At 42.0% G+C, this 95,784-nt stretch carries 84 protein-coding genes and 1 tRNA gene (1 of these 85 running past the window's edge); 41 read left to right on the top strand and 44 right to left on the bottom strand.

The window, feature by feature from the left end; genetic code table 11:
• The 3 genes from VK179_12055 to VK179_12045 all read right to left on the bottom strand — a co-directional run.
• A partial coding sequence (locus tag VK179_12055) for an HYR domain-containing protein (protein ID HLO59469.1) occupies positions 1 to 3,482 on the bottom strand: 3,482 nt, incomplete at its 3' end.
• 306 nt (positions 3,483 to 3,788) lie between these two features.
• Complete coding sequence (locus tag VK179_12050) at positions 3,789 to 4,334, bottom strand: DJ-1 family glyoxalase III (protein HLO59468.1); 546 nt, start codon at positions 4,332 to 4,334, stop codon at positions 3,789 to 3,791.
• A 71-nt stretch (positions 4,335 to 4,405) separates the two neighbouring features.
• Complete coding sequence (locus VK179_12045) at positions 4,406 to 5,131, bottom strand: SprT family zinc-dependent metalloprotease (protein ID HLO59467.1); 726 nt, start codon at positions 5,129 to 5,131, stop codon at positions 4,406 to 4,408.
• A gap of 172 nt (positions 5,132 to 5,303) precedes the next feature.
• Between VK179_12045 and tsaB the strand changes: the two genes are divergently transcribed.
• The 3 genes from tsaB to VK179_12030 are packed head-to-tail and all read left to right on the top strand — an operon-like array spanning position 5,304 to position 8,106.
• Positions 5,304 to 6,005 carry a tRNA (adenosine(37)-N6)-threonylcarbamoyltransferase complex dimerization subunit type 1 TsaB gene (gene tsaB / locus VK179_12040; GenBank protein HLO59466.1) on the top strand — a complete coding sequence of 234 codons (702 nt, stop codon included), beginning with the start codon at positions 5,304 to 5,306 and terminating at the stop codon, positions 6,003 to 6,005.
• Positions 6,006 to 6,049: 44 nt separating this feature from the next.
• Positions 6,050 to 6,829, top strand: coding sequence for a DUF3108 domain-containing protein (locus VK179_12035; GenBank protein HLO59465.1), 780 nt, complete (start codon positions 6,050 to 6,052; stop codon positions 6,827 to 6,829).
• A gap of 38 nt (positions 6,830 to 6,867) precedes the next feature.
• Positions 6,868 to 8,106 (top strand): SpoIIE family protein phosphatase, encoded by a 1,239-nt coding sequence (locus tag VK179_12030; protein HLO59464.1) that lies wholly within the window; start codon positions 6,868 to 6,870, stop codon positions 8,104 to 8,106.
• On the opposite strand, the gene VK179_12025 is transcribed toward VK179_12030, so the two are convergent.
• Genes VK179_12025 through VK179_12010 form a run of 4 tightly spaced genes read right to left on the bottom strand, consistent with a single transcriptional unit; the run spans position 8,086 to position 12,402 of the window.
• The gene (locus VK179_12025) at positions 8,086 to 9,528 is read right to left on the bottom strand and encodes an O-antigen ligase family protein (protein ID HLO59463.1); all 1,443 of its coding nucleotides are present in this window, start codon (positions 9,526 to 9,528) and stop codon (positions 8,086 to 8,088) included. The two genes, VK179_12030 and VK179_12025, sit on opposite strands and share 21 nt — an antisense overlap.
• Entirely contained in the window at positions 9,528 to 10,547 is a 1,020-nt protein-coding gene (locus VK179_12020) for a hypothetical protein (protein HLO59462.1), read from the bottom strand. Before VK179_12020 ends, VK179_12025 begins: the two co-directional genes overlap by 1 nt.
• Before the next feature lie 7 nt (positions 10,548 to 10,554).
• Entirely contained in the window at positions 10,555 to 11,832 is a 1,278-nt protein-coding gene (gene tyrS, locus VK179_12015; GenBank protein ID HLO59461.1) for a tyrosine--tRNA ligase, read from the bottom strand.
• Positions 11,833 to 11,886: 54 nt separating this feature from the next.
• On the bottom strand, positions 11,887 to 12,402 hold the full coding sequence (locus VK179_12010; GenBank protein ID HLO59460.1) for a CvpA family protein: 516 nt from the start codon (positions 12,400 to 12,402) through the stop codon (positions 11,887 to 11,889).
• 104 nt (positions 12,403 to 12,506) lie between these two features.
• Here VK179_12010 and VK179_12005 point away from each other — a divergent pair, with 104 nt between their 5' ends.
• Together VK179_12005 and VK179_12000 are read left to right on the top strand one after the other, a co-directional pair.
• A complete protein-coding gene (locus tag VK179_12005; GenBank protein ID HLO59459.1) occupies positions 12,507 to 13,283 on the top strand; it encodes a radical SAM protein in 777 nt (258 codons plus the stop codon).
• Positions 13,280 to 14,347, top strand: coding sequence for a glycosyltransferase (locus VK179_12000; protein HLO59458.1), 1,068 nt, complete (start codon positions 13,280 to 13,282; stop codon positions 14,345 to 14,347). Before VK179_12005 ends, VK179_12000 begins: the two co-directional genes overlap by 4 nt.
• On the opposite strand, the gene VK179_11995 is transcribed toward VK179_12000, so the two are convergent.
• The 3 genes from VK179_11995 to asnS are packed head-to-tail and all read right to left on the bottom strand — an operon-like array spanning position 14,299 to position 17,766.
• Complete coding sequence (locus VK179_11995; GenBank protein HLO59457.1) at positions 14,299 to 14,907, bottom strand: hypothetical protein; 609 nt, start codon at positions 14,905 to 14,907, stop codon at positions 14,299 to 14,301. The two genes, VK179_12000 and VK179_11995, sit on opposite strands and share 49 nt — an antisense overlap.
• A 2-nt stretch (positions 14,908 to 14,909) precedes the next feature.
• Positions 14,910 to 16,370 (bottom strand): RNA polymerase factor sigma-54, encoded by a 1,461-nt coding sequence (gene rpoN, locus VK179_11990; GenBank protein ID HLO59456.1) that lies wholly within the window; start codon positions 16,368 to 16,370, stop codon positions 14,910 to 14,912.
• A gap of 16 nt (positions 16,371 to 16,386) precedes the next feature.
• A complete protein-coding gene (gene asnS, locus VK179_11985; protein ID HLO59455.1) occupies positions 16,387 to 17,766 on the bottom strand; it encodes an asparagine--tRNA ligase in 1,380 nt (459 codons plus the stop codon).
• Between the two features lie 96 nt (positions 17,767 to 17,862).
• Between asnS and VK179_11980 the strand changes: the two genes are divergently transcribed.
• The 7 genes from VK179_11980 to VK179_11950 all read left to right on the top strand — a co-directional run bounded on the left by VK179_11980 (position 17,863) and on the right by VK179_11950 (position 25,504).
• A complete protein-coding gene (locus tag VK179_11980; protein ID HLO59454.1) occupies positions 17,863 to 18,774 on the top strand; it encodes an ATP-binding cassette domain-containing protein in 912 nt (303 codons plus the stop codon).
• 96 nt (positions 18,775 to 18,870) lie between these two features.
• Positions 18,871 to 20,124 carry a methionine adenosyltransferase gene (gene metK, locus VK179_11975; GenBank protein HLO59453.1) on the top strand — a complete coding sequence of 418 codons (1,254 nt, stop codon included), beginning with the start codon at positions 18,871 to 18,873 and terminating at the stop codon, positions 20,122 to 20,124.
• 52 nt (positions 20,125 to 20,176) lie between these two features.
• The gene (locus tag VK179_11970) at positions 20,177 to 21,472 is read left to right on the top strand and encodes a nucleotide sugar dehydrogenase (protein HLO59452.1); all 1,296 of its coding nucleotides are present in this window, start codon (positions 20,177 to 20,179) and stop codon (positions 21,470 to 21,472) included.
• Entirely contained in the window at positions 21,473 to 22,423 is a 951-nt protein-coding gene (locus tag VK179_11965) for a Gfo/Idh/MocA family oxidoreductase (GenBank protein HLO59451.1), read from the top strand.
• A gap of 19 nt (positions 22,424 to 22,442) precedes the next feature.
• A complete protein-coding gene (gmd, locus tag VK179_11960) occupies positions 22,443 to 23,564 on the top strand; it encodes a GDP-mannose 4,6-dehydratase (GenBank protein ID HLO59450.1) in 1,122 nt (373 codons plus the stop codon).
• A 13-nt stretch (positions 23,565 to 23,577) separates the two neighbouring features.
• Positions 23,578 to 24,699 carry a GDP-L-fucose synthase gene (locus tag VK179_11955; GenBank protein ID HLO59449.1) on the top strand — a complete coding sequence of 374 codons (1,122 nt, stop codon included), beginning with the start codon at positions 23,578 to 23,580 and terminating at the stop codon, positions 24,697 to 24,699.
• A complete protein-coding gene (locus VK179_11950) occupies positions 24,641 to 25,504 on the top strand; it encodes a polysaccharide biosynthesis/export family protein (protein ID HLO59448.1) in 864 nt (287 codons plus the stop codon). Before VK179_11955 ends, VK179_11950 begins: the two co-directional genes overlap by 59 nt.
• Before the next feature lie 97 nt (positions 25,505 to 25,601).
• On the opposite strand, the gene VK179_11945 is transcribed toward VK179_11950, so the two are convergent.
• The 9 genes from VK179_11945 to VK179_11905 form a co-directional block, all read right to left on the bottom strand.
• A complete protein-coding gene (locus VK179_11945) occupies positions 25,602 to 27,140 on the bottom strand; it encodes a sugar transferase (GenBank protein ID HLO59447.1) in 1,539 nt (512 codons plus the stop codon).
• A gap of 172 nt (positions 27,141 to 27,312) precedes the next feature.
• A complete protein-coding gene (locus tag VK179_11940; protein HLO59446.1) occupies positions 27,313 to 28,578 on the bottom strand; it encodes a DUF4493 domain-containing protein in 1,266 nt (421 codons plus the stop codon).
• A gap of 75 nt (positions 28,579 to 28,653) precedes the next feature.
• Positions 28,654 to 29,658 carry an NAD-dependent epimerase/dehydratase family protein gene (locus VK179_11935; protein ID HLO59445.1) on the bottom strand — a complete coding sequence of 335 codons (1,005 nt, stop codon included), beginning with the start codon at positions 29,656 to 29,658 and terminating at the stop codon, positions 28,654 to 28,656.
• Between the two features lie 9 nt (positions 29,659 to 29,667).
• On the bottom strand, positions 29,668 to 30,480 hold the full coding sequence (locus VK179_11930) for a purine-nucleoside phosphorylase (GenBank protein HLO59444.1): 813 nt from the start codon (positions 30,478 to 30,480) through the stop codon (positions 29,668 to 29,670).
• 31 nt (positions 30,481 to 30,511) lie between these two features.
• Complete coding sequence (locus tag VK179_11925; protein HLO59443.1) at positions 30,512 to 31,045, bottom strand: acetyl-CoA carboxylase biotin carboxyl carrier protein subunit; 534 nt, start codon at positions 31,043 to 31,045, stop codon at positions 30,512 to 30,514.
• A gap of 10 nt (positions 31,046 to 31,055) precedes the next feature.
• Positions 31,056 to 32,561 carry an acetyl-CoA carboxylase biotin carboxylase subunit gene (locus VK179_11920; GenBank protein HLO59442.1) on the bottom strand — a complete coding sequence of 502 codons (1,506 nt, stop codon included), beginning with the start codon at positions 32,559 to 32,561 and terminating at the stop codon, positions 31,056 to 31,058.
• Between the two features lie 26 nt (positions 32,562 to 32,587).
• Entirely contained in the window at positions 32,588 to 34,147 is a 1,560-nt protein-coding gene (locus VK179_11915) for an acyl-CoA carboxylase subunit beta (protein ID HLO59441.1), read from the bottom strand.
• Positions 34,148 to 34,451: 304 nt separating this feature from the next.
• On the bottom strand, positions 34,452 to 34,814 hold the full coding sequence (trxA, locus tag VK179_11910) for a thioredoxin (GenBank protein ID HLO59440.1): 363 nt from the start codon (positions 34,812 to 34,814) through the stop codon (positions 34,452 to 34,454).
• A gap of 114 nt (positions 34,815 to 34,928) precedes the next feature.
• The gene (locus VK179_11905; GenBank protein ID HLO59439.1) at positions 34,929 to 35,306 is read right to left on the bottom strand and encodes a DUF1987 domain-containing protein; all 378 of its coding nucleotides are present in this window, start codon (positions 35,304 to 35,306) and stop codon (positions 34,929 to 34,931) included.
• A gap of 181 nt (positions 35,307 to 35,487) precedes the next feature.
• On the opposite strand from VK179_11905, the gene VK179_11900 reads away from it, so the two are divergent.
• Entirely contained in the window at positions 35,488 to 36,339 is an 852-nt protein-coding gene (locus tag VK179_11900; protein ID HLO59438.1) for a universal stress protein, read from the top strand.
• A gap of 5 nt (positions 36,340 to 36,344) precedes the next feature.
• Here the strand turns inward: VK179_11900 and VK179_11895 are convergent, their stop codons facing one another.
• On the bottom strand, positions 36,345 to 38,771 hold the full coding sequence (locus VK179_11895; GenBank protein ID HLO59437.1) for a polysaccharide biosynthesis tyrosine autokinase: 2,427 nt from the start codon (positions 38,769 to 38,771) through the stop codon (positions 36,345 to 36,347).
• 73 nt (positions 38,772 to 38,844) lie between these two features.
• On the opposite strand from VK179_11895, the gene VK179_11890 reads away from it, so the two are divergent.
• Together VK179_11890 and VK179_11885 are read left to right on the top strand one after the other, a co-directional pair.
• Positions 38,845 to 39,540, top strand: a complete 696-nt coding sequence (locus VK179_11890; protein HLO59436.1) for a Sir2 family NAD-dependent protein deacetylase — start codon at positions 38,845 to 38,847, stop codon at positions 39,538 to 39,540.
• A gap of 1 nt (position 39,541) precedes the next feature.
• Entirely contained in the window at positions 39,542 to 40,165 is a 624-nt protein-coding gene (locus tag VK179_11885) for a porin family protein (protein ID HLO59435.1), read from the top strand.
• A 4-nt stretch (positions 40,166 to 40,169) separates the two neighbouring features.
• Here the strand turns inward: VK179_11885 and VK179_11880 are convergent, their stop codons facing one another.
• From VK179_11880 to VK179_11870, 3 genes are all read right to left on the bottom strand, one after another.
• Positions 40,170 to 41,456, bottom strand: coding sequence for a nucleoside recognition domain-containing protein (locus VK179_11880; GenBank protein ID HLO59434.1), 1,287 nt, complete (start codon positions 41,454 to 41,456; stop codon positions 40,170 to 40,172).
• A 15-nt stretch (positions 41,457 to 41,471) separates the two neighbouring features.
• Entirely contained in the window at positions 41,472 to 43,616 is a 2,145-nt protein-coding gene (gene rnr, locus VK179_11875) for a ribonuclease R (protein HLO59433.1), read from the bottom strand.
• A gap of 134 nt (positions 43,617 to 43,750) precedes the next feature.
• Positions 43,751 to 44,455, bottom strand: coding sequence for a Crp/Fnr family transcriptional regulator (locus VK179_11870; protein ID HLO59432.1), 705 nt, complete (start codon positions 44,453 to 44,455; stop codon positions 43,751 to 43,753).
• Positions 44,456 to 44,522: 67 nt separating this feature from the next.
• Between VK179_11870 and VK179_11865 the strand changes: the two genes are divergently transcribed.
• From VK179_11865 to VK179_11835, 7 genes are all read left to right on the top strand, one after another.
• Positions 44,523 to 44,945, top strand: coding sequence for an OsmC family protein (locus tag VK179_11865; GenBank protein ID HLO59431.1), 423 nt, complete (start codon positions 44,523 to 44,525; stop codon positions 44,943 to 44,945).
• Between the two features lie 3 nt (positions 44,946 to 44,948).
• Positions 44,949 to 45,653 carry a ComF family protein gene (locus VK179_11860; protein HLO59430.1) on the top strand — a complete coding sequence of 235 codons (705 nt, stop codon included), beginning with the start codon at positions 44,949 to 44,951 and terminating at the stop codon, positions 45,651 to 45,653.
• Positions 45,654 to 45,788: 135 nt separating this feature from the next.
• Positions 45,789 to 48,443 carry a tetratricopeptide repeat protein gene (locus VK179_11855; GenBank protein HLO59429.1) on the top strand — a complete coding sequence of 885 codons (2,655 nt, stop codon included), beginning with the start codon at positions 45,789 to 45,791 and terminating at the stop codon, positions 48,441 to 48,443.
• A 17-nt stretch (positions 48,444 to 48,460) separates the two neighbouring features.
• Positions 48,461 to 50,005, top strand: coding sequence for a bifunctional response regulator/alkaline phosphatase family protein (locus VK179_11850; GenBank protein ID HLO59428.1), 1,545 nt, complete (start codon positions 48,461 to 48,463; stop codon positions 50,003 to 50,005).
• A gap of 2 nt (positions 50,006 to 50,007) precedes the next feature.
• Entirely contained in the window at positions 50,008 to 50,427 is a 420-nt protein-coding gene (tsaE, locus tag VK179_11845; GenBank protein HLO59427.1) for a tRNA (adenosine(37)-N6)-threonylcarbamoyltransferase complex ATPase subunit type 1 TsaE, read from the top strand.
• Between the two features lie 73 nt (positions 50,428 to 50,500).
• Positions 50,501 to 51,724 carry an alanine dehydrogenase gene (locus VK179_11840; protein HLO59426.1) on the top strand — a complete coding sequence of 408 codons (1,224 nt, stop codon included), beginning with the start codon at positions 50,501 to 50,503 and terminating at the stop codon, positions 51,722 to 51,724.
• An 82-nt stretch (positions 51,725 to 51,806) separates the two neighbouring features.
• Entirely contained in the window at positions 51,807 to 52,535 is a 729-nt protein-coding gene (locus tag VK179_11835) for a methyltransferase domain-containing protein (GenBank protein ID HLO59425.1), read from the top strand.
• Here VK179_11835 and VK179_11830 read toward each other — a convergent pair whose 3' ends face one another.
• A complete protein-coding gene (locus VK179_11830) occupies positions 52,536 to 53,534 on the bottom strand; it encodes a type IX secretion system membrane protein PorP/SprF (protein HLO59424.1) in 999 nt (332 codons plus the stop codon).
• 10 nt (positions 53,535 to 53,544) lie between these two features.
• On the bottom strand, positions 53,545 to 59,361 hold the full coding sequence (locus tag VK179_11825) for a PKD domain-containing protein (GenBank protein HLO59423.1): 5,817 nt from the start codon (positions 59,359 to 59,361) through the stop codon (positions 53,545 to 53,547).
• 214 nt (positions 59,362 to 59,575) lie between these two features.
• On the opposite strand from VK179_11825, the gene VK179_11820 reads away from it, so the two are divergent.
• Positions 59,576 to 59,980 (top strand): DUF1761 domain-containing protein, encoded by a 405-nt coding sequence (locus tag VK179_11820; GenBank protein ID HLO59422.1) that lies wholly within the window; start codon positions 59,576 to 59,578, stop codon positions 59,978 to 59,980.
• Between the two features lies 1 nt (position 59,981).
• On the opposite strand, the gene VK179_11815 is transcribed toward VK179_11820, so the two are convergent.
• Positions 59,982 to 61,364, bottom strand: coding sequence for a hypothetical protein (locus tag VK179_11815; protein HLO59421.1), 1,383 nt, complete (start codon positions 61,362 to 61,364; stop codon positions 59,982 to 59,984).
• A 58-nt stretch (positions 61,365 to 61,422) separates the two neighbouring features.
• Between VK179_11815 and VK179_11810 the strand changes: the two genes are divergently transcribed.
• Positions 61,423 to 62,244: a creatininase family protein gene (locus VK179_11810; protein HLO59420.1), complete on the top strand. Its 822-nt coding sequence runs from the start codon at positions 61,423 to 61,425 to the stop codon at positions 62,242 to 62,244.
• Positions 62,245 to 62,412: 168 nt separating this feature from the next.
• Here VK179_11810 and VK179_11805 read toward each other — a convergent pair whose 3' ends face one another.
• The gene (locus tag VK179_11805) at positions 62,413 to 62,934 is read right to left on the bottom strand and encodes a hypothetical protein (GenBank protein HLO59419.1); all 522 of its coding nucleotides are present in this window, start codon (positions 62,932 to 62,934) and stop codon (positions 62,413 to 62,415) included.
• Positions 62,935 to 62,948: 14 nt separating this feature from the next.
• The gene (locus VK179_11800; protein ID HLO59418.1) at positions 62,949 to 63,506 is read right to left on the bottom strand and encodes a 30S ribosomal protein S16; all 558 of its coding nucleotides are present in this window, start codon (positions 63,504 to 63,506) and stop codon (positions 62,949 to 62,951) included.
• A gap of 139 nt (positions 63,507 to 63,645) precedes the next feature.
• Between VK179_11800 and rpsT the strand changes: the two genes are divergently transcribed.
• Both rpsT and radC read left to right on the top strand, forming a co-directional pair.
• Positions 63,646 to 63,900, top strand: a complete 255-nt coding sequence (gene rpsT / locus VK179_11795) for a 30S ribosomal protein S20 (protein ID HLO59417.1) — start codon at positions 63,646 to 63,648, stop codon at positions 63,898 to 63,900.
• 94 nt (positions 63,901 to 63,994) lie between these two features.
• Positions 63,995 to 64,690, top strand: coding sequence for a DNA repair protein RadC (radC, locus tag VK179_11790; GenBank protein ID HLO59416.1), 696 nt, complete (start codon positions 63,995 to 63,997; stop codon positions 64,688 to 64,690).
• Here the strand turns inward: radC and folK are convergent, their stop codons facing one another.
• The gene (folK, locus tag VK179_11785; protein HLO59415.1) at positions 64,691 to 65,176 is read right to left on the bottom strand and encodes a 2-amino-4-hydroxy-6-hydroxymethyldihydropteridine diphosphokinase; all 486 of its coding nucleotides are present in this window, start codon (positions 65,174 to 65,176) and stop codon (positions 64,691 to 64,693) included.
• Between the two features lie 82 nt (positions 65,177 to 65,258).
• On the opposite strand from folK, the gene sppA reads away from it, so the two are divergent.
• On the top strand, positions 65,259 to 67,022 hold the full coding sequence (gene sppA / locus VK179_11780; GenBank protein HLO59414.1) for a signal peptide peptidase SppA: 1,764 nt from the start codon (positions 65,259 to 65,261) through the stop codon (positions 67,020 to 67,022).
• A gap of 9 nt (positions 67,023 to 67,031) precedes the next feature.
• Entirely contained in the window at positions 67,032 to 68,117 is a 1,086-nt protein-coding gene (gene lpxK, locus VK179_11775) for a tetraacyldisaccharide 4'-kinase (GenBank protein HLO59413.1), read from the top strand.
• A 545-nt stretch (positions 68,118 to 68,662) separates the two neighbouring features.
• On the opposite strand, the gene VK179_11770 is transcribed toward lpxK, so the two are convergent.
• Entirely contained in the window at positions 68,663 to 69,541 is an 879-nt protein-coding gene (locus tag VK179_11770; protein ID HLO59412.1) for an SMP-30/gluconolactonase/LRE family protein, read from the bottom strand.
• 112 nt (positions 69,542 to 69,653) lie between these two features.
• Between VK179_11770 and VK179_11765 the strand changes: the two genes are divergently transcribed.
• The 3 genes from VK179_11765 to VK179_11755 all read left to right on the top strand — a co-directional run bounded on the left by VK179_11765 (position 69,654) and on the right by VK179_11755 (position 74,191).
• Complete coding sequence (locus VK179_11765; GenBank protein HLO59411.1) at positions 69,654 to 70,448, top strand: M48 family metallopeptidase; 795 nt, start codon at positions 69,654 to 69,656, stop codon at positions 70,446 to 70,448.
• Between the two features lie 93 nt (positions 70,449 to 70,541).
• Positions 70,542 to 72,428, top strand: coding sequence for a S9 family peptidase (locus VK179_11760; GenBank protein HLO59410.1), 1,887 nt, complete (start codon positions 70,542 to 70,544; stop codon positions 72,426 to 72,428).
• An 11-nt stretch (positions 72,429 to 72,439) separates the two neighbouring features.
• Entirely contained in the window at positions 72,440 to 74,191 is a 1,752-nt protein-coding gene (locus tag VK179_11755) for a hypothetical protein (GenBank protein HLO59409.1), read from the top strand.
• A gap of 124 nt (positions 74,192 to 74,315) precedes the next feature.
• On the opposite strand, the gene VK179_11750 is transcribed toward VK179_11755, so the two are convergent.
• From VK179_11750 to mtnA, 4 genes are all read right to left on the bottom strand, one after another.
• Positions 74,316 to 75,137 (bottom strand): DUF3800 domain-containing protein, encoded by an 822-nt coding sequence (locus VK179_11750; GenBank protein HLO59408.1) that lies wholly within the window; start codon positions 75,135 to 75,137, stop codon positions 74,316 to 74,318.
• 164 nt (positions 75,138 to 75,301) lie between these two features.
• Positions 75,302 to 75,375 (bottom strand) — tRNA-Ile (locus VK179_11745).
• Between the two features lie 169 nt (positions 75,376 to 75,544).
• Complete coding sequence (locus tag VK179_11740) at positions 75,545 to 76,297, bottom strand: MTAP family purine nucleoside phosphorylase (protein HLO59407.1); 753 nt, start codon at positions 76,295 to 76,297, stop codon at positions 75,545 to 75,547.
• Positions 76,294 to 77,418: an S-methyl-5-thioribose-1-phosphate isomerase gene (mtnA, locus tag VK179_11735; GenBank protein HLO59406.1), complete on the bottom strand. Its 1,125-nt coding sequence runs from the start codon at positions 77,416 to 77,418 to the stop codon at positions 76,294 to 76,296. The genes VK179_11740 and mtnA overlap by 4 nt, the downstream gene beginning before the upstream one ends.
• A gap of 39 nt (positions 77,419 to 77,457) precedes the next feature.
• Here mtnA and VK179_11730 point away from each other — a divergent pair, with 39 nt between their 5' ends.
• Positions 77,458 to 78,105 carry an HAD family phosphatase gene (locus tag VK179_11730; protein HLO59405.1) on the top strand — a complete coding sequence of 216 codons (648 nt, stop codon included), beginning with the start codon at positions 77,458 to 77,460 and terminating at the stop codon, positions 78,103 to 78,105.
• A 102-nt stretch (positions 78,106 to 78,207) separates the two neighbouring features.
• Positions 78,208 to 78,678 (top strand): hypothetical protein, encoded by a 471-nt coding sequence (locus tag VK179_11725; GenBank protein HLO59404.1) that lies wholly within the window; start codon positions 78,208 to 78,210, stop codon positions 78,676 to 78,678.
• Here the strand turns inward: VK179_11725 and ispG are convergent, their stop codons facing one another.
• Positions 78,679 to 80,310: a (E)-4-hydroxy-3-methylbut-2-enyl-diphosphate synthase gene (gene ispG / locus VK179_11720; protein HLO59403.1), complete on the bottom strand. Its 1,632-nt coding sequence runs from the start codon at positions 80,308 to 80,310 to the stop codon at positions 78,679 to 78,681. It abuts the gene before it with no gap.
• 28 nt (positions 80,311 to 80,338) lie between these two features.
• Between ispG and VK179_11715 the strand changes: the two genes are divergently transcribed.
• Positions 80,339 to 80,701, top strand: a complete 363-nt coding sequence (locus VK179_11715; GenBank protein HLO59402.1) for a hypothetical protein — start codon at positions 80,339 to 80,341, stop codon at positions 80,699 to 80,701.
• A 10-nt stretch (positions 80,702 to 80,711) separates the two neighbouring features.
• Here VK179_11715 and cysS read toward each other — a convergent pair whose 3' ends face one another.
• Both cysS and VK179_11705 read right to left on the bottom strand, forming a co-directional pair.
• The gene (cysS, locus tag VK179_11710) at positions 80,712 to 82,187 is read right to left on the bottom strand and encodes a cysteine--tRNA ligase (GenBank protein HLO59401.1); all 1,476 of its coding nucleotides are present in this window, start codon (positions 82,185 to 82,187) and stop codon (positions 80,712 to 80,714) included.
• 106 nt (positions 82,188 to 82,293) lie between these two features.
• Complete coding sequence (locus tag VK179_11705) at positions 82,294 to 82,965, bottom strand: hypothetical protein (protein HLO59400.1); 672 nt, start codon at positions 82,963 to 82,965, stop codon at positions 82,294 to 82,296.
• A gap of 120 nt (positions 82,966 to 83,085) precedes the next feature.
• Here VK179_11705 and VK179_11700 point away from each other — a divergent pair, with 120 nt between their 5' ends.
• The gene (locus VK179_11700) at positions 83,086 to 85,236 is read left to right on the top strand and encodes a glycoside hydrolase family 3 C-terminal domain-containing protein (protein ID HLO59399.1); all 2,151 of its coding nucleotides are present in this window, start codon (positions 83,086 to 83,088) and stop codon (positions 85,234 to 85,236) included.
• Positions 85,237 to 85,390: 154 nt separating this feature from the next.
• Here the strand turns inward: VK179_11700 and VK179_11695 are convergent, their stop codons facing one another.
• The 7 genes from VK179_11695 to VK179_11665 all read right to left on the bottom strand — a co-directional run bounded on the left by VK179_11695 (position 85,391) and on the right by VK179_11665 (position 91,398).
• Positions 85,391 to 85,636 (bottom strand): NifU family protein, encoded by a 246-nt coding sequence (locus VK179_11695; protein ID HLO59398.1) that lies wholly within the window; start codon positions 85,634 to 85,636, stop codon positions 85,391 to 85,393.
• 7 nt (positions 85,637 to 85,643) lie between these two features.
• Entirely contained in the window at positions 85,644 to 86,762 is a 1,119-nt protein-coding gene (locus VK179_11690; GenBank protein ID HLO59397.1) for an Mrp/NBP35 family ATP-binding protein, read from the bottom strand.
• Between the two features lie 65 nt (positions 86,763 to 86,827).
• The gene (locus VK179_11685) at positions 86,828 to 87,193 is read right to left on the bottom strand and encodes an MGMT family protein (protein HLO59396.1); all 366 of its coding nucleotides are present in this window, start codon (positions 87,191 to 87,193) and stop codon (positions 86,828 to 86,830) included.
• On the bottom strand, positions 87,147 to 87,851 hold the full coding sequence (gene trmB, locus VK179_11680) for a tRNA (guanosine(46)-N7)-methyltransferase TrmB (GenBank protein HLO59395.1): 705 nt from the start codon (positions 87,849 to 87,851) through the stop codon (positions 87,147 to 87,149). Before trmB ends, VK179_11685 begins: the two co-directional genes overlap by 47 nt.
• A gap of 18 nt (positions 87,852 to 87,869) precedes the next feature.
• Entirely contained in the window at positions 87,870 to 88,343 is a 474-nt protein-coding gene (locus VK179_11675) for a gliding motility lipoprotein GldH (protein ID HLO59394.1), read from the bottom strand.
• Entirely contained in the window at positions 88,340 to 89,494 is a 1,155-nt protein-coding gene (gene ricT / locus VK179_11670; GenBank protein HLO59393.1) for a regulatory iron-sulfur-containing complex subunit RicT, read from the bottom strand. Before ricT ends, VK179_11675 begins: the two co-directional genes overlap by 4 nt.
• 80 nt (positions 89,495 to 89,574) lie before the next feature.
• Entirely contained in the window at positions 89,575 to 91,398 is a 1,824-nt protein-coding gene (locus tag VK179_11665; GenBank protein ID HLO59392.1) for an Ig-like domain-containing protein, read from the bottom strand.
• A gap of 87 nt (positions 91,399 to 91,485) precedes the next feature.
• Here VK179_11665 and lgt point away from each other — a divergent pair, with 87 nt between their 5' ends.
• The 6 genes from lgt to VK179_11635 all read left to right on the top strand — a co-directional run.
• Positions 91,486 to 92,604: a prolipoprotein diacylglyceryl transferase gene (gene lgt, locus VK179_11660; GenBank protein ID HLO59391.1), complete on the top strand. Its 1,119-nt coding sequence runs from the start codon at positions 91,486 to 91,488 to the stop codon at positions 92,602 to 92,604.
• Positions 92,601 to 93,533 carry a cation diffusion facilitator family transporter gene (locus VK179_11655; GenBank protein ID HLO59390.1) on the top strand — a complete coding sequence of 311 codons (933 nt, stop codon included), beginning with the start codon at positions 92,601 to 92,603 and terminating at the stop codon, positions 93,531 to 93,533. The genes lgt and VK179_11655 overlap by 4 nt, the downstream gene beginning before the upstream one ends.
• Positions 93,534 to 93,550: 17 nt before the next feature.
• Entirely contained in the window at positions 93,551 to 93,766 is a 216-nt protein-coding gene (locus VK179_11650; GenBank protein ID HLO59389.1) for a heavy metal-associated domain-containing protein, read from the top strand.
• A gap of 123 nt (positions 93,767 to 93,889) precedes the next feature.
• The gene (gene gpmA / locus VK179_11645; protein ID HLO59388.1) at positions 93,890 to 94,636 is read left to right on the top strand and encodes a 2,3-diphosphoglycerate-dependent phosphoglycerate mutase; all 747 of its coding nucleotides are present in this window, start codon (positions 93,890 to 93,892) and stop codon (positions 94,634 to 94,636) included.
• A 151-nt stretch (positions 94,637 to 94,787) separates the two neighbouring features.
• A complete protein-coding gene (locus VK179_11640) occupies positions 94,788 to 95,519 on the top strand; it encodes a DUF5668 domain-containing protein (GenBank protein HLO59387.1) in 732 nt (243 codons plus the stop codon).
• 16 nt (positions 95,520 to 95,535) lie between these two features.
• Positions 95,536 to 95,784 carry the beginning of a histidine kinase gene (locus tag VK179_11635; protein ID HLO59386.1) on the top strand. The gene runs 801 nt beyond the window's last position, so 249 of the gene's 1,050 nt are visible here — the first part of the coding sequence; it begins with the start codon at positions 95,536 to 95,538; the stop codon falls past the right edge of the window.

Here is a 95,784-nt window from a genome sequence, read left to right as displayed (position 1 = left end):
AACCTCACCGGTCGGGTCGGTATTGTCGGACTGTGCAACAGGATATTTACCGCATCGCCGTTGCAGATCGTGTCAACTTTAGGAGTTACTCCAAGCTTAGCTGTCGGTTCTACCCAAACGTAGGCCGTATCGTTGATGCCGGTGCACTTTTCTCCTTCATTTGAAGCATTCCGGGTGTAGGGTGTAATGATGAACTTAACCAATTGTGCATTGTCCGTGGTGTTTACAATGGTATTGGTAAGGGTGTAATCATTCGGCAGCGGGTTGGCGGAAGCCGGGGTTACGGTCACTCCTGCCGGTGCTTCGGTCACATACCGGAATCTTACCGGGCGTGTCGGTACGGTCGGGCTGTGCAACAGGATATTTACCGCATCGCCGTTGCAGATCGTGTCCAATTTTGGTGAAACGGTAACACGACTGACAGGCTCAACCCATATGATCTGATTTTTTATGGTTGAGTTTTTATATTTATCGGTCACTGACCACGAACGAATAATATATCCTGCTGTATCACAACCCTTAAGATTATCCAAATTATCTGTATAAATAGCATCGAGCCCAATGCTGCAGTTATCACTTTCATCAATAACATCGTCGGTAATTGTAGCATCAGCGTCATAATTACATAATAAATCCCTGCAAATGGTGTCATTGGCAGGTACTGTAAACGTCGGCTTAATGGTATCGTTAACCAATACCCGGAAATTACATGTAGCTAAATTTCCATATTCGTCCGTTACACTGAGAGTGATAGTGGTTGTATCACTTATGCCGGTTCCGGCAAGAGGACTCTGTGTAATTTTATACGCGCTGCATTCGGTAATACTCAGGGCAGGGTCAGCCGTGTAATCAGGCAGTGTATAATTGCAGGAGGCATCCAGGATCACATCTTTGTCGGGAACGCAGGTAGTAATAATAGGTGCAATGTTGTCAATCGTGTTAACCTTGAAGTCACAGGTTGCTGTATTGCCGTATTCGTCGGTGACTGTCAGGGTAACGGTGGTGGTATCACTAATGACAGTGCCGGGTAGCGGACTTTGGGTCTTTGTATACGCGCTGCATTCGGTAACGGATATAGCCGGATCGTTTGTATAGTCCGGAAGAGTGAAGTGGCAGGAGGCATCCAGGATCACATCTTTGTCCGGAACGCAGGTATTGATAACCGGGTTGATGTTATCGATCGCGTTTACTTCAAAATTGCAGGTAGCTGTATTGCCGTATTCATCGGTTACCGTAAGGGTAACGGTGGTGGTATCCGTAATGACTGTGCCGGGTAGCGGACTTTGGGTCTTTATATACGTGCTGCATTCGGTGATGGATATCGCAGGATCGTTTGTATAGTCCGGAAGGGTAAAGTTGCAGGAGGCATCCAGGATCACATCTTTGTCCGGAACGCAGGTTGTAATAATAGGTGCAATGTTGTCAATGGTGTTAACCTGGAAGTCACATGTTGCTGTATTGCCGTATTCGTCGGTGACTGTCAGGGTAACGGTGGTGGTATCACTAATGACAGTGCCGGGTAGAGGACTCTGGGTCTTTGTATACGCACTGCATTCGGTAATGGATATAGCCGGATCGTTTGTATAATCCGGAAGAGTGAAGTTGCAGGAGGCATCCAGGATCACATCTTTGTCGGGAACGCAGGTAGTAATAATAGGTGCAATGTTGTCAATCGTATTAACCTGGAAGTCACAGGTTGCTGTATTGCCGTATTCATCGGTGACTGTCAGGGTGACGGTGGTGGTATCCGTAATGACTGTGCCGGCAAGCGGACTCTGGGTCTTTGTATAGGTACTGCATTCGGTAATGGATATCGCAGGATCGTTTGTATAGTCCGGAAGAGTGAAGTTGCATGAGGCATCCAGGATCACATCTTTGTCGGGAACGCAGGTTGTAATAATAGGTGCAATGTTGTCAATCGTATTAACCTTGAAGTCACAGGTTGCTGTATTGCCGTATTCGTCGGTTACCGTAAGGGTAACGGTGGTGGTATCACTAATGACAGTGCCGGGTAGCGGACTTTGGGTTTTTGTATACGCGCTGCATTCGGTAATGGATATCGCAGGATCGTTTGTGTAATCCGGTAAAGTAAAGTGGCAGGAGGCATCCAGGATCACATCTTTGTCGGGAACGCAGGTATTGATAACCGGATCCTCATTATCTTCTATGGTGACTTTCTGAGCACAATTTCTGGTATTGCCACTAACATCCGAAACAATCCAGGTGACTGTACTTTCTCCAACAGGGAATGTATAAGTTACCGGGTTAATAGTTGCTCCACTTACTTGGGCAATGGTACCTGAGATCGAGCAATTATCTCCTGTTGTTGGCACTCCAAGTGTAACAGTGGTTGTGCAATCGCCTATGCCATCATGAGATGTGGTTTCATTTACATCCGGGGGACAAGTAATGGTGGGATGTATGGTATCCGCTACAGTTAAGGTTGAGGTGCAGTTCTTCTGAGTTCCGTATATATCTTTAACCGTTAATATGACAGAATTGGTTCCCAAATCAGTGCAATCAAAGGAATTCAGATCTATACTTAAATCCGGTACACCGCAATCCACTGTAGATCCATTATTAACATCAGCAGGAGAAATGGTTACCTGTCCAAGACCATTTACATACACTGTTGGATTTTTACATATTGCTACCGGAGGGCTCGCCTGGTTAAGCACCCCATATGTCATTGTATGTCCCGAAAATGTAACACAGCAATTATCACTTATATTGGTTGTAGTTGCTGTAATGTCACAGTTCAATGTGATACCGGCCGAATTTGACAGTGTAATTGTACCGAAAGTTTCCCCGTTAATGCTTGAAATGGATTGTGGGGTTGTACCACTGAATATTATAGGACTCGCCGGTTCATTAAAACCATCTGTTGTGCTGTTGTTTACCCAGTTACCTTTAAGGGTAAGAGTACGACCATTTCCGTTATAACCCGTACCGTCATTAATAGTCAAATCGCCGTTAAGAGTCGCATTATTTAATAAAATCTTCTGCCCGGCACCTGAAAGTATTACATTGTGGTACGTAGTAGGTGCAGGTATTATCTGATCGGTTCCCCTGTTAAATACTACCGTCCCGGTTCCCCATGAGAATGAACCGGCGGTATATGTTAGCATATCATCGTTGTAAAAAAAAACGCCGGTAGTCATATTCAGATTACCACCGTTAAAAGTAAAATTTCCGGTAAGGGTAAAAGTTTGATCGGCTATGTTGAATGTACCGTTACTAATGGTGAGATCTGCACATTCGGCAGGAGCTGTAAGATTAACAGTCGTCCCTGCGCTGATTGTAACACTGCTTCCAGGACCTGGCACAATGGCAGGAGCCCATATGAGCGGATTATTCCAGTTGCCTGAGCCAACGGAAGTCTGCGAAAACAATGCTGCATATTGAAGTATCAAAAGAACAGAGGCAACAAATGTCAGCCTGCTTTTGAGAATACGCAGAATATTTAGAAAAAAGCTCCTCATTCAAATGCCCAAAGTAGTTAACTCGGGACTCCCCGGTTAATTTGGATTTAGGTATTATTTGTTAATGTTAAGAAGCGCTTAATTTCATCAATTATAATTTCACTGATACCCAAGCAGTTTAAATTTTATTAACAAGTTTAAGCGCAACTGCCTGATTTTTTACGTATATCTGCTTAAAAAGTTATAGATTATCAGGGCTTTAATTCGGATTTTCCATTATTTCCTGATTTGGCGAATTTTAAAACAGCGAAAAAAAAAGAGGATGATTGATTGATCATCCTCTTTTTCCCATAAACCGCTGATATCTTATGCAATCATCGTTTCTTTTACCTCATCAGCAACCGGCTTCCCCTGCAATTTTTCAACAAGTGCCAGTGAAAAAGCCATTGCTACTCCAGGTCCTTTGCCGGTAATAATATTCCCGTCTATTTCAACAAGCGTCCCTGTGCAATTGGCACCCGTTAATTGTGGCTCGGTGCCGGGAAAACAGGTAGCCTTCTTTCCCTTCAGAATGCCGGCACTTCCAAAAACAAGCGGCGCAGCACATATTGCAGCAACAAATTTTCCCTGTGCATTGAAGTTTACAATTTGTTTTTTCAAGCCTTCATGTTTATTCAGATTATTTGCACCCGGCTGTCCACCCGGCAACACTATCATATCTGCCTCATCATAATTTATTTCATCGAAATTTTTATCTGCTATAACAACAACGCCCCTTTTGCTTGTCACTTCTTTTTTACCGGTTACAGAAACCATGACAACTTCACAACCGGCTCTACGCAATACATCAACGGGAGTGATGGCTTCAACCTCTTCAAAACCCTCAGCAAAATGAATCATTACTTTTTTCATGATCAGTAGTTTTTATCAAAGTTATAGCAATATCAGGGCAGATAACAAAAATCAGGCAAAAATCGTATTTGTTACCATACATCAGGCGAAAACTGATTCAATTCCTTATCCAGTAACCGGGCTCTTCCGCCGGTTATGGATTCCAGGAACTGCCAGAATGCTTTCTGATGGTGTTTATGGATTGTATGAGCAAGCTCATGAAGAATTACATAATCAGCAAGCCGCTCCGGCAATCGGATTAAATGAATATTCAGGTTTATATTATTGTCCCTTGAACAACTGCCCCATCTTGTTTTATTGTCTCTCACTGTAACCCTGCTGTAATGTAAATTGTGCTGTTTTGCGAGCACACTCAATCTTTCAGGGAGATACTTACCGGCTTCTATTCTCCATGTTTGTGTCAGTGCCTTTTTAATGGCGTGCTGAACCCTTTCATCTTTAACATCAGCAAAATCAGGGAAAATTACGTGTACTTGCCCCTGCCCTATAACCGTTTTAATGGTTGCTTTTGTGTGTCTTTCAAGTACAAGCACATGATCTTTTGTTCTGAAACCTGAATTTTCCTCAAATACAGTTATTTTTTTCTCATAGCGCGCAAGTTTTAGCTGAGTTTTTCGTATCCAGCTTCTTTTTTCTTCAACGAATTTGCCAGCATTTTCAATAGACATAAAACCAGGCATGATAACCTGGATTCCCTTGAAAGGCCTTATTGTTATTTTTAAATTTCTGACAGACGATTTTCTGACAAATTTAACCTGTCCAATTCCCTTGAAATCAATTATGGTTCCCTCGCTCATCCTGCCTTAAAATGTTTGTAAAAAATACACTGTTTTAACAATATCTGATCATCATGTCCTAAATTTACATGGGTAAAAATATTAACCTCTTTTAAACAACTTTCAAAGCCGGTTATTCATCATACCAATGGTACGGAAGTTGCTTACTTAAAAGATTGAAACCGGATCAGGAATGGCTTTTATATTGAATATAGAAACGGCAACGGCTTTATGCTCTGTTGCACTTTCAGTAGACGGCAATGTAATTGCCCTCAGGGAAACCCTTGAGGAAAAATCACATGCCTCCATGCTTACTGCTTTTGTGGAAGAATTATTGAAGGAAAAAAATCTTTCAATCAGTGACCTGGATGCTGTTGCTGTCGGTAAGGGCCCCGGATCATACACCGGGTTGAGAATTGGAGTATCAGCCGCAAAAGGACTTTGTTACGGAGCAAATATCGGTTTAATTGCAGTGAATACGCTTACTGTTCTGTTTCAATCAGCTTTACTGTCATTGAAGGGTGATTTCAAAAAGGATGCCCTTTTTTGTCCCATGATTGACGCACGCCGCATGGAAGTTTTTACATGCCTTTATAATTCTTCTGCCAATGAATTGGAGCCGGTCACAGCTAAAATCGTTGATGGGGATTCATTCAGAATATGGCTGGATCAAAACGAGATCTATTTTTTCGGTTCGGGAATGGAAAAATGCAGAACTGTGCTCACTCACAAAAATGCACATTTCATTGATCGCATCTTTCCCCATGCAAATGCTCTTGCACAGCTGGCTGACTTAAAATATTCAAATAATGAATTTGAAGATTTAGCCTATTTTGAACCGTTTTATCTCAAAGATTTTATTGCAACGGTTCCTAAAAAAGGTATCCATTTTTAACTTTTGAAGAAGAAATTTCGTTATAATTAAAACAGTTTGACGAAATGAGATCTCTTTTTTTACTCATATGGCTGTTGATTTTTCCTTTACCGCAATTTGGCCAGTATAATTCCGGTGCAGATAAGGACAAGCCTTACCAGGCTGGCGAAAAGCTGATTTACACAATAAAATTCGGCCCCATAACCGGAGGTACTGCTTCCATGGTCATTAAACAGGTAAATTACCGTAACACTCCTGTTTATCACTCGGTTGCACAGGGCCAGACAATCGGTATTACTGAAAAACTCTACAGTGTCAAGGACGTTTTTGAAAGCTATTTCGACATAAAAACGGGCCTGCCTGTGAAACTGGTACGTGATGTTAAAGAGGGCAACTATAAGAAAAGGGAAGAGGCTTTCTTTAACAGGAAAAACAATACAGTGTACAGTTTAAGAAAAGATACAACAATAGCAGTCCCTTCCGATATACTTGATATGGTTTCATTGCTCTATTATATAAGAAATATCGACTACAACCATCTGAAACCGGGGGATGTTATCCAGACTGTAACCTATTTTGATGACGAGATCTATCCTTTTAAAATCCGTTATAAGGGAAAAGAAGAAGTCCGCACCAAATATGGTAAAATAAGATGTCACAGGTTTGATCCGGTTGTTGAACCAGGTCGTATGTTCGACTCCGAGGATGATATGCAGATATGGATGTCGGATGATAAAAATGTAATTCCGGTCAAAGTAAAATTTGACCTGCTGGTCGGTTCACTTCGCATGGACCTTGAACAATTTGCCAATTTGAAATACCCTATTATCTTTACTAAGAATTGAGGTTATTTTTGTATATTGGTTAAAATATAACCCTGTTTGTGAGAGAAGGTAAATTTGATAAAGCTTCTATAAACCGCTTGCAGCTTACCACCTTTAAGCTGCAATCGCTTTTGAATATTACCCAGGCTATTAATGAGAATGTCACCCGTGAGGAACTTCTTGAAATTTACAGGCAGTTGCTCACGAAAGATCTGAATATCGGCAAAGTCCTTGTATTTATGCTGGAGGAAACATGGAAATGCCTGCTCAGGTCAGGGGATGTTGGTGAATCATATGCCTGCATTAATATAGAGTCGGATCTGATTCCAATCCAGGATATTTCATTCATTACTTCCTCACCCAATAAAACTCTGAATGCATTCGATATTGTTATTCCTGTTATTAATAAAGGAAAACCCATTGCCTTTGTCATTATAGGAGATCTTGAGGAAGGTGAAGGAGTCAGTCCCATTATAAAACACCTGAATTTCATACAGACTTTAACCAATATTATTGTCGTCGCGATTGAGAATATGAGGTTTTTTAAGGAAAGCCTGAGACAGGAAGCCCTTAAAAAAGAACTCGAACTGGCATCGAAAATGCAGAACATGCTTATTCCTTCCTCATCCATATTGCCCAAGAACGACAAGATTTATATGACATCATTCTACTTGCCGCATATGGATGTAGGCGGCGATTATTATGATTATGTTCAGCTGAATAAGAATGAATTCGGTTTTTGTATTGCCGACGTTTCAGGCAAGGGAATGTCAGCTGCTTTGCTGATGTCCAATTTCCAGGCAAACCTTCGTGCACTTTTTACTTATGATATTTCCCTTGATGCGCTCATTGAAAAATTAAATGAACGGGTTCTGCATTCAGCTAATGGTGAAAAGTTTATAACGATTTTTATAGGAAAATTTAACTATAAAACCCGTGAACTTCAATACATCAACGCCGGTCATAATCAGCCAATGATGTATTTTAAAAAGAAGAAAGAACTTGTTTTTCTTAATAAAGGCTGTGTAGGCATTGGCATGGTCGATGAAATTCCTGTTATTCGAAAAGGATCCCTTACTGTTGAAGAACCTGCCAAAATAATCTGTTACACCGACGGATTGGTAGAACTGATTGATGGCAAGGAGGTATCATTTGGAACCAAGGAAATTGAAGACTGTATCATGAACAGTCATGTTATAGACGAAAATATACAGTCGATTATTAAAAAACAGGGGATTTATGAGGGAAGCGCCGCCATTTTTGACGACATTTCTATTTTAGGCATTGAGTTCTTTTAGCCGGATATCAAGCGAAACAAAAACTGCTGTAAAACCCCAGAATAATGCAGATACTTTGTCCGTATCCAGGAAATTATTCAGGGTTCCGTGAATCAGGTAAGTAATATAGCCAAGCCACAGCGCAAGAACGATCTGCTTCAGACGTGGATCCTTTAACCTGAAGTACACATTGATACCGGTTATCAGGGTCATAATACAGATAATTATATAAGAAAGAGAGCCAAGAACTCCGCTCTCCACAAGAGGCCCGATGTATTCACTGTGAGCATTCCCCCTGTCGCCAAAATCGGTACTGATTGTAGTTTTATCGGCAGATCGCTGATAGGGAGCATATTTAAACATATAGGTTCCAGGACCGAAACCAAATACAGGTCTTTCCCTGAACATCCTGAATGCGGAGTTCCACCTGTTAAGCCGTTCCAGGTTTGATGCATCCGTTGTGATGTTTGAAATGGATCTTACATGTTCAGAAAGCGAAGCTGAGGAAACCTGCCTGTTCTGCTGCATTTTGTGAATGATATTCAGACGTTCCCCCGTAAGATAAAAGATTCCGAAAATCGACAACAGCAGAATATAGATCAGCCTTATCCTCATTAATACCACTACCAAAATACCCAAGGAAACTACCACGCTGATCCAGGCTGCCCGGGTGTATGATAATACCAACGCAATGATCACAATTAACCATGACCCCCAAACGATGGATTGCATAAGGAAATTTCGCTTTTTATTCAGGACCAGTCCCGCAACGGCAAAAAATAACATAGCCAGCACTGCACCATATGAGGTATGATCTCTGAAGAATGGATTCATGACGCCATGTGAGGCCTGCTTATCAAATAATCCGTAAGCCAGATGCCTGTTTATGGCGTAGAAAATCACAATCAGCATCGGCAAGGTATAGGCCAGGATAAATGTCCTTATCTTCTTGAGGTCTTTGAGAATATATATTGCAAGAAAATAGAAAACGGCAAGAAACCATATTCTTGCCAATAAAAATTTAAACGAGACTTGTGGTATTGAACTGGTAATTGATGTTACCAAAATCCAGAACAAATAAAAGAAAATGGCATAGCTTACCGGATGATTGAAAACATCCTTATTTACTATACCTGATTTCGCGGCACGATATGTTAAGAGTATCAGTACGCCGAAGATCAACGGCTCGGTTGGAATGGCAAAGTCAATGGATAATGACGGGAAAAATTCAAGCAATTGGATGGACAATGGGGTACATCCGATAATGATAAAATAAACAAGGTCAATGCGGGCCACTGCCAGGTAAACAACGATTAAAATAACAGGAAGCAGGTTAAGCAGGTAAATTTCCCTATAGGTTAAAACCATGTCTGCTATTATATAAAGCAGAACGAGGGTTATAACGAGTCCGTTTTTTTTAAGGATATCTGATAAAGAGGTCATCAATCCGCCTTTTTCACCTGCTCAATGATCAGAAGAATTAAAAGAGATAATGCAAAAGCAGAAAGAGTTGAAACGATTACAATTATTGATCTTTTAGGTACAGCTTTCCTTTCAGCTTTCTTGGCCTTGTCAACAATAAAAATCTGGGGAATATTTTGTTCAAGGTTTACTTTTGCAGAAACATACTTAGACTTTAACTGGGCGTTCCGCTGTATTTCCGATTCGAGCTTTTTGGACAATTCAACATAGCTGCCTCCGTAACGGGTAAGAATATCCATACGTCCTGCCAGGATATTTGCCGCTGCCTTGTCACCCCTGGCCAAAGCACTGGCATAGGCAGTATTCAGTATGGATGCCTGTGACTCATAATCGATCACTCCCAGGTGCCTGATTTTCTGAAGTGAGTCACTGATTACCTGAATTTCCTTTTCAGAATTGTTGTATTCTTTCTCAACCAGGTTAAACGCATCCAGAGCTCTTTCTTTCTGCATATTGTGAATGGTGGAATCAATGTAACCTGCTATCTCATTGGCAATGTCTGCAGCTGTCTGGGCATCCCTGTCCAGCACATTGATTTCAATCGACATAAATTCGGTACGTCGGAATTTAATGTTGTTTTTATACTTGTTTTCAAGTTTTGTATATGGAAAAGGCTTGTTCATGTCGATATCATAATGCTTCAGCAAATCGAACTTTTTTACAACATGCTCTTTAATCTGGTTTGAATGCAGAATCTGAAGCATCCTTTCCGCTTCTTCATCTTCTCCGAATGATAACACATCCCTGTTATCAGTGGATATAGAGGAAGTTTCCACAAGACTTTTCGAAAGGGAAACCGAAGCAGCAGGAAACAATACAACTCCCGATTTGAAACGGGGAGTGATTGAAAGTGATATAATAACAGAACTGATAAAAGCTAGGCCTGATAAGATAATCAGGATCCATTTTTTATCCCAGGCGAAACGCACAAGATCAAAAGCATTGTTTACAAAAGCTTTATTTTGCTGCTTACTTTCCATACTATTATTATTTGCTATTAATCAGGTAATAGTTCTTTTTTCCTTTCTGAACCAGTATATACCGGTTGTTTATAAGGTAATCCGTACCAATGACGGCATTCTCATCTTCTATTTTTTTCTTATTAAGGCTTATGCCACCGCCTTTGATCATTCGTCTTACCTCGCCTTTGGAAGGTAAAACAGCAGTGATCTCACCCAGCAACTCGGCAATGTTTATTCCCTGTTGGAGTTTTTCCCTTTCAACAACAAAGAGCGGAACACCATCGAAGACACTTAAAAATGTACCCTCATCAAGTTTTTTAAGTGATTCTTCGGTTCCCTTTCCGAATAGTATTTCTGATGCTTCAATAGCCGTTTCCAGTCCTTCAGATGAGTGTACCATTAACGTGACCTCGGTGGCCAGTTTTTTTTGCAGAAGCCTCAAATGAGGCTCGGCCTTATGCTCATCGGTAATCTTCTGAATTTCTTCCTGTGTGAGTAAGGTAAACAACTTTATGTACTTTTCAGCATCTTCATCCGAAGTATTCAGCCAGAACTGGTAAAAGGCATACACGGAAGTTTTATTGGCATCAAGCCATACATTTCCTTTTTCGGACTTCCCGAATTTGCCTCCATCCGATTTAGTGACAAGTGGACATGTCAGGGCATAGGCCTCTCCTCCCGCTTTCCTGCGGATCAATTCCGTACCTGTAACTATGTTTCCCCACTGGTCGGAGCCTCCCATTTGTAACCTGCAGTTCTTTTCCCTATAAAGATGGAAATAGTCATGTCCCTGGATCAGCTGGTATGTAAATTCGGTGAAAGAGATCCCGGTTTCAAGCCTCTTTTTCACAGAATCTTTCGACATCATATAATTGACGGTTATATGCTTGCCTACCTCACGTAAAAAGCCAAGAAATGAAAATTCTTTGAACCAGTCATAATTATTGACGATTTCAGCTGAGTTGGCGCCACAATCAAAGTTGAGGAATTTTTCAAGCTGTTTACGCTGGCACGATAAATTATGCCTAAGCGTATCTTCATCAAGAAATTTTCGCTCTTCAGCTTTGAACGAGGGATCGCCAATCATACCGGTAGCACCGCCAACCAGTGCAATCGGCTTATGGCCGCTCCGCTGGAAATGGACAAGAAGCATGATGGGTAGCAGGTTCCCGATATGAAGTGAATCAGCAGTGGGATCAAATCCGATGTAACCCGCAGTCATCTCCTTCTGCAATTGTTCCTCAGTGCCGGGCATCATATCATGAATCATTCCCCTCCAACTGAGTTCTTCAATGAAAGTCATATGAAAAATTTTGGCAAATATACTATTTAGGTTCCATTAAATATCGGAAGTGATTCACACTTGAACTTTCACACCTTCATAATTTGTACCTGGTGTATGCATGGATGGAAAAACGGTGATTATCATTTTTGTCAAAGGCTCATAGAATATTGATTTCTCTCTTGTGTTTTTCGGCAGAAATGCAATTTTCTGATCAATCCTGTCGACAAAAGCCAGTATCAATCCGCAAATCAAAAGAATTTTTGCAGCACTGAAAACAACGCCGAATAACCGGTTGAGCATGGAAAGGTCCATAGCTTCGACCATTTTTTCTACAAGTTTGCCCAGCAACCAAACAAGGAAGAAAACAAGAGCAAATGTTAACCCCATTGCCAGCAAATGGAGACTTTCAGGACTGAGTGAAACATGTCCTTTCAGCTTAAGGGCAGTTAAATCAGAGAGCTTAAGAGCAGCATAGATTCCCAAACCCAGTGCTGCTATCACTGTCATTTGTAATATAAAACCCTTTGTAAACCCTTTGAATATGGCATACACCAGAAGCACAAGGACAAACAGATCGATATAATTCATAGGCTCACGATAAAAGTATGTTGTTAAAATTAACCATTTGGAATAACAATGATCATGAATTAATTACTAATCTCGCAACGGCATGTACTATATTTGCCATCTGTATGTCTACTTTTCTGTTTGATACAATCATATTCGGGCCTGTATGGAGCCGCAGGCTTGGTGAATCACTCGGCATTAATTTACTGCCCGCTGGCCTGAAAGTGTGTAATTTTAACTGCGTTTATTGTGAATGCGGACTTACCCCGCTCGCCGATAAAAGCCATTCTTTCCCCTCTGCGGATGAAGTAAGGATTTCGCTTGAAAATAAACTCGCCGAAATGAAGTTGCAGGGTGAGTACCTTGATTGCATCACTTTTGCCGGAAATGGCGAGCCAACATTGCATCCTGAATTCCCGCGCATTATCAAAGAAACAATCGAAATCCGCAATCGCTTGTTGCCGGGTGCAAAAATTGCCGTACTATCAAATGCCACTCTTATTGGGCAGCCGCACATTCATAAATCATTGCTTGAGGTTGATCTGAATATACTGAAACTTGATTCAGCCATACCACGAACGCTTGAAGCAATCAATTGCCCGAAGGGAAGTTATAATCCTGATAATATTAAAGCCGCGTTCAGAGCCTTCAGCGGCAAGCTTCTGATTCAGTCTCTTTTTTTCAAGGGTACCTGCAACGGGATTTATGTAGATAATACAACCGAAAACGAGATCAAAGCGTGGCTTGCTGTGCTTGAAGAAGTTAAACCTCAGACTGTAATGATCTATTCGCTTGCCAGGGATACGGCAGTAAACGGACTGCAAGCCGCTACACCTGAAGAACTTGAACATATTGCTTCCCTGGTAAGGAATTTAGGTATTGAAACCCTTGTTACCCCTTGATAAATGAACTAATACAAAACAGGAAACCCGGAACTGTTTTTATATGTCCGCTCGACTGGGGATTGGGACATGCAACCCGGTTAATCCCTGTTATTCGCTGCTTTCTAAGTCATGGCTGGAAGGTTATTCTGGGTGGCTCAGGAAAATCAGGATCGCTTATTCATGAGTCATTCCCGGAACTACCTTATGAACATTTCAATACGTATTCGGTAAAATATCCCGGAAACCCACGGGGACTGATACTATCAGTTTTGTTCCAGGTTCCTCTGCTTGCAAATTCTGTGATTGCAGAACACCGGCAACTTAAACCCCTGATTTCAAAGTATAAAATCGATACCATAGTATCAGATAACCGCTATGGAATTTATTCGGCAATAACACACAACATCATTATCACTCATCAGCTATCTCCTGTTCTGCCGGTTTACTTTTCATGGGCGGAATACCCGCTTTACCTTATATTAAAACGACTTGTGACCCGGTTTGATGAATGCTGGATTCCTGATATAAAAGATGCTGGTAATCTTACCGGTAATCTTTCTCATCGCTTCAGTCTGCCTGCCAATGCTCGGTTTATCGGATGGCTGTCACGATTTCAAAGTGTTTCCTTAATTAATACTCCCGAATATGATATCGTAGTTTCACTTAGCGGACCACAGCCTCAATTGAGACATTTCACAAGCAGAATCATTGCCCAGGCAAAGACCATGCAATGTAAAATATTAATTATTTCGGGCATGCAGGATTTTGAGGACGATACCCTGACAGAAAATGTTAAAATGGTAAATCACCTTGTTGACCCTGAATTTCTTTCTTTATTGAGAAAAGCTCATCTTGTCATTTGCAGGTCAGGTTATTCAAGCATAATGGATTTGATTGAAATTCAAAAGCCGGCTGTTTTAGTTCCGACACCCGGTCAGCCTGAACAGGAGTATCTTGCCGAAAGATTGAGTAGAACGGGATTGTTCAGTTTTGTATTACAATCACAATTTGATTTGAAAAAGCTTTATGCCGGTTATTTGAAGGAGAAAACCACTACCATAATTGCCAATCCAAGTAAATAACCTGTATACAGCTCACGTCCGTTATGAGCGTTGAGTCGCAAACGGGCATATCCGGCTATACCTGAAATGAGAAGGCTTACAATCATGAAAAGCATCAGATCGGTATTAAACCGGATGGATAGCATAAGGATCAGTCCCGTAATACCTCCCCACCCAACCATATGTGCGCTTATCTTCCAAAAATTTGATATAGCAGAAAGGAAAAGCATCGACAGGCAACCACTGAATAAAAACCTTTGATATACAGCAGAAACCGGAACCCTCTTTACAAGGAAATAGGCAACAAGGTAAAAAACAAGGGTCAGGTATAATGGAATTATTCGTTCTCTTTTCTCACTGAAATATACATTGCGTGCAAGACCGAAATAATAAAAAAGAGGAATTAAAGCAACGGGAAGAAGGAGCGTGAAAATAAACACAGTAACATAAATATATTGTCTGAAACGGGGATCGATGTCAGCCATATAGGTTCCCGAATTTCCGATAACCATGAGGCCTAGGATTGGAACGATTAAAGGATGAGCCAGGTATGAAATAAATGTTGCGAATCGTTTCTCCATAATTATAGCTCTTTTCTCATCCTTGCCACCGGTATATTAAGTTGCTCCCTGTATTTTGCAACCGTACGCCGGGCAATATGATATCCCTTTTCTTTTAATATTTCAGCAAGCCGGTCATCCGTTATGGGATGGCGTTTGTCTTCGGAATCAAGACAATCCTGCAAAATCTTTTTTATCTCCCTAGTTGACACTTCCTCTCCTGATTCTGTTTGCATTCCTTCGGAGAAAAAGAATTTAAGAGGAATAATGCCAAAATTGGTTTGAATGTATTTGCTGTTTGCAACCCGTGAAATGGTCGAAACATCGAGCCCTGTAATATCTGCAATATCTTTCAGAATCATAGGCTTTAGCTTGGTTTCGTCGCCCGTAACAAAATACTCATGCTGGTATGAAATAATGGCATTCATGGTTACAAGCAAAGTATTTTGCCTTTGCCGTATGGCATCGATAAACCATTTAGCGGAATCCAGCTTTTGCTTGACGAAAGTCAGTGCTTCCTTTTCGGTTTTGGAATTATTGCCTTTATTATGCTGGTAATTCAGAAGCATATCATTATATGTCCTGCTGACCTTTAATTCAGGAACATTTCTTGCATTCAGACTGAGTTCCAGATCGCCTTCGTTGTTCTCGAGGATAAAATCAGGTATAATATGGCCGTAGCCCTTGTTCTGAGGATCAGTATAAGCGCTTCCCGGTTTTGGATTCAGTTTGAGTATTTCATCAAGGGCATCCTTAAGCTGTTCATCCTTAATATTTAACCGGGTAAGAATTTTATCGTAATGTTTCCGGGTAAATTCCTCAAAATGATCCTTCAGAATTTTGTGTGCTAGCTGAATGGTCGGGTTTTCAAGATCTTTGGCTTCAATCTGAAGTACGAGACATTCCTGGAGATTCCTGGCGCCTACACCGGGAGGATCAAGTTCCTGGATGATCCTCAGGATACCGATCAGCTCGGGTTCATCAGTTTTAATATTAAGTGCAAAGGCAACATCATCCACAATGCTCTCAAGGCGTCTTCTCAGATACCCGTCATCATCAATATTTCCAAGCATATACAAGGCAAGAAGCCTCTGCTTTTCGTCAAGCGGGCGCATGCCGAGCTGATCCTCAAGATGATCGTGAAATGACAACCCTACTGAAAAAGGAATTTCTTCCCTCTTATCATCCTTTGAATAATTCTGTGCATTCAGTTTATACGAAGGATATTCATCCTCATCCACATAATCTTCGAGCGTGAATTCTTCCTTATCCTTATCATTCGGATCGCTGCTGATATCATCATCGGATGAATCCGTTTCCATCATTTCTTCAAGAGCTCCTTCTTCAAGAGCCGGATTTTCCTCTATTTCGGCTTTAATTCTCTGCTCAAGCTGCATGGTAGGTATCTCCAGCAGCTTGATCATCTGTATCTGCTGGGGAGATAATTTTTGCAGCAATTTTTGCTGTAATTTCTGCTTGAGCATAGATCCGGTTTACAAATTAAAATTCGGCATTTTTTGGGAATCTCGGAAATGGGATTACATCCCTGATATTACTCATACCCGTAACAAAAAGAAGCAATCTTTCAAATCCGAGTCCAAATCCGCTGTGCGGAGCAGTTCCGAATTTTCTGGTATCAATATACCACCACATATCTTTGTCCGGAATATTTAATTCTTTAATTCTTCTTTCCAGTTTTTCAAGGCTTTCTTCACGTTGCGATCCTCCTATAATCTCACCAATCTTAGGAAATAACACATCCATACCCCGAACTGTTTTGCCATCATCATTTTGTTTCATATAAAATGCCTTGATGGCCATCGGATAATCAGTAACAATCACAGGTTTCTTATAATGCTTTTCAACAAGATATCTTTCATGCTCTGTTTGCAGATCCATTCCCCATGAAACCGGAAACTCAAAATCAGTTCCCGATTTCGTCAGCGTTTCAATTGCAGATGTATACGTGATCCGTTCAAAACTGTTATTTACTACAAAATTTAAACGGGTCAGCAATTCCTTGTCATACATTTCACAAAGGAAAGCCAGGTCATCCTTGCAGTTTTCAAGGGCATAGCGGATCAGGTATTTCAGGAAATCTTCCGCCAGGTTCATGTTATCATTGATCTCATAAAACGCCATTTCAGGCTCAATCATCCAGAACTCGGCAAGATGCCTTGGTGTATTTGAATTCTCAGCCCTGAAAGTAGGTCCGAATGTATAAATAAGTGACAATGCCATTGCACCCAGTTCTCCCTCAAGCTGGCCCGAAACAGTAAGATTCGTTTCTTTGCCGAAAAAGTCCTGGCTGAAATCCACTTTCCCCTCCGGAGTCATAGGTGGATTTTTGGAATCAAGCGTTGTAACCCGGAACATTTCCCCTGCCCCTTCGGCGTCGGAACCGGTAATTATTGGGGTGTGCAGGTAATAAAACCCATGATCATTGAAATACTTATGAATGGCAAATGACATCGCATGCCTTATTCGCAGAACAGCGCCGAATGTATTGGTACGGGGTCTTAAATGGGCAATCTCGCGCAGGAATTCGAGTGTGTGTCCTTTCTTCTGCAACGGATACAGATCAGGATCAGCAGTTCCATATAGTTCCAGCGTATCAGCATGAACTTCAACATTCTGCTCTTTCCCCGGCGATTCAATCAGTTTTCCTTTAACAGCGATACAGGAACCGGTTGTAACTTTCTTCATCACCTCCTCATCAAACCGGCTCATATCAAATACCACCTGGATATTGTGAATAATGGATCCGTCGTTCAAAGCAACGAATGAAATATTTTTATTACCACGTTTTGTTCTTACCCAGCCTTTTACCAATACTTCGGCTTCGAATTCACGTGATTGTAGCAGCTCTTTAATTCTCATGAGAATGTTATAGATTTAATTGTAACCTGCAAAAATAGTATTTTACCGTTTATTAAAAAGTAATACCTTATATTTGGCTGTAAAACTTAAGTTTCAATGTCTGTAACAGTTGAAGATCTTACAAAAAGCTATGGGCAGCAACTGGCCCTCAACAATGTTAGTTTTTCTGTAAATTCAGGTGAAATAGTCGGGCTGATAGGGCCAAACGGGGCCGGTAAGTCCACTCTGATGAAAATTATCTGCTCTTTGCTTCTGCCAACCTCCGGGGATGTTATAATAAATGACCTTTCAGTAAAGAATTACCCTCATGAAGTAAAACGGCACCTTGGATATCTTCCCGAAAATAATCCTTTGTATACGGATTTATATGTAAAAGAATACCTCGGTCATGTTGCAGGTTTGTATGGTGCAAAAAACAACGTCAAAAGGGTTGACGAAGTAATTCAGATGACCGGACTGGGTGCTGAAATGCACAAAAAAATAGGTCTTCTTTCTAAAGGATATAAACAACGTGTGGGACTTGCACAGGCGATCATCCATGATCCGGATATACTGATTCTTGATGAACCTACTACAGGTCTTGATCCTAACCAGATTATTGAAATCAGGAACCTGATATCTGAATTAGGTAAGGAAAAAACAGTAATCCTTTCTACCCATATCATGCAGGAGGTGGAGGCTATCTGCCGGCGGGTGATTATTCTCAATAAAGGTCAGGTAGTGGCCAATGACCTTACCGGCAACCTGGGAGTTCATATTTCCGAACAGAATCACACCATTATTGTTGAATTTGGCAGTCAAAATTTAAAAGTGGATCTTATTGAAAAAATTCAAGGGGTAAAAAACATTAAAAAGCTAAAGGACAATACATGGCTGATTGAATCTTCGAGCGACGCAGATATCCGGGGTGACCTTTTTAAATATGCGGTTGAAAACGAATTGATTATTCTTTCCATGCACCGCCAGGATAAAAGATTGGAGGATGTATTTCGTGACCTTACCTCTTAAAAGTTAACCTTTATCAACTTGCAACGTACATATTCCAGTTGATTAATTTCTCTTTGTATCTTTGTCAACATTGTAAAATTTTAAACTTATACTTAAATGGCATATTTATTTACATCCGAATCCGTTTCCGAAGGACATCCTGATAAAGTGGCTGATCAAATATCCGATGCGCTCCTTGATGAGTTTTTACGTCGTGATCCCGAATCTAAAGTTGCCTGTGAAACTCTTGTAACTACAGGCCTCGTTGTACTCAGCGGTGAAGTGAAAACAAATGCATACGTCGATGTGCAACAGGTAGCCCGTGAGGTAATTAAAAAGATAGGATATGTGCATTCCGATTATATGTTCGAAGCTGACAGCTGCGGTGTAATATCTTCAATTCATGAACAATCGCAGGATATCAACAGGGGAGTTGAGAGAGGAAACGAGGAAGACCAGGGTGCCGGTGATCAGGGTATGATGTTCGGTTACGCATGCCGTGAAACGGATAATTTTATGCCATTGTCACTTGAACTTTCGCACATCCTGTTAAAAGAACTGGCACAAATAAGGCGTGAACGTAAGGTAATGAAGTACCTGCGGCCGGATGCCAAATCACAGGTAACCATTGAATACGGAGACGACGGACAGCCTGTGAGAATTCATACTATCGTTGTTTCTACACAACACGATAACTTTGATAAGGATGATGCCATGCTAAAAACTATTGAGCATGACGTAAGAACTATCCTTCTGCCAAGAGTTATTGCCGTATTGCCCAAACGTGTACAGGCTTTATTTGATGATAAATTCCTGCTCTATGTTAATCCCACAGGTAAATTTGTTATTGGCGGCCCACATGGAGACACAGGTCTTACAGGCCGGAAAATTATTGTGGATACGTACGGTGGAAAAGGTGCCCATGGTGGCGGTGCTTTCTCCGGTAAAGACAGTTCTAAAGTTGACCGCTCGGCCGCATACGCCATGCGTCATATAGCTAAAAACATGGTGGCAGCAGGTGTGGCTGACGAAGTTCTGGCACAGGTAGCTTATGCTATTGGCGTGGCTAAACCTGTTGGCGTTTATGTCAGCACATTTGGCACTTCACATGTTAAAATGGACGATGGAGAAATCGCTGCAAAAATTGCAAGTATTTTCGACCTCAGGCCCGCTGTTATTATTAAAAGACTGGGGCTTAAAAATCCTGTTTTCCTTCCAACTGCTGCCTACGGTCATATGGGCAGGGAACCCTATACCCAAAAAGTTACTCTCTTACAAAATGGTTCTTCAACCACAAAGGAAGTTGACTTTTTCTCCTGGGAAAAGTTGGACTATGTTGATAAAATCAAAAAAGAGTTCGGTTTAAAATAAATTCCGATAACTATTTTTAACTGATTAATTCACAGCTTTATAAATAAAAACTATGGGTATTTACGACAAGCTCCTTAATAAAGAAGCTAAACTATCCCTTGTTGGCCTGGGATATGTAGGACTTCCTATTGCACTTGCGTTTGCAAAAAAGATTTCAGTTGTGGGTTTCGATATCAATGCTCCTCGCATTGAAATGATGAAAAAGGGCGTTGACCCAAGCGATGAACTGGATGCAGAAGCATTCCAGGGAACTGACATTGAGTTCACCACTCAGCTCGATGTGCTCAAACAGGCTAGCTTTCATATTGTAGCCGTTCCCACACCAATCGATAAGCATAACCTGCCGGATCTAAATCCCCTGCTTTCCGCAACACGTTCAGTTGCCAAAGTGCTTAAAAAAGGCGACTACGTTGTCTATGAATCCACTGTATATCCGGGTACAACCGATGAAGAATGCCGGGATATTCTCGAAGGAATGTCAGGACTGAAATGCGGTGTTGATTTCAAATTAGGTTATTCGCCTGAAAGAATCAACCCGGGAGACAAAGAACATACAATTACTACAATTACAAAGATTGTATCGGGTTGCGACCAGGAATCACTTGAAGAAATTGCCAAAGTATATGAACTTGTTGTAAAAGCAGGCGTTTACAAGGCATCTTCAATAAAAGTTGCCGAAGCCGCAAAAATTATTGAAAATACCCAGCGTGATGTGAACATAGCCCTGATGAACGAACTGTCAATGATCTTCAATAAAATGCAGATCAATACATATGAAGTTCTCGAAGCTGCCGGTACAAAATGGAACTTTCTCAAATTTTACCCCGGACTGGTAGGCGGACATTGCATCGGTGTTGATCCGTATTACCTTACTTTTAAGGCAGCCGAACTCGGTCACGCCGCTCAGGTAATCAACTCAGGCCGTGCTGTTAATGATGGCATGGGAAAATTCATCGCTACCGAGGTGGTAAAAAAAATAATCAAAGCCGGGAAAAATGTGCTGAATTCAAAAGTACTGGTTCTCGGTGCTACCTTCAAGGAAAACGTAAGCGACATCAGGAATTCAAAAGTTGCCGATGTGGTGAACGAATTAAAATCTTATGGCGTGGTTGTTGAAATCATTGATCCCTATGCTAATTCCGAAGAACTTGAAAAAGAATACGGATTCCATCTTTGTGATAAACCGGGAAATGATTATGCCGCCATTATTGTAGCAGTTGCCCATAATGAATACATTAATCTTCCTGAGGAATACTTTGTTTCACATTCTGATAAAAACGGAATCGTAATGGATGTTAAAGGAACCTACAGAAACAAAATTAATAGATTAACATACATCAGCCTCTAAATGTCTAATCAAAAAAAATTCGCGATCATCGGTGTTGGTGGTTATATCGCTGTAAGGCACCTTAAAGCAATCAAAGACACAGGAAATGTATTATTGGCAGCGCTCGATCCATCAGACAGCGTTGGGATAATAGACAGTTATTTCCCCGAAAGTCACTTTTTTGTTGAATTTGAACGATTCGACAGGCATGTTGATAAACTGCGCCGATCAGCAGTGCATCTCGATTATGTGAGTATCTGTTCCCCCAACTACCTTCATGATTCTCATATTCGTTTTGCCCTTCGTTCAGGCGCAAGTGCCATATGCGAAAAGCCCCTTGTCCTCAATCCATGGAACATTGATGCCCTTGCGGAAATTGAAAATGAGTATAAAAGGAAGATTAATACAATCCTGCAGCTCCGCCTGCACCCCGTTCTGATTGACCTGAAGAAAAAAATCGACAGCCTGCCGGAAGGTAAGATACATGATATAGACCTTACCTATATAACAAGCCGCGGTAACTGGTACTTTACATCTTGGAAAGGAGATATCCATAAATCAGGAGGAATTGCAACAAACATCGGAGTTCATTTCTTCGATATGCTCTCATGGATTTTTGGAAATGTTACCAAAAGTGTGGTCCATGTGATGACACCAACGAAGGCCGGAGGATACCTTGAACTTGAAAAAGCACGTGTAAAATGGTTCCTTAGCCTTGATTATAATGATATCCCTGACCAGGCGAAACAACAGGGCAAAAGAACATATCGGTCCATAGTTATGGATAAAAGTGAGATAGAGTTCAGCGAAGGATTCACTGATCTTCACACCAAAAGCTACCAGGAGATCCTGGCCGGAAACGGTTTCGGACTTAAAGATGCTCAACCCTCAGTTCAGATGGTTTACGAGATCAGGAATTCCACTCCTGTCGGATTAAAAGGAGATTACCACGAATTGTGCAGGAAAGCCTAATAAATTTATACCCACCTACATGAGCTCTCAAAAAGTTGCACTGATAACAGGGATAACCGGACAGGACGGCGCTTATCTGGCAGAATTCCTGTTAAAAAAAGGATACATCGTTCACGGTACCAAACGAAGAAGTTCACTTTTTAATACGGAAAGAATAGACCACCTTTATCTCGATCCTCATGTTGAAAACAGGAACTTTATTCTTCATTACAGCGATTTAACCGATTCAAGCAATCTCATCCGGATTATCCAGGAAACGCAGCCTGATGAAATATATAATCTTGCTGCCATGAGCCATGTAAAAGTTAGTTTCGACACTCCTGAATATACCGCCAATGCCGATGGCATCGGCACACTGAGGATGCTGGAGGCTATCCGCATCCTTGGCCTGATCAATAAAACAAGATTTTACCAGGCTTCCACAAGCGAGCTTTACGGGCTGGTTCAGGAAGTTCCCCAGAGTGAGAAAACGCCGTTTTATCCAAGGAGCCCTTATTCAGTTGCCAAACTTTATGCTTACTGGATTACGGTAAACTACAGGGAAGCTTATAATATGTTTGCCTGTAACGGTATCTTGTTTAACCACGAATCACCCATCAGGGGTGAGACTTTTGTTACAAGAAAAATAACCCGCGCAGTTGCACGTATTGCCCTGGGTTTGCAGGATAAACTGTTCCTCGGAAACATTGATTCAAAAAGGGACTGGGGACATGCCAAAGATTATATAAGGGCAATGTACCTGATCCTTCAGCAGGATCAACCTGAAGATTTTGTTATTGCAACAGGTATAACAACTCCCATCAGGGAATTTGTAAGGATGGCCTTCGCTGAAATTGGGATTGAAATTGGATTCACCGGATCTGATGTTAACGAAAAAGGATATATAAAATCATGTTCAAATCCTGATTATACCCTTCCCGTCGGAAAAGAAATCCTGGCTGTTGATCCCCGTTATTTCAGACCCACTGAAGTAGATCTGCTGATTGGCGATCCGACAAAGGCCCGGACTAAGCTCAAATGGGAACCTGAATATGATTTGAAGGCGCTTATAAAAGATATGATGCATAGCGATATAAAATTGATGCATAAAGAGGTATATTTGAAGAATGGCGGATACCAGACTTTAAACTATTTTGAATAGATATTTAACAGCCATGAAAAAAGACAGCAAAATATATCTTGCAGGTCATACCGGACTGGTTGGAAGTGCATTAATGAGAAACCTTACAAAAAAAGGTTATCATAACATCATTACCCGGCAATATCCCGATCTCGATTTAATGGACCAGCGGGCTGTGAATGCATTTTTCACCGAAGAAAAACCGGAATACGTTTTCCTGGCTGCAGCCAAAGTCGGCGGTATTATCGCCAACAATATTTACAGGGGTCAGTTTATTTATGAAAACATAATGATTCAGAGTAATGTCATTCATGCCTGCTACCTGAGCGGTGTGAAGAAATTACTCTTCCTTGGAAGTTCATGCATCTACCCGAAACTTGCCCCTCAACCCCTTAAAGAAAAATACCTGCTCACCGACGTACTGGAATATACAAATGAACCCTATGCTATTGCTAAAATTGCAGGCATCAAGATGTGCGAAAGCTATAACATCCAGTATGGCACAAACTATATTTCGGTGATGCCTACCAATCTATACGGAACCAATGATAATTATGACCTGGAGAAATCGCATGTTTTGCCGGCCATTATCCGTAAGATGCACCTTGCCAAATGCCTCATCGAAAACAACTGGGATGCCATCCGTAAAGATTTCCGGAAAAAACCGATTGAAGGAGTGGATGGCTCATCCACACAAATAGAAATCGGTGAAAAGCTTGAGAAATATGGCATTTTCAGGCATAATTCAGCTGAAACGCCTGTAACAGTTAAATTATGGGGTACCGGGGCACCCCGACGTGAATTCCTGCATTCCGACGATATGGCTGATGCCTGCGTTTACATTATGGAAAGCGTTGATTTTAAAGAACTGGTTAAAGATAAGTTCTCAGATAAAATCACTTCACGTGACAGCAAAATTGAAATAAGAAACACTCATATTAATATCGGAACCGGTAAAGACCTTACAATTAAAGAACTTGCTGAAAAAGTAAAGGAAATTGTAGGATTTGACGGTATGATTGAATGGGACACTTCGAAACCTGACGGTACGTTTCAAAAATTATTAAGTGTTAAAAAACTCCATGAACTGGGCTGGCATGAAACCATTACACTCGAAGAAGGTATCAGCAGGGTTTACAAGGAATATCTTGAATAGTATGCAGATAACAAGGAATCATAATTTGTCATGCCCATCAGCTGTCATTTTTATTATTGGAATTATTGCACTCTTTTCTGTATCCTGTACCACACACCGTCAGCTGGTTTACCTGAAAGATGTCGACTCTCTGGCCAACGGCACATTCTATCCGAAACATAAACCGGAATACCGCATTCAGACAAGAGATATTATCTATGTAAAAATATATTCACTCAATGAAGATATGAGCAGCCTGATCAACCAGACTATCGGCTCATATCAGCAAAACCTGTTTCAGAACGAAACAAGTCTTTTTATAAACGGATACTCGGTGAGTGATTCCGGAAATATTGAAATACCAGTTCTGGGCAGAATAAAAATCGCAGGACAAACAATGGACGAAGCGATAGCCGCTATCAGAAAAAGAGCTGACCAATACCTGAAAGATGCCACCGTTATCGTCAAGTTGATTTCATTCAAAGTCTCGGTTATCGGTGAAGTAAACCGTCCGGGTACTTATAATAATTTCAATAACCAGCTGAGTGTGCTCGAAGCGATTAGTATGGCCGGTGATATAACCGACTATGGTAACCGTAAACAGGTACTGGTTCTCCGACCCACTGCTAACGGAACAATCTCCTTCAGGCTCAATCTGACCAATAAGAACATCCTTTCGTCAGACGGATTCTTTTTATTGCCCAACGATATTGTTTATGTTGAACCAATTAAAAACAAATCGTTCCGCATGAATATGCCAGCAATCTCACTCGCCTTCACTTCTGTTTCAACACTGATTCTTGTTTTGAATTACCTGAATAAGTAATTCTTTTTAGAGAATTTCATTTGGGTAACATAATCTAAAGACGCGATAAATCCCGTCTCTACGAAGGTGTAAACGAATATTTCAGTGCAAAATCAAATCATTTACTTCTGTATCTCCGGAAAACTATATTGAAAACGGCTCTCCAGAAATAGTTCCAATCGGTTCTCAAGGGATGCTTGCAGTAAGATCTGAGGTATTTCAATTCTGATGCAATGATTTCTTCAAGTGTCTTTGGGTAATCGACATAAAATGGCGGAATCAATCCGGGCTTTGTAAGTATCCGCAGCCTTTGCAATTCCCTTGTGTAAAGCCTGAAATATTGCCGGCTTAAAGGCCTTACACCGAAAATTTTAAGATCCCCTTTCAACAGGTTGATGATCATAGGTAACTCATCCAACCAGAAAACTCTCATAATTTTACCCAGTGTGGTCACTCTGAAATCATCCTTAAACTTGCCTCCCTCCTGCAAACCAGCCCTTTTATAAATATAATCCTGGAGGTATTCGGCATAAGGGTGCATGGTCCTCATTTTGTACACTTTTATTATTTTGCCTCCCCGTCCTATCCTCTCGAGGGCAATGACAGGCCCGTAGCTGGGATTGCTAGGGAACATCGGGTCCTTTACCTTTATCGCAACAAAATAGAAATTGCTGCCTATCAGCTTTTCATCAAGAATTTCAAAACCACAGGAATAAAGCCTTCCAAAAGTTTCGGCCTTCGACAAAACCCGGTTTTCTCCCCGGGTAAGAATAAAATATAACTTTTTTGTAAGGGCGAATTTTGGAAAAACTCTCTTTATTATGAAATCCACCGCATAATACATGTAATTGATAACGACAGGGTACTTTCCAAGAATCCTTTTTTTCCGCATGCTCACTGTTTCAAAGAAATCGATGTAAATTCCTCCAACAGGCAATTTCGAGTTAACCGATTCAAAGAATTTATTAATATACCTGAAGTCATTGACTCGTTTTACATTCAGTATAACTTCAAATTCACGCTGAATCTGTGCATCAATATTGAACGTGGTAGTGGTGGATATTATAAGTGAATTCAGTGAATCGATAGCTGCATAATTTTTAATAAAATCATAAGCCTCAATCCCTATTTCATTCCTGAGATAACTTTCCCTTAATTCGAAATTGTACTTTAAACTTCGTTTGGCAACGGGTGAATCAACCTTCTTAAATAATTGTGATAAATCCTTTTCCGAAACCTGCGTTTCGGTATTGGTCCAGCTTTCATACCGAACCCGGGCATTGTGAAATAGCATATATACCGAACCGGTAAAGATTTCTGCAAACGTAGCAATACCAATAGTACCCAAAACTATAAAGCGTGAATAATTAAAGCTTTGGAAAACATACATCATACTGGTTACAGCAAAAAATATAAGCACATTACATATGAGAATCTTTTTAAAAAGCACACTCCAGCCGGTAATCAGCCTGAAATTATATTTTTCAAGCAGAAAGGATGCAACAGTCCAGATAAGGATAAAATACAAAAACGAATCGGCATAGCTGTGATAATACACACTGCTTGCCGAACCCGGTTTTAAACCAACACAGGAAATGTAGGAAGCAGTGACAAGAGCTATATCACTGGTAAAACCGGCTATGAAACCTTTTTGCATTTAGTTGAGAAATATATGGCCCCATGCAAATTTAACCAAATGATAATAGTATGATCTTTTGCTGTTGTCTTTTTTATTGTTAAATCAAAAAGCCCTCAAAGCAGATACCGGATTGTCATTAACGGGGTTTAACTGTCTGAGATAATTACCGCAATGAGGGCTTTAACCATTTCTATTCACATGAATCGTTTACGGTTCCCGGAGTGCCCAGGTCACCAGTGCTGTAAGCACTTTTGGAGACACACCATGAAGAACCCAATATCGCCTCCTCCTTATTCATCTTTAAAGGGGAAAGGCCTATTGATGCACCGGTTCCGCCAGGAAACGCGGACTGACTGTAATCCACGGCAAAAATCAGGGAGCCGTCCGTACCGTCCGTGCCATAATTGTACAATGAAAGAGTTGTGCCGGTGTTATTCAGTGAAAGAGAGCTACCGTATACATATTTATTTCCTGATAATGCGGTTTCTGACCGGGCAAGTACGGCATATGCACCTGCAGCCAGCATAAGCGGACCATTAATGGTATGGTGTTCTGTGGTTCCTTTCCGGATCACAACATCGCCCAAATCTATACTTTCCGTAGTATTATTATATATTTCAATCCACTCACCATACGTATCAGTTAACGCTACAGGATCATACATGATTTCGGTGATTAACAGATCCCCCTGGGCAAATACACCGTTCTGCGGTTCCTCACCTTCATTGATATTTACAATTTGCAATGAATCTTCCCCTTCCGTTACATTGATCGTAAATGCTGCGGAACCTTCAACCATAGCATTTACGTGTATCTCATAATGTCTTCTCGGTTTTGGATCGGGAATGCTGCCTGTAAGTGTTTTGGTTTCAGTTCCTGTCTGCGTTGTCCTGGTCAATGTTACTGCAATATTCACAGGTAATGGCTGGAAATAGCCGATCCTGGTTTCCTCTTTGGTGTATGTGAGTGAGCCGGCCGAAGTGGAAACTAAAGTGGAAAAATCGGAATAATACGTTTTTATCTGGTCTGCATAAACCATGGATACCATGATGTTGGCCAGTTCACAGGTAACTGTTACTGTTTGCAGCTGTCCCGAAGAAATTGTGAAAACTTCCGACTCACCGTAATAATAAGGATTGCTGAATGCTGCAGGTAAATTGTTGGCCGATTGTGCCGTGACGTAATAGTTCCCCGGATTGAGCATGATTTCATCCGGAATATCGGCAGCCCGGTCAAAAGCCATCACCTGAGAACCTGAGGATGTGAAAATTGTAACATTGAAATCTTCGCCCGCTAAGGTGGATTTAAGTTCGCCGGGCTCTTCATTCACACTGATAAATAAACCTACATGAAGGGAAAGAGTGCCTTTCATGGTTTCAAAAGCAGGGTCATCTTTATGGCAGGAAACAGATGACAAAAGGATTAAAATAACACAAACTAACGGTTTTGTTTTCATAAGGATTTAAGTTTAACTGTTTGGTATACATTAATACCACGAGATGTTAAAAAGTAACCCTTATGTTAAAAAAAATCAGTACATATTTTTAAAAAATTTCACGGCATCCTTAAGGGAATCTTCAATCCGACAAAAGGTATATCCAAGTTTGCCGGTTATTTTGGCATTCGAATAGGTCAGTTCGGAAGAAGCAATTTTAAAAGTCTGCCGGTTGATCCGGGATGGCTTACCTGTGAAAAGTGTCCTGATGCCTTCGTAAAAAAGCGCAGCCCTGGCCAAAGCGGGAGTAACCAACTTCGCAGGCGATGCAGATCCTAATCCGGCAGCAAGTATTCCCATAAAATCCTTATGGCTGATATTTCCAGAGTTCAGAATGAACCGTTCACCTGTGACATCGCTGTCCATAAGAATAACCATGATCCTGGCCACATCTCTTACATCTACGTAACCTGATGAACCGTGAGGGTAATATTTAAGTCCCTTTTTTATCCTTAAAAACAATTCTTTACCGGGACCTAGCCACATACCGGGACCAATAATTACAGACGGATTAACGATAAATGCATCAAGCCCCTCATTAATCCCACGCCAGACTTCCATTTCTCCCTTATACTTACTTATGGAATAAGAAGAGGCATCCTCTCCTTTGTTCCATATCACAGTTTCATCCACCGGCAGACCGTCTTCCAATTCCCCTAACGTGGCAATTGAACTTACGTGACATAACCTGATGTTTTTATACTCCTGACAAGCATTAACTATATTGGCCGTACCGTCAATGTTAATCCTGTTCAGTTTCTTTTTATCGCGGTCGTCAAAAGTAACTCTGCCAGCAACATGATAAACCCCTGAAATTCCATGAAGTGATTTTAGCACAGCATAGTAGTTGCAAATATCAGCCTCTACCCATTCTATGTTATTGAACAACGAATGATCGGAAGTATAAAAACTGAAGATCTGCCTTGTGTTTTCAATTTTGGTTTTGTCCCTGAAAAGTGCTCTTACAGGTTTACCCGATGCCACCAGTTCATAGAGAACATGTGATCCCAGTAACCCGGTTGCTCCTGTAACCAAATCCATCCTGTTTAATTAATCGATTTCCTTTATCAGAAATGAGAATAATGTCACCAGTTTATTTTCAGCTTTCCCTGCAGTTTCAATAATGTCTTCTATTTTGGCCGGAACCAGGTTATCAGGATCACACTCATCTGTTAGTACCGAAACTGCCGCACACGGAAGGTTCATATGATTGGCAACAATAACTTCAGGAACCGTTGACATACCCACAGCATCCGCGAAATTTCTGAACATCCTGTATTCCGCCCTGGTTTCAAGATTGGGACCCATAACCGCTACATAGGTGCCTTTGTAAAGCACAATTTTTTCACGCTTTGCGATTTCAACCATCCTGTTATTCAGCAAAGGTGAATAGGGACAACTCATATCCGGGAACCTGGGTCCCATTTCATCAAGATTTTTTCCCCTCAACGGATTATCAGGAAGAAAATTGATATGGTCGTCGATCAGCATGAGATCGCCCTTTTTATAAGAAGGATTAAGAGCGCCGGCGGCATTGGAAAGCAGAAGATACTTTATGCCAAGTTTTTTTAAAACCCTTATCGGGAAGGTTACATCTGCAAGGGAATACCCTTCATAGTAATGAAACCTGCCCTGCATGGCAAGCAGGGTTTTGCCATGTAGTTTACCATAAATCAATTTGCCTGAATGAAACTCAACTGTAGAAAGAGGGAAATGGGGTATTGAACTGTAATCAATTACTTTGATTATATCAAAGGCACCTGCCATTTTACCAAGACCTGTTCCGAGAACAATTCCGATTTGAGGGTCTTTAATGCCTGCTGAAAGAAGATATTCAACAGCCTGATCAATTTTCTGATTCATGATGGGTTCAATTACTTTTCAAAAGTAATGATTACCTTTCAATTTCCATCAATACTTCATCCTTGGCTACCGAGTCACCCGGCTTAACACTTATCTTCTTAACTTTCCCTGCAACAACAGCTATAATCTCGTTTTGCATTTTCATGGCTTCAAGGATGAGTATGGCTTCACCTTCTTTAACCATGGCATTTTCCTCAACGAGCAATTCAACAATCTTACCAGGCATGGGAGCTGTGATGACCTCATTTTTATCAGCCTGTTTAAATTTTTCAAGGTATTTACGCCGGCGGTATGAAATAGGTGATTCAATAGTAAAGGTGTAACTGAGGCCGTTCAATAGAACAGTGTATATGTTCTGGTTTTTATCGGTTATCTCGGCAAGGTATCTCTTGTTTTTGTATTCAATGACGGTGAATCCTTCCTCTTCAAAGATTTTTATATCCTTCTTGTGACCGTTAATACTCAGTTCATCGCTGAAAGGACTTCGGACTACGTACTTTTTACCGCCCTGGGTCACCGCAATGTACTCCGTTGGTTTTTCTTTTTTTGATTTGAGAAGCTTCATTATTCCGCTATTAAAGTGATTTTAATCTCTTGTTTAATACCCATGGGCTTATGCTTTTTCCTCTTTCAAAATCGGGTTTGGCAGTCCTGTTGGTTTCAAGTTCCGCAGCGAAATCAAAAGCGGCTACATAAGCGGCAAGCATTTCATCGTCCTCTTCATTATAATAAAGCTTATCCATCTCTTTTTCAATGAAGGAGGTATTAAAATCGCCCTTTTTGAATTTTTTATGGTTAAGAACGGCAAGGCAAAATGGAATGGTTGTTTTAATTCCCCTGATCCACACTTTTTTTAAGGCTGCAGTTGCAGTGCTTATTGCCTTTTCCCTTGATTCTGCATGAATAATAAGCTTGGCCAGCATGGAATCGAAATAAGGTGTGATAACCGAATACTCTGTTATTCCACTGTCTATACGAATATTTTTTCCTTTAGGAAAAGTTACCTTTTCGATAATACCCAGGTTCGGCGAGAAACCCGCCTGGACATCCTCGGCATTGATCCTGCATTCAATTGCCCAACCTATCAGCTTGACATCCTTCTGCTTGAAAGCCAGTTTTTGTCCTTCCGAAATCCGGATCTGCCATTCAATGAGATCAACACCGGATACCATTTCGGTAACCGGATGCTCTACCTGGATCCGCGTGTTCATTTCCATGAAAAAGAAGTTCTTATCCGCGTCAAGTAAAAACTCTACGGTTCCTGCCGAATAATAATCAACCGCTTTTGCAATTTTAATGGCTGCTTTACCCATTTCTTCCCGGAGCTTTTCATCCAGTGCAGCTGAAGGAGATTCTTCAATAAGTTTCTGATGTTTGCGCTGAACTGAACATTCACGCTCACCAAGGTGAACATAATTACCATGCCTGTCGCCCAGTACCTGGAATTCAATATGACGGGGGTTTCTTACATATTTTTCAATGAAAAGCGAAGAATCGTTAAAGGCTTTCTCCGACTCACCTGCTGCCATCTTAAACATTTTTTCCATGGCAGAAGCTTTTTCCACAATGCGCATTCCACGACCTCCACCACCGGCTGCAGCTTTCAGAATAACAGGATACCCTATTTTTTCCGCAATTTCTTCGGCTTCCTTCGGATCCTTAACCGTTCCCTGGCTGCCCTGCAACAAAGGTACACCATGCTTCTGCGCAATCTGTTTGGCAATTGTCTTATTCCCCATTTTGTAAATGGCTGCAGCAGAAGGACCTATGAAAACTATATTCTCTTCTTCACATCGTTTGGCGAAATAAGGATTTTCAGCCAGGAATCCATAACCCGGATGTATGGCATCAATTTTATTTTGTTTTGCGGCTTCGATAATTCGTTCAACATCCAGGAATTCAGGAATCTCATCAAAGTTTTCTGAAAAATCAATTACATCATCCACAAGTCGCAGGTATAATGCATTTGGTTCTTTAGCCGTTTTTATGCCAAATGATTTAATTCCCATCTTTTTGGCAGCTTCTGAAATTCTTACAGCAATTTCACCACGGTTTGCTATAAGCAGGCTTTTTATATTCATCCTCGAAAAATGAATTTATAGTGTTACTAAAGCGGGATATTCCCGTGTTTTCTCGATGGTACACTTACATGTTTGCTCTCAAGCGCAGTAAATGCGGTTATCAGTTTCTTCCGTGTAGTTATGGGATCAATAACTTCATCTATATATCCCTTATCATCTGCTACATAAGGATTTGCTATTTCATCGCGGTATTTAACAGTCAGTTCTTTTTTAAGTTTTGCCGGATCACTCGATTCAATCAGTTCTTTCCTGTAAAGAATCGATACGGCACCCTCAGGACCCATGACAGCAATTTCAGCTGTTGGCCAGGCAAAATTGAAATCGCCCCCGAGATTTTTGCTGTTCATTACACAGTATGCGCCTCCGTATGATTTTCTAAGTATCACCGTAATTTTTGGAACGGTGGCATCTGCATAGGCATACAGCAATTTTGCACCATGCCTGATAATACCATTGTGCTCCTGGTCAACACCCGGTAAAAAGCCCGGTACATCCTCAAGGGTGAGAATAGGAATATTAAACGAATCACAGAATCGAATAAAACGGGCTCCTTTAACGGACGAATTGATGTCGAGTGTGCCTGCCAGTACTTTTGGCTGATTGGCCAGGATCCCGATTGTTTTACCCTGCAACCGGCCGAAACCGATGACAAGGTTCTGGGCAAAATATGTCGATATTTCAAAAAATGTATTCCTGTCAATAATCAGGTTGATGATATCTTTAATGTCATAGGGTTTATTCGCATCATCAGGTACAATATCCCTTATCCGCTCATCTTCCCTCATGTCGTTGTCGCAGTTTTCAAGAAAGGGAGGATTTTCAAGGTTATTGGAGGGTAGGTACGACAGGAGTTTCTGAACTCCGCGTAACGTATTCTCTTCATCTTCATAAACAAAATGAGCTACCCCGCTTTTTTTCATATGCACCATGGCTCCGCCCAGGTCATCAAAGGAAACATCCTGATTAAGCACTTCTTTTACCACGTTGGGACCCGTGACAAACATATAACTGGTTTTGTTTGTCATGAAAACAAAATCGGTGATCGAGGGGGAATACACAGCTCCTCCGGCTGCAGGCCCCATAATTACCGAAATCTGGGGCACAACACCCGATGCATCCACATTCCGCTTAAAAATAGCTGCATAACCTGCCAGGCTGGCAACTCCTTCCTGTATACGAGCGCCTCCCGAATCAATCAACCCAATAATGGGAGCGCCCATCTTAAGTGCCATGTCCTGTATCTTGGCTATTTTAGCAGCATGAACCGAACCAAGCGATCCGCCCATGATGTTGAAATCCTGTGAAAACGCAAATGCAAGCCTTCCGCTTATTTTACCATAACCGGTGATAACGCCGTCACCGAAGGCTGATACTTTCTTGCCAAAATCGCCACCTGCCGGAGCAGGCATTGAATATCCATCGATTTCCTCAAAGGTATCAGGGTCAAATAGCATATCCACCCGTTCCCTGGCGGTCATTTTTCCCTTGAGATGCTGTTTTTCAACAACCGACTCAGCCTGCTGTTGTTCGGCATAAGCCTCCTGACGATTGAGAAAACGAGTGTATAACTTTCCTTTTACATCCATGTGAAAAGAATTATTCGATTATTACAGCAATTAACAACAATAATGAGAAAATGGGTAAAAAAACCGGCAGGATTGATTTCAATGGACAGAAATGTATATATCAGCTTTGTCAATTTCATATCCGCACATTTTTGCCTTCAGAAAGATTGTACATCCTTTGCCTGAAGGCAGTTCCAAAAGAACGTAATTTGGAATGAGGAGCAAAGTTAATAAATAAAAAATGACAATCAAGAGGCGGAAAGGACAAATCCCTTTAACCTTTTGATTGCCATTTATTAAACATCCGATATTTTCAAAAGTCAATCTAAACGGTCACACTCAGTACATCCGTGATGGCTTTCTTAAAAGTCTCCTTGGGCAAAGCACCCATTGCCATTTGAGGTTGTCCGTCAAGCGGAATGAAAAGCAGGCTGGGAATACTCTGAATGCCAAACATGGCGGATAATTCACGCTCTTCGTCAGTGTTTATCTTATAAATTTCAAGCTTATCACTGTACTCTGTTTTTAATTCTTCAAGCACAGGCGCCACCATCCTGCAAGGGCCACACCAGTCTGCATAGAAATCAATAATAGCAGGCTTTGTACCGGCATATTTCCATTCTTTATTGACTTCATAATCAAACACCTTTTCCTTAAAAGTGTCTTTTGTTAAATGCTCAAGTGCCATGATCTTGTTTTTAATTTATGTAAAGGATACTGCAAAACTTAAACCAACGTATCTATATATGTTTATATGTCATAGTACACTGACTTTATGTCTGAAAATAAACAAATACGGTTACTAATTGGTCATTTCGGCGTACTTATGGAAGGAAAAGGAAAACCTGGGAAGCAATTCCTGGTAAATTTCCCCGGATTCCAGCATTTCATCATCTCCTTCTTCGTACATCCATTTCACATTAACAGTCAGGATGTCCTTTTTGTTATCGATCGACTTGAATAAATCAAGCAATTGCTTTGAAACACTTGTATTAAAATAATCAAGGTTGATTTCTATGTTCACCTCCTGTGAGGAATATTCATTAATCCAGGCCAGTAACGGAGCAAAAAACTTAGCTGCGTCTTCAGGCAATGCCCTGCCAAATATCTTTAATTCTCCGTTGGCCTTAAATGATACATTTGGAAGCGAGTCAGTTCCTTGAATAAATAAATCTTGCATGGCAATTCGTTCAAAAATTAGGTTCAAAAGCCGGATGTCTTAGATAGTATCAAAATATAAATATATATAATATTACTAAACTATAAGCGACCCCTTCCCTAATTTCAATTCACATTCTGTATTTTCAGACCATATCTTTTTTTCTGAAATTACGTAAATAGGATATAATCTATTCTGGAATATGAAAAACATTATTGTACCCGTTGATTTTTCGACAGAATCCTTGAACGGACTTAAAATGGCTGCCCTTTTTTCGACAAGGCAGCAGATCAGCATCCACCTTATTTATGTACTCCAGAGGAATTCGGAAACTGAAAAAGATGCATCTGTAGTCGAAAAAAACACCGCTGAGAAAAAATTCGAAACAATTATAAATGAATTTAAACCCCAACTTCAGAATGATTCGGTAATCGATTACAAATTGGCACCCGGAAGAATCTACCAGGAAGTTGTCAATCTTGCCAAACAGTGGCCAAATTCTGTAATCAGTACATCTACCCATGGAGCATCAGGCTTCCAGGAAGTATTCATTGGCAGCAATGCTTTTCGTATAATTTCAGCTACCGAATCACCTGTTATTACGCTGCGCAAGAATTACTGCCCTTCTTCAATCAGGAAAATAGTTCTTCCGATTGATCTTTCAGCCGATTCACGCCAGAAAGTACCTTTTACAACTGAGTTGGCCCGGTTGTTCAATGCAGAGGTGCATGTAGTGGCTGTTCAAACTTCAAAGGGTAAACAAAATATCAAAAAAATAAGATCGTATGCCAGCCAGGTAGCTGGTTATATACAGGGAAAGGTAACCTGTGAAAACAATGAAGTGTTTGGCGACAATGTGCCGGATATGATCATTAACTACGCCAATACGGTACGGGCAGATCTTATTTCGATAACCACGGAGCAGTCATCAGCTATCTCCCTTATTATGGGAAATACAGCACACCAGATACTCAATAAGGCTGAAATTCCGGTACTCTGCCTTGCACCACGTCACATAACCAAGTCGGGATCATTCGCCTCAATGGGCGGCTGAAAAAGTTACCGTGATTTTAAAAGTTTGCGCATTGTCCTTCTGAATCCTTTTATGGTAGGAAGTTCCTCACCATAATAGCCATGCTCATAGCCATAACCATACCCGTAGCCATAACCATAACCATACCCGTAGCGGTAACTATACCCGTAATAACCTTTGGCCTGAACATCATTGATGAGCAGTGTCATATTTTTTAAACCTCTTTTGGTAAAAAGGTCTTCAACCAACTGCAGCACCTGCTTGCTCGAATAACCATGCCTGATAACAAAAACATGGATATCAACCATATCTTTTAATAGCAGGGCGTCTGTTACAATCGCAATCGGAGGAGTATCTATAACAATATAATCATATTCTTCCTTCATTTTTCGCAGGAACTCTGTCATCCTTGCCGATTCGATAAGCTCGGCAGGATTGGGGGGCACCGGACCTGAAACAGCTACCCACAGATTATCCACATTGGTGGGATGAATGAAGTTTTCCCCGTCGATACCGGCAAGGTAAGAACTGATCCCTTTTTCATTTTTTATCCTGAAAATTTTATGAATTTTCGGCTTGCGAAGGTCCAGGCTTATCAGAAGGGTCTTTTTCCCTGCCATGGCAAGTATTGCTGACAGGTTTGCCGAACAGAAAGTTTTTCCTTCGCCGCTTATAGTGGATGAAAAGGATATGATCTTGTGAGTTTCATTCTTAAGCAGGTATTGCAGATTTGCCCTGAGTGATCGGAATGATTCGGTGAGGGCTGATTTCGGATTTTCAAAAACCGGAAGGTCATATGATTTGTCATTATGTCCAACAGAACCTAAAATGGGAGTGTTGGTTTGCTGTTCTATATCTTTTTTGTCAACAATTTTATTGTTGAAATATTCAATCAGAATCAGCAGCAACAGGGGTAGCAGCCCTCCAAGAACAAGGCCCATCATATAATTCATGGAAGTTTTCGGCTTTATCATCACAGCATTCTCCGCCCTGGCACTGTCGAGAAGCCGGTGGTCCGGCATATTTGAGGCTTTGGTAATACCAGCTTCAGCACGCTTTTCAAGAAGAAAAGTATATATCTGGTCGTTTATGTTGAATTCACGCTGAATATTGATAAGTTGCCTTTCAGTTGACGGCAGTTTCTGAATTTCTGCTTCCAGATTATTTATGCGCTTGTTTAATTCACTTTCCGATATGCTGTTTGCCTTAATAAGATTCTGAACGTTTTCTTCGATATCAAGCCTGAGATTTTCAAGCTGCATGTTCAGCATGGTAAGCTTCGGATTACTTTCGTTCGAACTGAACTGAAGATTCCTGCGTTCTGTATTCAGTGTATTGATCTGCGATACCAGCGAGTTCAGCAAGGCGTCCTGTATGCCCATCACTGAAGGAGCAATGATTTCGATGTTATCTTTTTTCGAATCAATATATTCCTTTAAATACTCAAAATACCGTGCCTGAATATCAATCGTCGCTTTTTCAGTATTCAGTTGTTCCATCTGCTGAAACATGGCATTCCCTTCCTGGCTGATATTAATGATCCGGTTGGCGGATCTGAAATTCTGCAGCCTGATTCCTGCAGTTTGCAACGAATCAATGGTTTCATTCAACTGCTGATCGATAAACTTAATTGTATTCGAAGAGGTTGAGTTCTTTTCGTCGAGATTGGACTGGATATAAACCCGTGAAAGCATGTTCAGGTAGTCACATATCTGCTCCTTATTCGGACCGGTTAATGACAGGGTCAGTATGGAACCCTTTTCATCATTCACCTCAACATTAAGTCCTGCCCTATACCTGTTTACAAGGCTATTCAGATCATTCAGTGTGAAATAATATTTCAGAGGAAAATTCTCGAGGTTTTTAAGACTTCCGGGAGTCCTTGGAAGTAATGTGAAATTAAAGCTTTCATGCTGAAATTTCTGTCCAAAATACAATACCTGCGAAATACCGAATTTATCATCCGTGAAACGGTATGTGCTCGGAGACAGGATGCTTATTGAAATCGGGTAATTGTATTGATTGGCCGATGCAGTATCAACGATGGCTATAAACGGTGAACTTTTATACAATTTCGATTCAGCAATACCTCTTCTGCCGACTGCCGTATAAGTAATTCCAAAATCGAGCTTCTGGAGGGCGGCATGAGCCATTTTATATGACTTCAACACTGTAATTTCATTCTGAACCACGGCCTTGGTTCTTCTGTTCCGGATATTGGTCATATCCTCAATTACACTTTCAATATCGCCCCTTGGTGTATTTTCATTGGCAATGATTACAGAACAATTGGCCCTGTACATATCTTCAGAATACCTGTTAACCAGGTAAGCTATAGTCAACGCAAAAAAAATGGATAAAGCAAACCACCACCAATTATATAAAATCCTGTAAAGGTATTTTTTGATATCTATGCTCTCTTCTTCGCGGTAAATTTCAGGATATTGATCCATGTGAAATGCTGAATATGAAACGTGTAAAGATAGTAAAATAAAAATCCTATATTTGTTTTCCTTAAGTTTTAACATGAAAAAGCTTGTCGTACTAACGGGTTCAGGAGTAAGTTCCGAAAGCGGACTCAAAACTTTCAGAGATTCCGGAGGTTTATGGGAAAACTATGACGTTATGGAAGTCGCCAGTTACGCGGGATGGGTGAAGAATATGGAACTCGTGCTCACCTTTTATAACGAAAGAAGACAACAGCTTGAAACAGCACAGCCTAATGACGCGCATAAAGGCCTTGCTGAACTTGAGAAATATTTCGATGTGCAGATCATCACCCAGAATGTTGATAACCTGCACGAAAAAGCCGGGAGTAAAAATGTGCTCCATTTACATGGAATCCTAACCAGGGCAAGGAGTACAGGCGATCCTGACCTTGTATATGATATCGGCTATAAACCGATAAATAAAGGAGATACCTGCGAAAAAGGAACCCAGCTCAGACCTGATATTGTGTGGTTCGGCGAAGCAGTTCCTGCCATTGAGGAAGCCGCGGCAATCACCAACCAGGCCGATATTTTCGTTGTCATAGGTACCTCCATGGTTGTTTACCCGGCGGCAGGTCTTATCGATTATGTTCCGAAACCCACTCCTGTTTATCTTATCGATCCGAATGACGTTGCCGTACCTATTTACCGCCATATCAATTTTATCAGGGAAAAAGCAAGTACCGGCGTAGCCAGACTTAAAGAGAAACTGTTATCTGAACATCTATACTGATATGAAGTTCCGGTTAGTTGTAATTCTGATATTTACTTTAAGCGCGCTGAGTGCACAGGACTTTCATGGTGGCATACTGGCAGGTTTTACAGCCTCGCAGGTTGACGGCGATTCTTATGCCGGCTATGATAAAATGGGATTGGTGGGAGGTGTATATGTCACACGCGATATGACCGACTGGCTTCAGTCGCGGATGGAAGTACGGTACGCATCAAGAGGGGCACGCAACCCGGCTTCAGAGGATAACACAGGATCATACCTGCTGGCCCTGCACTATATCGACATTCCTGTAATGGCTTCCTTCAGAATAAAAAAGTACGGTTACCTGCAGCTCGGGTTAATTCCCGGATACATGTTCCACGCCAATGGCCGCGATGACAGCGGAACTTTGCCACAGGAGTACCTTGTTGATTTCCGGAAGTTTGACCTCGGCACACTGATTGGTGCCAATATTTTAATTACACAAAATATCAGCATCGATGTAAGATATTCTTATTCGATTTTTTCAATAAGGGATCTTGAAACTGCGGGATCCTACTATAGCTGGTTCGGTAAAATTTTTGGCAATTCAAGGGGTGATTTCAACAATTACCTCACACTTCAATTGAATTACCAGTTAAAGTAAAATATCAGGAATTGCCAAAAAACAGATAGGCCATGGCTATTGCAGCCAGTACTCCCGCCAGGTCGGCCAGAAGGCCCCCTGCAACCGTATACCTTGTGTTCCTGATGTTAATAGCACCGTAGTAAACTGCAACAGTGTAAAAAGTGGTCTCGGTAGATCCCTGGACAATGCACGCCAGGCGCCCTGCAAATGAATCAGGCCCGAAGTTTTTCATGGCATCAACCATAAGACCCCTGGCTGCCCCTCCGCTCATGGGTTTCATCAGTGCAACAGGCATCGCATCTACAAACCGTGTGTCAAAACCAAATAAGGCAAAGAAGTTTCGTAATCCTGACATCAAAAATTCAAACGAACCGGAAGCCCTGAAAACACCAATGGCAACCAACATTGCCACTAAATAAGGAATTATATTCACTGCAACCTGGAAACCTTCCTTTGCTCCTTCAACAAAAGTCTCATATAAATTGATCTTCTTCCTTATCCCAAGCAGAATGAAAACAATTATAATTGAAAACAACAGGAAGTTTCCGGCAAACGCAGTTTGTACAGACATTTTATCCTGAGGGAGATTTGTCAGGTAGAATATTATCCCGGCAATGAGCAAGGTTACTCCGCCAAGATAGGCCAATACAACTTTGTTAAAAATATTGATCTTTTGTTTGAAAGCAACAAAAAGAAAGCCGGCCAGGGTGGAAAAATAGGTGGCCAGGATCATGGGTATGAAAATATCCGTGGGAGAGGCGGCACCTGCAGCAACACGCATGGCAAGCACACTGATTGGTATGATGGTCAGACTTGATGTATTCAATACAAGAAACATAATCATTGGATCCGATGCCCGTTCCTGGTCGGGATTCACTCCCTGAAGCTCTTTCATGGCTTTCAGTCCGAGTGGCGTTGCGGCATTATCCAATCCGAGCATATTGGCGCTGAAATTCATCAGGATCGATCCCATGGCCGGATGATTTTTAGGTATGCCGGGAAATATGCGGCTGAAAAATGGATTCATTACCCGGGAGAGCGCATTTACAGCTCCGCCCTTTTCTCCGATTTTCATAATGCCAAGCCATAGCGTCATAACGCCAATCAGATATATTGACAATTCGACGCTCGTCTTCGCCATATCGAAAGTACTTGTTACTATGGCGCTGAAAACATCCCGGTCAGCCACTGAAAAAATAAGGCTCAGATGATCCGCCATAAAATCACGGAAGTAATATCCTATTACCCTGAAAAGGGCAACGAGGAAGCCCACTACAAAAAAGCCGACCCAGATGTAATTAAGAATCATAGCGTGTAAACTTAATCAATCTCCTGCCACAAGAGAAAAATCAATCTGCTTTTTTTCCATGTTAACCCGAACCACTTCAATCTGTACCGGGTCACCCATCTGGTATTTCTTACCTGTTCTCCGTCCCCTGATACAGTAATTATCTTCGTCATATTCGTAAAAGTCGCCGCCGAGCCCCCTTATCGGAATCATTCCTTCGCATTTGTTTTCAAGGATCTCAACAAACACTCCCCATTCAGTGACTCCGGAAACAACACCTTCAAACTGCCTGCCGATTTTATCCTTCATGAATTCAGCCTGCTTGTACTTTACAGATGCCCTTTCTGCCTCCATGGCAAGTATCTCCATTTTTGAAGAATGCCTGCACATTTTTTCGTATATTTTCTGATTGCGTGAAGAGGCACCATGAAGGTAATCGCCCAGTAATCGATGAACCATCATGTCGGGATACCTGCGGATCGGCGATGTAAAATGTGTATAATAATCGAATGCCAATCCATAGTGCCCTATATTATTGGTGGAATACTCTGCCTTTGCCATGGCCCGTAAAGCAAGGTTTTCAATGATATCCTGCTCCCTGGTTCCTTTTACATCATCAAGCAATTGGTTTAATGACTGTGCCGTTTGTTTGTTTGACTTTATAGTAAGCTTGTAACCGAACTTTTTGATAAACCTTGAAAATTTCTGCAGTTTCTCGCTGTCAGGCCGGTCATGAATCCTGTAAACAAATGTTTTCCTGTCCGATTTATCGCTTGTTTTTCCGATTCGCTCGGCGACTTTGCGATTTGCAAGCAACATAAATTCCTCAATAAGCTCGTTTGAAAGGCCATGCTCACGGGCATAAATCCTTACCGGTTTGCCTTTTTCATCCACTTCAATCTTTACTTCTTCTCTTTCGAATGCTACGGCACCATCCCTGAATCGCTTCTCACGCAAAATCCTTGCGAGTTTATTCAGTGTGAGTATCTCATGGCTCATATCCCCTTCACCGGTGTCAATTACAGCCTGGGCTTCCTTATAGCTGAACCGTCTGTCGGAATTAATCACTGTTTTTCCGAACCACTCTTCAAGAATTTCAGCCTCATTGTTCAGAACAAAAACAGCAGAAAAGCACAATTTGTCTTCCTTGGGCCGCAGGGAGCATATATAATTCGAAAGCCTTTCGGGCAGCATCGGAACAACCCGGTCAACAAGGTATACGGATGTTGCTCTTTGCTGTCCCTCTTCATCAATTATTGTATCCGGTTGCACATAATGGGTAACATCGGCAATATGCACTCCCACTTCCCATTTTTCACCGGGAAGTTCATGAAGCGATAAGGCGTCATCAAAGTCTTTCGCATCCTCGGGATCGATTGTGAAAGTCGGTACTTTCCTGAAATCTCTTCTTTTTTTTATATCCTCTTCTGTGATCCGGTCGTTGATCCGTGCAGCCTCTTCTTCAACTTCCTCGTTGAATGTATAAGGCAACCCGAATTCGGCAAGAATTGCGTGCATTTCGGTTTCATTTTCTCCCTGGTTGCCCAGTACCTCAACAATTTCACCGAATGGATTCTTTACGTTTTTCGGCCACTCTGTAATTTTTGCAATGGCTTTTTGCCCGCTCTTTGCACCTTTTAATTTATCGAGTGGAATAAACAGGTCGAAAGGCATGTGACGGCTGTCGGGAACAAGGAAGGCAAAGCGTTCGGCTATCTCAACAGTACCTACAAATGTTTCACGTGCTCTTTCAAGGATCTCCACAACTTCGCCTTCAAGTTCACGTGTTTTTTTATGGGCATACAGTAATACCTTCACCGTGTCACCGTTAAGGGCATGGTTCAGGTTATTCTGTGAAATAAAAATATCATCCTTTATATTTTCTGATACAACAAATCCGTATCCGCCCCTTGCTATGTCGATGGTTCCGATAACAGTTCCGCCTCCCGATTTTATCCTGAATTTACCGGTTGAAATTTCATCAACGGTTTCTTTCTCTTTTAACTCATAAAGTATTTCAGTGATCAGTTTTTTCTCCGATGAGTCGGTGATGAGCATTCCCGCCGCCAGTTGCTTATAATTGAATGTTTTCCGCGGGTGAGCTGAAAAAATGGCCAGAATATTATTGGTAAGTTCTTTCTTATTAATCTTCCTTGGCTTGTTCTTTGATTTTTTACCCATGTATCACTAAAATAATTGCTAAAAGGTATGAAAGATTTAGTAAAACACAGGTAATAACCACGAAGTATTACAAATTGTTTTTTTAATCCCGAAAGCTTTTCTTCTGAATGATTCCGCATGCCTCCTTACAGGCATCAGTCATTCAGGTTTCCGATTTTGTAAAGAGATTTCTCGTCAAGAATTTTGATTCTTCTTCCCTGCAATTCGATCAGGCCGTCCTGCTTGAACTCTGACAGGAGCCTGATTACCGATTCTGTTGCCGTACCTACCATGTTGGCCAGTTCCTCACGGGTAAGGGTTATCTGCAAATACTTTTCATTGTCAAGATCAAAATCCTTCCGCAGATGAATAATCACCTCGGCAAGCCGTTCCCTTACTGTTTTTTGTGCTATATCGGTAATATAATCATTGGCTTCGCCAAGCTCCTTGCAGGCTATTTGCAATAACTCAAGGGCAAAATTCCCGTTATGCTTTACAAATTCAAGGACGGTTTCCGCGTGTACAAAGCAAATCAGGGCGTCCTCCAGGACTTTTGCCGAAGTACAGGCTCGTTCGCGGGTGATTGTTGACCTGAATCCCATAATGTCACCCTTTTTTGCAAAACGGATAATTTGTTCCTTTCCGTCAAATCCGGTTTTAAAGATCTTGATTATCCCTTTCTGAACACAATAGAAACCGTTAATACGGCTGCCTTCCGAATATATGATTGTACCTCGCTTGTAGGTATCCGGCTCCTGATCAATCGGGATCATGGCCAGCTCGTCTTTGGTGAGGTGTCTGAATATCGAAGAACTATCTATAAAACAATCCTTGCGTGCTGATACTGATTGATTTTTCATACTACTATAAATGACACTGCGAATATTGACTAATTTTGTTATTTAATCACCAAATTAAGCAAAAAAAATGAAAGATATCATTAATGTCAATTGGGTAGGCGATATGGCATTTGAAGCAACTATTGACGGTCATCACATACTTTTCGATTCAAGTCCCTCCACAGGCGGAAAAAATGCCGGCCCCAGACCTAAACCTGCACTCATGGCATCATTGGCTGGTTGTACCGGTATGGATGTTGTATCGATATTGAAAAAAATGAAGGTTGAATTATCTGATTTCAATTTAATAGTGGAAGGCACTCTTACCGAAGAACACCCCAAACAGTACACGGCAATGCACTTAACATATGAATTCTCAGGAGCAGAACTTCCTTTAGATAAAATACAACGCGCCATAGAACTTTCGCAGGAAAAATATTGCGGAGTTGCAGCAACACTGAAGAAGGCAATTGACATTACGTATGAAATAAAAATAAATAAACCCGTCTGAAAATTGTCCGGTACGTTCAAGCAATACCTTCAGGGACTTATCAGTATTATATATCCCAATTATTGTGCGGCATGTGAAAAGGTGCTGTATCACAATGAACAGGGTATCTGTCTGAGATGCCTTGCCGAACTGCCCAGGACGAAATTTCATAGTGATCCTGAAAATGAAGTGGCCAGAATTTTCTGGGGAAGAATTCCCGTTGTACATGCCACATCTTTTATGTTTTTCACAAGGGATAGCCGATACAGGCAAATTCTGCATGAAATCAAATACAAGGGTCAGCAGGAACTGGCCCGTCAAATGGGCAGGATGTTTGGTTTGGAACTGAAATCTTCACCGTTTGCCGGCACCGATTTAATTATTCCGGTTCCATTACATCCCTCAAAATACAGGCAACGCGGATATAATCAAAGCGAGCTGATTGCCTGCGGCATTTCTGAAGTTCTTGGCAAACCGGTAATCAATCATTGCGTCGGCCGGTTTATTCCAACCCGCACACAGACTCAGAAATCAAGATACGAACGGTGGGAAAATGTTAAAGGCACTTTCAGGATCACCGATGAGAATGCCATCAGAAACAAACACATCCTCCTGATTGACGATGTGATTACAACAGGAGCAACCATTGAAGCATGCGCTGAAACTATTTTGCAGGCCGAGGGAACCATGATAAGCATTGCCTCGCTTGCCTGTGTCAAACTTCTTTGAGAGCTTGGCTGACAAAAGAATTTTTTGTTTAGAGTACATTAAATAAATTTACAACCGGAAAATAATTTGACGGATTACAAGTTAGCTTACTGATAACATATTTGCTTTTGATCCATTACCTTTCATAATTATCATTTGAAGAAAGTTCTGCTATATATTACCCTGACAACCCTTGTGTTTTTACTTGCAGCATGCAGTGCCCAGAAAAACACCGGGCTTTCACGGGCTTATCATAACCTTACTGCCCGGTATAATGTGCTTTTCAATGGATCTGAAAGTTTTAACGACGGACTTGAAAAGCTTGAAAAGGAGCATAAAGACGATTATTCTGAAATTCTTCCTGTTTTTAATTACGATGATAAGCAGGCTCCCGCAATTGCCGGTTCTGATATGGACCGCACAATTAAGAAATGTACAAAGCTGATAACCCTGCATTCTATAACGGCCAAACCTAAAGTGAAGGATAATAAAACACTTTCCCCTGATGAACGTGAATTTTTGAACAAGAAAGAATATAATGTTTTTGTGGATGATGCTTACCTGCTAATGGGAAAATCACATTTTTACAAACATGAATACGCCCAGGCAGCCGAAATATTCAGGAAAATCATCGCCGACTTCAAAAATCAGACAACAGCATTCGAGGCACAGATATGGCTGGCCAAAGTGTCAATTGCCACAGGTAAACTGCTGGATGCTTCTGAAATCCTTTCATCTCTTACAAACAACGCTTCAGTTCCTGAAAAACTGATGCAGGAATTTTATCCTACTTATGCTGACTTAAACCTGAAACAAAAAGATTACAGTTCAGCAGTAACTAATCTTGAAAAGGCTATAGAATTTGAAAAGCATAAAAAAACCCGCATCCGGTATTATTACATACTTGCCCAGTTATATGAGAAAACCGGTGAACTGAAAAAAGCATCCGATTTTTACGGTCGGGTTATCAAAATGAACCCGGTTTATGAAATGGCCTTCAATGCGCATATTAACAGGGCCCTTTCTTATGAAGAAGGATTCGGACAGGCCAGCCAGATTGAAAATGAGCTGATCAAAATGCTCAATGATGATAAGAATATCGAATACCAGGACCAGATATATTATGCACTTGGAAATCTTGCGGTTAAACAGGGGAATCAAAAGAAAGCCGTAGAATATTACACAAAATCTATTGCCGCCAACAAGGGGAATAACCAGCAAAAAGTGCGGTCATACCTTACCCTGGCTGATTACTTTTATGCTCTTCCCGATTATCCGAATGCACAGGCTTATTATGACAGTGTTGTAACCTATATTGATCCCGATTACCCCGGTTACAATGTGATATTTACGAAATCAAAAAGCCTTACCCGGCTTGTTACCGAAATTAATACGGTTACACTGGGCGACAGCGTTCTTTTACTTGCTGACCTGCCCAGGGAAACCCTCAACTCGAAAATCGATGCCATTATTGAAGCCGAAAGAAAACGAGAAGAGGAAGCCCGCATAAAACAACAGGAAAAACAGCTTGATGAACAATTCGGCCAGGAAGTTTCCATGCAAAACCCGTCCGCCCGTCAGGCAACCATTAATACAGGCAACAAAAGCCAGTGGTATTTTTATAATGATGCAGCAAAAAACCAGGGCTTCCGTGAATTTAAACTGAAATGGGGAAACCGTCGTCTTGAGGATCACTGGCAAAGGGCTTCAAAAGCTGTCGTAAACTTCGCCCCGGCTGATGAAACTGCAGAAACTGAAGATGCCGTGACGCCGGAAGCTTCCTACAGTAAAATGTCGCGCGAATTCTACTATTCGGGTATTCCTTTTACCGACTCGGCGAAACAAGCCACCATAAAAGACATTGAGGCAGCATTATACAACATGGGCATTATTTATAAGGAAGAACTTAAGGATTATGAAAAGGCTAATGAATCGTTCAAATCATTGGTGAAACGCTTCCCTTCTTCAACATTCCTGCTGGCCTCATATTACAATCTTTACGGAATCGCCAGGGAACAGAATAACCAGGCAATGATGGATTACTATAAAGGAATAATCGCCCGCGATTTTCCAGGAAGCACTTATGCCCGGGTACTGACAGATCCGGAATACTTTGTTAAACTTGAACAGGAAGATCAGCAAATAAAGGACTATTACAGGCAAACCTATGAATTGTACAGCCAGGGTAAATATGCAGATGTAATTTCAAGAACCGGTTATGCCCGGAAAACCTATCCCTCACATAAACTTACACCCCAATTTACATACCTGAATATATTGGCACAGGGTAAATTTACAGATCGCAAAGTTTTCAGAGACAGCCTGAAAGCAGTGGCGGCAAAATATCCCAATACCGAAATTGCTTCGGATGCCGCCAACCTGATCAGTTATATGGACCAGGAACATCCCGAAATAAAAGAAGCTGAAGAAATCAGGATCAGCCAGGAGATATATGATTATTCTCCCATTGCAAAACACCTTTTTGTGTTTGAAGCCAATAAAAATATAAATGCTAACCAGCTTGTCTTTAACATTATCAATTATAATCTCGACAAGTATGATAGCCTCAACCTGATTGTTGAAGTAATTAACCTCGATGGTAAAACCAACCTGGTTACGGTTAAAACATTTAAAAACCAGGAGAAAGCTGTTCAATATATGAACGCAATCAAAGGAAGCCAGGAAATTCTTAAAGATTTGCCTGATATTAATATGGTTCCGTTTGTTATATCTGAGAAAAACCTGCTCACGTTAAAAAAGGATAAATCTGTAGACCGGTATCTGAAATTCTACTTGGAAAAATACAAATGACAGCCGAAACCAAAAAAATGAGGATTCTCTGGATAGATGATGAAATCGACCTTTTAAAGCCCCATATCCTGTTTCTTAATGAAAAGGGCTACCAGGTTGATACCGCATCCAATGGCGCTGATGCCATTGACCTGATACAGGGAGCTCACTTTGACCTGGTTTTACTCGATGAAAATATGCCGGGATTAAGCGGAATAGAAACCCTGAATAAAATAAGGGTGCTTAATACCGCCCTTCCTGTTGTAATGATTACAAAAAGTGAAGAAGAACATATAATGGAAACGGCAATCGGTTCGAAAATATCCGATTACCTGATAAAACCGGTTAATCCCAACCAGATCCTGCTTTCTCTTAAAAAAAACCTGGAGACAAAGAAACTGATTACAAGGGAAACTACTTCAGCCTACCAGTCAGAATTCAGAAACCTGGGCATCGATATTAATAATTCTAGGTCATACAGCGATTGGGAAAACATTTACCGCAGGCTTGTTTACTGGGAACTCGAACTGGAACGCTCAGACGATGCCAGTATGTATGAAGTGCTGCGAATGCAGAAATCCGAAGCCGGTTCAGGTTTCAGCCGGTTCATAAAGAATAACTATTTATCGTGGTTCACAGATAAATCATCGGATAAACCTCTCCTTTCAGCGGCAGTGTTTAAGGAAAAGATTTTTCCCCTTGTAGAAGCCCGGAAAAAAGTGTTTGTCATTTTAATTGATAACCTCCGACTCGACCAATGGAGAACTCTTTACCCCATTATCAGCGAGTTCTATACATCTCTTGACGATTCCCTGTTCTGTTCCATTTTGCCTACAGCAACCCAGTACGCACGTAACTCAATGTTTGCAGGACTTATGCCCCGTGAAATTGCATCGATGAATCCCCAGCTTTGGCTGAATGATGACGAAGAAGGAGGCAAAAACCTTAATGAAGAGGAACTACTTCAGAAACAACTGAACCGGCTGGGTAAAAAATACAGGATGTATTATGAGAAAATTATCCACATAAAAAGCGGTAAGAAGCTGGTGGATAATTTCAGTAACCTGCTGAATTATGACCTTGTTGTCATCGTTTACAATTTTATTGACCTTCTTTCTCATGCCAATACCGAACTTGAGATGATCCGGGAACTGGCGGGTGATGATTCGGCATACCGGTCACTGATCTTATCGTGGTTTCAGCATTCACAGTTGCTCGATATCATCAGGCTTCTGGCTGAAAACGGGGTAACTGTTGTCTTTACAACCGATCATGGGTCCATCAGGGTAAATAATCCGCTTAAAGTAGTCGGCGATAAAAAGACATCCGTGAATTTAAGATATAAAATGGGTAAGAATTTAAATTACAATCCTAAAGAAGTTTTTGAAATTCGTGAGCCTTTTGCCGCACATCTGCCAAAAGCCGATGTGAGTTCAGGATATATATTTGCCATGAACAGCGATTTCCTGGCCTATCCGAATAATTACAACTATTATGTAAGTTATTACAGGAACACCTTTCAGCATGGCGGTATTTCAATGGAAGAAATGATGGTTCCTCTTGTTACGATGATTCCGCGTTGACAATGATTAGCTTTGAAATAAATTCACTTGCCGCTATTCATAGCGCTGCCCGCAAATTCAATGAAGTGACCGATGGTCACAGGAGTTTTGCATTTTACGGTCCGATGGGCTCAGGCAAGACAACTTTTATAAAAGCAATTTGCCACGAACTGGGTGCAACAGGGCTGGTTACAAGTCCTACATTCTCCCTTGTAAATGAATACACAACCTCTTCAGGCGAAACCCTGTATCATTTTGATCTTTACCGGATTAACCAGGTAGGTGAGTTGTATGACCTGGGCTACGAGGAATATTTTTACGGTGATAACTACATTTTCATTGAATGGGCTGAAAAGGCCGAATCCCTTTTGCCGGAAGGGATCGTAAAGGTCCACCTGCACGAAACGGGCGAAAACAAAAGGTCCGTTTCGATCGAACTTTAAATGAAATCCAAAAGTTTGATGTTTTATTCTTTTTATAGTACCTTAGTTTGTTGGTATTTTAACATCATAGCATATGGTAGATCCCCGGCCTGAAGCTGCAAGTAATCCCCTGTTTTACGGCGGGTTATTGCCGCAGGAAGAAATGGTAGCCATGGGAAGAAAGTTTAAAAAACTTACCATCGGTTTGCCCCGTGAAAAACAACAGGTTGAGCAAAGAGTTTCTCTTACACCTGAAGCCGTTGAAGTACTTGTAAATAATGGCCATGAGGTTTTGCTTGAAGCTAAAACCGGTGAGGGTGCCAGGTATAATGACACGGATTACAGCGAATGCGGAGCTTTTATTCTCGATTCGAGGAAACAGGTGATGAATGCCGATATTATCCTCAAAATCTCTCCTCCCGACACCAAAGATATTGAAATGCTGAAAGGAAACCAGGTCATCCTTTCTTCGGTTCACCTCGCCCGCCAGACTGAGGAGTACATTCGGGGACTGATGGATAAAAAATGCACTGCTTTTGCCATTGAACAAATCCGTGATGAACACGGGTATTACCCCGTAATTCAATCGATGAGTGCCATATCGGGCATTTCAGCCATAAATATTGCAGCGGAATTGCTGAGCAATCAAAATGGCGGCAAAGGTGTTCTCCTTGGCGGAATTGCAGGGATCACACCTACCGAAGTGGTTATTATTGGCGCAGATACAATTGCTGAATTTGCAGCCCGGGCCGCCCTGGGGCTTGGTGCTATTGTTAAGGTATTTGATAACTCCCCTCAACGGCTTGAAGAATTACAAAGAAACCTCGGAAGAAGGTTATATACTTCTATTTTTCATCCTAAGGTTCTGCGGCGTACACTCAAATCCGCTGATGTCCTCATCGGTGCCATTAACTTATGGGACACGGGTCCCCGGTATTTTGTGACCGAAGATATGGTTAAAGAAATGAAAAAGGGAAGTGTTATAATTGATCTCAGCATCGACATGGGAGGTTGCATTGAGACATCCGAATACAGGTCAATGCAGGATGCCGTTTACACAAAACACAATGTCCTTCATTTTTCAGTGCCCAATATGCCGTCACGTGTGGCCCGCACTGCATCCATAGCCCTCAGCAATATCCTTTCTCCGATTCTTGTAACGGTTGGCAGTTCAGGAGGTTTTAAACCCTTTCTAAAAGCCAACCTCGGCGTTCGCAACAGCGTGTATATATACAACGGCATACTCACCAATGAATACCTGGGTAACCAGTTTGGAATACCCTCCAAAAATATCGACCTGTTAATGGCCGCATTTTAGGAAGGTGATATTGTGCATGATAAATACCATTGTTATCCTTTTCCGAAGGATGTACCTTTATTTGTAATAATCCTGATTCTGCATGAATTATGAAAAAATGCTGGTCCTAAAAAACAGGATCAGTCATATTGATGCCGGAAATTTCCTCGATGTAGCCGTCGGCCGTGGCGATTTCCTGAAATTCGCAATTGAATCCTTTCATTCATCCAGAAGTATAGCCGGTATCGATAATGATCCTCAGCAACTCATGCAGGCCCGCGAGGTATTGTCGGATAAACAGGTAATATTGGTTCTTGCTTCAGCCCTTGAAATGCCTTTCACTACAGGATATTTTGATACGGTTACCATGTCAAATGCTTTGCACCATGTGGATAACCTGCCCAAATTATTCCGGGAAACAGCAAGGATATGCCGGAAAAAAGGACTTGTGATCGTCAATGAAATGCTGAATGAAAATAATACGGCTCTTGATGAAACTTATATGCTTTACCACCGGCTTGTTTCTGATATCGATAATCACCAGGGTCACTACCACCGGGATATTTACTCACTGAAAGAATTATTCTCACTCGTAAACATACCTGAATTTCAACTTACCGAGTATTTCATCCATTCCGAAGAAACCGGTGAGAAAATGGATATGCATGAAATCAATGAAATATCTGACCGGCTCAGGCGAAAAGTAGCCCAGCTTAAAGGTTCTGATTACTATTATTTTTATGAGAATAAAGCCCGTGAAGTAATTAATATATTTCTGAAGAATGGCATCCACAAACCAAAACATGCCACCCTGTTCATACAGGTTCAGTAATTAGAATTCCGGGCAGGGTACCATTTTTATTTTATGCTTCAGGGGTCTTGTTTTGAATACATAACTCACCGAGATTTCGTGGGCACCCCCTGCATGGGTCATTAACCGGGAGATTGTAAAATCATAACTGTAGCCGATGTTCAGGTCATCCATCTTTACACCGATAAGAATTGTGGCAGCATCTCGGTTGAATACCTCTTTATACATCGGTATTCCCCTGTACCATATTCCTGCCACAAAAGGGCTGTGATACCAGTAAACTCCGAGGTCAAGCTGCCTGTATTGCGCCTGCTGCTTATAAAGAAAGGCAAGCTGAATACTTGTAGGAATTGGCCGGAGTAATTTTTCCGGTCGTAAAAATTTCACTCCGCCGAATACCGAATATTTAAGAGGTACTGTTCCCTGGTTTTTTTCATTTCCCTCGTAGAGATATAGCGACTGATTCGGTTTCAGAATATGATCTACAGCGGTTCCGAACCAGATTCTGTCGGTATACATCAACAGGGAGGTCGAAAAATCTATATCTCCTGCCTTTCCTATTGTTTTGTGCTCATTCGATGAAGAGGAGGTTCCGTCAGGTGTAATCTGGTCGGCCCATGTCAGCCTGTCAAAATCAATACCCCTCTCTGTGTAATTAAAATATAATCCGGGCCTCACATGCATTGACTCCGTCAGCCGGAAATCAAAAGAATACTGGGCACCAACACTCGTAGTCCTCATATGGCCGGTACCGGCAACATCCTGGTAAGCTAGCAGACCAAGCCCGCTGCTGAACTTTTCAATAAATTTATCAAAGGAAACCGAGTAGGTCTTAAACCCGTTTGAAATGGCCGGCCACTGGTTCCTGTAATTCAGGCTTAACCGGTTCTGTTCCGTTAATCCAGCAAAAGACGGCGCCAGGTACAAATAATTCGAATAAAACTGGGAGAACTGAGGGTCCTGGGGAAAAACCCTGATGATGCAGGCGAGAAGAACCAATATGACAATAACCCTTTTCATACGTCCTCACCTATCTTAATAAGGTTACATCACCTGTAAGAATAAAGACCTGCCCGTTTGTGTATTTACCCTCTACCTTCCATATATACACATCTTCCTTGGCTACCTGGCCGTTAATCATGCCATCCCAGCCAACTTCCTGGCTGAAACTTTCAAAAATAAACTCACCCCAGCGGTTAAATATCATCAGATGATATTCATCAACATAATCAATAATTCCTGGCTTAAAGATCCTGTTTTCCTGGAGTTCGGCTTCGGGACTGAATACATTCGGGAAAAGGATCTTTCCTATAGGTTCAACAAGCACTGCTGCCTGGTATTCATACACATCATAACAACCCTTGTTGGTCCAGACGTTCAGAACGACATTGTAACTTCCGTCCTTTTGGTAAACATGTTGCGGATTCTCCTCTTCAGATCCGGTGCCATCGCCGAAATCCCACAGGTACCTGTTTCCGTCAAGCGGATAAGTGCCATTGTCCGATTGGTTTTCAAACAAGACGTTTTGCTCGTTGGCATAAACACGCCTCGGTTTAATATCGAAGAACGCATTGGGTAAAACATACACATCGTTCTGAGTGCTGTAGGAATCGGCAGTTCCATTGTCGCCCCATGCTGTGAGCTTGATTGTGAAAGTACCCGGTTCATAATAGGTATATTCGGGATTGGGCTTGTTTGAAACAGATCCGTCACCAAATTCCCATAAGAAACTATTTGAATAAGCGGATGTGTTTTCGAATTGTATTGTCAGTGGCAGGCAACCGGGTTCAATTGGCTTAAAGGCCGCAACCGGAGGATGCGGAACAATTTCAACATTTACCCATGTACTGTCGCTGCAATAGGTTCCCTTAACAATAAGGTAAACCAGGTAACGCCCCGGTCCGGGATACTCATGTGAACCCGGATTACGGGCTGTTGAAGTACTGTCATCGCCGAACCGCCACAGGTAATCCCAATTTCCCTGTTGACTGTTATTTTGAAAATTCACAATACGATCGGGTATCATTTGAGATAACGGATCTGCTGTGAATAAAGCTTCCGGTGAGGGATGTACCACTATGCTGGTTGTACCTGAATCCGTGCAGCCAAAATAGGACGTCGAAAAAAGATGAATGGTAAATGTTGTATCGTGATCAGTGTCGTTATTAAAAGTATGCATGATATTGAAATCACCGGCTGCCTGGAAACCGTCGCCAAAGTCCCAGTTATAACTATGCCCTCCGGGAGTAGAAGAAAGCAATATATCAGCCGGGGCACAGGCCATTTCGGGATAGGTACTGATTGAAAGCACCGGATTCGGGTATACGGTTATATAATCGTTGAAAGAATGAATACAATGGTTGCCGCTGATTGCTGTGAGCTGAACATTAAAATACTGAACCGAATTGGTTGTGTTATTGAACACGTGAACAGGGTCTTTCTCTGTGCTTGTCCGTCCGTCACCAAAGTTCCACAGGTAATCCGTCGCGTTCAGTGAATTATTTAAAAAGCTTACGGGAAGAGGACTGCATGCAGGCCGGGCATCGCTGCTGAAAACAGCCTGTGGAGAGTCATTCAGTATATTTACCGAATCAATGTCCTGGCATCCGAAATCATCAATTACCGTAAGTTTTATCCTGTAGGTTCCGGGCAGATAGGTATTGAAAACGGGATCTGCAATATCGGTGGCGGAAAGCGGCATCGTTTGACCGGTCCATGTGAATGACGAATAGGTTCCGGATCCTCCGGTGGCAATCCCCTGCAATTGTAAATCACTGCCACTGCAGACCATGGTATCCGGTAATGAAATATTAGCAACCGGATCTGGTCGCACAGTGACCCAAATGGTATCAGTTGTATGGTTTAAATTGATATCATTCACGGTTATTGTCAACATAAAACTGCCTGCAACAGGGCAGTTGAAAATCGGGTTTGACGTATTTGTCGAATTAAGATATTGGGTGGCGCCGCCCCAGGCAAATACATACGATGGCGTTCCGCCGGAAGGCGAAACGGATATGGGTAAATCATTGTTTATACAGGCCCTTCCACCTGAGGCGCTGATATCAAGCAGAATTACGTCCGCTTTTACCTCTACCGGTTTATTTGCCGGAGGCCCCTGGCATCCTATGCTGTTGGTTTCAGTTACAGAAAGGTTGTAGGTTCCAAGGTTCGGAAAACCAAGCATTACAAAATTCTGACTTTGCAGTAACGAATCAATACCCGGTGGAATGAACCATTTATAGGTTGACCCCGGATGGAAATTTACTGAGTAAATGACATTCGTCTGGTTAATACCCACCGCATCCGGACCTATTATAGGATTAGCCGGCGGAACAGGAAGTATCACTGCGTTAACAGCTTTCCTGCTGCTTTCACAATGTGTGTTCTGATTGTAAGTGGAAACAAAATACCGGCTTGTAGTTGAAATCAGTCCGGCATTAAAGATGTCATCCTGGGCAAGAAGGTTTCCGCCGGTAATACTGTCATACCACCTGCTGATAGTTCCGTTTACTCCTGCAACAGATATGATCCTCACTGTGTCAGGTCCGCAGACAGAAACATCGTTCACAGCCGGGAAACCCGGAACAGGATGAATGTTGGCCCACACTCTGATCCTTGCACTTCTGCATCCGGTAAGATTATTAATTGTTGATATCCAGTAAGGAGTCGTTGCGGTAAGATAAGGTGTTGTGAAGTTAAGCGATGTATCGATTACATTTCCGGCAGGTGAATCGTACCACTGGTTTTGTGTTCCGTTTAAACCCGGTAATGATTGAATTGTCAATATTCCCTCGCCGCACCTTGCTGTGTCGGATGCAACCGGAATATCGGGTACCGGATTAATCCGGACATTCAATGCGGTACGATTGCTTTCACAACCTGTGGCTTCATTAAAGGAAGAAATATAATAGGTAACAGGGGCGGTGAGTATCGGACTGTTGAAGGTATCTGAAGTAGCCAGGAGGTTGCCACCGGCAGGTGCATCATACCACCTGCTGGTTGACCCGTATCTTCCGGTTACTGAGGATAATGAAAAGCTTGTGCTTCCGCAGTGCTGAATATCTGAAACAGCGGGAGGATCGGGTATAGGATTGATATCTGCATGCACCTGGTGACGGTTGCTCTCACAACCGGTGGTGAAATTATAAGTGGATACCCAGTAATCGGCATCACTTGTTAATAAAGGTGTTATAAGCGTGCTGTTTTCAATTATCATTGTTCCCCCGATTACTGCAGTGTACCATCGGTTAATGTCACCACCGGTACCGGTTGTGGAGGACAGTGTCATGGATGCCGGTCCGCAATTTGCTGCGTCTGTTGATGAGGGCATACCGGGTGTGGGTTTATAAAGAATACTGACTGTATCAGATGTAGGAGGACAGGATCCGCTTGTAATTCTCCATTCGAAACTGTAGACACCTTCCTGGCCGGCCTGAATCTGCGCTATGGCTGAAGGTGAATGTATCCCCGGGACAAAATCAACATTTCCTGCACCGGTAACTTTTGTCCAGGTACCGGTTCCGGTACCCGGATTATTGGCATTTAAGGCAACCGTTATACCGCATACAGAATCGGACGGACCAGCATTCGCGGGTACGACAGGCTTTCCGAAATCAACTGTAAGTGAATCGGAAGTGCGGCAGCTGTTATTGACAATTGTCCAGGCGAACCTGTAGACACCTTCATTTCCGGGCAGTATCTGAACCGTGGCATTCGGACTGTTTATACCCGGGGTAAATACCGGAGCAACAGCCGAGGGGTTCCAGACTACCGTCCAGGTTCCGGTTCCTATTGTTGCTGCATTTGCACCCAGTGTTGCTGTTACTGAACTGCATAAATCCTGGTCGTCTCCTGCCAGTGCAGGAGCAGGCGCCTGGTCACGTGTAATGATGACCTGGTCATTACTGCCCGGGCAAATTCCGTATTGACTTACAACCGTCCACCGAAATGAATTATTGCCGAATGAAAGATTGGAAACATCAGAGGATGCATCATGCACATCGACAAGCATGGCTCCGCCGGAAAGAACTGTCCAGGTTCCGCTGCCTCCGTTATTGACCGGCAGGGCACCCAGTTTTACTGCTGATGAATCACACACTCCTCTGTCGGGTCCTGCATTGGCAGGTGATGGAGACCGGTCACGCAGGATATACATGGAGTCAGCAGTTGTTACACAAACGCCATACCGGCTTCTTACAGTCCATACAAGCCTGTTTTCACCACCGGCAAGCGAAGTAGCCGATGCACTTGCACTGTGTATATCATTAAAGTTCGCATTTCCGGTTGAAACCGTCCATGTTCCCGTACCATTATTTGTGGCTGAACGGGCATGCAATACAGTGCCTGATGTATTACAAAAACTTTGATCGGGTCCTGCATCGGCCGGGTCTGGCTGCCTGTCTGATGTAATTACTACTTCATCCACTGAAACACAGGGACCGTTGCTGATGGTCCACCTGAAAAGATTAGGACCCGGTTGCAGATTGGTTACTGTTGTGTTGGGGTTTGAAGGGTCGGAAATAATGGCTGAAGAAGTCGTCGTCCATTCTCCAACTCCGATTACCGGGGTATTCCCCCTGAGTGTATACATATTACTGCAAACAGCTGCGTCGGGACCTGCATTCGGTGCCGGTGCAGGAGTGTCAAAAATTGTGAATGAAACTCTGCTTGGAGCACTGGCACAGGCACCAATGGTTTCGGTTACCCAGAATGAATACGTTCCTCCCCTTGAGTTATCAATATATGTAGGCGCACCTGTGGGATCAAAGTTGGGACCGGTATGAATGTGATGGGTTAGCAATGAATCGGTGTACCAGTTGACCTGTCCGCCTGAAGTGGATAAAGTAAGACGAATGGGACTTCCGGCGCAAAATTCAAGTGAAGGATTTGTAATCTCGGGCGGCGTTGTTATAATTTCAATTAGTGCCGTGTTGGTTATGGGCGGATAATCACCGTTTATCGGGTCAGTGGGGGGAATTGCATCAAAGGGATTCCGGTCATAAGGGTTACAGATATTCCAGTTTCTCAGCGTAATCTCAAATATATCTCCGGCTACTCCTCCGGCAGGAGCACTAATCGGCCATGAAATTTCAGTTGGGCCATCAGCAGGAATCGGTATTTCAACTATTGGTCCGGCTACAGGCGGCAGTGAATTTCCGGCTGCGTCGGTCATCTGGTATATGTTTCCTAAAGGGTCACGAATCGTAATATTAGGTATCCTGTCGCCGCCTATGGTATGAGTACCATAAATAAACTGAACCCACCGGGTAATCCGGTTAGGCTTGTCGGGTTCCACATTGATATTACAATTGAAGGTGGAATTATCCCGAAAACGAACATCAATAATGTCTTCGCCCTCGCAAAACTGTGCAATAACAGGATCGGTGATTACCACAGCACCGTTCTGATTGTCTCTTGCCCATGCACTGAAGGTTTGCTCCTGCCTGCTGCTGCTTACACATTGCTGACCGTCATAAATAACATACGCTTCAGCAGTGTATGAACACTGATCTGCAGGAGGATAAACATGCGATGCGGTTGCCGTAAAAATGGTATCTCCGTGTGTTATGGCGGGAATTGTGGTGGTTGCACCTGTTCCGTCATTCCATACATATAATATCTGAACTTTTGAAGGATCAACCGGAAGAATGAACTTGTACCGGACATCCATATTCAGGTTAACAGGGGCACAAACGCTGCCGGCAACCTGTCCGCTGTAATTATCGGTGATCAGTGCGCACTGACCGGATGCCCGCGGCGAAAACAAGCTGGCTGATAACGTGGTTACGGTTAGTAGTTTTGTTAATGTGCCCCTCATACCTGTTGCTGTAGCCCTTTTTCCCATTCAGGGTAACGCTGGCCTTTTACTGATATGGCATCACCCGGTACTTATAACATTTTTGATGAGGTATACGATTATTTTGACGAATAGTTTCATTTTAGTGACGAGCGAGTCCTTGGAATAGGCGGTCTTATCGAATTTTCATCCGTGTTGGGAATGGGCTTGAACCTTTATTCCTTAATCTTGTTTCACTGTTCAACCTTAAATATTAAACACAATGGATCTCAGCAAAATCAATTTCCTTGCAGTACTTGTCGCCGCTGCATCATTTTTTATTATCGGAGGACTGTGGTATTCTCCTTTGCTATTTGTAAGAGTATGGATTAAAGAAGCCAAACTATCTGAAGAAACATTGAAACAGGCTAACATGGGTAAAGTTTTCGGACTTGCTTTCCTGCTATCGTTTATCATTTCCTTTAACCTGGCGGCATTCCTGGGTCAAAACGCCGGACTTACTTGGGGAATTACTGCCGGAGCGCTAGCCGGAATAGGATGGGTGGCCGCTTCAGTGGGTATCCTTTATCTTTTTGAAAGAAGTTCTTTCAGGCTGTTTTTAATCAATGCGGGTTATTTCGCCATCGCTTTTATGGTAGCCGGAGGAATTATCGGAGCCTGGCAATGATTCAGTTTTTGCGGTACAAATGAATGAATCCGTTCATCAGTTTTTTACTGATCGGGTCATTATTGTCTGTATAACCTATAAACCTTGAAATTACATAGAAATATACTCCTTCCGGCGCATCCCGGTTTGAATTCATTATTTTTCCGTCCCAACCGCCCCAGTCTCTGATGTTCCCTTCAAATTCATGCACCTTTAACCCGGTTCTGCTATATATAGCTATGTCAATAAAAATGATGGATACATCGGTCGTCCTGAAGACGCTGTTGACAGCGTTTTCATCATACTTAAGAAGTTTATTGGCAGATCCGTCAGGTGTAAAAACGTTCGGCATAATAAAATTGGTACCTGTAGCTTTGTCAACTCCAACCATTGTGGAAACGGAGTCGATGCACTCGAACGGGGGACCTGACTTTGTTGTCAGCAGTGCTTTGTACTGGCCGGGCTTCTTATATTCATGATAAATCACTGTTGAATCACTGCCAAGCACTAGTGAATCGCCATCCCCGAATACCAGTATGTAATTTTCATAGTTCTTTGAGCCCGAAACATCAAATTTGAACAGGGCCGGTGCTGACTTTGCCCCATCATCATAACTGTAAAATTTATCATACCATTCATGTTTCGGATGAATGATCGAGTCTTCGCTCGGAGGAAGATAATCGGGCCCAGCGAGGTCAGCCTTTGACTGAATCGAATTGTAAACAGCGGAATCTTTTCGCGTCAAACCAAACCGGTCAGTGACAGTCACAATGTACCGTGTGTCTTTCCATGGCGGATTGGAAACCCTCGTGAGCAATCTGCTGCCCGGATTTGTAGCTTCAGGATTATCTGTAGTCCATTTGATCGTAAGAAGACTTCCGGGTATCAGTTTCTGGCCGTTTGCCGGGTTATAGTAATAAGCAGCCGGCTTTGTGGTATCTGCATGGAGGTCAAGTGAGGCACAATCATAATAACCATAAAGTATGGTGTCATGACTGTCTTTATTTGTAATGTTAAGGTCCAGGTCATTTATAACTACCCACGCGGTATAAACGATGCTTTCAGCATTTCTGTTCATAGTAACACGATATCCGCCGTTTACGGAAATATTACCCATCACGGATGTATGACCCGTTACTGTTCCTGGAAGGGTATTAAAAGATGTATCTGCAGCATTATAAACCGACCATTGAAAACTCCAGTCATTGTTTGTATCGGCAGCTACCGCAACCAGCGTAGCCTGGACCGGAGCCCGGTAGGAAGGAGCATTAAAAATAAAAACTTTATCCGTTCCATAAGAAGCGATAACCGAATCACTGGCGGAAGGAGAAAATATCTGTGCCTTTGCGCTAAAGGTGTAAATGAAAAGTACAATTGATAGTACCAGTGTCTTTTGAAGGGACATTCAAAATTCTTTTTATTACAATGCTAACTAAAAAAAACTACAAATAGTATTGGTACAAATGTATTTTGAGTTGTTTGAAGTTAAAACCATTAAATTTACGGTAAAAGAAATTCTGATGACAAGTCCGGTTAATCTACGCAAAAGTCCCTGGAAAAGAGTACAGGATATAAAGTATGACGTCGCTGTTTTGCCCTGGGGTGCCACTGAAGCTCATAATTTTCATCTTCCTTTCGGTACCGATATTATTGAAACAGAATATATAGCTGAAAAATCTGCTGAAAAAGCATGGGAAAATGGAGCCAAAGTCGTTGTTCTGCCTGCAATTCCCTTTGGGGTGAATACAAGTCAGCTTGATATTTACATGACAATTAATATGAATCCCGGTACCCAGTTCAGGATAATTGAAGATGTGCTGAACAGCTTATCCAATCACGGTATAACACGGTTTGTTATTATGAACGGCCATGGTGGCAATGATTTCAAAACAATTATCCGCGAATTGCAACCCCGTTATCCTGATATCTTCATCATGCAGCTGAATTGGTTCGAAGCAGCCCCTTTGAAAGATTATTTTGAAGAATCAGGTGATCATGCAAACGAAATGGAAACCAGTGTCATCATGCACATTGATCCTGAAATAGTGCTGCCATTAAACGAAGCTGGTGACGGTAAAGCCAAATCACCCGTTTTTAAAGCAAGAAGGGAAGGATGGGTTTGGTTCCCAAGGGCATGGACTAAAGTTACGGAAGATACCGGAATAGGAAATCCTAAAAAAGCCACTCCTGAAAAAGGAGCACGCTACCTTGAAGACATCACAACCAAAATCGCCGATTTCTTTGTTGAACTTGTGACCACTGACCCCGAGAACATTTACAAATAAAGTTGGTGACTGGTGACTGGTGAGTGGTGACTGGTAACTGGTAAGTGGTGATTGGTAACTGGTGACTGCACTGGAAACATACAACTATCCTATAGTCCTTGGCGTCCCTATCGTCCCTGTAATACCTTCTGAACGCCTGAACGCCTGAACTCCTAAACCGCTAAAACGCTAAAGTTCAAACAACCCCTCCGGTGCTTTGATCCTGATAATCCGGTTTTCATCATTAATTTCAAGAATAATATCCTGATGTAAAGGAATCAGATAGTTTTTGTCACCTGAAGTAACATTCAACAGCGGATTATTAGAAATATCCTCAATTTCACCGGCAATACCTATAAATCCCTTTTCTTCATCGTTAACCTTATAACCGTTGAGGTCGGGCAGTTCACTAACCGGCTTCCGTTTGCGCCGGATCTGATCCGACCTGACATAAACATCCCGTTGAACGAGAAATTTCGCCCTGTCTTCTGACGGGATACCATCAATGGTAATAATTGCACTTTCAGTTGAATGTGGCCTGAATTCATTCAAAAAAAAAGGAACCATCAATCCGTCGATATCAACGAATAATGATTCCTTTTTTAATAAATCCTGTGCTTGAATGTCTTTCAGTCGGAGCAGTAAAGATCCCCTTGTACCATGAGGTTTAACAAGTGTGCCTATTAACCGGCATTTGTCTTTACTGATCATCCGATATCACCTTTTCAGGCTTCGGCTGTACCTTCAGCATTTTCGGCCGGGGCTTCTTCTGCATTGGCAACAGGTTCAGCTTCTGAGCTTGCTGCTTTTGCCTCTTCAGCCTGGGCTTTCAGTTTTTTAGCCAGTGCTTCAGCCTTGGCCTCTTTTACTTTAGTTTCAGCGTCGAAGCGTTTCTTTGCCTCATCTGCCTTAGTCTTCGAAACTTTGTCCGTCTGGGCTTTTACCCTTGCGGTTTTGTCACTCATCCATTTCTGGAAACGAGTTTCAGCCTCTTCAACTGAGAAAGCACCTTTCTTTGCACCTTCGAGAAGATGCTTTTTCATCATCACACCTTTGTCGGATAAAATAGCCCTACAGGTGTCGGTAGGTTGAGCGCCCTTTTGTAACCAATCTAATGCACTATCAAAGTTTAATTCAATAGTAGCAGGATTAGTCTGGGGATTGTACAAGCCAATCCTCGATATAAATTTACCATCACGTGGCGCCCTGCTATCTGCTACCACAATGTGGTAGTAAGGCAACTTTTTACGGCCTTTTTTAGATAATCTGATTTTTACGGGCATACAAATAATTAAAATGAAACCTACTTTATTTTTGAGCTTGCAAATGTATAATTTTTTTTAAAAATTTTTCCGTATTGAAAAATTAATTATTTTTGTCGCTCTTAAAAAATAGCTTAACATCAAGAAAAATATTTAGAAAATGGCAAACCATAAGTCATCAGTAAAAAGGAACAGACAAGACGAAGCACGGAAAACAAAAAATAAATATGCCGCCCGTACAACCCGTAATGCGTTAAAAGAAATGCGTGCCACCACAGATAAAACCGCAGCAGCTGAAAAGCTTCCGAAAGTCGCTTCCATGCTGGATAAACTTGCCAAGAAAAGAATCATTCATCCCAATAAGGCAGCTAACCTTAAAGCTGAACTTTCAAAGCAGGTTAATAACCTTAAGTAGCAAGAAACGAAAAAGATATTTGCCCCGACAGGAACCTGTCGGGGTTTTTTATTGCGTTTTTTTTATACCTTGTGTTAAAATTGGGTTACAGGAAATGGAAAGTTACAAGTCGTTATCAATCCGTAATTGGGCGGTTGAAGACCGGCCGCGTGAAAAAATGCTCACTTCCGGCACTCAAAGTCTGAGTGATGCCGAACTTATTGCCATCTTAATCGGATCGGGGACACGAAATATTTCGGCTGTTGACCTGGCCCGGCAGATTTTGCATATGGCAGGAAACAGTCTTGACCGCCTTGGAAAATACAGTATTCATGACCTGAATAAAATTAAAGGTATAGGCCAGGCAAGGGCAGTTACTATTCTGGCTGCACTGGAGCTCGGAAGGAGAAGAAAAATAGCCGACGTCCCTGATGAAGTCAAAATTACAGGCAGTGCCGATGTATTTAACCTTGTTTTCCCACTTCTCACCGATCTGACATATGAAGAATTCTGGATTCTGCTTCTTAACCGGTCTAATAAGGTCATCCTGAAACAAAAAATCAGCCAGGGCGGCATCACTGGTACGGTTACCGATATCCGTCTTATACTGAAAACGGCATTGGAAAACCTGGCTACTTCACTTATCCTGAGCCATAACCACCCATCGGGCAACCTGCAGCCCAGTGAAGCGGATATAGCGATCACCCGGCGGCTTAAGGAAACAGCATCCCTCATGGACATAACACTTCTCGATCATATCATTGTGGCTGGAAAAAACTACTTTAGTTTCGCCGATGAAAATCTGATCTGATCAGAGTAAGCGGGTTACAGCATTGTCATCATCACACCGGCTGAGCAACTCGGTTACTGTTTTGCCCAGTACCGGATGCCTTAACCCGGGCGCTATATCGGCAAGCGGAATAAGCACAAAGCGGCGCAGATGGATAAGCGGATGCGGTATTTTAAGACTTTCGGAGGTATATATCAGGTTCTCAAAAAACAAAATATCTATATCAATCGGCCTTGGAGCATAACGAATTTCTGAACGCTTCCTGCCCATTTTCTTCTCAATCGCCTGGACCGTTTTGAGTAAATCAACAGGTTTTAATTCAGTGCTGATATCAATAACCCTGTTATAGAAGTTTTGCTGATCAGGACTTCCCCATGGCTCGGTTTCATAGATGAACGATGCTGAATTTATCTTTATACCATGGGAAACCAACAGGGCAACCGCCTTGTTCATATTTGATTCGCGGTTTCCCATATTACTTCCGAGTGAAAGATAAACTCTGTTCATTTCAGTTCGTTAAGCTGCAAAATTAGGGGAATTCACAGTAATTCATTAATATTGTTGCTTCAATACTAACAATAAAAGGAGAATGAAAAGCTTTTTCAAATATTTACTTGCCAGTATCTTAGGCGTAATTATAGGATTTGCTGTTATTTTCTTCATTTTAGCAGGGGTGATTGGCGCCATGATCTCGGTTCAGGACAAGCCTGTGAGTGTTAAAGACAACACTATCCTGCTGTTGAAATTCGACCAGCCTATAAACGACCGCAAATCTTCGATGCCTGCTTTTGCCTTGAATTTTGCCAATTTCGGCGCTTCAGGTTCTATGGGTCTCAATGAAATTCTTGACAATATCAAAAAGGCAAAAAAAGATCAGCATATAGAAGGAATTTATCTCCAGCTTTCCGGGCTGCAAACCGGGATTGCCACAATTGAAGAGATCAGAAATGCACTAATTGATTTTAAAAGCTCAGGTAAATTCATTATTGCATTCAGCGAAACTTACACCCAGGGCTCTTTTTACCTGGCTTCAATAGCTGATCACATTTACCTCAACCCCGGCGGATCGGTTAATTTCATTGGACTCAGCGCTGACCTGATGTTTTATAAAAAAGCACTTGAGAAACTTGACATTGAGCCTGAAGTGATCCGTCATGGCCGGTTCAAAAGTGCTGTAGAGCCTTTCATGTATGATAAAATGAGTCCCGAAAACCGTGAACAGATCAAATCATACATGGGATCCATCTGGAATCACATAGTAACCCGCATTTCTGAAAGCAGGAATGTATCGGTTGACAGTCTGAATACCTTCGCCGACAGCCTTTTGTTGTGGGATAACAAAGCCGCAGAGCGATACGGGATAGTGGATGCCATTCTATACAAGGACCAGGTTTTGGATACCCTGGCATCCCTTGTGAATATTTCAAATTCAAAAGATCTTGAATTTATAAGTTACCAGAAATACCTCCGGGTGCCTGATGAAACCAAGGATTACTCGAAAAATAAAATTGCCGTTATCTATGCCGAAGGTGATATTGTCCCTGGTGAAGCCAGTGAAGGAACTATCGGTTCTGATGCTTTGGCAAAGACAATAAGGAACGCCCGCCAGGATTCCTCTATAAAAGCCATCGTGTTCAGGGTAAATTCACCCGGTGGAAGCGCCCTGGCTTCTGAGGTTATTTGGAGAGAAATCAAACTGGCACGTGACGTTAAACCGGTTATAGCTTCAATGGGTGATGTGGCAGCTTCAGGCGGATACTATATTGTAACTGCTGCCAGTTCAATTATCGCCAACCCGAATACAATTACCGGTTCAATAGGAGTATTCGGCATCCTGGTTAACGCAGGAGATTTTTTCAATAATAAACTGGGTATTACAACAGACGTGGAAAAAACAAATACATGGTCTGATTTCGGTTCCATATACAGGCCCCTGGAAGATCCTGAACGGCAGGTACTGCAGAATATGGTTGATGATACTTACCATACATTTGTTACCCGCGTATCGGATGGCCGGTCACTGGCTTATGACAATGTAGATAAAATAGGTGAAGGACGGGTATGGAGCGGATTCAATGCAAAGGGTCTTGGCCTGGTTGATACATTGGGAGGACTGAACACAGCAATTGATATTGCTGTAAAAGCTGCAGGTGTAAGTGATTACAGATTAGTTGAGCTTCCAAAACAGGAAGACGCCTTTACTCAGGTGTTTAAAGAGATTACCGGCGACATCCGTCAAAGGCTCATACGTGAAGAAGTGCCCCAGGTTTACAAACAATACAGGTATTTCAGGGATCTGATCCGGAAAGACCGGGTTCAGGCAAGACTTCCATTTGACATAACCGTGCATTAGCATTCCGCAATGATTAAACAGAAGCTCATAAAAAGACCGGCACTTTTGCCTTTCACCTTTTTTTACGGGCTGGCTGTACTATTAAGAAACTGGCTTTTTGATATCCGGATTCTTAAATCGAAAAAATTTAAGATTCCCGTTATATCCATTGGTAACATTACTGTTGGCGGAACCGGAAAAACACCTCATGTAGAATACCTGGTTGATCTGCTCCGGAAAGAATATAGTCTTGCGGTTCTTAGCCGGGGTTATAAAAGAAAAACAAAGGATTTCCGTTTTGCTTCGAAACGCTCACCAATAAAGGAAATTGGTGATGAACCCCTTCAGATCAAGCTTAAGTTTCCCACCGTTCCTGTTGCCGTTGAACGCGACAGGGTGAAAGGTATAAAAAAGCTGATGCATTCCATTCACGACCTTGAGGTGGTTATCCTCGATGACGCATACCAGCACCGCAAGGTAAAGCCAGGCCTTTCCATTTTGCTCATCGATTATAACAGGCCTATCTTCAACGACATCCTGCTTCCAGCAGGAAATCTTCGTGAATTCAGAAGGAATACAAACAGGGCGGATATGATTGTAGTGACAAAATGCCCTGAAAACCTTACGCAGCATGAAGGTGAAATATTTATTTCAAAATTGGATGTCAGAAATAAACAGGAGGTATTTTTTACCCGGTACGAATATGGTTCACCCATGCCGGTTTTCCCTTTCAGAAACCACGAAGAACTTACCTATAAACATCTTCATAAATCAGGAACTTGCATAATGCTGGTAACGGGAATAGCCAATCCGTTCCCCCTGAAAAATTTCCTGGCCGAGATTGTAAATGTAAGGGAAGAAATGGCATTCCCCGATCACCATAATTTTTCAAGGCAGGATATCCAACTTATCCGCCGTACTTTCAATACAATGGAAGCGGAAGATAAATACATAATTGTTACCGAGAAAGACGCCGTAAGAATAAGGGAATCAGAATTCGATGAGAAAAATTTTAAGAAATCATTCTACTATATTCCTATTGAAGTAAGATTCCTTCTCAAGGGTGAAAAACCATTTAATAAGAGAGTGCTGAAATATCTGAAGAAAACTTTATAGGGATCACCCATGCATTTGCCGTCATTGCGAACCTTCGATTCCTGCGAAGGTGAAGCAATCTGCCTGCACATGAAGGACTTGACCAAGACAGACAACCATAAGAATAAAAGTATTTCAAATAATTGCGCTCTGCCTGTTCGGGCAGATTGCTTCGTCGCTTTACTTCCTGCTATAATCAAATATTGTTATGCTCCTATTAATGACGACTTTTTAATGAACAACCCTGAAAGGGTTCAATTTGAATAACCGCGGGTGAAACCCGTGGTACGGTGCTACGATAACGAACACAACTCTGAAAGAGTTGAATTATGCATAATTGAAATTGAACCCTTTCAGGGTTCTTGTCTGCTGGCATCATAATCCACGGGGTTCACCCGCGGTTATTCAGATCTCGCTACTTCGTAGCTATTTGTGAAAGCCATGGTTGTCATTTCATTGGGTGATCTTAAAAATAGGGTTGGTTACTCGCAATGACGCTCATGACCAGTAACCAGTCACCAATCACTTCTTTTTAATCGTAAATCGTCCAATCGTAAATCGTAAATCTAAAATCCCTTCACATTCATCTTAATGGTATATACCGATGTTCTTGCGGTTATGAATAGTATATTATGGTTCTTCCCTCCGAAACAAAGATTTGATGGATTTTCAGGTAAGTCAATATCCCCCAGCTTTTCACCCCGGCTATTAAAAACCTGTACTTTACCGTAAGTCAGGTACACATTCCCCTTTTCGTCTGTTGTCATGCCATCGGAACCTGCATTGGCAAACAGCGTTTTCTCTGCCAGTTTTCCATCCGGCAATATTTTATACCGGTAGGTTTTGCCCGCAGCAATGTCGGCCACATAAAGAAATTTGCCATCCGGTGTACCTGCAATTCCGTTTGGCTGCTTAAGATCGGAAACTACCCTGACCAGTTCACCTTCAGGCTTCAGGTAATAAACAGCCTGTGCATCCTGCTGCATGGTATGACCTGCTTCCCAGTAATCACGGTAATAATAAGGATCGGTGAAGTAGATTCCTCCTGACTGATCAATCCACAAGTCATTTGGTCCGTTCAGGTACTTTCCGGAATATCCCTTATTATAAACTGAATTAATCTTACCCTTGGCATCGATCTTAAGAATACTGTTGTTTATGTCGGCACAGATTATAAGATTTCCCTTTGTATCGAATTCAGTACCATTAGCCCTTTCAGCTCCGTCTTTAAAAAGACGAATCCCGTCTTTTTCATTCCATGTATAAATCTTATCGTTAGGCTGATCAGTGAAAAAAACATTTCCATTCCTGTCGCATGAAGCGCCTTCTGTAAAAGCATACCCGGTTCCGGTTTTCAGCAATGTTGCATTCGGATCTGTCGGAACTTGCTGGCCCATGGATATTCCAGCATATAAAATGAAAAAGGAGATAAGCGGTAGTCTCATGTTTTTATGTAAATATAGCCTGATTTCAAACAAGTTCAACCGTGAACCAGTCAACAACGGCATTGTTTATATTTTAAAAAAGACACATTTTTGTATACCTAATTGAAAAGAAATGAAAAAACTGGTTTTTCTGCTTGTTGTTTTGGCAGTGAGTTGTGCGGTAGCCCCCATTACCGGTCGCAAACAGCTTCTTGTTATACCTGCCGACCAAATGCTTTCACTCAGTGCTCAAAGTTATTCTGAGGTATTGAAGACAACTAAAACTTCAACCAATCAGCAGTATATCAACCAGGTACGCAATGTAGGCGTTAAACTCACCGCGGCTGTTGAAAAATTTATGCAACAGCAGGGCAAAAGTGAAGCGCTGCAGGGATACCAGTGGCAATATAATGTGCTTCAATCAAAAGAGGCCAATGCCTGGTGTATGCCGGGTGGCCAGATCGCCTTTTATGAAGGAATCATGCCCATCTGCCAGGATGAAAATGGTATTGCCGTGGTAATGGGCCATGAAATAGCCCATGCTATTGCACAGCACGGCAACGAAAGAATGTCACAGCAACTGGCACTCCAGCTGGGTGGTATGGCCCTTTCGGAAGCCCTCAGCAAAAAATCAGAAACAACCCAGCAGATTGCACTGGCTGCTTTCGGCGCCGGTTCAACACTAGGTGTTATGTTGCCTTACAGCCGAACCCACGAGTATGAAGCTGACGAACTGGGGTTGTATTTTATGGCAATGGCTGGTTTTGACCCCCGGACAGCTCCTTCATTCTGGGAAAGAATGATTGCCGAAGCCGGTGGCTCAAGGCCTCCTGAATTCCTTTCAACCCACCCCGACCCTGCTAACCGGATCCAGGCGCTGAAAAGAAAGATGAATAAGGCCATGCAATATTACCAGGGAAAGAAATAACCCCTTTATTACATACTTATACAATTAATAATAAAAGAGTTACTCTTTTGGATTTTTATTACCTTTATTTTACATAACTAAACCACCCCTGCCATGAAAAATGCCCTGATAATTTTATCAGCCCTGTTGCTGATCAGCTGTTCCAAACCACGTGAAGTTAAACAGTATACAATCAACCAGTTTTTTAAAAACCTCCGTATGACCGGAGGAACTTTTAGTAACGATGAAAAGAAAATTCTGGTGAGTACCGACAAATCAGGAATCTTTAATGTATATGAAATCAACCTTGCCGATACCACAATGCGCCAGGTTACCAGTTCGCAAAAAGAATCCTTCTTTGCAATTGATTATGTAAAAGGAACGAATGATTTGTTTTATTCTTCCGACCAGGGAGGTAATGAAATCAGTCATATCTATATGCTTAAAGCTGACGGCACTACCCAGGACCTTACACCTGGTGAAAAGGAAAAAGCCGGCTTCGCAGGATGGAGTGAGGATAAAAAGTCGATGTATTTCGGATCAAACAAAAGAGATCCGCAGTTCTTTGATTTTTACAAAATGACGGTTGGTGAATGGAAACCTCAATTGCTGTATCAATATGAGGATGGACTTGATTTCAGCGGGATTTCGGACGATGAAAACATTGTAGCCCTCCAGCGTCCGATCACTTCAAGTGAAAATCAACTCTTTTTAAAAAACAAGACTGCCAAGAAGCTCACTGAAATATCCGATCCTTCTTCTCCCGGTCAATACAGTGCTTCAGGTTTCAGCGACGATGGCAGGTTCTTTTATTATGTTACGGATGCCGGAAAAGAGTTCGCCTACCTGGTTGAATACGAAATTGCTACAGGTAACCGCAAAACCATATATGAGACAAACTGGGATGTAATGTACAGTTATGTCAGTGAAAATGAGAAATACAGGGTTATTGCTGTTAACGAAGACGGGAAAAACAACATAATCGTATTGAATAACAAGACAAACGAAAAAGTTGATTTTCCTCAAATCCCCGATGGAGACGTTCAGGAAGTGAATATTTCCGACAGTGAAAAGCTGATGCTGCTCACCGTAGGTACATCCAAATCACCGGCTGACTTGTTTGTCTATAATTTCGAAACAAAAGAACTGAAGAAACTAACCAATACCTTGAATACCGAGATCAATCCTGAGGACCTGTCAACGGCCCAGGTGGTGCGTTTCAAGTCATTTGACAGCCTTGAAATTCCTGCCATTTTTTATAAACCACTGACTGCTGATGCTAAAAACAAAGTTCCGGCACTTGTATGGGTACATGGAGGACCGGGTGGTCAGTCAAGAGTAGGATACTCTTCACTTATACAGTTTTTTGTAAACCATGGCTATGCTATTCTTGCCGTAAATAACAGGGGAAGCAGCGGCTATGGAAAAACTTTCTATAAGATGGATGACCGTAATCACGGTGATAAAGATCTTAAAGATTGTATCTGGGGCAAAAAATGGCTGCAATCCCAGGAATATATCGACAGTAATAAGATCGGAATCCTTGGAGGCAGCTACGGCGGATTCATGACTATGGCTGCAATGACTTCAGCACCGGAAGAATTTAAAGTGGGAGTGGATCTTTTCGGAGTCACAAACTGGCTGAGAACCCTGAAATCAACACCAGCCTGGTGGGCATCCTTCCGCACTGCGTTGTTCAATGAAATGGGTGATCCGTTTACATCGGATTCAGTTCGTCTTTATAATATATCGCCTTTGTTTCATGCGGATAAAGTCAGAAACCCGGTCATGATTTTGCAGGGTGCCAATGATCCGCGGGTTTTACAGGTGGAATCGGATGAAATGGTGGCCGGAATCAAAAAGAATAACGTACCGGTTGAATATGTGATCTTCCCGGATGAGGGACACGGATTCATTAAAAAGGAAAATGAAATCAAAGGTTACGGACAGATCCTGACATTCCTTGATAAATACCTGAAACAGTCCAATCCTGCAAATTAGACGCTTTGTTCATGTCAGAATTAGGAAGACTGTCAGAATATGATTCACAATCCGGTCACTGCCTGATACCCTTGTACCTGGGTGTGACCGGTCATCGCAATATCAGGGAGGAGGACAAGCGTGTTTTAAAGGAAGAGATAAAAAAGATCATCCTTGAAAAAAAGTTTCAGTGCCCCGATACTCCGGTGAAAATTATAACCCCTCTGGCAGAAGGAGCCGACAGGCTGGCCGCTGAAGCAGCAATAGAATGTGACGTGCCTTATATTGCACCTCTTCCTATGCCTGTTGCTGAATACAGGAAAGATTTTGTTTCATCCTCATCAAATATTGAATTTGATGACTTGCTGAACAAGGCTGAATACTGGTTTGAACTTCCGGTTGCCGAAGGGGTGAAATTACCGGATTTGCGCAAGCCGGATATCCGCAATGAACAATACTTTCGCATTGGCCAATTTGTGGCCAGACACAGTTACCTTCTGATTGCTTTGTGGGACGGAATGGATAACCTTAAGAAAGGCGGGACGGCCCATATTGTCAGACTAAAGAAAACAGGACTGCCTCAGACTCTCCCTCAGCTCCAGCAACCACTGAATATTTTAAGAACCGGTTCAATTTGTCATATTCTCACTCCAAGGCAGGATCAACCTGTTCCGCCGGATGCCTTTTCAAGAAAGATGATTTACCCGGATGACAGGTGGAAAAATGAAGAGATCTTCAGGAATGAAGATCGGCGTTTTCTCCGGTATATCAATTCCTATAACCAGGATGTTCTTTCAATGGATAACGAATTATTGAAGGACAGGATTCGTTCCAATGAAGACCGGTTAAAAGTTTCTGACGATCCCTATATAAAGCGAATTGCCGCCTTCCAGGTAACTACGGATACGCTGGCTACCCGGTTCAACTCAAAACGGTTTTTTGCACTTAAAGTCCTGCTGATTTTAACAGTATTAGCCTTCCTGTTCTTCCAGGTATACGTCGAATTCTGGCATAAACCTGTAATGCTACTTCTTTACCCGCTTACAATGGGTATGGGAGCCTTATGGTTTCTGTATGCGAATCGACGGAAATATGAACAAAAACATGAGGACTACAGGGCACTTGCCGAAGCCTTCCGGGTACAGTATTTCCTGGCATGTATGGGTAACAATACCAATGTTTCGGATTATTACCTGCAAAAATACGCTGGTGATCTCGAATGGATCATTTATGCGTTGCGTTCCACTCTTCTGATACCCCCTGTTAAAAAAAGCGACGAGAGCAAAAGCATTGAAAAATGCAGGTATCTTAATGATTTTTGGGTTTCCGACCAGCTTGAATACTACAGGCTGAAAAGTATGAAGCATCATTATCATCATGAACGATACCGGTGGCTTGGAAATGTTCTTTTTCTTTCCGCCCTGGCATCAGCTGTTGTGTTGTTTTTATTCAGCATCGCTGAAGGCAGGATTCACTTTTTGTCAGAGGAAAGTTACGAGTTTTTGCACAGTGTGCTGATTGTGTGCACCCACAGTTTTCTCGTTATTGCAGGCGCCCTACTGGGATACAATGAAAAGCGGATTTTTGAAGAACAATCCAAAACATTTCAGAAAATGTTCCACCTGTTCAGCCACGCTTATACTATCCTGACAAATGCCATTGAATCAAGCAAGCCCGATGAGGCTGAATCAATAATTCATGAACTGGCCCTTGAATCACTGATGGAAAATGCCGACTGGCTGCTGTTGCACCGTTCAAGGCCTATGGAGATACCGAAGGGGTAAAGTGTTATAAATATTGTTATTAATAACCGTTTGAAATTAAATGGATTTACCTATATTTGCACTGTCCTGTCTTAGTGAAGCCCTACGTTCCACGTGGGAGATTAGTAGCGAAAGATGGGATTTTTTATTTAAATTTTTCCCCATCTACTGTAAATTCTTTAGGAACAAAACTCCAATGTCGATATGAGAGAGTCCAGATTTTCTCTCTTGGACTTTTACTTGTTGTTATGCCAATATTAAAACCGGGATATATTGTCCTAATTTCATTCAAAATAAATTTATAAAGTTTCTCTTTTGCAATAGTTCTTTTACCTCTTTGAAGTTTTCCTTCAAGTTTAACCTTATGGAAATCATTTAATCGAAAGGCCATTGAACCTAAAATGATGTCCATGCACTGAAGAATCACATGATCATGTGAATCCACTTCAGTAATATCTTCTCTTCTAATTTTGATATTGGCACCCTGGAATTGAGGTAATGATTGCAGCGCATATATATAATTCAAGAACTGCTCGTTTTTAATTTTTGTGTCAGGTAGTTTATCAAAATAAAGTCTCAGAAAAGTTTCTTCATCATTAGATGTATAAGTAAGCCCAAACGCATGTTTAATAAATTGATAATATAAAAGTTGAAATCCTTTGTCGATTTGATCGTCTGATAATTTGGCCGGAACCAATGCGTTTTGTCGAAACATAATTCTAATTTTAATTTTATCCTTGCGAATAAAATCAAAAAACAACTTCATCATTTTTTCATATTTTTCAAGATAGTTTTCAGTAACTTTTGTCCACTTAATTTCATTTTTAAGATTGAGGGAAAACTTTTTTTCGTTTAATCTTCTAGTAATGTCAAAATAATCTAATGATCTTACAAGTGCTCCTCCATAAAAATCTGAAAAGTACCTTCCATTACTTATAGATTCATCACAATAGATTATATATTCCATTACAATTTATTACAATAACGGACTCATAATTAATATTAAAGAGCGGCCAAATTAACTCCGATATAGCTGAATTTCAAAAACTAACCAAATGTAAGAAATTGGTTGTTTAAGATAAAGATAATATTAAAAAAAGCGGTTGCAATCATAAGACTACAACCGCTATGTGGTCCCACCTGGGTTCGAACCAGGGACTCCCTGATTATGAGTCAGGTGCTCTAACCAGCTGAGCTATGGGACCAGTATGTTTCTGTTTGAAAAGTTTGAAGAAGTTTGAGTTGGTTTGAAGAAGTTTGAAAAATCAGGTGCTAAACTTTTTCAAACCCTTTCAAACAATATCAAACTAAATCAACCAATTTCTAAAATGGCCTGCAATATTAGTGATTTGTAAACAAAAAAACAAACCGTTATTATGCGCACTCTTCAACTCTTTTGAGTGCAAAGGTAAGCAGGCGAAGGATTCGGGGCGTATTATTTTTTACAATATTCATTCGCTCTTCAGGATCAGCGGCTTTGTCATCCTGTCTCCATGAATCATATCCTGTGCACAATGAAAGCGCTGCATAAGCAATGCCAAGTTCATTTGCCAGTATGGCTTCAGGTGCGGTTGTCATATTGATGGCATCGGCTCCCCATGAGCGGTATAACTTTGATTCAGCCCTCGATGAAGATCTCTGACCGTCAATGGAAATCACAACCCCTTTTGTATGAACAGTGATCCCCTGTACAATGGCAGATTCAATGAGGCTGTCTCGTAATTCTTCAGAAAAAGGTTCAGCCATTGAAACCTGGCTTTCTCCCATATTCAGTTCCAGCCTGATACCGGTAACAGGCAGCTTGGTCATATCAATAAACTGGTCGAAAATAATTACCTCACCGGGACATATCTCTTCCTGCAGGCTTCCGCATGTACCGGTTGCTAAAATATAATCACAACCCAGTTTTTTTAACGCATACATATTTGCCTTGTAGTTGATCTTACTAGGCGGTAATTCATTATTGACTCCATTTCTTGCCAAATGGAAAATTTCAATGCCATCACTAACACCCGAATAAATTACCGGATCCGGTTTGCCAAAAGGAGTATCAATTTTAACTTCTTTTCTATCTGCCAGATATTCGGGTACGGCCAGTCCTGTTCCGCCAATAATTGCTATTTTCATTCTTTGACAGGGTTTAAGTTTCTCTCAGGAAATAATGTAAATATACTTTTTTTGTTTGCATTTGAAATTCCTCTTTCAGTAATTATTCCGGTTACAAGTCGGGCAGGAGTAATATCAAACCCGTAATTGGCAACAGGCGTTCCGGGTGGCAGGATCTCAACTTCCATTACTTCCCCGTTCTTAAGCCCTTCCATAAAAGTAACTTCATTCCCGTTTCTTTCTTCAATTGGTGTTTCTCCGGCGCCTTCACTCAATGTCCAATCGATTGTTGAAGAAGGTAATGCGGCATAAAACAGGATATGGTTATCAAAAGCTGCAAGAGCTTTCAGGTAAGTACCTATTTTATTGACCACATCACCATAGGGTGACGCCCTGTCCGAACCTACAATTACCATGTCTACCATTCCGGCCTGCATCAGGTGACCCCCGGTATTATCAGCAATTACAGTACAGGGAACACCATGCTGCTGCAGTTCCCAAGATGTGAGCCGCCCTCCCTGGTTCCGGGGCCTGGTTTCATCAACCCAAACGTGTACCTTCAATCCCTTATCGTGGGCCAGATAAATAGGTGCCGTAGCTGTACCGTAATCTATACAAGCCAGCCAGCCTGCATTGCAGTGAGTGAGTATGTTCACCGGCTCTCCTTTTTTCTCACGGCTTATCTTTTCTATGATTTCAAGCCCGTACTCACCAATTTTCAGGCAATTATGTCGTTCTTCATCAATGATTCCGATGCAGATCCTGCGGGAGATCTCAATTAGCTCCTGCCTTGAACCCCCTTCGCCAAGGGCGTTCACTACCCGGTCAACAGCCCAGTTGAGGTTAATTGCTGTTGGCCTTGAAGATTTCAAATACTCCGCTTTTTTGGTAATATAGGATTTGCCGATTACCTTATCATTACAGGCTGTCAGGGCCAGGTAAACACCCAGTGCCCCGGCAGCACCGATAAGTGGTGCGCCCCGAAGATGCATGTCTTTAATGGCTACATACATTTCTTCGGCCGAATGAATATCCTCTATGATAAAGCGGAATGGTAAAAACCGCTGGTCAATGATTTGCACTATCGCAGAATTATCCGGATGGATCCATATTGTTTCAAAATGCCGGCCCTTTACTTTCATAAATGATCAGAAAACACTTCTTTTGTAAAAAATTCAGTCATGACATTGTCAGGTGCAATTTACAACGGAAAAACCAAAATAAAGAACATAATTTTCGACTGGGGAGGAGTGATCACCGATCTTCACTTCGACAGGGCCAAAAAGGCGTTTATCGATCTCGGACTTCATATCTTTGATGAATCGGTTCCGCATGACCCCAACGACGACCTGTTTATTCCTTTTGAAGTGGGTAAAATCACTCCGCAGCAATTTCGTGACAGGGTCAAGACTATGACTTCCAATACGGTTACTGATGAAATGATTGATAATGCCTGGAATTCACTTCTTGGTGAATTGCCGGAAGTACGGTGGAATATTCTGCAGGAGGTTCGCAAAAATTACCGCACTTTCCTGCTTAGCAATACAAACGGCATTCATCTCCCTTTCTATTCGAAATATATTAAGGATAAATATGGCGTTGATGGGTATGAATCCGTATTTGAAAAAACATATTATTCCTATGAGCTTCAACTGAGAAAACCCAACGCCGATATTTTTAACTACCTGATAAAAGATGCCGGTATCCATCCTGCCGAAAGCCTGTTTATTGACGATTTTATTGAAAATATCGATACGGCAAGGTTACTGGGTTTTCATACCATACAGATGAAAAAGCCGCTGTCACTCACCGATGTTTTCATTTCCTGATTCCCCAACCGGGTGATTGATATCACATAACATTTTCTTTGAATTGCCGTTTATTGTACAGACGGCCAAATTGGTCGTCTCTAAAACTAAATCAGGGCAATTATGAAGAAGTTTTTCCTTGTAAGCACGTTGCTGGCTGCAATTCTTGTTCATGCCACCGGTCAGTCACCTGTCAAAGCCGTAATCCATTTGAAAGACGGAAAGTTTATCGAAGCGTATCATTTCGGAAAGCTGAAATGTGAATCGAATGCTTACGCCTCCAATTTCACCACACTGAAAGGCAAGTATAACGGCAATCATACAGAAATAAACGATTATAAGGATATCAGCAAACTGGAACTTTCAGGATTCACTGCCACCCCGGTTCCTTCAAAGGGAAATCAGAAAGGAACAATAACCGTTACAAAAAAGAACGGTGTAGTGGCAAAACTGGATGAGGCTGAGCTGGTGATGAGCTGCTATAACCCTGCCGATAAATACAATGAAATCCATGTGCAGGTTATCAATCCGCTCAATAATGAGAAGGCTGACATTGCCATTGCCATGAAAGACATTATTTCAATTACCTTCTGATCAGCCCTGCGGTTCTGTCCAGTCGCCGTTAGTTTTAATAAGGCTGATCAGCTCATCTACGGCATTTTCTTCAGGAATTGCCCTTTTGATAATTTCCCTTGCCTTATACAGGGTAATCTTTCCTTTGCCTGCGCCCACATAACCATAATCGGCATCGGCCATTTCGCCGGGACCATTGACTATACATCCCATGACCCCTATTTTCAGGCCCTTCAGATGGGATGTGGCCTTCTTAATACGGCCCACCGTTTCAATAAGATTGAAATTTGTACGGCCGCATGACGGGCATGAAATGTATTCCGTTCTGGACATCCTGGTCCTGCAGGCCTGAAGGATACCAAAAGCAACCGAATGTATAAATTCTTTTTCGAAAGGATATGCATTCTCTAACCAGATCCCGTCACCGAAACCGTCGATGAATGCTCCCCCCAGGCAAACTGCGCTTCTGATCATAAAGTCGTCAGTCGATTTTTCTTTTAACTCCAGCTTGAATATAACAGGAAGATCATTGTTCATTTGTTCAAGCAGAAGCCTGAGACCGCAAAGATCAGCATATGCATTTTCGCGATCTGCTTTGTATACAAGGACTTTTTTATCATTTCCCGGTTCTCTTGTTTTCAGCGCATTTTCAATGGTATCCTTCGTTACTTCCGTTAATAAAATATCACCGGGAATTATATCTGATTCAACAACAACCGGAACCTGCCCTCCCCCGATATTCCCAACTTTCCTGGTTATCCTTTTCTGAAACTCATACCGTCTCACTTTCTTACTACTCTCTTCTCCCTGTCTCGTCTGATTTTCTCCCCTTCTCCCACTCTCCCCTTCTCCCACTCTCGCACTCTCCACAATCTTCCTCGCTACCGGAATCTCCTCCTCCGGTTCCTCGGTAAGTGAAACCCGGATTGTATCCCCTATCCCTTCGGCAAGCAACGTTCCGATTCCCACGGCCGACTTGATTCTTCCGTCTTCACCTTCCCCGGCCTCAGTTACACCCAGGTGCAGTGGGAAATGCATATCTTCTTTATCCATTCTTTCGGTTATCAGCCTGGTTGCATAAATCATTACCCTTACATTACTGGATTTCATCGATACCACCACCTGGTCAAAATTCTCCTGCCTGCATATCCGCAGAAATTCCATGGCTGATTCTGCCATGCCTTCGGGACAGTCGCCATATTTGTCCATTATCCGCTCTGACAGCGAACCGTGATTCACTCCGATGCGGATGGCCACCTTGTTTTCCAGGCATTTTCTTACAAGCTCGACAAATTTCTGAATATCCTTAAAGTTGCCCGGATTGACCCGCACTTTGTCTGCCGTTTCACAAACCTTCAGTGCTATATCGGGATTGAAATGTACATCAGCTATCAATGGAGTATTGTAACCCGAATTCCTCAACTGCCTTTTAATTTCGGCAAAGGCATCTGCGTCAGACAATGAAGGAACAGTAAATCGCACATACTCTCCGCCGGCGTCACTGATCCTTTTGCATTGGGCCACACTGGCTGTAAAATCATTGGTGAGTGTATTGGCCATCGATTGTACCCTCACCGGGTATTCACGGCCCAGAGGAATATCACCTATCGTAACCACATGTGCAAACCGGCGCCTAAAAAAACAGGAATTCATAATTTTTTATAAATTGGTTTCAAAGTTAATGAATCAAGTTATACACCTGAAGATCCTTCCTATGAAAACCCTGTTAACCCTTCTGTTTATTGCAGCAAGTCTGAATTCATCGGCGCAAAATTATGAAAGAAAACATAGCTTCCAGTTAGGCTTCACATTCTCTTATCTTCCTGAAACTATTCTTTCGACCATATATGAGGCTGATTTACAATTTCATGCAAATCAATTTTATGGATTCGGATTCTCGGGGATGTATTATATAGGGGAAAAATTTGCGATGGAAACCGGAATTTCATTGTCCAGGTATACGATCGGATATGATGATATGAATAGTGACCATAGCGGAGTAATGAATACAAGTGCTACTGAATGGAAGTTAAAATCTGGTTAAATAAACGGTATTATTGTCTTTCCCAGGTAGCTCCTTCTTTGGTATCCTTTATTAGTATTCCCAGGGAGGCCAGCTGATTTCTGATTAAATCCGAAGCGGCGTAATCCTTCCTGGCCTTGGCCTCCTGCCTTTGTTGCAAAACGAGATTAATCACTCCGTCCAAAAGTGCAGCATCCCGGTCATCTCCTGAATTTTCAGGCATCAATCCCAGCAGCTCAAATACAAAAGTCTGCATGAAATTTTTAAGCGCTTCCAGGTTTTCAGCATCAATGCCGGCTTTTCCGTCATTTACCGAATTAATTATTTTCACTGCTTCAAACAGGTAACCCAGCACAATGGGGGTATTCAAATCATCGCTTAATGCCGTGTAGGCATTATCAATTAAAGTATCAACGTCAACAGTCGATGATCCCGATGGCTTCAGTTTTGCCAGGACATCCATGGCCTTCATCAGTCGGCCCAAACCTTGTTCGGCAGCCTTTAGTGCTTCGTTTGAAAAATCAACCTGGCTCGAATAATGGGCCTGGAGCATGTAAAAGCGGATTGTCATGGGTGAAAACGCTTTCTCAAGCAGAGGATGACCTCCGGTAAACATTTCTTCAAGGGTAATGAAGTTATTTTTTGACCGGGCCATTTTCTGACCGTTAATCGTGATCATGTTGTTGTGCACCCAGTACCGTACATGCGGTTTTCCGGTTACCACGGTAGATTGTGCAAGCTCGCATTCATGATGCGGGAAGATAAGATCCATTCCTCCTCCGTGAATATCAAATTCTTCTCCCAGGTATTTCATGCCCATGGCTGAACACTCAAGGTGCCATCCCGGGAAACCTTCGCTCCATACTGACGGCCAGTGCATGAGGTGCGAGGGCTCGGCCTTTTTCCAGAGTGCAAAATCAAGCGGGTTCCGCTTTTCACTTTGTCCCTCCAGTTCGCGTGTGTTACTGAGCATTTCATCAAGATTTCTGCCGGATAATTTGCCGTAACCATATTCCGCATTATACCGGTCAAGGTCGAAATACACTGAACCATTCACTTCATAGGCGAATCCCTTTTCCTGTATTTTCTTTATCAGTTCCTGCTGTTCAATAATATGCCCTGAAGCCTGCGGTTCAATGGAGGGAGGCAGAAGTCCCATTTTCTCCATATAATGATGGTAGCGGTTGGCATAATGCTGCACAACCTCCATCGGTTCAAGCTGTTCAAGCCTTGCTTTTTTCTGGATCCGGTCTTCGCCTTCGCCTGTTACTTCATCCTCAAGATGGCCTACATCGGTTATATTCCTTACATACCTCACTTTATAACCCAGGTGCTTCAGATACCTGTAAAGCACGTCAAACGTTACAGCAGGTCTGACATGGCCGAGGTGTGGATCACTGTATACTGTGGGACCGCAAACGTACATGCCTGCATAGGGAGGATTGACAGGAATAAATTTCTCCTTTTTGCGTGAAAGAGTGTTAACCAGATAAAGTTCCCGGGTCATTCGTATAGCAAACATTAAATAATCAAGGGGATAAAGATATGGAATTTTAATTATTCCATACCTCTATCCCCCTGATGACTTATATAGCCTAGGCTAAACCTGTTTTTCAGAAACTGAGGCCCAATGTAAAATGCATGTTTGGAACAGGAGTTTTCTTCCCGTTATCATTGGCATTGCCATAATAATCATCCGTTAATCCGCCATCGTCCTTGCTTAACCAACGCATTTTAACATTGCCCGGGTTGAATTCAAAGCCCATCATCAATACGGAATACCGCACATTCAAACCCACTGAATATTTTAATCCCATAAACCCGAGATAAAAATCATTCTCATCTTCGGTGTTATGAGTTGCCGGTTGCAAAGCTCCGGACACCCAAACCGGGTTAATTTTAAAATAAGTATCAAAAACAAGATGCTTTACCGGAGAGTAAGAGAAGGAAGGCCCTATTTTACTTCCTCCGTAAAAGAAATCATAGGTCTGATCATTTATTTTGAACTGGTTATAATCAATAGAAAGATAATCCACATTAATTCCTATTCTCATGCCGGGTGCAAGTTTGATTGCATTCAGCATAAAAATATTCCCGACCTCAAATAAACCCCCGACTCTTTTAGTACCATCCTGCCAATCCGATTTACCGTCCATACCGTAATATTTCCATGTAGGCATTGAATAACCCACCCGGAAGTAAGTCTGGGTTTTGAGGTTACCGTCCTGGGAAAATCCGCCAATCACGAGGGAAAACAATATCAATACAGTGCAAATTCTTTTCATGGTGCTATTTTTAATGTTTGAGATGTATACGGAGGAAATCATTTTATGTTTTTGGCATTAAGCCATATTTGTTTTAATATTGTCGGCAAAGAACCTGTTAAACCTAAATTCTGAATCGTTATGAAAGTATCTTCTGTTTTTAACTTCTTTATTTTCATCTTCTTAACACTCAGCTGCGCACAGTCACAACAGCGTACATCCTATGTTGATATTACTAATCCGGCTGACGAAAGAAAAATTGACAGTATTATAAAGCTGCTTACTATTGAAGAAAAAGTAAATATGCTTTGCGGTAATGGTCTTTTCACATCGGCAGGGATTGAACGACTTGGCATAAACGATTTACACTATACAGACGGCCCTTTTGGTATTCGTGAGGAATTAGGCAAAAAATCATGGGCTCCGTTACGGTTGACGACGGATTCGGCAACTTTTTTCCCTACGGGTTCAGCATTAGCCGCGACCTGGAATCCTGATATGGCATATGCATATGGGGTTGCTATGGGCGAAGAAGCAAGGACAAGAGGTAAAGACGTTTTACTCGGACCTGCAGTGAATATTACACGTACTCCTCTAAACGGCCGCACTTATGAATATATGAGCGAGGATCCCTGGTTGAATTCCAGGCTGGCTGTGGGTTATGTAAAAGGAGTACAGTCAACAGGCGTCGCCTCCTGTGTAAAGCACTTTGCTGTAAATAACCAGGAAACGAACCGTGGCCGTGTTAATGTATTGATTGATGAACGGGCCTTGCAGGAAATTTATCTGCCGGCATTCAAAGCATCTGTCACCGAAGGAGGTTCCTACAGCGTTATGGCGGCCTATAATAAATTACGGGGCGATTATTGTGCTGAGAACGATTACCTTCTGAATAAGGTATTGCGCGATGAATGGAACTTTAAAGGAATGGTGATTTCCGACTGGGGAGGTACCCATAGTACTGTTAAATCAGCTCTTAACGGACTTGATATAGAGATGGGAACTGAAAGGTATTTCAACAAACCTTTACTTGATTCAGTTAAAAAAGGACTTGTACCCGAAGAAGTAATCAATGAAAAAGTCAAAAGAATTCTCAGGGTTTGCCTGTTCACATCGCGGAAACCGAAAGTTACCGATAGTCTTGTCTCCACACCCGAACATAACAGGGTGGCTTATGATGTGGCCGCTCAGAGTATTGTTCTCCTCAAAAACACAAAGGAAATTCTGCCTTTAGACCCGGCTAAATTAAAAAGTATCGCCGTTATCGGTGAAACTGCTGTCTCAAAGAACGCACTGGGTGGTTTTGGTGCCGGAGTGAAAGCCCGTTACGAAATTACACCGCTCGAAGGATTAAAGGACCGCCTGGGGCCTGATGTAAAAATTAATTATGTTCAGGGTTACCAATCTAAATTTGTGCGCCGGTTTGTTCCCGACAATACTCCCAATGAAAAACTGCTGGCAGAGGCTGTTAATGCTGCTTCAAAGGCTGATATGACTATTCTTTTTGTTGGCAACAACCGCGAAGTTGAAACTGAAAGCTTTGACCGACTGTCCATGAATCTTCCGTTTGGCCAGGATTCACTTATTAAGGCCGTTTGTATGGCTAACCGCAATACGATAGTTGTTGTAGTGGCTGGGGCACCGGTTGATATGAGAACTGCAGAAGCAACTGCAAGTACGATTTTATGGTCATGGTTTAATGGCTCACAGGCAGGATATGCTCTTGCTGATGTTATTCTTGGTAAAGTCAACCCTTCAGGTAGACTACCGTTTACCATTCCTGAAAAACTTGCTGATTCTCCTGCTCATGCATTGGGTGCTTTCCCGGGAAATGACTCATTGAGGTACTCCGAAGGAATCCTTGTAGGTTACAGGTGGTTTGACAATAAAAACATTAGTCCTCTGTATCCCTTTGGTTTTGGACTGTCTTATACCAATTTCAATTATAACAACCTTAAAGTTGAAAACCAGAAGGCCGGGAAGAATGATACCATTCGGGTTTCGCTAAAAATTAAAAATACAGGAAAAATGGATGGGTTCGAAACAGCGCAAATCTACGTTTCACATAATGATGCCACTGTTTTGCAACCTGTACGTGAATTAAAAGCATTTAAAAAAGTACCGGTTCCAAAAAATACAGAGGTTACGGTTTCATTTAAGATCCCTGTATCACAACTTGCCTGGTACAATGAGGCTGGTCACCGTTGGTTTGTTTCACCCGGTAAATACCAGATTGCTGCCGGCTCTTCTTCGCGTGATATCCGAAAGGTTACTGAAATCGAAATTAAATAGTACGCGGATTCTATAATCATTCTTCGGTATTCGGTTTAGTCTGTTAGTCTGTAGTCTGTTAGTATTTAAGTAATAAGGTATTAAGGCCTAAGAAATTCTTCTTAAATCCAGTTACCAGTCACCAGTTACCAGTCACCGATTACTGATCCCTGATTTACTCAATCGCCACCAACTCCTTCATCTCCGGAAATTTCTTCCGGATGGCCTGTTCTATGCCGGCTCTCAGCGTCATCATGCTGAAAGGACAACCATCACATGCACCCATTAACCTGACTTTTACAGTATTATCGGGTTCAAGGTCTACAAGTTCCACATTTCCACCGTCAGCTTTGAGGTAAGGCCTTATTTCTTCAATGGCTGTATTGATGTTGCTCAGAATATTTTCACGATTTGTTTCCATAACCGGGTTATTTATGGTTGATGTTAGCTCTTGTTTTAGTGATTTCAACAACTTTTGTAGGGTCCATATTGGAATTCCTTTTAATTAGCTGAAGGGTAAGGTTATCTGCTATTGTTTTGAATGCCTCGCTTGCAGGTCCTTTTTTTCCGACAATCGGTTCGCCGGCATCGCTGCCTTCCCGTATTCCCTGTATAAGCGGTATCTGGCCAAGCAGGGGAATCCCGAACTGTGAAGCCAGTTTACTGCAGCCTTCTTTACCGAAAATATAATACCGGTTTTCGGGTAATTCTTCCGGGGTGAACCAGGCCATATTTTCAATTAAACCCAGTACCGGAACGTTGACAGCAGGATTCCGAAACATGTTGATTCCTTTTACCACATCAGCAAGGGCAACATCCTGGGGAGTGCTTACAATAACTGCGCCTGTTACAGGAACACTTTGAACCAGGGTGAGATGAATATCACTTGTTCCCGGCGGAAGATCGATAAACATATAATCAAGCGGTCCCCATTCGGCATCTCCGAGCAACTGCTGGAAAGCTCCGGAAGCCATCGGCCCCCGCCATATCGTTGCTTCGTCAGGGTTGACAAAGAAACCCATGGATAAGGCTTTTACACCGAACCGCTCAATCGGTACAATCAGATCCTTACCATTTACTTTATTCACATAAGGATTTACATATTCGGCATTAAGCATCTTGGGAATTGAAGGACCGAAAATGTCGGCATCAATGAGTCCCACTTTTGCCCCTGTCTGAGCAAACATTACAGCCAGGTTGACTGCAACAGTCGATTTTCCTACCCCACCTTTACCTGATGCGATGGCTATTATATTCCTTGTGTCCTTAAGATACTTTCTTGGCTCAGGCGCCTGAACCGGAGGTGACTTAAGTTCCACATCAACAGTAACATCACTTCCGAAAGTGTCCTGCAGTATTTTGGTACATGCTCTTTTAATCGATGATTTCAACGGGTCATTTCCGCTGGGAAATTCAAGAGTAAAATTTATAGATTGATCGCTTACTGACAGATCATTCACAAGGTGCATGGTGATAATATCTTTACCTGCAGCAGGGTGAACGACTTTCCGTAAGGTTTGCAGTACCTGGTTTTCTGTGAAATTCATTATGACAACCTTAATTATTAGTAAGGCTGTAAAATTACTACTCTTTCAATTAATTCCTTAATTATTTAGAATAATTCTTTATAAGGATCCCAAAAATGCTTTCTGAAGTTTACTATCCTGTCGTTCTGAACTTCAATCCCTTCGCTTTCCAGCAATTCCTGCATGAGGTCAGGATGCCTGAAGTGATGTTTTCCGGAAAGCATACCATTCCGGTTTACGACCCGGTGAGCCGGGATACCTGCATCGTCATGTGAAGCATTCATGGCCCAGCCAACCATGCGCGATGATTGCGGTGAACCTATATATTTGGCTATGGCACCGTAAGATGTAACCCGTCCGGGCGGAATCAGGCGGACAATATCATAAACCCTTGTGAAAAAGCTGTCATCCTTCGGGCTTATCGTCTTCCGGTTCGAGGATTTCTTTTCCATGGGGTAATTCAAAACAGAGATAATTAATTTTCATTCCCTGTGAAAGAAACTGGCGTTCATAAAAGGTCTGGATTTCAACTGCTGTTCCCTCAATGCCCGAGGAATAGAGATCGGTTGTACTGAATCTGATTGTAAAACCGTTCAGAACTGCTAAGTCATATGTGTACCCGTACAATACATCATTATCGGTCTTCAGATGGACAAGTCCGTTGTTCCTTAGAAAAAGTGAATAACGCGATAAAAAACCCGGTGAAGTAAGTCTTTTTCTTTTCTTCTTTAACTGGGGATCGGGAAAGGTAATCCAGATTTCATCAACCTCATCAGGAGCAAAAAAGGAATTGATCATTTCGATATGAGTTCTGAGAAACCGGGTATTTTTTACACCTTCATCCACTGCAGTTTTTGCGCCCCGCCACATTCTTGATCCTTTTATATCGATACCGATGAAGTTCTTTTCAGCATGTCTTCTGGCAAGTCCGACTGTATATTCACCTTTACCACAGCCCAGTTCAAGGATCAGCGGGTTCGGATTGAGGAACTCTGAGCCAGCCCAGTTGCCTTTCAGACGGTGTTGTTTCCCAAAAACCTCGTCAAACGCAGGCTGGATGACATTCGGAAATGTTTCCATCTCAGCAAAGCGCTGCATTTTCTTCTTCATAAACTGGTAGTGCCTGAATTATTTCTTTTTGCTTACTTTCTCAATCCTCAAACCGACATCGCTGATGTGCTTCAGATCTTTGATCCACATAGCCTGTTCGATCCGGAACTGATAAATGCCGCGAAGCGGAAACCGTATATGTTCGCGAAAAGGATAGTATAATGTATAAATCGATGCTGATCCTTTGCCAAGCCATTTACCACGGGCATCGGCCAGTGTAATTTCAGTGGTATCCCTTGACTGCACACCATTGGGCGAAACCGCCGTTATAAAAACATACAGGTTGCTGTATTCATACTGTCCGGTATTACGGATGGCCAGGTATACGTTCTGTAAGGAAACGGTATCTTCAATGTTTACATTGAAGTTAATCACATCGGAATTATCCCATGATTTGCCGTCAATGCTGACAAATTGTTCATAAACCCTCTGCTTATCGCATGAAAAACTCAGCAACACAAGGGCGAATATTATACTGAGCTTAATCTTCATCTTCTGTGTTTATTATGATGATGCCTTTTCTTATTCTGAGGCTTGCCGCCGCTACCGGGCTTGTCCTCAAACCGGGTTAACAGCTTTTCATCAACGGCATTTTTATACTGGTAATCAATTATTGGGGCAATATTGCTATTCTCAACGCTTTCAAGCTTCTTGACCTTTTCCCCGCGCCTGTTTTTCTCCTGAATTTCCTTCACGTGATCAACCGAAAGACATATGATCTCGGCAGGCATATCCCTTTTCGATGAATACCACATAAGCCTTTTGAATACATCGGTTTTTTGATGGAAAACCGGTCCCTGTTCGGTTTCAAGAGGAACAGATGTATTCGGAAAATCCTGCTGGGCGTCCAGGTAACAGGCCAGCTCATAATTCAGGCAGCATTTAAGTTTGCCACACTGGCCCGCAAGCTTTTGAGGATTCAGTGAAACTTCCTGGTAACGTGCCGCATTGGTAGTAACCGAAACGAAACTGGTGATCCAAGTCGAACAGCATAATTCCCTGCCGCATGACCCGATGCCACCGATCCTTCCGGCTTCCTGGCGGGCACCGATCTGTTTCATTTCAATTCTTACCTTTAACTGTTCGGCAAGCACTTTGATGAGCTCCCTGAAATCCACCCTGTCATCGGCAATATAATAGAATATGGCTTTAGTACCGTCGCCCTGGTATTCCACATCCCCTATCTTCATATCAAGTTTCAGATCCAGCGCAATTTTACGCGATTTGATCATTGTGGAAAACTCAAGTGCCATCGATTCATTCCACTTATCGATGTCTGCCGGTTTTGCCTTCCTGTATATCTTCCTGAATTCAGTACCCTCAACAGGTATGTTGTTCCTTTCAAGTTGCAGCCTCACCAGTGCCCCGGTAAGTGAAACGATTCCGATATCATGTCCTGGAGAAGCCTCCACTGCTACTATATCGCCTTTTTTTAACTTCAGATCATTAACATTTTTGAAATAGGCTTTTCTTGTGTTCTTAAACCTGACTTCAATAATATCGCAATTCTGATAAGCTTCGGGAATATCTTCAAGCCAGTTGAATGTATCCAGTTTATTACCTCCGATATCGAGGCATGTGACTGATTCAGTGGCGTCTTTAACTAATTTATGGCATCCACGGCCATTACAACCGTTGGTCATTACTTGTCATATTAATAGAACTGAAAGGCAAATGTAAAAAATTAATTGTAAGGCAGGAATTTATTGGTGTTAATTACTCATTATTTAGAAGGTATCGTCCACGAAGTTTCCATGTCCCAGTTTGATCGTAATTCCTGCGGTGATGCTGCAATATATACCTTTTCAGGCTGAATATGCTTCAGGTAATTCCCTGTATCCCATTGGCCATTGTCATTCCTGTCATATATGGCCTTGAAGCCATATTTCCCTGGAGGCATGAAGTCAAATGTGATCAATCCGTCATGCCGGGCAACAGCGGTGCGGACCACATATCCTTTTTCATTGGTTACCTGAACAATTATGGGATAAACCGAACTACTCAAAGTAAGCAATATATTGCCGTAGTAATCAACCGATTGGGTTGAAAAGCTGATATCGGTTGAGTCATTCGTGAATCCGTAAATGTCTCTGATGCTGCCCGGCTTTAGTAATATTTTGTACTGGGTTGATTCATCCCAGCGATTGGTAATTTTTACTTTCCTGAGGCCTTCCTTTTCGATCTTAAAATCAGTCGCGACAAAAACTGTATCCGATTTTTTCAAAAAAACGATACTGTCTGGTTGAATCGACTCAACCGGCGTAGATGACAAAATTCTCAGCGGACTGTTCAGATCATGTGTACTTCTGCCTGAAAGAAGAGCATTGAGGATCAGGGTTTTTGCATTTTCTTCTTTTTCATTATCCCGGTTTCGTCTTCTGCCTCCTCTTTCTCCTTTTTCGCCTGCTGATTTACGAAGCTTTATCGTGTCTGATCTGGAGTAAAGGCTTCCGGTCGAATCCGTTGTAGTGTAAGTAAGCCTGAGAAGAAACGTATCCATCCGGGCCGTTACTGTATCTTTTACCCAGAAATCAATAGTATCTCCTGTTACAGAAGGTTCAGGAATGATCCAGTCCCTTGATGCTCTGAAATTGAGAGGCTGAATCTGAAGGCTGTCGAACAAAGGCCGGTTAAAGCTGAACATAAATTTATTCTCCAATTTTCTCTCGCGGGCCGTTATGAAAACTTTGCTGTTTTCTTCAATAAATGAGTTCAGAGTAATACTTACTGCATTAAGCACTTTACCGGGTGCTATAATTGTATCGGCACGAGTGGTGTCCTGTTTGTTCTTCCTGAGAGGTTTTTCGACATCGGTTATAATTTTAACCGTGTCCTTTATAAAGGTTTCTCTGTGAACGTTTGATGAATTTATAACCAGGAATGAATCCAGGAAAGCAATGTTTTCAATTCCCGGATCGTACATCAGGTTATTATTGGCATCCTGTAAGGCAATCACCCTGAATGTATCCGGATGAATATTATTTACGGCAAACAAGCCATTTTCATTAGCCCTGCCGTAGTATTTGGGAATTTCTATCAAAGGAGCCGAATCTGAAAGATTTTCATATAACATCACAAGCATCTGTACATCTTTGCCCGCCTTAAGGGTAAAAGCATCTGTGACTGTTCCGGTAACTGAGAGAGAATCAATACTGCTCCCGGTTGATACAACATATTCGAAATCGGGAAGAAGGTTACCTTCATTCAAATCAGATAATGATTTTCCGAAATTAAGAGTATACGTCGATTGTGGTTGTAATTCTTCATTGAAGGTAACCCGGATGGACTTATCCCTTACCCTGATCAGCGGTTTTTCCTTCATAGGAGGTGATACAAGGATTTCCTTATTCTGATCTTTCAGCTGGATGAACTCGTTGAATTCAATATCAACCTGATCGCCTGAAAAATTCACTGAATGGTTGGGTGGGTTACTCCCTATGAACTCAGGTGGATAAACATCCTTCGGACCACCGGTCGGTTGTCCTATTTTAGCACATCCCTGAAAAAGTAAAACAAGTATGGCTGTTATGACTAAACTGTTTCGCATGGTATCGTCAAGAGCACAAATATAAACAACAAAAACATTGCCTTATAGGTAGTTTTGCTAGATTTGCATATTAAATTAAATACCAATATGTCTTTAAACTATGTGATCTGGAATGTAACTCCTCAGATTGTTGACTTTGGCAAATTTGAGGTAAGGTATTACAGCCTTCTTTTTGCTCTTGGTTTTGTTTTAGGATACATAATCCTTCTGCGGATTTTCAAGAAACAGGGATTGACAGTTGAATTACTCGACAGGCTTACAGTTTACATGGTTTTAAGTACAATTATCGGTGCCCGGTTGGGCCATTGTCTTTTTTATGAATTCGACTATTACATACATCATCCCCTTGAAATAATCCTGCCCTGGAGAGGTACAATAGGTGACGATTTTGAATTTACCGGATTCCAGGGACTGGCCAGTCACGGCGCTGCTATAGGCATCCTCATCGGTATTTACCTGTTCTCCAGAAAAACAAAATCGGCTTACCTCTGGACAATGGACATGATCGTTATTGTTACTGCACTTGCGGGATGCTGTATCCGTACAGGTAACCTGATGAATTCGGAAATATATGGAAACCCCACCAAAACAGCACATGGTTTTGTATTTACAAACGACCTGTCAAGAGTTCTCATGCACCGGTATGAAGGCACCATCGATAATGTGTCGTTCACTAAGTCAGATTCCTTAAACTTTCCGGCTACAAAGGGTGTTCCACTCCTTGTGAATATTGAATTCTCCAAAAAAGTTAAAGACGTCGCAAGGGTTGAGAAATTTGGCAAATACCAGCTTGCAGAAGACATGAAACGGTTTAATTATGATAACAACGTTTTCCTGATTAACGGCGATTCCGTTAATTATAAGGTCGAAAACCGTGACCGGAAATTATGGCTTACGGCAACTATCGGCGGATTACCCAGGTATCCGACCCAAATTTATGAAGCGGTCAGCTATCTTCTGATTTTTTTCATCCTGTTAGGCATATTTTATGCTCTTGGAAACAAAAGAAAAGATGGATTTATTTTCGGGGTATTCCTCGTTCTGTTATTCACAGCCCGGTTCTTAATTGAATTTATCAAGCAGAACCAGGAAAACTTTGAAGATGCTATGGCGATTAATATGGGACAGTTGTTAAGCATACCCTTTGTTATGGCAGGCATAGCATTAATTATATGGAAATGGCCTAAATCAAAGGAAGCAGCATGAGTCATGATCATCACCATCATCACCACCATCACGATAATGTAAGTGCAGGTAACGATCTGCAAAAAAGAAAGCTAATCTGGTCAACTGTGCTAAACCTCGTTATTTCAGTGGCTGAAATAATCGGGGGAATTGTTTCAAACAGCCTTGCCCTTGTTTCAGATGCGCTGCATAACCTGGGAGACACTTCCGCGTTATTCATTGCTTACCTGGCCACCCTGATCAGCCATAAAAATAACAGTGAAAAAAAGACTTTCGGCTATAAGCGGATTGAGATCCTTGCCGCCCTGCTCAATGCCATTATCCTCGCAGTCATTATTGTTTACCTTTTTATTGAAGCGGTACGTCGTATCGGGCACCCCGAGCCCATAAAAGGTTTAATCATGTTCGTGGTGGCCGTTATTGGTTTCTTTGCAAACCTGATCTCGGTGATGCTCTTACGAAAAAACGCCCGCACAAGTATTAACATTAAAGCAGCTTACCTGCACCTTCTTGGTGATACGGTTTCATCAGTAGTTGTAATAGTTTGCGCCATTCTTATCTACTTTTTTAAAGTGTACTGGATTGACCCGGTTGTTACTTTTCTTCTGGGCATCTATCTTTTAAGGGAGACCTTTCTTATTGTTAAAGAAAGCGTGGACATCCTGATGCAGTCAACCCCTCATGGCCTTGATCTGAATGAAGTGAAATCCGCACTTGAATCCATACCTGAAATCGATAATATTCACCATGTACATGCCTGGAACCTGAATGACCAGGATATTCAGTTTGAATGTCATATCGACCTCAGATCAGACCTCAGGGTAAGCGAAACCGAAATGCTTCAGCACCAGGTTAGAAAAATTCTGTTGAACAAATTTAAAATCGATCATGTTACTGTTCAGTATGAGTATAACTGTTGTGAAGATAAAAATATGATTCACAGCAGATAACTAATCACTATTTCACTATGGAACAAATAAAAGTAAAAGTCGGCGGAATGAATTGCAATCATTGCAAAATCAATGTTGAAAACGGACTCAAAAGGATTTCTGGAATTGACACCGCCATTGCTGATATTATTAACGGCGAAGTAACCATTAAGGGTGACCAGATTGAACTGGGTAAAGTTCAGAATGCGATTGAAGATCTGGGCTACTTTTATGACGGCATTCTTGCCAGATGACACACTCCTGTCTTCATTAAAGTGCCTAATTGATAACAAAATAAGTATTATGCCTGCATTAGTACTTTTTTGTATATTTGAAGCACTGAAATAAGAAGAAATCACATTTAAAAATTACAATTAATGTATAAAATAGTATTGTTACGGCACGGTGAAAGCACCTGGAACAAGGAAAACCGTTTTACAGGCTGGACTGATGTGGACCTGAGCGAAAAAGGAATGGAAGAGGCCAAAAATGCCGGCAAGGTTATGAAAGAAGCCGGTTATGAATTCGATGTAGCCTATGTTTCCGTTTTGAAAAGAGCGTTACGGACATTGTGGCTTGCCCTTGAAGAAATGGATTTGCTTTGGATTCCCTGGATTAAAACATGGCGTCTTAACGAGAGACATTATGGGGCCCTGCAGGGCTTAAATAAGGCCGAAACTGCCGCTCTTCACGGAGAAGAAAAAGTTAAAATATGGAGGCGTAGTTATGATGTTCCTCCTCCCGCACTCGAGAAAACAGACCCCCGTTACCCGGGAAATCTTCCTGCTTATAAAAATCTTCCTGCGAAGGATATTCCTACAACTGAATGTCTGAAAGATACAGTTGACAGATTCCTGCCCTATTGGCACGAAACCATCGTTCCTGCTGTTAAATCAGGTAAGAAAGTATTGATTGCCGCTCACGGAAACAGTCTGAGAGCCCTTGTAAAATACCTCGATAACATGACTGAAGATGCCATTATCGAATTAAACATTCCTACAGGTACTCCTCTCGTTTATGAGCTCGACAACGATCTGAAACCGATAAGGCATTATTACCTCGGCGACCAGGATGCCATTAAGAAAGCAATGGATTCCGTTGCCAACCAGGGAAAAGCAAAATAATATTTCGGAACTTTCAAAAGGGCGCAGGTTTCTGCGCCTTTTTTGTTTTTAACCGTTTACCGGTCTTATTCCGTCGTTCACCGATTTGTTTTATGCCAGACTATCAATTCTTTTTACATTTGATTGAAATTACTATTTCGGAGGAATAAAAATGGAACCAAGAATAAGTGAACAAAGACATCGCGATCACCGATTGTTGCTTGGAGTGGCCATCATTGTGGCAGGCTTATTGTTTCTTGCCAATGCTTTTGGCTTTCTCGACTATGATATCAGACGCTATATTTTCCGTTGGGAAGTTGTATTGATGGTGCTTGGCGTAGTGTTTATGGCAGGTCACGGACGCCGTTCAACCGGCGTTGTTTTATTCGTGATTGGCGGCCTGCTTTACCTGCGTGATTTTTTTGATTTTAATTTTAATTTCTGGCAAATCTTCTGGCCGGTTATTATGATTACGGCAGGTCTTATGATCATCCTGAGGCATAGGCTTGATGGCGATTACCGACGTCACGGCGAAAGAATTCTCACAGGAGATGACCATATTGATGAAATAGCCCTCTTTGGCGGCGGCGACCGGATTGTAACATCACAGCAATTTCAGGGCGGTAAAGTAACCACTGTATTTGGCGGTCTCAACTATAATATGCTTAAGGCTAAGCTGGCCCCCGGTGAAAACGTAATCGACGTGTTCTGCCTGTTTGGAGGGATGAAACTGATTGTTCCTGAAGGATGGACAGTGAAAATTCGTGTCATGTCATTCTTTGGCGGTTTCAGTGACAAACACCGATTCAGGGTTCCTGAGACAACAACTGAAAACGGATCGACTTTAATCATCAGGGGAACCGTTTTCTTTGGCGGTGGTGAAATAAAGAGCTATTTTGACTGATCTTTATTGAAAAGGGATGCAAAACCCCATATTAAGCAGTAGCAGGACATTTTATTATTATGCGGGAATATGGATCATCATCATGTTCCTGCATTCTTTTCTGCTTTTATTTTCGGGCAGGGTGGAAGTAATCACCGCTCTTACGGATTCAGTTCTGGCCAATCTACTCTTTGCTGCAATCGGACTGGGGTTGTGGTTCCCCATTTTCTTCAGCCGTTCGGAGGATGAACAGCTTCTAAGCACACTCATTAATAATATCGTAGGA

Source organism: Bacteroidales bacterium (assembly GCA_035299085.1).
GTDB lineage: Bacteria > Bacteroidota > Bacteroidia > Bacteroidales > UBA10428 > UBA5072.
This window is presented reverse-complemented; position numbering and strand designations above follow the sequence as displayed.

What these genes read in the sequence shown, in the direction of transcription:
- VK179_12050 (HLO59468.1), bottom strand. Translation starts at nt 4,334, where the DNA reads ATGAAAAAAGTAATGATTCATTTTGCTGAGGGTTTTGAAGAGGTTGAA.
- VK179_12045 (HLO59467.1), bottom strand. Translation starts at nt 5,131, where the DNA reads ATGAGCGAGGGAACCATAATTGATTTCAAGGGAATTGGACAGGTTAAA.
- tsaB (HLO59466.1), top strand. Translation starts at nt 5,304, where the DNA reads ATGGCTTTTATATTGAATATAGAAACGGCAACGGCTTTATGCTCTGTT.
- VK179_12035 (HLO59465.1), top strand. Translation starts at nt 6,050, where the DNA reads ATGAGATCTCTTTTTTTACTCATATGGCTGTTGATTTTTCCTTTACCG.
- VK179_12025 (HLO59463.1), bottom strand. Translation starts at nt 9,528, where the DNA reads ATGACCTCTTTATCAGATATCCTTAAAAAAAACGGACTCGTTATAACC.
- VK179_12020 (HLO59462.1), bottom strand. Translation starts at nt 10,547, where the DNA reads ATGGAAAGTAAGCAGCAAAATAAAGCTTTTGTAAACAATGCTTTTGAT.
- tyrS (HLO59461.1), bottom strand. Translation starts at nt 11,832, where the DNA reads ATGACTTTCATTGAAGAACTCAGTTGGAGGGGAATGATTCATGATATG.
- VK179_12010 (HLO59460.1), bottom strand. Translation starts at nt 12,402, where the DNA reads ATGAATTATATCGATCTGTTTGTCCTTGTGCTTCTGGTGTATGCCATA.
- VK179_12005 (HLO59459.1), top strand. Translation starts at nt 12,507, where the DNA reads ATGTCTACTTTTCTGTTTGATACAATCATATTCGGGCCTGTATGGAGC.
- VK179_11995 (HLO59457.1), bottom strand. Translation starts at nt 14,907, where the DNA reads ATGGAGAAACGATTCGCAACATTTATTTCATACCTGGCTCATCCTTTA.
- rpoN (HLO59456.1), bottom strand. Translation starts at nt 16,370, where the DNA reads ATGCTCAAGCAGAAATTACAGCAAAAATTGCTGCAAAAATTATCTCCC.
- asnS (HLO59455.1), bottom strand. Translation starts at nt 17,766, where the DNA reads ATGAGAATTAAAGAGCTGCTACAATCACGTGAATTCGAAGCCGAAGTA.
- VK179_11980 (HLO59454.1), top strand. Translation starts at nt 17,863, where the DNA reads ATGTCTGTAACAGTTGAAGATCTTACAAAAAGCTATGGGCAGCAACTG.
- metK (HLO59453.1), top strand. Translation starts at nt 18,871, where the DNA reads ATGGCATATTTATTTACATCCGAATCCGTTTCCGAAGGACATCCTGAT.
- VK179_11970 (HLO59452.1), top strand. Translation starts at nt 20,177, where the DNA reads ATGGGTATTTACGACAAGCTCCTTAATAAAGAAGCTAAACTATCCCTT.
- VK179_11965 (HLO59451.1), top strand. Translation starts at nt 21,473, where the DNA reads ATGTCTAATCAAAAAAAATTCGCGATCATCGGTGTTGGTGGTTATATC.
- gmd (HLO59450.1), top strand. Translation starts at nt 22,443, where the DNA reads ATGAGCTCTCAAAAAGTTGCACTGATAACAGGGATAACCGGACAGGAC.
- VK179_11955 (HLO59449.1), top strand. Translation starts at nt 23,578, where the DNA reads ATGAAAAAAGACAGCAAAATATATCTTGCAGGTCATACCGGACTGGTT.
- VK179_11950 (HLO59448.1), top strand. Translation starts at nt 24,641, where the DNA reads ATGAAACCATTACACTCGAAGAAGGTATCAGCAGGGTTTACAAGGAAT.
- VK179_11945 (HLO59447.1), bottom strand. Translation starts at nt 27,140, where the DNA reads ATGCAAAAAGGTTTCATAGCCGGTTTTACCAGTGATATAGCTCTTGTC.
- VK179_11940 (HLO59446.1), bottom strand. Translation starts at nt 28,578, where the DNA reads ATGAAAACAAAACCGTTAGTTTGTGTTATTTTAATCCTTTTGTCATCT.
- VK179_11935 (HLO59445.1), bottom strand. Translation starts at nt 29,658, where the DNA reads ATGGATTTGGTTACAGGAGCAACCGGGTTACTGGGATCACATGTTCTC.
- VK179_11930 (HLO59444.1), bottom strand. Translation starts at nt 30,480, where the DNA reads ATGAATCAGAAAATTGATCAGGCTGTTGAATATCTTCTTTCAGCAGGC.
- VK179_11925 (HLO59443.1), bottom strand. Translation starts at nt 31,045, where the DNA reads ATGAAGCTTCTCAAATCAAAAAAAGAAAAACCAACGGAGTACATTGCG.
- VK179_11920 (HLO59442.1), bottom strand. Translation starts at nt 32,561, where the DNA reads ATGAATATAAAAAGCCTGCTTATAGCAAACCGTGGTGAAATTGCTGTA.
- VK179_11915 (HLO59441.1), bottom strand. Translation starts at nt 34,147, where the DNA reads ATGGATGTAAAAGGAAAGTTATACACTCGTTTTCTCAATCGTCAGGAG.
- trxA (HLO59440.1), bottom strand. Translation starts at nt 34,814, where the DNA reads ATGGCACTTGAGCATTTAACAAAAGACACTTTTAAGGAAAAGGTGTTT.
- VK179_11905 (HLO59439.1), bottom strand. Translation starts at nt 35,306, where the DNA reads ATGCAAGATTTATTTATTCAAGGAACTGACTCGCTTCCAAATGTATCA.
- VK179_11900 (HLO59438.1), top strand. Translation starts at nt 35,488, where the DNA reads ATGAAAAACATTATTGTACCCGTTGATTTTTCGACAGAATCCTTGAAC.
- VK179_11895 (HLO59437.1), bottom strand. Translation starts at nt 38,771, where the DNA reads ATGGATCAATATCCTGAAATTTACCGCGAAGAAGAGAGCATAGATATC.
- VK179_11890 (HLO59436.1), top strand. Translation starts at nt 38,845, where the DNA reads ATGAAAAAGCTTGTCGTACTAACGGGTTCAGGAGTAAGTTCCGAAAGC.
- VK179_11885 (HLO59435.1), top strand. Translation starts at nt 39,542, where the DNA reads ATGAAGTTCCGGTTAGTTGTAATTCTGATATTTACTTTAAGCGCGCTG.
- VK179_11880 (HLO59434.1), bottom strand. Translation starts at nt 41,456, where the DNA reads ATGATTCTTAATTACATCTGGGTCGGCTTTTTTGTAGTGGGCTTCCTC.
- rnr (HLO59433.1), bottom strand. Translation starts at nt 43,616, where the DNA reads ATGGGTAAAAAATCAAAGAACAAGCCAAGGAAGATTAATAAGAAAGAA.
- VK179_11870 (HLO59432.1), bottom strand. Translation starts at nt 44,455, where the DNA reads ATGAAAAATCAATCAGTATCAGCACGCAAGGATTGTTTTATAGATAGT.
- VK179_11865 (HLO59431.1), top strand. Translation starts at nt 44,523, where the DNA reads ATGAAAGATATCATTAATGTCAATTGGGTAGGCGATATGGCATTTGAA.
- VK179_11850 (HLO59428.1), top strand. Translation starts at nt 48,461, where the DNA reads ATGAGGATTCTCTGGATAGATGATGAAATCGACCTTTTAAAGCCCCAT.
- tsaE (HLO59427.1), top strand. Translation starts at nt 50,008, where the DNA reads ATGATTAGCTTTGAAATAAATTCACTTGCCGCTATTCATAGCGCTGCC.
- VK179_11840 (HLO59426.1), top strand. Translation starts at nt 50,501, where the DNA reads ATGGTAGATCCCCGGCCTGAAGCTGCAAGTAATCCCCTGTTTTACGGC.
- VK179_11835 (HLO59425.1), top strand. Translation starts at nt 51,807, where the DNA reads ATGAATTATGAAAAAATGCTGGTCCTAAAAAACAGGATCAGTCATATT.
- VK179_11830 (HLO59424.1), bottom strand. Translation starts at nt 53,534, where the DNA reads ATGAAAAGGGTTATTGTCATATTGGTTCTTCTCGCCTGCATCATCAGG.
- VK179_11825 (HLO59423.1), bottom strand. Translation starts at nt 59,361, where the DNA reads ATGGGAAAAAGGGCTACAGCAACAGGTATGAGGGGCACATTAACAAAA.
- VK179_11820 (HLO59422.1), top strand. Translation starts at nt 59,576, where the DNA reads ATGGATCTCAGCAAAATCAATTTCCTTGCAGTACTTGTCGCCGCTGCA.
- VK179_11815 (HLO59421.1), bottom strand. Translation starts at nt 61,364, where the DNA reads ATGTCCCTTCAAAAGACACTGGTACTATCAATTGTACTTTTCATTTAC.
- VK179_11810 (HLO59420.1), top strand. Translation starts at nt 61,423, where the DNA reads ATGTATTTTGAGTTGTTTGAAGTTAAAACCATTAAATTTACGGTAAAA.
- VK179_11805 (HLO59419.1), bottom strand. Translation starts at nt 62,934, where the DNA reads ATGATCAGTAAAGACAAATGCCGGTTAATAGGCACACTTGTTAAACCT.
- VK179_11800 (HLO59418.1), bottom strand. Translation starts at nt 63,506, where the DNA reads ATGCCCGTAAAAATCAGATTATCTAAAAAAGGCCGTAAAAAGTTGCCT.
- rpsT (HLO59417.1), top strand. Translation starts at nt 63,646, where the DNA reads ATGGCAAACCATAAGTCATCAGTAAAAAGGAACAGACAAGACGAAGCA.
- radC (HLO59416.1), top strand. Translation starts at nt 63,995, where the DNA reads ATGGAAAGTTACAAGTCGTTATCAATCCGTAATTGGGCGGTTGAAGAC.
- folK (HLO59415.1), bottom strand. Translation starts at nt 65,176, where the DNA reads ATGAACAGAGTTTATCTTTCACTCGGAAGTAATATGGGAAACCGCGAA.
- sppA (HLO59414.1), top strand. Translation starts at nt 65,259, where the DNA reads ATGAAAAGCTTTTTCAAATATTTACTTGCCAGTATCTTAGGCGTAATT.
- lpxK (HLO59413.1), top strand. Translation starts at nt 67,032, where the DNA reads ATGATTAAACAGAAGCTCATAAAAAGACCGGCACTTTTGCCTTTCACC.
- VK179_11770 (HLO59412.1), bottom strand. Translation starts at nt 69,541, where the DNA reads ATGAGACTACCGCTTATCTCCTTTTTCATTTTATATGCTGGAATATCC.
- VK179_11765 (HLO59411.1), top strand. Translation starts at nt 69,654, where the DNA reads ATGAAAAAACTGGTTTTTCTGCTTGTTGTTTTGGCAGTGAGTTGTGCG.
- VK179_11760 (HLO59410.1), top strand. Translation starts at nt 70,542, where the DNA reads ATGAAAAATGCCCTGATAATTTTATCAGCCCTGTTGCTGATCAGCTGT.
- VK179_11755 (HLO59409.1), top strand. Translation starts at nt 72,440, where the DNA reads ATGTCAGAATTAGGAAGACTGTCAGAATATGATTCACAATCCGGTCAC.
- VK179_11750 (HLO59408.1), bottom strand. Translation starts at nt 75,137, where the DNA reads ATGGAATATATAATCTATTGTGATGAATCTATAAGTAATGGAAGGTAC.
- VK179_11740 (HLO59407.1), bottom strand. Translation starts at nt 76,297, where the DNA reads ATGAAAATAGCAATTATTGGCGGAACAGGACTGGCCGTACCCGAATAT.
- mtnA (HLO59406.1), bottom strand. Translation starts at nt 77,418, where the DNA reads ATGAAAGTAAAGGGCCGGCATTTTGAAACAATATGGATCCATCCGGAT.
- VK179_11730 (HLO59405.1), top strand. Translation starts at nt 77,458, where the DNA reads ATGACATTGTCAGGTGCAATTTACAACGGAAAAACCAAAATAAAGAAC.
- VK179_11725 (HLO59404.1), top strand. Translation starts at nt 78,208, where the DNA reads ATGAAGAAGTTTTTCCTTGTAAGCACGTTGCTGGCTGCAATTCTTGTT.
- ispG (HLO59403.1), bottom strand. Translation starts at nt 80,310, where the DNA reads ATGAATTCCTGTTTTTTTAGGCGCCGGTTTGCACATGTGGTTACGATA.
- VK179_11715 (HLO59402.1), top strand. Translation starts at nt 80,339, where the DNA reads ATGAATCAAGTTATACACCTGAAGATCCTTCCTATGAAAACCCTGTTA.
- cysS (HLO59401.1), bottom strand. Translation starts at nt 82,187, where the DNA reads ATGACCCGGGAACTTTATCTGGTTAACACTCTTTCACGCAAAAAGGAG.
- VK179_11705 (HLO59400.1), bottom strand. Translation starts at nt 82,965, where the DNA reads ATGAAAAGAATTTGCACTGTATTGATATTGTTTTCCCTCGTGATTGGC.
- VK179_11700 (HLO59399.1), top strand. Translation starts at nt 83,086, where the DNA reads ATGAAAGTATCTTCTGTTTTTAACTTCTTTATTTTCATCTTCTTAACA.
- VK179_11695 (HLO59398.1), bottom strand. Translation starts at nt 85,636, where the DNA reads ATGGAAACAAATCGTGAAAATATTCTGAGCAACATCAATACAGCCATT.
- VK179_11690 (HLO59397.1), bottom strand. Translation starts at nt 86,762, where the DNA reads ATGAATTTCACAGAAAACCAGGTACTGCAAACCTTACGGAAAGTCGTT.
- VK179_11685 (HLO59396.1), bottom strand. Translation starts at nt 87,193, where the DNA reads ATGGAAAAGAAATCCTCGAACCGGAAGACGATAAGCCCGAAGGATGAC.
- trmB (HLO59395.1), bottom strand. Translation starts at nt 87,851, where the DNA reads ATGAAGAAGAAAATGCAGCGCTTTGCTGAGATGGAAACATTTCCGAAT.
- VK179_11675 (HLO59394.1), bottom strand. Translation starts at nt 88,343, where the DNA reads ATGAAGATTAAGCTCAGTATAATATTCGCCCTTGTGTTGCTGAGTTTT.
- ricT (HLO59393.1), bottom strand. Translation starts at nt 89,494, where the DNA reads ATGACCAACGGTTGTAATGGCCGTGGATGCCATAAATTAGTTAAAGAC.
- VK179_11665 (HLO59392.1), bottom strand. Translation starts at nt 91,398, where the DNA reads ATGCGAAACAGTTTAGTCATAACAGCCATACTTGTTTTACTTTTTCAG.
- lgt (HLO59391.1), top strand. Translation starts at nt 91,486, where the DNA reads ATGTCTTTAAACTATGTGATCTGGAATGTAACTCCTCAGATTGTTGAC.
- VK179_11655 (HLO59390.1), top strand. Translation starts at nt 92,601, where the DNA reads ATGAGTCATGATCATCACCATCATCACCACCATCACGATAATGTAAGT.
- VK179_11650 (HLO59389.1), top strand. Translation starts at nt 93,551, where the DNA reads ATGGAACAAATAAAAGTAAAAGTCGGCGGAATGAATTGCAATCATTGC.
- gpmA (HLO59388.1), top strand. Translation starts at nt 93,890, where the DNA reads ATGTATAAAATAGTATTGTTACGGCACGGTGAAAGCACCTGGAACAAG.
- VK179_11640 (HLO59387.1), top strand. Translation starts at nt 94,788, where the DNA reads ATGGAACCAAGAATAAGTGAACAAAGACATCGCGATCACCGATTGTTG.